We start from the raw sequence: 115,343 nt of genomic DNA on the forward strand, positions 1-115,343 counted from the left end.
ATAAATAAAAAAGCGGAATCATTGATTCCGCTTTTTTTTTGTCATGATTGCAAATCAGCCCTATCGGGGCCGGGATTTTTTATTCGACATAAATTTCGTACCTTTCTTGTATAAAAGTAAATATTTCAAATCTTGAAACATCGAGACTTCATCTGGTTACTTTTTTTTTGCTGTCAAGTCGTAACAGCTCAAGACAAACCGTCTAGTAAGGACTCTACACGAGTATATCAAGAGATTGAAGAATATTCCAATAAAAATAAGCTCACAAAATTCGTCCACAAACTTTTATTCAAACCGACACGAGCAAAGAAAAGAGCTCAAAAGACCCAAAAAAAAAGATATTTAATTCAGAAATCATTTGACGAATACGAAGGGAAAATAATTCGGAATATAAATATTGAAACACTGGATCCGTTCGGCTATTCCATTGATGATGAAAACAGAAAGCCGGAAACTGGTGCTGAAAGATTCGGAAATTCTCTTCATGCGAAAACAAAAAAATTGACAATTCGAAATATCCTACTCATAAAAAAAAATGCACCACTTGATTCATTAGTTGCTAAAGAATCAGAGCGTTTAATCCGTCGCCAGCGTTATACAAGAAGCGTAATTATTAAGCCGGTTCCTATTCCCAACAGCACTGATTCTGTCGATATTTCTGTTAGGGTTTTAGATTCCTGGAGTTTGGTTCCTAAAGGATCGATTTCAAGCTCGAAAGTCAGATTGGGATTCGCTGATCGTAATTTTTTTGGTTTAGGTCACCAATTACAGATGGATTATACTGAACTTTTTGCAGATAAGCACAATGCTTACAATGTAATATATACGATTCCAAGTGTAAGAAACACATACATAAACACTACCTTTTTATATAACAAAGATTTAGGTGATAATACAGTCAAAAGTGTAAAAATAGAAAGAGTGTTTTTCTCGCCATTTACCAGATTTGCAGGAGGTGTTTTGTTTGAAAACAGGTTTCTTAAGGACTCCTTGCCTGATTTAAATAATAATTTTAGTACTCAAAATTTTAATTCCAAAGTACAGAGCTATTGGTTTGGTCATGCTTTTACAATTTTTAAGGGCAAGAGTGAAGATTATAGAACCTCTAATTTCGTAACTACATTAGGTTTTACAAATGTTTCGTTTTCAGAATCGCCGACGAAAATATATGATCCAACTAATTTTATTTCATCCGAGAAGTTATATTTAGCGAGTCTCGGTATTAATACCAGGAAGTACGCTGAAGATAAATACCTTTTCAGTTACGGTATTATTGAAGATGTTCCTCTTGGAAAAGTCTATTCAATAACAGGCGGATTTCAAGACAAAAATAACCAGTGGAGAAATTATTTTAGCGGACGGTTTGCCTACAGCGATTATTACCGCTTTGGTTATTTAGGGTTGGATTTTGAATGGGGAAGTTTTTTCAACAATGGTAAAACTGAAGAAACAGTTTTTAGGATTGACGGCAATTATTTTACCAATTTACTTTCTTTGGGTAATTGGAAAATAAGACAATTTATTAAACCAAAATTGGTACTGGGAAATAATAGAGCGCCAACCATTGAAGACAGGGTAAATTTTTCTGATGAAATTGGATTCTCTGGTATTAACAGTCCGCTGATACACGGTACCAATAAACTAGCTATGGCTTTCCAAACCCAAACATATGCACCTGGGAACTGGTATGGATTTCATTTTAATCCATTTTTTAATATGACTTTTGGACTACTTGGTAATGAAACAGATAGCTTCTTCAATGATAAATTGTATTCTAAATTTAGTTTAGGCCTATTAATAAACAATAATTATTTTACTTTCGAAAGTTTCCAAATTTCATTCTCTTATTACCCTTCTATTCCCTTTGAAGCGACAAATGCTTTTAAAACAGCTTCATTCAGAAACACGGATATAGCATTGCCTGACTTTCAAATTGGGCAACCAACCATAGTTCCTTATAATTAATTTAACCCGCTGGGCGGAAAGAAAAAATTATAAATCTTTATCCCGGCGTTACTCCATGCTTAGGTCACATCAAAGTTGTACATAGCCCGAGTAAAGCCAAGTAAAGATTTTGTCAAATAGAAGTAAAAGCAAAAACGAAATAAGAAGTTTCACTTTTTTATACTTCTTTCTTAAAGGTAACCTGCATGGTGGTTCCTTTTCCAATTTCTGAAAAAGCAACCTTAATCAGTCCGTTATGATACTCTTCAACGATTCTTTTTGTTAGCGAAAGCCCAAGACCCCATCCTCGTCGTTTTGTGGTGAATCCGGGCTCGAAAATGCTCTTAAACTGGTTCTTCGGAATCCCGCTTCCGGTGTCGGATATTTTAATTTTAACAAAGCGCTCTGTTTCCTCAATAATAACTGCCAGCTTTCCTCTTCCTTTCATGGCATCAATAGCATTTTTAACCAGATTTTCTATTGTCCAGCTGTGTAGAACAGGGTTCAGTTTGATATAAATAGGGTGCTGAGGTGCCGTGAAAGTGAATTCGACCTGTTTCGATGTACGCGATTTAAGATAATCGAATGATTGTTCGGTTTCCTGAACAAGGTCGCGGCGTTCCAAAACGGGTTCAGAACCTATTTTAGAGAATCGGTCGGTGATGGTCTGCAGTCGGTTAACGTCCTTTTCAATTTCAGAGACGGTAGTTTCATCCACATTGTCTGCTTTCATAATTTCGAGCCAGCCAATCAATGACGATAAAGGCGTCCCAATCTGATGCGCCGTTTCTTTCGCCATACCGGCCCAAAGTCGGTTTTGTGTTGCCATTTTGCTGGCGCGGTAAAAGTTAAAAATCATTCCGCTGAAAAAGAGCCCGACAAGTACCAAGGCGATCGGGTAATATTTTAATTTTGTGATTAGCGAGGAGTTTCCGTAATAAAGTAAGTGTTTTTTACCGGCGTAGTCAAATGCAATTGGCGGGTTTTCCGATTTTAAACGGTTTAAAAAGGCAATCGATTTGGCTTTATCCTTCGTGATCTCATCATCGACATTGGTCATATTTACGATGCTGTCCCTTTCATTGGTTTGGATTATGGGAATGGTCTTGTTGTTGCTTATAATTTGCAGCGGTAAATCCAGTTCGGTATTTTCATCAGCATTGTTCAGGTTTTTTGAAGCTGCCGCCCAAAGTTCCATTTTCAGACGTTCTTCGCTTTTAAACGTTTGGAAGAAAGTATACGTATTCCAAAGTATCAGGACTAAAAAATTGAAAGAAGCGAGAATGATGATCCAGCGTACTAAATTGCGTCTGTCTGCAGAAAAGTTCATACTTTGTTTGGAATACCTGGGTTATAGAATAGCTAATTTACTAAGTTTATTGGGATAGGCAATAGTTTATTTTTAAATTAAGAATTTTCCTATATTTGTTTTGAGTTAAAATTAGAGGAAGTTTGGAGTCAAAAAAGTATCTTTGACAAAATTTTTCAGATTATGATTAGCGTTGATCCGAAGGAGTTGGCTCCAGTGAAACTACAGGCATACCTTCAGGGTGCCGTTGGGCCGAGACCGATTGCTTTTGCAAGTACGTTGGACAAAAACGGAAACCCGAACTTATCACCGTTCAGTTTCTTTAATGTGTTCAGTTCCAATCCCCCGATATTGATTTTTTCACCTGCCCGACGTGTACGTGACAATACGATTAAGCATACCTTAATCAATGCCGATGCTACCCGTGAAGTGGTTATTAATGTGGTGAATCATGATATCGTGCAGCAGGCCTCTTTATCGAGTACAGAATATGCTGACGGCGTAAACGAATTTGATAAGGCCGGATTGACTATGGTGCCGTCTGATGTCATAAAACCATACCGTGTGGGAGAAAGCCCGGTACAGTTTGAATGTAAGGTTAACGAAATAATTTCCCTTGGAGACCAAGGTGGTGCAGGAAATCTGATTATATGCGAAGTGGTGAAGATCCACATCAGCGAAGAAGTGTTGGATGCTAACGGAGCGATCGATCAGCATAAAATCGATTTGGTGGCCCGTATGGGAGGCAACTGGTATACCCGCGCTAACATGGGATTGTTTGAAGTGGAAAAACCGCTGACGACTTTAGGTGTAGGAGTAGATGTAGTGCCGGATTTCGTAAAAGGAAGCGCTGTTTTCGACGGTAACGATTTAGGTAAATTAGGGAACATTGAAGCTGTGCCAACTGAAGAAGAAATTGCTATATTTGTAAAAGAGGATTTCGGAATCAAAGCAGTTTTGAGCTCAGACGATGAGGAGAAGAAGTTCCAGATGGCAAAAGAATATTTAGACAAAAACGAAGTACTGACCGCATGGAAAGTACTTTTAGCAAAACAATAATTTATACAGAAGATGGAAGTTACAGGTAAAGTAAAAGTGATCAATGCAGCACAACAGGTAAGTGCTTCATTCAAAAAAAGAGAAATGGTAGTTACTACGGACGAGCAGTATCCACAACACATTATGATTGAGTTTACTCAGGATAAATGTGATTTGTTGGACAGCTACAGAGTAGGTGAGGCCGTAAAAGTTTCCATCAATTTAAGAGGAAGAGAATGGGTAAATCCGCAGGGAGAAACTAAATATTTCAACTCAATCCAAGGATGGAGAATCGAAAGATTACAGGCTGAAGCTCCGGCAGGTGCGCCACAAATGCCGCCAATGCCAGCGAGCGAAGCGTTCGAACCGGTATCGAATTTCAAAGAAGAAGAGCACGATGATTTGCCTTTCTAATTGAGAAATCTGAATTTTAGAATTTAGAGAGAAGTCAGAAATTTGAATAACTTTAAATTTCTGGCTTTTTTTTATTTTTTGTAAAGTTTTAATTTGTGCCGCAAAGAATACACTTTTTAGACAAGGAACTTTGGTTTCCGCCCGTTTCCGAAACACATCCGTCGGGCATCATTGCCGTGGGCGGCGATTTGAGTACGGAACGGTTGCTATTGGCGTACCGGAGCGGGATATTTCCTTGGTTTGAAGATGGCGAGCCCATTACATGGTGGGCACCTGAATACCGCATGGTATTGTTTCCGGATGATTTCAAACCTTCCAAAAGCATGCGGAACATCCTTAACCGCAATGTTTTTAAGGTAACCTTCAATAAGGATTTCAGAGCAGTGATTTCCAATTGCCAAACCGCCAAGCGCGAAGGTCAAAACGGTACCTGGATTACCGACGACATGATTGAAGCATATTGCAAATTGCACGAACTCGGCTATGCCAAATCCGTTGAGGTCTGGCAAAATAATGAGCTTGTAGGAGGTTTGTATGGCATTGATTTAGGCCATGTTTTCTGCGGGGAGAGTATGTTTTCCAAAGTGTCTAATGCCAGTAAAGTGGCTTTCGTATCGCTGGTAAATTATCTCAAAGATAATCACTACCTGTTACTCGATTGCCAGGTGTACAACGAACATCTTGAAAGTTTAGGTTGTGGTGAAATCGACAGGGATGATTTTATGCAGATTCTGCACTACCGTCCTAAGTAAATCTTACTCTTTTTTCATTTTCGGCAAAGTCCTGATGTAGAGTTCTTCCACTTTTTTTCGGGCCCAATCGGTCTTTCTTAGGAACGTCAAACTTGATTTTACCGATGGATTTATCTTAAAACACTTAATGGGGATCAGTTCTTCCAGGGTGTCAAAACCATAGAAATCAACTAATTCTTCAACGATTGTCTTTAAGGTTATGCCGTGTAGTGGATCTTTGCTCATTCTTTTTTCTTCTGAATTTTCTTCGCGTGAAAGTATAATAAAATATCAGATTATTCATGGTTAATGCGATTGTAATCAGTGTGGCTGCTACAAGTAGTGTTTTGGTGCCAATCTGATAAAACAAAAGTGTACCCGAAATGCAGCCGGCAAAAAAGAAAACTATAATTGAAAGTTTCAGAAAAATGTTTTTTTTTAGGTTGACGGTATTCGGATGATTTCTGTAGAAAAAATATTGGGAGATTTCAATCCCCAAATCGGTAAAGAGTCCGGTAAGGTGTGTGGTACGGACTGTTGACTGTGATATTTTGGTTACCAAAGCATTCTGTAAACCCATTGAAAACAAAAGAATGTATGCGATTTGGTTTGTGTTTTCACCTACCTTAAAATTCCAATCATTCCAAAAACCTGCCAGGACAAGCAGAAATATTTCCAGGAACATTGGTGTGGTGTGTATGTATTTCTTCTTGTTGATAATTGCTATTTCAATAAAAGAATTCGAAACGAAAGCTCCCAAAAAGAAAAAGAGAATATAAAGAATGAACGGAATTGCTTTGGTAAATTGTCCTGTAATTAATTCTTCAGAGAAATAAGCAAAATGACCTGTTACATTAGTGGTTAGTGTGCTAATAGCCAAAACACCAACGCTGTTCACTATTCCAGCAACCAAAGAGAGATTGGAAGCCAATCGTAAGTTGTGCCTGAATGTTCTGTTCTTACCTCGGTGTCTAAACATTGATAAAAGAAGATTTTGATAAATTCTTTCAATGTATAAATATAGTTAAAATTTCAGTTTCGTAAAGTTCCAATTCAGGGTGCTGAATAGAACCAGTTCATTTTCCAGCGTTGGCAAATCCATGATCAGTTTTAAGGTTTCGTGTGCCATCATGGTTCCGATAATACCCGGTAAGGTTCCCATCACGCCATTTACGCTGCAATTTGGGACATCTTCCGGATTCGGAGGCTGGGGAAACAGGTCACGTAGGTTTTTGGAGCCTTTGTTGTTAAAAACAGCGATTTGTCCTTCAAATTTCAGGATGCTTCCATAAACCAGTGCTTTGCCTAGTCTAACACAAGTATCGTTCACCAGATAACGAGTCGAAAAATTGTCACAGCCATCCACAATGACGTCAAAATCCTTAAGGATGTGTTCTGCATTTTGAGCCGTCAGTTTCTCCTTAAAAGCACGCACTTCAATATGCGGATTTAAAGTCTCCAAAACCGTTTTGGCAGCGATAGCTTTGGAATTGTCAATGTTGATTTCGGTATATAAAATCTGTCGGTGAAGGTTATGTAGTTCAACCTTGTCAAAATCGACAAGACCGATGCTGCCAACTCCAGAAGCCGCCAGATACTGCAAGACCGGGCAGCCCAAGCCCCCTGCGCCAATAACCAGTACTTTGGCGTTTTTGAGTTTTAACTGACCGGCTTCGCCCACTTCGGTAAGCAACATGGGTTTGCCATAGCGTAAGTAATCGTGTATTGTAATCATAATTTAATTTTAAGGGAAAAGTGAAAAGGGATAAGTATAAAGATGCTTAGGAGGTGTAGGCTTTATCCCAGTCTTTCCAAACCGGTTCATAACCTTTGCTTGCAATTATGGAAGCGATTTCCTGAGCTGAGCGTTCATCACTGGTTTCAAATTGTTCCAGCGATTCCACGTCAACTACATAACCACCTGGGTTGGTTTTTGAACCGGCGCTCATTGATGTTACGCCAATCGGAATGACATTGTTTCTGAATTTCTCGTTTTCACGTGTGGAAATCGATATTTCAAGATCTTCGTTCCAAAGTCGGTAGGCGCAAATCAGCTGGAGCAAATCACTGTCCTCCATGATAAAGTTCGGTTCGATAATTCCTTCCGCCGGTCGCAATCGGGGAAAGGAAACAGAGTATTTACTCTGCCAGTACGTTTTCTGAAGGTAATCCAGGTGCAAGGCATTGAAAAAGCTGTCCGTGCGCCAGTCTTCCAATCCCAGCAAAACGCCCAACCCTATTTTATGAATGCCAGCTTTACCTACGCGATCGGGAGTTTCCAAGCGGAAATCGAAGTTGGATTTTTTTCCTTTAGGGTGATATTCTTTATAAACTTCCCGATGGTAGGTTTCCTGATACACCAAAACAGTATGAACGCCTACTTCGTGTAACTGTCGGTATTCTTCTTCCGATAAGGGCTGAACTTCAATCGATATTGAAGAAAACTCCTTTTTGATTTGTGCTACAGCGTTCAGGAAATAGTTGATGTTTACCGTATAATTTGCTTCTCCGGTTACTAACAGCACATGATCAAATCCTGTTTTTTTCAGTTCGGCCATTTCGAGTTCAATCTCGCTCTCCGTAAGTGTTTTTCGCTTAATCTTATTGTCTAAGCTGAAACCGCAATAGGTACAGATGTTCTGGCATTCGTTGCTCAGATACATCGGGGTATACATCTGGATGGTTTTTCCGAAACGCTTTTTAGTCAAGACATGGCTTTGCTGCGCCATTTCCTCCAGATAAGGCTTTGCAGCCGGTGAAATAAGAATCAGAAAATCATCCAGATTTCTTTTGCTTTTGGCTAATGCCATTTCAACCTCCCTGGAAGTGGTTTGATTGATTTTGGTTTGTACCGAATCCCAGCTGTAAGTTTCAAAAACAGATTTAAAAGTATTCATGTTATTCATATAAAAATGCTGTCAACGGACTTGAAGCTACTGCTTTGTTCATTGTTTGTGCCAATTGCGCTTCATAGGCTTTTCTTCCTGAAATAACGGCTTCCTTAAAAGCTTCGGCCATTAGTTTCGGATTCCCTGCTACGGCAATAGCGGTGTTTACCAAAACGGCATCGGCACCCATTTCCATGGCTTTGGCGGCATGAGAAGGTGCGCCAATTCCGGCATCGACAATGACTGGAACTTTGCTTTGCTCGATTATGATTTCAAGAAAATCTTCGGTTTTTAAGCCTTTGTTGCTTCCGATTGGTGAGCCTAAAGGCATCACTGCCGACGTTCCTGCATCTTCCAGTCGTTTACATAAAACAGGATCCGCATGAATGTAAGGAAGGATGATGAAGCCAAGTTTAGCTAATTCTTCAGTCGCTTTCAGGGTTTCTATCGGGTCAGGCAATAAATATTTCGGGTCGGGATGAATTTCAAGTTTCAGCCAATTTGTTTCCAATGCCTCTCTTGCCAACTGCGCTGCAAAAATGGCTTCTTTCGCATTGCGGGCTCCCGATGTGTTTGGTAACAGGTTGATGTGTGGATGGTTGATGTGTGACAAAATCGCATCGGTTTCGGTTTCCAGATCAACGCGTTTTAGGGCTACGGTTACCAATTCACTTTCAGAGGCCAGGATTGCTTCTTCCATTTGCTGGTTGGAACCGAATTTTCCTGTTCCCAAAAACAATCGTGATGTAAAAGTTTTATCGGCTATGTTAAATGTTGACATATATTTTTTCGTTGAGTTGTGTTAATAATTGAGGGCTTTCGGTGATCAGACCTGATATAGCAATGCCGTGTATTCCGGTTTCCATTAGTGATTCAATATCCTCTAACTGAATTCCGCCAATGGCATAAACAGGGATGTCCATGTTTTGGGCTTTCATTTGGGCGACAATGTTCAGATAACCCTGTAACCCTAAAATCGGGCTGAGATTGTCTTTAGTAGTGGTAAATCGGAAAGGGCCTAATCCTATATAATCGCAATTTTCTTTAATGCGTAGCAAAACATCTTCTAATGTATTTGCTGTTCCGCCTATAATTTTATGGTTGCCTAATATGTTTCGAGCTTCTTCAATTTTCATGTCATTCAACCCTAAATGAACGCCGTCAGCATTGACTTGAAGTGCTAAATCAACTTTGTCGTTAATAATGAAAGTCGCCAGGTATTCTTCACAAAGTGTTTTTGCGGCTTCTGCCAAAGTGAAAAGTTCCTGTGGATTTCCGTTTTTGAAACGCAACTGAATCCAGTCGCATCCGTTATCCAAAGCCTGATGGATGTTGTACAGTTGTTCTTCAGCCGTTTTTCCCTGAGAGATATATTGTAGTTTGCTAAACATGGTGATATCCTAATAAAGTTGTGTTAGAGGTTAGGTATTTTTCTATATATTTTTTGGCTTTCATTGATGATAAAATAAAATCATGTCCTAAAGCGATATTTGCTGTAATAGCAGACGATAGGACACAACCGGAACCATGTTTTTCGGAAGTAACGACCGTGGTACTGACCAATTTTGCACATTCTTCGTCCATGAAGAGATAGTCTACCCCTTTTTGCTTGGGATGATGTCCGCCTTTCAGTAAAACGGGACAATGGCTTGAAAGCTCGTGAGCAATTTCTTCTGCTGAATTTTTCGAATCGGAAAGTTTCAGTATTTCACTGTAGTTCGGCGTAATCAGATCGATTTTCTTTAAAATTTTAAGCAGTTCCGCTTTGTTTTCCACGGTTGTGAATTCAAATTCGGTGGTCGATTTCAATACGGTATCCCAAATGATTTTTGTTCTGGGAGAATGTTTTTTTATCTGGGAAACAATTTTTTTTAAATATTCCAATGAAGGAACAATTCCTATTTTCACGGCTTTTATATCATAAGTCCGAAATATTTTTTTTATTGAATCCAGTACAAAATCCAAATCGGTCCATTGTATCGTATAGAATTGATTTTCCGTCTGGATAGTATTTCCGGTAGTAATGGCCAGACCGTAAACCCGATGCTGTTCGAATGTTTTGATGTCCGACAAAATACCGGCACCGCCTGATGGATCATGTCCGGCAATAGTTAAAACGTAAGGGCGAGTTGCTGACATTTTTTAAAATTTTCAATAGGGTTAGTATTTAGCCAGATGCTTCCCAATAGTGCGACATCATCAAAACCGTTTCCAAGTGTTTTTTGAATGTTTTCTGATGAGATCCCACCCAAAGCAACAAGTTTCGTATTGAAATTGGTGCGTTGTTTTATTGCTTCGAGATGATTGCAATCGGAAACGTAATCTGATTTTGAAATGCTGGGGAAAATCGGACTCAAAAAAGCGTAGTTCCAATTGTCTCCCAGTGTGTTGAACTCTTGAATGGTGTGAACTGATGCTGATTTTATCCATTTTGATTCTGAAAATAGTTTGGCTTTACTTCGGTTACTTTCCGAGAAATGTAATCGTTTAATACCTAAGGTGTCGGCCAAATGATGGCTGCTGTGTAAAACCAAGTGACTTCGAAATTCCAATCCGATTTCCGATAGAAATGACTTTAGTTCCGCTTCTGAAAAACCAGGCTTTCGCACATGTAATAGTGGCAACCCTTCCGCAAAAAGCGAATGGATAATGCTGATTTCGTTTTCAATGTTAGTCGGATTGGTAATAACGATCATTTTAAAAATTTTTGATTCATGAACAAAGAAAATAGAGAATAGAAAATAGAATTTACAGAAGTCTTTCTCTATTTTCCATGTTCTTTCATCTTTGTTCTTTATACATAAATCTCTTTGCCACTTTCTACAAACTCTTCCGATTTTCCTTTCATTCCTTTTTCGGCCTCGGCTACGTCACGGATTTCCTGTGATATTTTCATGGAACAGAATTTCGGTCCACACATAGAACAGAAATGCGCCACTTTAGCGCCATCAGCCGGAAGGGTTTCGTCATGGAATTCCCTTGCAGTGTCTGGATCTAAAGCCAAATTGAACTGGTCTTCCCAACGGAATTCGAAACGTGCTTTGCTCAATGCATTGTCGCGGTATTGTGCTCCCGGGTGACCTTTGGCCAAGTCCGCAGCATGGGCTGCAATTTTATAGGTTATCACGCCGTCTTTTACGTCTTTTTTATTTGGCAAGCCGAGATGCTCTTTTGGTGTTACATAGCAAAGCATCGCACAACCGTACCAGCCTATCATGGCCGCTCCGATTGCGGAAGTGATATGGTCATAACCCGGGGCGATATCGGTGGTTAAGGGGCCTAATGTATAGAAAGGTGCTTCGGAGCAGTGCTCTAATTGCTTATCCATATTTTCCTTGATCATGTGCATTGGGACGTGGCCCGGACCTTCGATGAAAACCTGAACGTCATGTTTCCATGCAATTTTAGTCAGTTCGCCCAAAGTTTCCAGTTCGGCGAATTGGGCAGCGTCATTGGCATCTGCAATGGAACCGGGACGCAAACCGTCTCCTAATGAAAAAGCAACGTCGTATTGCTTCATGATTTCGCAGATTTCCTCAAAATGGGTATACAGGAAGTTTTCTTTGTGGTGGAACAAACACCATTTGGCCATGATGGAGCCCCCACGGGAAACGATTCCGGTCACGCGGTTAGCTGTCAAATGAATGTAACGCAATAAGACTCCGGCGTGAATCGTGAAATAGGAAACTCCTTGTTCAGCCTGTTCGATTAAGGTGTCCCGGAAAATTTCCCAAGTTAAGTCTTCAGCGACGCCTTTTACTTTTTCCAAAGCTTGGTAAATAGGAACAGTTCCGATAGGTACAGGGGAATTTCGGATGATCCATTCGCGGGTTTCATGTATGTTCTTTCCTGTGGATAAATCCATGATGGTGTCGGCTCCCCAGCGGCACGCCCATACTGCTTTTTCTACTTCTTCTTCAATAGAGGAGGTAACCGCGCTGTTTCCAATGTTGGCGTTGATTTTTACCAGGAAATTACGCCCTACGATCATGGGTTCGCTTTCAGGGTGGTTGATGTTGTTCGGGATGATGGCGCGGCCGGCAGCTACTTCGCTGCGTACGAATTCCGGGGTGATTTTGTTTTTAGGTGTGTTCGCTCCGAAACTGTGTCCGGCGTGTTGGCACTGCATCGTTTTTTGTGCTGTTTCCAACTGTTCGATGCGCTGATTTTCACGAATGGCGATGTATTCCATTTCGGGCGTGATGATGCCTTGTTTGGCATAATACAGTTGCGTGACATTCGCTCCTTTTTTGGCTCGCATCGGTTTGTGTAAATATTCGAAACGCAGATGATTCAGTTTTTCATCATTCAGGCGTTGTTTTCCGTAATCTGAGGAAATCTCAGTTAGTTCTTCCACGTCGTTGCGGTCGAGAATCCATTGTTCGCGGATTCTTGGCAAGCCTTTACGGACATCGATTTCGATATTTGGGTCGGTATAAGGTCCCGAAGTATCGTAAACGGTTACCGGAGGATTCTTTTCGATGCCGCCATTGGCTAATTTGGTATCGGAAAGTCCGATTTCGCGCATGGCGACTTTTATCGGATGGATTTCACCGTCGATATAAACTTTCGTGGAATTAGGGAAGGGATGTCTGGATATTTTTTCTTCTGAATTCATGTTTAGAATTGCTTTATTGGTTTGTATGAAAATCGTTTTTAATGTGCCGGATTCTGCCAGGGATGGAAGCGGAAAGCCCGTAAAGTAAAAAACTGTTAAAAACAAGTGCTGTAATGGGCGACCAACGGAAGCCGCTTGCAGGACTATGTTTTTTTAGTTTTTGACTGCGGACTTGCAACGGACAGCCCGTACGTGCAGCCTTATTACCCGCCTTGTGTGGCTGTAATGATTAAAATATCATCAGTTTCGGACAGGGTAGTGGTCTCCCAGTGGGTTTTTGGGATGACGGTATTGTTCACGGCAAGCGCGATTCCGTTTTGTTTGTTCGGAAATTCAATGTCAAGCAAAGCTTTTGCGGAAAGGCTTTCGCTTTCGAATTGTTTGTATTGGTTGTTGATTTTTAGTTCCATTCCTGTTGGATTTAGTATATGAAAATACTTTAGGAATGGCTGCAATGCGCACTTGAAAGCACTCGAATGAAGTCATCTTACTTTTCCCTACGCTGGTATTAACCAGATCAGGTTCAGAGGGTAAAATCTCAGCCTGCGCGTTGCAGACACCCCTAAAGTGAGACAAATGTATATTTTTATTTTAAAGGATGACTGTTAAATTTTGGAAATTTTTTTCTTTCAGGAAATTTTAGAAGGCAGAATACAGATTGCAGAACGCAGATTGCAGAACGCAGATTGTAGATACGTTCAGATTTTTGAGCAATGCTGAAGCCTGCTATCTGCCACCTGCTATCTCCTTATTGATTCCTCGTCCAGCAATCTTCCACGTGATCGTTGACCATTCCGGTGGCCTGCATATGGGCATATACAACTGTGGAGCCTACGAATTTGAAGCCGCGTTTCTTTAGATCTTTGCTCAGTGCGTCGGAGATTTCGGAAGTGGCGGGGACTTCTTTTTTGGTTTTGGGTTTGTTGTCCTGAGGCTGGTGGTTTACAAAGCCCCAAATGTAGTTGGAAAAAGTGCCGAATTCTTTTTGGACTTCCATAAAAGCGATGGCATTGGTCACGGCGGCTTTGATTTTTAAACCGTTACGAATGATGCCGGCGTCTTGTTTTAATGCTTCGATTTTAGCTTCGGAATAGTCGGCAACTTTTTTGTAATCGAAGTTGTCGAAAGCGTTTCGGAAGTTTTCCCTTTTCGCCAAAACGGTATACCAGCTCAATCCGGCCTGAAAGGTTTCCAGAATCAGAAACTCGAAAATTTTCTGGTCGTTGTACACGGGAACGCCCCACTCGGTATCGTGGTAGTTTCGGTACAGGTCATCTTTTTCGCACCAGGCACATCGGTTTTTAAGATTCATCTTCATTCCTTTGAATCAAATATAAAGTAAAACTCTTTTCGAAAGATGAAAAATATTTTGTTAATCATATAAATCAACATATAAAAAGAGCAATTAGTGTAAATAATTGCTCTTTTTGTGTTGTTTTTTAAAAAACTATTGGGGTTGTTGTTCTTCTAAGCAAGGACAACCTCTGCTGCCATATGGGGTTTTCTCATAATCGCCATGGTGAGATTGATGAGTAGGCCACTCTTTTTTACTAATTGTTATTTCGTGACCATTAGTCTTATTTCCTGCTGGAAAATGGCAAATGGTGATTTTGTCTCCCTGGTCGTTTTGTTTTGTATTTGTGGTAAATGCAAATGCAATCAGCACAACTCCCAGTGCTCCCAATAGTAATGCATACTTTTTCATAGCTTATATTTTTAATTGTTGATATGTTAAAATTAGCTAATGTGTTGATAACCAATATTGGGAAAAGTTTTTTTTTGTTGAAATGAGAGAATTTTGGGTTAAAATGCGCAAAATGCTTTGATAACCTCTAATTGAATTATTGAATGTCAGTTTCGGAATTTGTTTCGTTCAGATATCGTTCAATAACGTAGTGGCCCAGATAAATTAAAGGTGTTAAAACAACGGCGAGGATTAATTTGAAAACGTAGCCTGTAGCCGACATATTCAGGTATTGGGTGGTAGTGATTTTTCCGGTCAGCCAAAAAGCGATTCCGGTCACAATAAAACTGTCTATCAATTGGGAGAATATGGTCGAACCGGTACTTCGCAGCCAAATCATTTTTTTTCCGGTTTTGTTTCTTAAGAACCAAAAGATGCTTACATCGATCAACTGGGAAACCAAAAAGGCAATGATGCTCGCTACCATGATGAACAGACCTTGCCCGAAGACGGCATAAAATTGTTCGTCATTCACGGTTTCGCCTGTTTCAAAGGCTGGGATTTTGGTGCCAATGAATAGAACGAGTATGCAGTAAGCAATCAATCCTGCGGTTATGAAAGACAGTTTTTTAACGCCATCGCGGCCGAAATGTTCATTGATGATGTCTGTAGTGATGAAAACGATGGGCCAAGGCAGGATGCCGATGCTCATGATGAACGGGCCGATCTGGATGAGTTTACCGCCTGTCAATTCGGCTACAATTGCATTGGTTATGAAAATCCCGGCCAATATAATGTAGACGATGTCTTTCTTGGTTTTGAACATACACTGGGTTTAAATCCAAAAGTACGTTATTTCTGAGAATAAAAAAACCCCAATCTTACGACTGAGGTTTTGTAATATAAGTGAGGATTGATTATCCTAAAGCTACACGTCTGAAACCTGTAACAGTTAAACCACCGTCAACAGATTTGATGTATGAAGCAACGCTCATAGAACCGTCTTTGATGAAATCCTGGTTTACCAAAGTGTTGTCTTTGTAGAAACGTTGGATTTTTCCTTTAGCGATGTTGTCTAACATAGCTTCTGGTTTTCCTTCAGCACGTAATTGTTCTTTAGCGATTTCGATTTCTTTTTCGATGATAGAAGCATCAACTCCAGCCTCATCTAAAGCGATTGGGTTCATCGCAGCAGCTTGCATAGCTACGTTTTTAGCAGCTTCGTCACCACCATTAACGTTAGCTGATAAAGCAACTAAAGTAGCGATTTTTCCAGCGTGGATGTAAGATCCTACGAAAGCACCTTCTAAACGCTCGAACTGACCTACTTCAATTTTTTCACCGATAACACCAGTTTGCTCGATTAATTTTTCGTTAACTGTGATACCACCGAAATCAGAAGCTAAGAAAGCATCTTTATCAGCGTAGTTTAACGCTTGGTTAGCTAAATCTGTAGCTAATTTCACGAAACCTTCATTTTTACCAACGAAGTCAGTCTCACAGTTCAAAGTGATAACCACACCAGCAGTGTTGTCAGCGTTTACCACAGCGATAGCAGCACCTTCTGTAGATTCTCTGTCAGAACGGTTAGCAGCTACTTTTTGACCTTTTTTACGTAAGTTTTCGATAGCTAAATCGAAATCTCCATCAGCTTCCACTAATGCTTTTTTACAATCCATCATACCAGCTCCGGTGATGGTTCTTAATTTATTTACGTCTGCAGCAGTTATTGTTGCCATAGTTTTATAAAATTTAATTTGTGTTAAAAGTAAAAATTCCAAATCTCAAATCCTTAATTCCAATGTTTTCAAATCATGAACGAAACGTTACAGATTTTGATTGGAGCTTGGAATTTAAAATTTGGAATTAATTTTTTATTTATTCTTCAGTTGAAGTTGTTGCTTCAGTTTGAGCTGCTGCTACTTCTCCAGCCGGTTGCTCTTCTTTGTCAGATTTTCTATCAGAAAGTCCTTCAATGATAGCGCCAGATACTAAAGATAAAACTTTGTCGATTGATTTTGAAGCATCATCGTTTGCTGGGATAACATAGTCAACCTGACGTGGGTCAGAGTTGGTATCTACCATAGCGAAAACTGGAATGTTTAATTTTTGAGCTTCTTTAACAGCGATGTGTTCTGCTTTGATATCTACAACGAATAACGCCGCAGGAAGTCTTGTCATGTCTGCAATAGAACCTAAGTTCTTTTCCAATTTAGCACGTAGACGATCTACTTGTAAACGTTCTTTTTTAGATAAAGTCATGAAAGTACCGTCTTTCTTCATTTTATCGATAGAAGCCATTTTCTTAACAGCTTTACGGATAGTAACGAAGTTAGTCAACATACCACCTGGCCATCTTTCAGTGATGAAAGGCATGTTAGCTGCAGTAGCTTTTTCTGCAACGATATCTTTAGCTTGTTTTTTGGTAGCTACGAAAAGTACTTTTCTACCAGATGCAGCGATTTTTTTCAAAGCCTCGTTAGCTTCTTCGATTTTAGCTGCAGTTTTATATAGATTGATAATGTGAATACCATTACGCTCCATATAGATGTAAGGAGCCATGTTTGGATCCCATTTTCTAGTCATGTGTCCGAAGTGAACACCTGCTTCTAGTAATTCTTTAACTTCTACTTTGTTTGCCATTTTGTAATAGTTTACGTTCTGTTGAATTAGCAATGGTTGAGTAGCGATTGTCTCGGTCTGAACCATTTAGATGCTAAACTAATTCCCACCTCAATGGGAGAGCAACAAAAACTTAGTGTTTTTAAATAATAATAAATATTAACGTTTAGAGAACTGGAATCTCTTACGAGCTTTCTTCTGACCGAATTTCTTACGCTCAACCATACGAGGGTCACGAGTTAGTAAACCTTCTGGTTTTAAGATTGCTCTGTTTTCAGCTTCTACTTCGCACATTGCTCTTGCGATAGCCATACGAACAGCCTCAGCTTGTCCTGTAGTACCACCACCATATACATTAACTTTTACGTCAAAGTTAGATGCGTTCTCAGTCATAGAAAGAGGTTGCATTACTTTGTACTGTAATGTAGCAGTTGGGAAGTAAGTTGCGAAATCTTTTTTGTTTACGGTGATGTTTCCTGATCCTTCAGTAACATAAACACGTGCTACAGCACATTTTCTTCTACCGATTTTGTGAATAACTCCCATTACTTAAGATCGTTTAAGTTTACAGTTTTAGGTTGTTGAGCTTCGTGTTTGTGCTCAGAACCTACATATACGTTCAAATTGCGGAATAACTCAGCACCTAATTTGTTTTTAGGTAGCATTCCTTTTACAGCTTTCTCTACTAATACAGCTGGGTTTTTTTGTTGCTGTACTCTAGCAGTTAAAGTTCTTTGACCTCCTGGGTAACCAGTGTGACGCATGTAAATTTTGTCGTCTAATTTGTTACCTGTTAGGTTGATTTTCTCTGCGTTGATAACGATTACGTTGTCTCCACAGTCCACATGCGGCGTATAACTTGGCTTGTATTTACCTCTTAAAAGCATTGCAACTTTAGAAGCAAAACGACCTAAGTTATGACCTTCAGCATCCACAACGATCCACTCTTTCTGAGCACCCGCTTTGTTTACTGATACTGTCTTGTAGCTTAAATTGTCCACGTTTTTTTTATTTTAATTAAACATTCCATCCCCAATAAAGGGAGTGCAAAAGTACAATTATTTATTTATTATACAAACTCATGGGGGATAATTTTATAAGTTGATTGTCAGACGACTAGTTAATTGTTAGCTTTGTAAACTGAAATTGTTACTCTTTGGTAAACTTAATTTCCATGCCTCCCTGCTTTAATACCATTGTTTTTTGGCCGAATGTCATGTTTACGCCGGCAGGATCAAAGACAAATTCGGTTTCACTAACCGCATTTAAAGTGAAAGCGCCTTGTCCGGTGGCTTGTGCAATGATTTGTCCTTTATCTACTTTAATGTTGATTTTCAGGGGAATTTCCTTTGATGAATAAGTGCCTTCATACGATTTAAGGATTTTTTCATCGACTTTTACCGTTTTCAGATTCGGAAACGTATACGGCATTTTGTAATAGATGCTCAGGATGCCAATCATGATGTCGTTTCGGTTGTAGTTGTCGCCGTTTACTATTAATGAAATGCCTAATTTTTCGGCCGGATAATACCCGACTACCGATTTATAACCTTCTATGCCACCCGTATGACCGAAAAATTTACGCTCTCCAAAAGGAAATGTCACGAGTCCGATGCCATAGCTTTCTTTTAATTGTGTCATTTCGTCTACGGATGTCGGTTTTAATAGTTTGCCGTTAAAGATACCGCGCAACAACGTGGTGAGGTCGTTAGCAGTTGAGGAAATAGATCCGGCAGCAAACGGTAATGACATGTCCCATTCCGGAACGGCTTCCCATTGTTCTCCTTTATAAGTATAGGACGGTGCTTCGTTTCGTTTTGGATCGACGTTGTTTACTATATATGTGTTTTTCAGCTTTAGCCTGTCTACAATCCTGGTTTTTAAATTGTCTTTATAGGGTGTTTTAGTAATGTCTTCAACGATACAGCCTAAAAGATAATAGTTGGAATTGCTGTATTCTGCTTTGGAATTAGGTGCGAAAAGCGGCTTGTAGGCAGCAATCTTGGCCAGCATTTCTTTTTTTCCGACGGATGCTGTCATGCTTGTGGTACTGTCGGCATTTACATAGTCGACAATCCCGGAACGATGGCGCAATAAATCGTTGATGGTGATTTTATCCGCATTTGGGATTTGTGGGTAAAATTTTGAAAGCGTTTGGTCAAGTTTCAGTCTTTTTTCCTCTATTAGCTGCATGATCATTACTGCTGTGAAAGTTTTGGTGACCGACCCGATTTTATATTTCGTATTCTTGTTCGGTTGTTCTTCTTTTTTAGCCATTGGTAATCCATAGGCTTTTTCAAAAACCACATCATCGCCTTCACGGATGCTTAATTGTCCCATGAAACGGTTGTTATGGTTCAGGTAGATCAACAAACTGTCTATTTTTCGGAAACGCGCATTCTCCTGTGCTGAAATACTTAAGCAAGAGATTACAAACAGGCAAATAATAATTTTTCTAATCATTTTGATTCTTATTTTTAAGTTTCTGAAATTCAATGTAGGAGTAGATTATTGGGATGAGGCTAATAACGGCGATTATGACCATAAAAGTATAAAATTGTACTTTTCCGTCTAAAAGAAATGTTAGCGTTATAAGTAAGCCCCCCACAAACCAAAGTTTTCCGCCCATTTTGTGTGTTTTTGTCCAGACTTCTTCACTTTCAAGAGTCCACGGTGTTCGGATACCAATGAAATAATTCGGTTTCATGGTTTTCATATAGTTGCCCAAAAATGCGAAAAGCAAGCCTAGAAGAGGAAAAATCATTTTCGGATCACCATTGTTGGTTTTTATGCTGAATAAAATGTATATACCGAGTATGCTCATGAAACAGGTAAGGATCAATCTGAAATCATTCAGCTTGTTACCCATGTTTTGAAGTTTTCCTTTCGGGTCGATTTTCGGGATTATCAAAAAAATTAAATACACCAGTCCGGACATCAGAAAAGGTATGATGATCGTTTCGGTTTTGTCTCCCCAGCGGTCAATTTCGCCCGAACTATTCCAGTGCATTGGAACTCTTTGTGGTAGCGATGGCCATATGTATGCCAAATAGCCAAAAGGCAGTAATGCAATGAGTAAAAAAGGAATTTCTTTTTTAAATTTTTCCATGGTTTATTTTTTTAGGTTAATAACCCAGTTAAGGATGTCGTCCACGATGGTGGTGTTGAGTGAATACACAATGAATTGCCCTTTTTTTTCTGAAGTGACTAAATCAGCTCTTTTTAAAATATCGAGATGATGGGATATGCTTGGTTTCGAAATGTGAAACGCATCTGCAATCTCGCCTGCGGTCATGTCTCGCCTTCGCAATAATTCTAAAATCTCGCGTCGGGTTTCGTCGTTCAATGCTTTGAAAATGTTATTCATAAATTAAACATTTAGACAAATGTCTAAATAAAAATCGAAATTATAAATGAAACTCAAGCAGAAAATATGAAAGTGTAAGGTTTTTTCAAATGGTTATCGATGATTGATGCGCTTTTCAATTCTATAAATGAAATTCACTTCCTTAAAAACGGATTTTTTCAAAATGCATTTCATCGACAGATTGTTTTTTTCTGCAATGGTAATGATGTGGTCGGTTTTACAATCTTCAGAAAGAATCATGTATACTTCATTCGAATCGTTTAAATAACCCGGAAGCTCGGAAAACAACTTTTCAAAATATTCGAAATTTTCACCACAAAACCAAGCGTTTTCTGCAATTGATGAAGGATTCTTCGGGTAATACGGCGGATTGATAATGATGTAATCGAATGTTCTTTTTTTTAGATTTTCAAACAAATCGGAATGCAGAATATCGATTGAGACATTGTTGTTTTCAGCATTCTTTTTCAAAGCTTCCAATGCTGTTGGATTGATATCCGTTGCGGTAACCTTAGCGCCGTTTTTTGAAGCTAAAATGGAGATAATCCCGCAGCCGCAACCCAATTCTAAAAATGTCCTGTTTTTTATAGAGAGTGTTTCTGTAAATTCCAGAAGTAACTTCGTGCTGATAGTAATAAATGGCGGAAAAACGGATGGCTCTACCCAAACGGATATGTCTTTGTATCTGTATTTTCGAGGTTTCGATAAATATAAAGCGCTTGCTTTTTTCAGAAAAGGGCCTGTTATTTTCTTTAAAATTGCTCTCATTTATTCAATTGAATTAATTTGCCACAAATCTTTCATGGTTGAATTGTTTTGAAATTTAATTTGTTTGATTTGTGGCGAATTATTCCGAATAAAATCCTTCAATTTCGGGCTGGCGGTATTTCCATATCTTATGCAAAGCCTTGATTTCGTAGGGGTAATGATAGAAATTGTAATTGTAACGGAAACCGGAAACGAGTTGTAATACTTGTTTTTTATAGCCACGGATCCTGAAATCGGAAACAGTTGGATAATAGCCATTCAAAACGGTTTCGAAATTTTTAATTGTATCAATCATGTATGGTTTCAACCATGGTGTGAGTGGATTTTTCCGCAAATCGAAATTCTCCCATGAGGGTGAAATCCATTCTTCGAGGGTTTCAGGAAATGAAAATCCGGCATCGAGAATCTGTTGGTACAATTCGGAACCTTCTGTGGGCACCGGACTGAAAAGATAGATGATGATTTCCGCTTTCGGATTGATGAGCTTTATTTCCTTAATGAAATTGATATCCCAAAGAATTTGGTCATATACTTCTTTTTCGGTTTTTGCCGGCATGCCTAAGACAAAAGAGAGTTCCGGAATGATGTCGGCATTTTTCATCCGTAGTACAAAATCCTTTATCATTTGCCCTGATTGTGTGCCGCCTTTGTTCATTTGTTTCAGAACGGCATCGTTTCCGGTTTCTGCGCCAAGGAAAATCATTTTACAGCCGGCTTTGCGCATCAGTTTCAATTCGTCATCCGAATATAAATTGATGGTATCAATGCGGCCTTCCCCCCAATAGCTGATGTTGTCGTTCATGATGAGTTCGGAAAATTCCAACACGCGTTTTTTGGAAGTGAAGAAATTATTGTCGTGAAATTCTATGGCGTCTATATTGTAGCTGGACTTGAAATACTTTACGTCTTCATAAATTCTTGAAGCCGACATGCCTTTCCATTTTGCATTGAAAATGGGAACAATGGCACAGAAAGAGCAAGAAAACGGACAGCCCATACTCGAATGATAGGATAGGGTTCTGTTTCCCATAAAGGTTTTACCCAAATAATTCTTTACCGGATAATGCGAATTCAAGTAATCATAAGGAAACTTAGGTAAGGTATCCTGGTCTAATAAGGCTTCAACGGCTGTTTTTGTGATTTCCCCTTTTTCATTTTTATAAATCAGGTTTTTTATGGAATGCAGATTTTCTGTTCCGTCAGACTCCAGCGTTTTAATCAGCTCCGGGAATGTGTTGTCGCCGGGACCATTAATGACATAGTCGACGAAGCCTGATTTTAAAGCGACTTTATGCTGGTTGGACGCAAAATATCCGCCCCAAACTGTTGTGATATCGGGATAGTTTTCTTTGATTTTTTTAGTGAACGGAATTGCCTGACGCAATTGTGGTCCGGGCATCACGGTGGAGCCAAAGTATTTAAACTCACCCGATTTCAGATGGTTTTCAATGGTTTGCCAAGGATCTTTTTCCAGATTTCCATCAACGAAAACATACTCATATTTGCCATGAATGGAGGCGCCCACCTGTAAAATGGAGTTGGGAATCCGGTGCTTCCCGTTGGCACTTTTCGGGTTGAATAATATAACTTTGTTCTTCATAATCTAAAACGCGCTGCAACAACGACTGCAGGCCGGAAGGAAACCGCCCGAGTCTCTTAAATCTTTTCTGAATTTCCCAAAAACGGTGGACGTCCAAATTTCCTTTAAAGAGTCATTATAGATATTCCCGACATTCAGGTTGTAACAACGCCCGTGTGCCGGAATTGCCGATCCGTCCGATTTAAGCATTATGCTGGTGTATACCGCTTCGCATCGTTTGCCGATGATTACTTCCGGTTTAAGGTAATAGGTGTCTAAGCCTTCTAAAGTATCTATTTCAGGAGAAAAGAATACTTTAAATGGATATTTTTCACTTTTCACTTTTTGTATCTGGTCTAACAATTGAGGTAAGTTCATATTGTTCAAATTTATCTCATCAAGGTTAGATTCGGTAGCGGGGTATGTATTTCCCCAAATTTTGTTGTGATTGACCGCAACGGAAGGTTCGCCAAACTGCGTGTGCATGAATCCGATTTCGTACAAGGGCAAATCTTTGAAATAATCGACAAATTCTTTCAGGCTGTCTGAATTCCATTCGGTTACGGCACTTACTATGGAAACTTTCGGAGGATTCTGGTATTCAAATATTTTTTTAATCCCTTCCATCGCTTTTTGAAATGATTTTTCATTCCCCCTGATCATGTTGTGGGTTGCTTCCAATCCGTCGAGTGAAATGAATAGTTCCTTAAGTCCGGCATTAGCTAAAGCTTCTGCTTTGTTGGGAAGCAGAAGGGCGTTTGTTGTAATTGCCGTGTACAGCCCTTTCTGACTGGCGTATTCGACTGCTTTGACAATGTGGGGATAAGCTAAAGGCTCCGTGAACGCAAAACCTAATTTCGCATTAGGATAATAGAGTTGTGTTTGATCTGCAATTCGTTCAAAAAGCTCGATCGGCATGTTAAGCGGTGAGGTCCCAGTTAGATTCTTAGCGAAGGTTGTCTCCAGATTTTGGGTTCCCACATCACACATTTTGCAATGTAAATTACAAGTGTTGTTGATGCCTAAAACAATCCATTCGGGAGAAAAGAAATAATTTTCCGGGAGTGCTTTTTTGTTGGCGTATTTTAGAATTCTTTCAATCATCTGGACGTGTTTGTGCTCAAAAATAAGTAATAACCTTAAGTCAGATCAGCAGACTTGCAAGAATGCAACTTTAAAAACATATAAAATGATTTCAAACCGTTATAGCTGAAAAACCTTGCTTGAAAAGCTTTTCGATAACTTTCTTTTGCGTCATTATACTGTTCCTGCTTTTGATAAATGTAAGCAATTTTCGAATAGATTTTACTTTTTAAAATCCGGTGTTTTTTATGCGAAATACTTCCCTGATTTTCAAGCTTACCTATTGTTTTCATATAGTCGTCATAATGCGACATGTTTGTTTTTTTTGAAATGTTTTGGCTGTGCTTTCGGATATAGGTCAATTTCCTTGCACAATAATAGGCCTTGAATTTTGACGTGGCCCTTACATACAAATCATGTTGGCCGTCAATCATGCTTTCATCTAAATAACCAATTTGGCCGAGCGCATCTTTTTTGATGGTGAATGTTGAAAATGGTAGAATCGTATCGTCTAATACATCCGATAAAATGTTTCCGGAATAATCGGATTTATAATTTGAAAACAAATCTTCCTTAATGGCATCATCCGGAATAAAAGCAACATTATGAATAACAAAACTCACATCAGGGTTGTTGCTGAAAACGGTTTTTATTGTTTCCAATTTATCATTTGCCCAGATGTCATCGGAATCCAAAAGGCTTATAGCGTTGCCTTCCGCTTTGCGAAAACCTTCATTTCTGAGAAAACTCCTTTTATCGTTCTTTTCATATTTGTAATAATGAATCCTGTCGTCATTAAAGCCTCTCACTACATTTTCAGTATCATCGGTTGAACCGTCGTCAATGATAATGTGTTCAAAATCGGCATGCGTCTGATTCAAAACACTTTGTATGGTTTCGCCAATCAGGTGAGCCCGGTTATAGGTTATGGTGACGATGCTAAACTTCATGTAAGATTTCTTTTTGAAATTGATGAATGGTATCGCAATAGGTCAACACTTTTTTGTCGTGGGAAACGAGCAGTACCGTGAGCTTTTCTTTTTGCGATACTCCTTTGATATAATTCAGGATTTTGATTTCGTTTTCCTCATCCAGTTGATTGGTGGCTTCGTCCAGAATCAAAATTTGCGGATCGTTGTACAACGCCCTGATAATGGCGAGCTTCTGTTTTTGTCCGCCGGATAATTTTTGCCCACTGTTTCCAGTTAACGAATGTAGCCCGTCCGGGAAATTTTGAAGTACTTCTTCGAAACCGATAGCAACGGTGAGTGCATTAATCCTGTCGAAATCGATTTCGGCTTCGGTTTGTCCGATGGCGATGTTTTCCAGAATACTTCCGTTAAAAATATAAGGCTCCTGAGTTACATAACCAATCAGACTCAAAAAGGCATTCTTGTTTAGCGGAGTGATTTCTGTGCCATCCAAAACGATTTTTCCGGATTTCGGATTAATCAGCTTTAGAATTATGTGCAATAGGGTGGTTTTTCCGGTTCCGGATCTTCCGCTGATACCTATGATGTTGCCTTTGGCTATTTTTAAACTGACATTGTCAATCAGTTTATTTTCTTCGGTGTAACTGAAACTGACATTTTCGATCCTTAATTCATTTTCAAAACCGATGCGCGTTTCGCTCTGAACAGTTTCTTTTTCAATGGAAGTGTTTTTCAGAATGGATTCAATGGTGTAATCATACGATTTGAGACTCGAGCCGGCAACAATCAACTTGTTTAGCGACGGAATCAGCTTAAAAAACACGGAAGCCATAAAGGAGATCAGCAAAACGTTTTTTGAATTCTCGGCGGAATAATTCACCAAATAAAAAACTAAAAAGCTGATAATAAGAATGATGATAATCTCAAGATATTTTGAATTGGAATTTTTTAAGGTTGTCAGAAAGGCATGGGTTTTATTCAGCTTTCGGTTTGATGAATTGAATTTGTCTAAGAAGGCTTCTTCTTTTGAAGCACTTTTAATTTCAAAAAAACCATTGATTAAATCCAGGAGGTAATTTACGTTGTTTCGGTAATCGGAAGAGAGGCTTTTGCGCACGTTCTTCACTTTTCGGAAGGTGTAAATAATTGCAAACGCCAGCAGGAATAGTACGATGGCAATCAGTGTGATTTTAGGAAACAATAGCAGCCCGATCCCGGAAATGACCATTATAATAATGCTTTCGCAAAGGATGGTGTTTAAGGAAAGGAGAACATTGTTGGCAAAGTTATTTGGAACTTCAATCGTATTTTTTATGATGTCTCCTTTGTCCTGATTCTGATAAAAAAGATAATTATTGTGAATAAACGAATGCGTGTATTTTTTCGATATTTCCGAGGAAACGGCAAAAATCAATCGGTTTTGGTAATTGATAAACAGGATGCTGAGGGTGTTTTTTGCAATAAAAAAAACGATTAGCAACAGTATACTGTATATCAGATGCTCTTTTTGAACTAAAAATTGTAAATACCTGTTTTCGAATCTGGAATGGCTATCGAGGGCCAGCATCAGGAATGGAAGTAAATAAGCCACAGACAATAAATCCAAGATGACATTCCCGAAAGAAAAACCAAAAAATGGGAGCAATTTCTTTTGGTACTTTTCCGGAACGCAGGCAATTATGGCTTTTATTTTGGCTTTAGTTATCATAAATTTTCAAATAGTGTTGTACCGTGTTTTCAATCAAAAACGGATTTTTTTCAGTTTCCAGATACGATTTGGAAAGAAGGCTTTTGCAAACCTCGACCATTTGCTTTTTTGTAGTTGCGGCTGTCCAATTTTGCGTTTCGAAGATACATCCGGTGTTCTTGGATACAATCATTGTTTTGCTTTGTAAAGCTTCCGCGAAAACCAGTCCGAAACTTTCGTAATGGCTGGTATGCAACAACACTTTCGACTGTGCCATATATCGCATGGTTTCATTATAGGGCAATAAACGTTTCAGCTCGATTACGTCTTCTAATTTAAGCAATTTGATTTTCTTTTTCAGCGTATCATACTGATTTCCCTCTCCAATCAAAACGACTTTTATTGGCTTTTTTTGATTTATCTCGGAAATGACATCAATAAAAAGCGCATGGTTTTTTACCTTATTTAAGTAGCCGACACCAATAATGTCAATCGTTTTTTCTGCTGAAGGATTGCAATCTGCGGGATTGATACCCCATGGAATTATTTCGGTTTTTACATTGCAATTGGCTAGAAAGGTCTTCTGATGGAAATCGGAAAGTGTGATAAGCTGCATCTTTTTTAAAGGAAGTATTTTCGAATACCCATTTCCTTTCAAAGCGTCCTGGCCCATTAATGTAGTCAGATGCTTTACGTTGTTTTTTTTTGAAAACCAATGCCCGATAAAAGCGCATTCGCCCAGCCAAAAGCTGTGTAAAGTTGTTATCGGGTTTTTGCGATGAATTTGATTCAGGGTTTGATATGTTTTTTTCCAAAGGCTTATTTTGGAAAAAGCGGATGAGCTTCCTAAAGGATGAACCGGGATTCCTTCCCAATAGTAAAAAGTGTTTGTAAATGGTTTGTGTATCGAAACTACGGTGATTGTAATACCTGATATTTCACGTAGTGCCTTCACATAGATTTGCAACGCCGGAATGCAGGTCGTGTCAGCTTCATTTTCTGGAAAACCGGGGGTGAGAATAACGATATGTTTATTTTTTGGCATCAATGCGGTACAGGTTAAAATCGCCTTCGAAGCTTTTCAGTTTGGCGAGTTGATAGTTGTTCTTTACGTTTTCCCAATTAAGCAGCGGATTTTTCCCTTTCCATTGCTTTTCCACCTGTTTTTCGTTGACTAAAAGTAAAGCATTTTTCTTGAATTCGGAATATTCCTCCTTCCAGAGGCTTTTGTAGTTAAAATTCAATTTCCGCCCTTTTAAGGCAATGTCGATATCAAAGGAATAAAGCGTGTTGCCTTCGTATTTTTCGACTTCATCGGCAATGGTGCTTTCCAAAGTATTTCGCTCATAAAATGATTTTCCGCAAAGGAGCCCAAGTGAAAGCTGAATCAGGAAAATAGCCGGAAAAATAAGTTTTCGATTTTTAAAAACTTCTGCCAGTTGGCTCAGAAAAGGAAAAAGAAATGCAATCACTAAAGGAAAAGAAAGAATCAAAAAGCGTTTGTTTTGAAACGGAATGGCGCCCAGAAAAAGAGCATACAGAATAATCGCCGTTAAGAAAAGTTGCTGATATTTATGAAGGCGGATTTTTCTGCTTTTCAGAAAGAACAGTAAGAATACAATTCCGAAAGCCAAAAAAATCGGATGAAAAAAGGAGAAGAAGGCGTAAAATATATTGATGAACCGGTAATGCTGTTCGCCATCCACGGTTACAAAATCGCTTCGGAAGAGGTTCAGAATATCCCAGGCCTGCAGCCATTGATGCGATAAAAACTGAAAGCTGTTTTGTGAACGGATAATAATATGCGGAATGGCCACTAAAGCTGCAGTTACAGCCGAAAAAAACAAACAAAAATAGCTTCGGTTTTTAATAAGGCGCATGAATGCTAAAATGCAAAATGGGAGCAGAATCACCATGGCAGCATAACGCGTTAATAGGGCGAATGCAACTAAAATGGCTCCAATAATAAAATTTCGATTTCCGGATTTTTCGATGAACAGCAAAAGATAATAAATGGCGACCGTTGTAAAGCAACACGCTAACATATCAGACATTGCCAACATGCTGTGAATAAGTACAATGGGTGATAAAGTAAAAAATATAAAAGTGATGTGCTTAACGGACTTTTGCTGGTAAGTCAATCGGATAATTTTATCGAGATATACCGAGGTAACAATCAACGAAAGGACTGAAATCAACTGTAAAGCAATAGCGGTATTTGGAATGACAAAACTCAGAAGACAACCGAAAATCGGGTAGTATACTCCCCAAAAATAATCCCCGGGAGTTTTCCCTGTTTCCAAAAAGGTTTTTAAAGCTTCAGTATAGCGCAAATACTCATAAGCATCCTGACCATATAGGCCATCGAATGAAAAACCATAGCAGACGACCGCCCAAACCAAAAGCGGGAATAGATAAATGATGTGTTTTGATTTGATTTTCAATGGCTTTGAATTAAGATCCAGCAAAACGGACTGTCTTTTTTGAAATATTTTGAAAATAATGATTGTTTATACATGATTTTATGTTTTCCTAAATCATCAAAACGATGATGAAAGTAGTTTTTTGCCATTTCCGGAAAACCTAGACTCTCATAATAAATCTGACTTCTTTTTTTCGCGCTTACGATACTATTGTTATTGTAAAATGGCGTGTCGATACTGTGAATCTCTCCGTTTTGGGTTAATAGATAATCAGCAACCTGAAATAATTTTGTCAGATTGTCGAAATACTGAAGGCAACTATTGAATACTATAATGTCGAATTTATGCTGATGAAGTTCCGTTTTTTCAAATATATTGGCATAAACGAAAGTTAAGTTTTCCTTTTGGAAAGTACTATCCGCTTGTTCCAATTCGGTTGTGTTGATATCCAAGCCAATGACTTCAGTATTGTTTATGTTGCTCATTAAGTGTGAAAACCAGCCGTTTCCACAACCGACATCCAGAATTTTTAAAGGCCTGTTTTTGTGCCTTAAATAATCCGTAAAACGAGTGGCCGATTTCTTTCGCAATTGCCATTCGTCATTGTGCGCCTCTTTTTTTTCGAAATCAGGTAATCTTCTGATTTCCTCTTCCGAAAGCAAACGGTTTTCTTTTCTTCGTACTTTGAGATACAAATCGGAAAAATCGTTTTTGGGCTGACTGTAATAAATGATACTCATCGCTAATTTGTTTTTTGAAAAGTTATCATAAAATAATCACCAATCCCTTTTATCATCATTGGGGAGCTATTTGCCCAAATGTCAAATCTCACTAGTTTTGAAATCAGCGATTTGTATTTCTGAAGTGAATTGAAATGCGCTGAAGGATAAAATGTTCCTATGTTTTGAGTCTTGATATGCCTGAAGTTTTTCCCCATAGCTTTTTTTACCTGATTGGGGGTATAGTAAAATGTTTTAACGGAATGATTTCCCACATTCGCCAAAACGCCGTTCTTCTTCCATCTTCGGAAAGCATTTTTATTTCCTTTCAAAATTGTCAGCATTTCCCAAGGGTAGTATGGCGGCATGATTACAAGGGTAACAAATCCATTTGAATTCAGTAATTCGCTAATCTGATTACACACAAGCTGCAAATCACTGGCGCAATTCAATCCTCCAAAATTGGAAAAAACATAATCAAATTTTTCATTGATGTTATTTCGCAATTCGGTGAAAGAGCATTTTTGAAATTGTAAATTCGGCAAGCCGAGGGTTTCGATTTTATTGTTAATATGTTTTTCGGATGCATCACTGATGTCCGTAGCCAAAACGAAATTTCCTTTTTGTGCAAAATATACTGCGTCGATGCCGCTGCCGGCGTTGATTTCGAGAATTTTATGATCGGGTTTCAGGAAATAATCCACGTGATTGCGAATAGAATTTCTTCGAGAGATATCGATTTCGTTCTCTTTGCTCAATCTTTCGTACTCGCCATATACGGAAGAGAATCCTAAGCTCGTATTTGAAAGAATATCAGTTTCCATTTTGCTGTAATCTTTTTAAAATAAGTGAATCAATAAAAGCCCTCGGGATGTAATACCCCAATTTTGCCACCGATTTTATTTTTGTAAAAGACAAATTCAATGGGTTTACAACGATATTTTTTAAATTCGAGTAACCCTGGCTTTTTCGATATTCCTTATGGACAAAACGTTGCAGTTTTCTGTAATACTCAGATCGGAACGTACCGTTGAACATCATCTCCAAATCATCGGAATCTTTCCAATTCGATTTATCTTTTAAGTCATTTTTTACTTTTTCATAAAATACGGTTCCCGGCAAAGGATAGGAAACAGAGATGCCGATATTGTCGGGCATCAGTTCTTTGACCATTGCAATGGTTTTAGAAATGTCATCACGATTTTCCCCTGAATAACCAAATTGTAAAAAGAAAGCAACACGGATATTTTTAGTTTTCAATAAGCGTGTGGCTTCATAAATCTGTTCGACTTTCGTGCCTTTGTCCATCGCATCCAGAATTTTCTGAGAAGCGCTTTCGGCTCCTACCCAAACTTCTTCCAGCCCTGATTTCGCCAAGGCATCAATGGTGTTTTCTTTCAAAAGCAAATCAACCCGGCTCTGAATGTAATAGCTGATTTTCAGGTTTTGCTTTTGTAACTCGGCGTTGAATTCCTGAACCCAATTTGGTTTCAGGCCGAAAATATCGTCGCATATCCAAAAACGCTTTACGCCAAAAGTTTCGGTTAAATATTTTATGTGATTGACAATGTACTCAGGAGAATGTGCATGATAGCGATTGCCGTAAATAGGTTTTGCGCACCAATTGCATTTGTATGGACAACCGCGAGTGGTGGCAATATTTAAGGTGAATGGCTGATTGCTTTGCTTCCAGATGTTTTTATAACTTTCAATATCTGCCAAATCCCAAGCGGGCATTGGAAGTTCATCCAGATTTTGAAGCGCATTTCGTTTCGGGTTGACTTTTATTGTGTTTTCTTTCCTGTAAACAATTCCGGAAACAGTTTCGGTTGTTTCATTCTTTTCAATTGAATTTATGAGCTCTAAAAGCGTAATTTCCCCTTCGCCCTGAATGATGAAATCGGCACCTTTTTCGATATACTTTTCATAATGGTCGGTTGAATCCGAACTGCAGACAATCACAATAGAATTTTCGTTCTTTCCGAAAGCAATCATTTCAAAGCAGGCTTCCCTCATTTTGGTAAGGCACATCTTGGTGAGGTAATTAAAACCATCATCATAAATGACCAGGTATTTAGGTTTTTTTGCTGCTAAAATTGGTTTGATTGCGGAAGGATTGTCCCGTAAATTGGTGTCGAATAAATCTACTGAGTACCCGTTTTTTCGAAGTAAAGAGGCGGCATATAAAGTTCCCAAAGGCGGAAAAGGTGTTTTGTTTTTCCATTGCTTTGGGTCCAGTTTGTAATAATACGAATGCGAAAAAAGAATATCAAGCATGTTCTTCGGGTAATTCAATATTGTATTGTTTGTGGAATTCACGATATTTTTCATTCAAAGCCAAAATGACCTTTTTCTGAAAATAAGAAGGATGGTGCTTCGAAATATTTCTTGTGGATTTAAGAGCAATCTGAAAATCCTCCCTGGGCATGTCTTTAAATTTCGTTTTCCATTTTAAAACCGTTATTTTTCTGAAGAAGCTGTCTAAAGAGCTACATGGTTTTAATCTTAAAATTGTTTCAATACCTTTGGAAACGATTGGTTTGGTGCTATCCGGAACATCCTTCTGTAGTGGATCCCGTTCTCCAAAATAATTGTCAATCCAGTTATTGCTTTTATAGAAAGCTTCAAATGCTGATTTGCCCTGCAATGGGATCAGTGTTTTTATTTCAGTGGCCGTAAAACGGTTTTTTTCTTCTATTTCAAGATTTTGGGTGGATATGAAATAGTTAATGCAGAAATATTTGCGTGAATTCAGCAGAAATATTTTCTTGTAAAGCATTAAAAAAGTACGGGTAATCCAAAGTCGGTCAGGCTCGGTAATTACAAAAAAATCGATGTCACTGTCTTCGTCGAAATAGCCCTTTGACAAGGAGCCGGAAATGCCCACAGCTTTAACAAATGGAAATTTCGCAATGAAATGCGCCTTTTTTTTGGCAATCGTCATGGCTTTTTTTACGCCTAAATTGCCTTTTAATCTTTTTGTAACACTATCCAAGTCACTTCCGTACACATAAAATTCGTCGACTTTACTAAGGATTTTTTCCTCAATTAAATAGTCTATTTCTTTTAAGGTTTCGGAAATATCAGCATGGGTAGTATATTTATGTATTTCCTCCATTTTCAGAGGATGTCTGAAAATGGAAAAATACAATATGGTTTTTAAGGCTTCCAAATGAATGTGTTTGATAGCCTAAATATAGCAAAATATTACAATTAATCGTTTGGTTTTTGTTAATTCTACGAATGAAAAATCAGATTTTTTAAATTTATTATACGATTTTCTCTTTTGATGAGAATGACAACTTTTTGATTTTTTTTAATCAACGAAACGCTGAATACTATAAACTGAACAGAACCAACTAGTTAATGTGCTTCAAGCCAGTCTCTTCCGGTTCCTAAATCCACTTCAAACGGAACGGCTAATTTGAACGCATTTTCCATTTCGAATTTGATCAGTGGTTTGATTTTTTCCAGTTCGCTGTTGTGAACGTCAAACACAAGTTCGTCATGAACCTGTAGCAGCATTTTTGATTTCCAGTTTTCCGATATCAGTTTTTTGTGGATATTAATCATCGCAATTTTGATGATATCGGCAGCACTTCCCTGAATTGGAGCGTTTACGGCATTTCGTTCCGCAGCGCCACGAACTACGGCATTCGCTGAGTTGATGTCTTTCAGATAACGACGGCGTCCGGAAACGGTTTGCACATAACCATGGTTTCTGGCAAATTCAATCTGTTCCTGAATGTATTCGCGAAGTCTCGGATAGGTTTTGTAATAAGCATCAATCAAAGCAGCGCTTTCACTTCGTGATAAATTCGTCTGATTGCTCAATCCAAAAGCGGAAACCCCGTAAATGATTCCGAAGTTCACGGTTTTGGCATGGCTACGCTGCTCTTTAGTGACTTCTTCCAAAGGCACATGGAAAACTTTTGCAGCTGTACTTTTATGGATGTCTTCTCCGTGCTGGAAGGCTTTTATCATGTTTTCTTCACCACTCATGGCGGCAATGACACGCAATTCAATCTGAGAGTAATCGGCAGACAATAACGTGTAATTTTCGTCTCTGGCAATAAATGCTTTTCGGATCAGTCGGCCTCTTTCAGTACGGATCGGAATGTTTTGCAGGTTCGGGTTGTTTGAACTCAAACGGCCGGTGGCGGCTACTGTCTGCATGTAATCGGTGTGAACGCGGTTTGTTCCTTCGTCAACCTGTTCAGGTAAGGATACGATATAAGTGCTTTGCAGTTTTACCATCTGACGCCATTCGAGAATCTGACGTACGATTTCGTGTTCGTTCGCCAAATAACTCAGTACTTCCTCGCCGGTGGCATATTGTCCGGTTTTGGTTTTCTTTTGTTTAGCGCCCCCGATTTTCATCTTTTCAAAAAGGACTTCACCCAATTGTTTCGGGGAAGCAAGGTTGAATTTTTCACCGGCGGTTTCATAAATTTTCAGTTCCAACTCTTTGATTTCGACATCCATATCTTTTGACATCGATTTCAGATAATTCACATCCAAACGGATTCCTTCGCGTTCCATCGCGGCAAGGACTTCGATTAGCGGAATTTCAATTTCTTCAAACAGTTTTTTGGTGCCGGTACTGTCGAGTTTTGGGTCGAAAACTTCCTTCAGTTGTAAGGTGATGTCGGCATCTTCGGCTGCATATTCTTTAATATCTTCCAAAGGTACATCACGCATCGATTTCTGGTTTTTTCCTTTTTTGCCGATTAAGTTTTCAATTGGCATCGGAGAATATTTCAAATAGGTTTCCGATAAAACGTCCATGTTGTGACGCATGTCCGGATTAATCAGATAGTGGGCAATCATAGTGTCGAAAAGTTTTCCTCTTACGGTGACACCATAGTTTGCGAGTATTTTAAGGTCATATTTTATGTTCTGACCGATTTTTTCGATTTCCTCATTTTCAAAAAACGGCACTATCTTTTCCAATAAAGCTTTTGCTTCGTCCTGATTTTCTGGAAACGGAATGTAAAATGCTTTTCCTTTTTCCCAGGAGAACGACATTCCGACCAATTCGGCATTAAGAGCATCGATTCCGGTCGTTTCGGTGTCAAAACAAACCGATTTTTGTTGCAATAAATTCTGCATGAAAAGTTGAACACCCAAATTACCCTGAACGATTTCGTAGTGATGATTTGTGTTTTCAAGTGTATTGTAGTAGCTGTGATGTCCTGCCGGCGCTTCACTGTCGCCACTGTCAAAAAGCGAGAACTGATCTTCGTTTTTAGCAGTCTTTTTTGCTGCTTTTGGAGTAGCGTCTCCATTTCCATTTATTTCGTCATATTCTTGACCGCCGCCGAAAAGTTTGTCGAATTGGGTTCGCATCTGGCGGAATTCCAGTTCGATGAAAAGAGCATCGGTTTTTTCTACATCGGGTTTGCTTAGCTCGTAGTCGGTTTCGTTAAACGTTACGGGGCAATCGAGTAGGATGGTAGCCAGTTTTTTGGATAAGATTCCCTGCTCTTTGTTGGCTTCGATTTTCGTTTTCAAAGCGCCTTTCAGTTTGTCCGTATTGTCTAATAAATTTTCCATGGAACCGAATTCCGCCAATAATTTCTTCGCGGTTTTTTCTCCCACACCAGGTAATCCCGGAATATTATCTACGGCATCACCCATCATGCCCAAGTAATCAATTACCTGTAAAGGGTCTTGAATTTCAAATTTTTCCAAAACTTCCGGAACACCCCAAATTTCGATGTCGTTCCCTAAACGGGCAGGGCGGTACATGAAAATATTTTCAGAAACCAATTGTCCGAAATCTTTATCGGGCGTTACCATGAAAACCTGATAGCCTTCTTTTTCTGCTTGTTTGGCCAATGTTCCGATCAAATCATCAGCTTCATATCCTGCTTCTTCAATAATGGGGATATGCATGGCGCGCAGAAAATCCTGAATATAAGGAACGGCTATTTTAATAGCTTCTGGAGTAGCGTCACGATTGGCTTTGTATTCAGCAAACATTTCACTACGAACCACGCTGCCACCTTTGTCGAAAGCTACGGCTAAATGGTCTGGTTTTTCACGTCTGATGACATCAAGCAGTGAATTCATGAATCCCAATACGGCCGAAGTATCGACTCCTTTGGAATTGATTCGTGGGTTTTTGATGAAAGCGTAATAGCCACGGAAAATTAAGGCGTAAGCGTCTAAAAGGAAAAGGCGTTTTTGCGACATGATTGCGTTAGATTAAAGACTTCAAATATATAAAAAAAACAGGACAGGATTTGAGAACATAGGCCAATTGCATAGGTTTGTTATGTGGTAGGGTGAATTGTTGAAAGTTGTCTCTTTTTAGTTAACTGTCTTTAGAAGAATGTTAGTGCGGTTCTCATGTTTTTGCAGCAGAGCCGATTGAAGTTAAAAAAAAGCTAATTAAGTATTGTAGCCGTAATCATTAGTTGTTACTTTGTTGTTTCTTAAAGTAAAAATGATGCGTTTAGTCTTTATTGGGGTGATACTTCTTTTGGTGGAGCTCTATGCTTTTCAGGCGGTTAAAACAATAACCCGCGAACGTTGGATATTGATTGTTTATCAGGTTGTTAGTTTTTTTGCTTTTGTATATATTCTGTATGGGTTCAGTCAATTTGACAGGAGAGTAGGGCAGAATGCCCAATCTCTTTTTACCATTGGCTTGTTTTTACTGATGCTTGTTCCGAAGTTGTTGGTGGCTGTAATTCTTTTAGGAGAGGATATTTTCAGAATGTTTGCCACAATCATCAACTATTTTACGCAGGCTGACAGTATCAGTGAAGCGATACCTGGAAGAAGGAGGTTTATCAGTCAGGTTGCGCTCGGTATTGCAGCTATACCATTTGCTTCCCTTTTGTACGGAATGACAAAAGGGAAATACAATTACAGAGTAATTAGCCAAACATTGTTTTTTCCTGACTTACCCGAAAGTTTTGACGGAATGACTATTACTCAGATTTCGGATGTTCACAGCGGCAGTTTTGATAATCCCGAAAAAATCGAATACGCGATCGATTTGGTGAACCAGCAAAAATCTGACTTGATTCTTTTTACAGGTGATATCGTAAATACGCATGCAGTAGAAATGCATCCATGGATTAATACTTTCCGTAAAATCGAAACGCCAAAATTCGGGAAGTATTCCGTTTTGGGAAATCACGATTACGGGGAGTATGTTGAATGGCCTTCGCAAGCTGCCAAAGACAAAAATTTTCAGGAGATAAAAGATTTGTACGGTCAGATTGATTTTAAACTGTTGCTCAATGAGAACGTTAGAATCAAAAATGGAGAAGATGAGATTGCATTGATTGGCGTTGAAAACTGGGGTGTGAAATTTAAACAGGCCGGTGATCTGAATAAAGCTTCTTTCGGAGTTAAAAAGGAAGACTTTAAAATCCTGATGAGTCATGATCCTTCTCACTGGAACTCGGAAGTGCAGCATCACGAAAATAACTATCAGCTGACCTTGTCAGGTCATACGCACGGGTTGCAGTTTGGTGTTGAAATTCCTGGTGTACTCCGATGGAGTCCAGTGCAGTATGTGTATAAGCAATGGGCCGGATTGTACGAAAATATGGGGCGCTACATTTATGTAAACCGTGGGTTTGGTTTTCATGCTTATCCCGGTCGTGTTGGTATTTGGCCGGAAATAACGGTGATTCAACTAAAAAAAGGCGAAAGAGTAGTGTAATTGCGTAAAAATGTTATATTTGTATACTGTTTTTTTTAAGAAAAAAAGTTTTTAATTAATCTAAACTTTTAGCTTATGTCAAAATTTGGAGAACTAATCAACACACAGGTTCCTGTTCTTATCGATTTTTACACCGATTGGAACGAGTCCTCTGTTTCCATGCATCCCGTAATCAGAGATGTTGCAGCGGCGCTAGGCGATAAGGCCAAAGTGATTAAAATTGATGTGGACAAAAACCAGGAATTGGCAGAAGCATTGCGAATTAAAGGATTGCCAACGTTAATGATTTATAAAGAAGGACAGATGGTTTGGAGACAATCTGGAGAATTGGATGCTAATACCATAATTGGTCTGGTTCAGGAAAACACTTAATCGATTGTAGCGAATTGAAAACCTTTCCCCTTTAAAATTTCAATTGCTTTCGGTAAAGCATACTCAATATTGCGAAAGGCTTTTTTACTGTCGTGAAACACGATAATAGAGCCTTGCGCTGTATTTTTAACTACGTTTTGCAGGCATGATTCCGGAGAAACCTTTTGATCAAAGTCGGCACTTAAAACATCCCACATTATAATTTTGTAGCCCTTTTTGCGCAATAGAGCGGATTGGGAAGGTTTTATTTTTCCGTATGGTGGTCGGAACAGTCCCGTGATTTTATGTGGAATCCCATTGGGATTTCCGTTTCCGGATTTCTCTTTTTTTTCTTTTTCCTCATATAGTTTTATGTCGTCTATCTTCCGGCTGATTTCTTCTTCACATAAACGGATGTTTTCCAGATATAATTTATTTGTTGTTTTCCAGCCTTGCAGGTGGTTGTAGGTGTGGTTTCCTATGGCATGTCCTTCAGAGAGGACTTTATGGAAAAGTTCCGGATACTTGCGGACATTGTCGCCAATGCAGAAAAAAGTGGCTTTCACATCGTGTTTTTTTAGAACAGACAATACCCATTCAGTGGCTTCGGGAGTTGGACCATCATCAAAGGTGAGGTATATTTTCTTCTCCGTATTCGGGAGGTCCCAAACCTGATTGGAAAATAACCTTTTGATGAGTTTGTTTGTTTTTATCCAATAGAAATCCATACTATAAAAATAAGGCTTTCAAAGTTAAAAAACCTTAAAAGCCTTAGTTTATTTTGGGAAGAATTTTACTTACTCCATGTCTCTTTCAAAAAGAGGAAACAGTTTGACATAGCTGTTGAATTTTGCTTTGTTCTGGTTGTAAAATTCCATATCGCCTCTTTGTTTCATAATATCAAGTAAACCTTTGTAACTTACAATATCTGTCCCAATATCCATGTATAAATCATTTTGCTCTGTAGGTTTCAGGGTGCTGTAATACATTAAGTTTTCCTGATATTTTTTCATCAGTTGCGATAATAGCTTTCTTGCCTTGGCTTTTTCACCTATTTCATAGTATCCTCCGGCAAACGGATCAATAAAACGGTAATAGTCAAAATAATCGACAGGCATTTTTGTTATGGCCAGGTCAATCACTTTTTTGGCTTTGTCTTTTTTGCCTTCGTTTATTAATGCTTCCATTAAACGTGCCATGTTGGTTCTGTAGGAAATGCTGTTTTTGCGTGTTTCCGGATCGTGGTAGATATTCGGGCTTTCGCTGTTCCCCCAATCCCATGACATCACGTTTTTATACATTTTTTCTGTATCAAGATAGCCCATTTCAAATTGATTGGATTCTTCGTTTCTTGCTGTTTTTACCGGCACTAATCGGTAAACCATACCTTCTAATTGCAGGTACTCTTTCATCCAGATATAATCTTCGTCGTCAAAACTACCCGGAGAGAAATAAATAGGGCGTTTCCAATTGTTGTTGGCTACTACATCCAGCATCATTAGACGGTTTTTATAAATCACGCCACCTTTAATATCCACATCGATATTCGAAACGATAGAGTCATTCAGATTTGCGGGAACAACTTTGTTGCTGATAACCGCATTTTTATCCACAGGAATGCTGATTTTATCCGTAGGATAGAACTGTACTTTTTGTCCGTTAGGCATTGTTTCTATCGTTCTTTCGTCTCCGGATTGGATGAATTTCAGGAACTGTTCAATCGGAATTCTTTCCTTGGTTAATTCACGGTGAATGATATAATCGCGTGTTCCGGCAACATACTGGTTGTGTGTAAAACGGATTGGCAACGGTTCTGATTTGTATGCTTTTGCTTTCATCTGATCGATGTACCAATCGGTTGCGAAAAGCTGGGTGTTTACGATACGGATATCGGTTCTGTAGCCTTCGATTTCCTGTGCATACCATAGTGGGAAGGTATCGTTATCGCCAATGGTAAATAAGATAGCATTCGGTTCGCACGAATCCAGATAGGCTTTTGCCATTGCAATTGCCGTATATCGGTCCGAACGGTTGTGATCATCCCAGTTTTCTTTCGCCATCAATACCGGAGCGGCTAATAAAGAAACCGCAATGATTACAGGGCCGGCTACATTTGGCTGTAAATATTTTTTAACGGTTTCGTAGATGGCATATACGCCAAAGCCTAACCACATCGCAAATACATAGAATGAGCCTACTACGGCATAATCTCTTTCTCTTGGTTCGAAAGGACGTTCATTTAAGAATATTTTTAAAGCGAAACTGGTGAACAGGAACAAAGCCAGTAAAACATAAAAACTCTTCAGGTCTTTTTTGGCGTGGAATACCATTCCGATGATTGCTAATATAAAAGGCAGGAAGTAATATGTGTTTCTTGCTTTGTTGTTTAGAACATCCGGAGGAAGATTTTCCTGAGAGCCAAGGTGAATTTCGTCTATGAAATTGATGCCGCTTAACCAGTTTCCGTTTTGGGAGTCGTATTTTCCTTGCAGGTCGTTCTGACGTCCTACAAAGTTCCATAATAAATATCTCCAATACATATAACCGAACTGGTATTCAAACATGAATTTTATGTTGTTTCCAAAAGAAGGTTTTTCGATAATTAGATAGTCGCCATACGACTTCAGGAACTTATCATAACCTTCCAGATCGATTTTTCCGGCGGTATATGCACTGCGAAATTCAGCGGCGATTTCGGTCATCTGATTCATTTCATCATTCATCATTTCGCCGTTTTCATCAACAAAAGCTTCTGGGTTTATTTTGAAATTAAGCGGTTCTGTAAACGTCATGTAGTTTACGCGGGCGTCTTGGCTGTCGCTGTACCACATTCTGGGTAAAATACCGTTGTGTTTGTCGTCGCCGTTGCTTTTTGCGTTTACATAATTGTTTACGATTACGTATTTTCCGGTTTTATAGTCCCTTTCATAATTGGGTTTGTCGTCTTCATAGGGTTTGTCTTTATCTAAACCGGCATAGGTTTCTGAGAATAATGGGCCATAGAATGTTTTTTGTTCCCCATACTGCTCACGGTTGTAATAGGCTAAAACCTCTGCAGCATCGGAAGGTTTGTTTTCGTTGATAACCACATTCGCATTGGCGCGTATCGGAAGCATTAACCAGGTTGAGAATCCGATTAATACAAAAAGGACACAAAGTAAAAGTGTGTTGTAAAGTGGCAATTCTTTTTTTCTTGTGTATTTCAATCCAAAATAGAAGAAGGCAATGATCAGTAAGAAAGCAAAAATAGTCCCGGAATTAAATGGTAAACCAATGCTGTTAACCATGAAAATTTCCATTTTACCAAAGAATCCTAATGTATATGGTAGCAAGAATTTAAAAACAAAGAATAAAATAGCCACCATTATAACATTGGCAATGATGAAGTTTTTAATAGTGATTTTTTCGTAATTCTTAAAGTAGTACAGCAATCCTAAAGAAGGAATTGTCAGTAAGGCCATAAAGTGAACTCCGAATGAAAGTCCTATGACAAGGGAAATCAGTAATAGCCATTTGTTGCCACGTGGCGTGTGCATTTCTTCCTCCCAGCGTAATCCCATCCAGATTAGGATAGCTATGAATAGGGAAGCCATGGCGTATACTTCTGCTTCGGTGGCGCTAAACCAGAAACTGTCAGTAAAAGTGAAGGCTAGTGAGCCTACTAAAGCGCTTCCAAGTACTACAATTGCATTGCTGTTATTAAATTCCGAATGTGATGAAACAATTTTTTTCAATATCAGGGTCATCGACCAGAACATAAATAAAATAGTAAACGCACTGGAGAAAACAGAAGTCATATTGACCATCAGTGCAATTTTACCTGCGCTTGGGGCAAACATAGCGAAGAAGGCTCCTATCATTTGGAAGAGCGGTGCGCCCGGTGGGTGTCCGACTTCCAGTTTAGCGGAGGTGGCTATATATTCTCCACAGTCCCAGAAGCTTAATGATGGTTCTACTGTTAAGGTGTAGGTTAGAAGGGCGATGGCAAACGTAAACCATCCTAAAATGGTGTTCCACTTTTTAAAGTTGAAAGTAGTCATATAAGATATGTCGATTTTTTCAGATTGAATTCTACTACAAAGAAACTCTTTTTTTGCATATGGAAACGTGATGGAAAAAATTTTTAATATTTTTTTGAGAAAAATTTGGATTCAAAAAAATATGTACTACATTTGCACCCGCAATCACAATGATAGCGCTGGTTATTGGCCTATGGTGTAATGGTAACACTCCGGTTTTTGGTACCGTCATTCAAGGTTCGAGTCCTTGTGGGCCAACAAAAAATCCTCTCAATCTGAGAGGTTTTTTTATTTCAAAATTTTTTGAAATTTTTTTTGTTCAACGGGTCGTTCCGATTTTGTTTTGATTAAAATTGTAGTATATTTGTACCCGCTATCGCAAGATGGTTTTGGTTATTGGCCCATGGTGTAATGGTAACACTCCGGTTTTTGGTACCGTCATTCAAGGTTCGAGTCCTTGTGGGCCAACAAAAAAAATCCTCTCAGACAGAGAGGATTTTTTTATTTGTAATCGTATGTGAAAGTATAAAAAAAGCCCGTTCGGTAGGAGCGGGCTTTTTTATGTTTGATATTGATTAGATTTTAAAAGTTACTACTGGTCTTGCAGAGTGGTTTACCAAATCTTCGCTGATGCTTCCATTGAAGAAGTGGGCAAGCCCTCTTCTTCCGTGCGTGCTCATTCCGATTAAATCAGCATCTATGCTGTTGGCGAAATTCAAAATGCCTTTTTCTACGTTCACATCATTATAGATATGGGTGGAAAAATTGTTAAGTTGAAATTTGGCAGCGAATTCATGCATGTTTTTCTCGGCAATCGCTGTTGATTTGAAGTTGTTTGGTGTGTTTACGCATACTAAATGTAGGTGAGCGCCAAATTTATTTGTGAAATCGACTGCTTTTGCAAAGGTTTTTGCTACTTCGTCTGAAAAATCAGAAGCAAAAACAAAATTGTTGACATTGAAATCCGGCATTTCTTGTTTAATAACCAAAACCGGGATGTCGGATGTTCTAACTACTTTTTCTGTATTGGAGCCGATGATCATTTCTTTGAAACCGTTAACGCCATGTGAGCCCATTACGATTAAATCGATATCGTTTAATTTGCTGATATCAATAATTCCGGTAAAAGTAGAGTGGATTTTGATGATTTGAGAAACTTCAATTCCGTCTAAATAACTGATATTGGCAAGTTCTTCTAATTTTTCTTCGGCTCTTCTTTTGAAATACATGATTTCAGGAATGTCATGGCCGTGGGATTGAGCGTCGCTTCCTTCATGTGGAAGGTCAAGCATATGTAGTAAAAAGATTTCTCCGTTATTTTTTCTGGCAATTTGTGCGGCTACTTTAAGGGCGTATTCGGCGTGGTTTGAAAAATCGGTGGGTACTAAAATTCGTTTCATAATTATAAATGTGAGAAATTCGGGTTAAAATAGTTTTTATAAAAGTATAAAATTATTTAGAATTAACAATGATTTTCAATATTTAAAAAAATTTGTATATTTGCACAGTTATTTATTAGCGAACTAAATAATGAGGCACGCCATGCGTGCCTCTTTTTATACAAATATGACATTTAAAGAAAAAGTAAGTGATATTCTAGGGGAAGCTTTGGAGCAAAAGCCTTCTCTTTTTCTGATCGACCTGGCAATTACCGATGCATTCAAAATTATCGTAACTTTAGATGGTGATAACGGAGTGACACTTCAGGATTGCATTGATGTTAGCAGGGTTGTGGAAAACGGCCTGGACAGGGAAGAGCAGGATTTTTCACTGGAGGTGGCTTCGGCAGGTGCGACATCACCTTTGCGAATGCCGAGACAGTTTAAAAAGAATATCGGAAGAAAGTTGAAAGTAACTACCGCTGCAGAAAAAATCGAAGCGAATATTACCGATGCAAATGATGAGTTCATTGTTTTGGAATGGACGGCCAGGGAGCCAAAGCAAATTGGCAAAGGAAAAGAGACTGTTCAGAAAAGAGCAGAAATAAAATACGAAGATATTAAAGAAGCAATTGTTATAATAACATTTTAAATAGAGAGTTGGTATGGAGAATATTGCATTAATCGAGTCGTTTTCAGAGTTTAAAGACGATAAACTAATCGATAGAGTTACCTTAATGGCGATTTTAGAAGATGTGTTTAGAAATGCATTGAAAAAGAAATACGGTTCAGATGATAACTTCGATATCATTATCAATCCTGATAAAGGGGATATGGAAATCTGGAGAAATCGTGTGGTGGTTGCTGATGGTGAAGTAGAGGATGAAAATTCTGAAATCTCATTGTCAGAAGCCAGAAAGATCGAACCGGATTTTGAAGTGGGTGAGGATGTTTCTGAAGAAGTGAAATTAATACAATTGGGTAGAAGAGCGATTTTGGCTTTGCGTCAAAACCTGATTTCTAAAATCCACGAACACGATAATACCAATCTTTATAAACAATTTAAAGATTTAATTGGCGATATTTACACGGCAGAAGTTCATCATGTTCGTCCAAAAGCTGTAATTTTGGTAGATGATGAAGGAAACGAGATCGTATTGCCGAAAGAAAAACAGATACCGTCTGACTTCTTCCGTAAAGGGGATAACGTTCGCGGAATCATTGAAAACGTTGAATTGAAAGGAAACAAGCCTCAGATCATTATGTCAAGAACATCTGAGAAATTCCTTGAAAAATTATTCGAACAGGAAATTCCTGAGGTATTCGATGGTTTGATCACGGTTAAGAAAGTAGTTAGGATTCCGGGTGAAAAAGCAAAAGTAGCTGTGGATTCTTATGATGACCGTATCGATCCGGTGGGAGCTTGTGTTGGTATGAAAGGTTCCCGTATCCACGGAATTGTTCGTGAATTAGGAAACGAAAATATCGACGTTATCAACTATACGAGCAATACGCAATTATATATTACAAGAGCATTGAGCCCTGCAAAGGTTTCTTCGGTTAAAATCGATGAAGATAAAAAGTCAGCAGAGGTGTTCTTGAAATTAGAAGAGGTGTCTAAAGCAATCGGACGTGGCGGACATAATATTAAATTAGCCGGTTTATTAACAGGTTATGAATTGGATGTTATCCGTGAAGGAAACATTGCTGAAGAAGAGGATGATGTTGAATTGACAGAATTCTCAGACGAGATTGACGGATGGGTTATCGAAGAGTTTGCGAAAATTGGCTTGGATACAGCAAGAAGCGTGCTGAAACAGGATGTTGCCGATTTAGTAAGACGAACTGATCTTGAAGAAGAAACTATTTTGGATGTTATGCGAATTCTGAAGAACGAGTTCGAAGAATAATCCACGCTAACAACAACACAACACGCATTAAGGTAATAATAAAAAGATTATATGTCTGAAGAAAGAGTAATAAGAATTAACAAGGTTTTAAGGGAATTAAATATTTCTCTGGATAGAGCTGTGGATTATTTGAAAGATAAGGGTCATACCATCGAATCTAGTCCAAATGCTAAAATTTCTAATGAGGAATACTCTATCTTGTGCGGTCAATTCTCTGCCGATAAAGGTAAAAAAGTTGCTTCTTTGGAGGTGAGTGAAGAAAAGAAAAAGGAAAAAGAAGCCCTTCGTATCGAGCGTGAAAGAGAAATTGAAGAAAAACGTAAGCAGGAAGAGGAAAGACAGCGCCAGGAAGTAATCAAAGCCAAAGCTTCTCTTACGGGACCAAAAGCAGTTGGTAAAATTGACTTGGAGCCCAAAAAACCGGAAGTTGTTGCTGAAACATCTTCTTCAGAAAAAATCGAAAAAACGGTTGAGCCAGTTGCTGAAAAAGTAGTTGAAAAACCGGTTGTTGAAGAAGTTCAAAAACCAGTTGAAAAAGTTCAAAAACCAGTTGAAAAAGTTGAAGAAGCTCCAAAAGTTGAGAAGACGGAGCCGGTAGAAAAAGTTGAAGCAAAACCTGCTCCAGCGACTCCAGAAGCTGCTCCTACTTCAGAACCGGTGGAGGACGAGAAAATCGAGACACAATACCAAAAACTTTCCGGTACAACTTTTACTGGTCAGACTATCGATTTGTCTCAATTCAACAAGCCTAAGAAAAAGAAAGAAGATTTCAAAAAAGATGCTACTAAGGGTGCTGCAGCTGGAACACCAGCTGGTCAGGGACAAGGTGGCGCAAACAAAAATAAAAGAAAACGTATTCCGGGTAAACCGGGTGCGCCTGGAACCGGAGCGCCGGGCCAGGGTGGTGGTGCTCAAGGCGGTGCTAACAGACCAGGAGGCGGCGGTAAATTCACGCCTAACAAACCGGGCTTCCAAAAAGGAAACCGTCCTGCTATTGTAGCTAAGGTTGAGCCTACTGAAGAAGAAGTTAAAAACCAAATTAAAGAAACTTTAGAAAGACTTCAAGGTAAAGGGAGTAAATCTAAAGCGGCTAAATATAGAAGAGACAAGCGTGATTCTCACCGTCAGAAAACAGACGACGAGCAAAGAGCGATTGAAGAAGGAAGCAAAATCCTGAAAGTAACGGAATTCGTTACCGTAGGTGAAATTGCAACGATGATGGATGTGCCTATCACTAAAGTTATCGGAACATGTATGTCGCTTGGGATCATGGTAACCATGAACCAGCGTCTGGATGCTGAAACCTTGTCTATTGTTGCCGATGAGTTTGGTTACGAAGTTGAATTCATCACTACTGATATTGAAGAAGCAATCGAGGTTGTTGAAGACAGACCGGAAGATCTGACACACAGAGCACCAATTGTTACAGTGATGGGGCACGTTGACCACGGTAAAACATCCTTGTTGGATTATATTCGTAAAACCAATGTAATTGCAGGTGAGTCCGGAGGTATTACACAGCACATCGGAGCTTATGGAGTGGAGTTGGACAATGGTCAGGAAATCGCTTTCCTTGATACACCAGGTCACGAAGCGTTTACGGCGATGCGTGCTCGTGGAGCTCAGGTTACCGATATCGCAATTATCGTAATCGCTGCTGATGATGACATCATGCCACAAACGAAAGAGGCAATCAGTCACGCGCAAGCAGCGGGAGTTCCGTTAATTTTTGCTATCAATAAGGTAGATAAGCCACATGCTAATCCAGAAAAGATCAAAGAGCGTTTAGCAGGTATGAACTTGTTGGTGGAAGACTGGGGTGGTAAATACCAATCGCATGATATTTCTGCTAAAACAGGTTTAGGAGTTAAAGAATTATTAGAAAAAGTGTTGCTTGAAGCTGAAATTTTAGATCTTAAAGCAAATGCAAATAAACCGGCTGTCGGAACTGTAGTTGAGGCTCAGTTAGACAAAGGACGTGGTTATGTATCGACTATCCTTGTTCAGGCAGGTACACTAAAAGTTGGAGATTATGTATTGGCTGGTAAAAACCACGGAAAAGTGAAAGCGATGTTCGATGAGCGTGGCAATTCTGTGAAAGAAGCAGGGCCATCTACACCAATTTCTATCTTAGGTCTTGACGGAGCGCCTACTGCTGGTGATAAATTCAACGTATTTGAAGACGAAAGAGAAGCAAAACAAATTGCTGCAAAACGTATGCAGTTGTTACGTGAGCAATCGGTTCGTACGCAAAAACACATTACACTTGCCGAAATCGGTCGTCGTATCGCATTGGGTCAGTTTAAAGAATTGAACATTATCCTTAAAGGAGACGTGGATGGTTCTGTTGAGGCATTATCGGATTCCTTCTCAAAATTATCAACTGAAGAAATTCAGATCAAGATTATTCACAAAGGAGTTGGGGCAATTACAGAATCAGACGTATTGTTAGCATCTGCTTCGGATGCGATCATCATCGGATTCAACGTTCGTCCGCAAGGAAATGCAAAACAACTTGCTGATAAAGAAGAAATCGATATCCGTCATTACTCAATTATCTATGATGCTATTGATGACTTGAAAGATGCGATGGAAGGTATGTTGTCTCCAGAAATGAAAGAAGAGATTACTGGTACAGCAGAAGTTCGTGAGTTGTTCAAGATTTCAAAAGTGGGTACTATTGCCGGATGTATGGTTACCGATGGAAAAGTATTCCGTAATTCTAAAATCCGCTTAATCCGCGAAGGAGTTGTTATCTATACAGGCGAATTGTTAACGTTGAAACGTTTTAAAGACGACGTGAAAGAAGTAGCCAAAGGGTATGATTGCGGTATGCAGATTAAAAACTACAATGACCTTCATGAATATGACCTGATTGAGTGCTTCCAGGAGGTTGAAGTGAAAAAGAAACTTAAATAAGTCACTATCATAATTTTATCAGAAATCCCGATTCGTCGGGATTTTTTTATTGCCATAAACGAATAGAATATGAAAAATGCTTTTATTTTTGTGTAATTAAATTCTTAAAAAAATGAATAAGCTGAAATTTTGTGTTTCTTTGATTTTTTTCTTTGTCTTTACGGCTGTTTTTTCGCAGAATTATCGCGATACTGTTATCAATGATCTTGTCAATGTTTCATTTGGCCTCAGTAGAAAAGATAAAGTACAGTATCTGGCCGCAAAAGAGAAAGTGCTCAAACTGGAAGAGGATTATGGCTACGAGGTTGATTTGAAGATGAAGCTTATCGACTACAGTTATATGCATAAGGATCTTGGATTCTTCAAGGAGCAACTTGAGATTTTAGTCAAAAACCATGGTTTTACAATTGCTTATATGACTGGGGGCGAATCGTATTCCGATGCAATTATGAAAGGTGAATTATCGCCGTGGTTTAAGGCAATGTATCTCAAAAATCATTTTATCTGGCTTGATAATAACTTTGAAAAGCAAATTGATCAGCGAAAATTGCATGATAACCAAATAAAAATTCAGACTATACAGTCAGTGGTGTCAAAAGTTCAAGAAACGGAGACTTTATCGGATACAGATAAAAAAGCTGTTGATTCCAAGTGTAATGAGGTTCTTTTTAGTACTGTATCTTTTTTGCATGACCTTTGTCGTAAATACGATCAATATCCGACCGGAAAAAATTTTGCGATAGTCCAGACAAGCACTATTTCAAAGTTGTATATTAATTTAAGCATAAAAGAAAATATCGAGCGCACGTGGCTGCTTGTTGAGCCCTATATCAAAAAAAGTTATTTAAAGCATGAAACGGATTATAGCGAGTATGTTGTTTACGATGCTTTCAGTTATATTCATTTTGGTTATCAAAAATACGGATTGCTCTCAAAGGACAGTCTCCCTGCGTACCTCCGTGTCAAAACCCATATAAAAGATCTTGTTGGCGAAGTTCCTGTTGAAAACGTTTTTTTTTCGGATAAAATAAAAAGAGAATTGGGCTGGAAGTAAAAAGCATGATGAAACTCCTTTTCTGATTTGAAGGATTATGTTTTTTTAGTGACGCTGTAACTGTTTAAATGGAGTGTACATTCCACTTCCTGTTTTTTTCGTGGGTAAATAAAAGTAAAAGTGCGTTTGCAAGAAAAGATAGTTTGTGAAACATATAATTAAATGTCAAAAAATTGTATATAACTAATTAAAATTCATAATTTTACTATTAAATTTAGAAGGTATTGGGAACTTAAAATGTAGCGTCATGAAATCAAAAATTGCAGTTTATGAGACTCACGAAGAAGCAATAGATGCTATCAAAGTGTTGAATGATCAAGACTTTCCCATGAGTAATGTTTCGCTCTTAGGAACAGCGGAAATAGTTGAAGACCACATCCACGTAAGAACAACGGATACGTTTAAAAAAGCGCCTGCTGTAATTGGTATGGGGGCGGGGACAGTTATTGGTTTACTTTCCGGTATTGGGATTTTTACGATTCCCGGTTTTGGTTTTTTGTATGGTGCTGGCGCTTTGATTGGTGCCATTGCCGGATTTGACTTAGGAATTATAACTGGAGGACTTATTTCTTTTTTGTCTTTATTAGGTTTTAAAGATGATGTCGTTGTAAAATGTGAAGAGCATTTGAAAGAAGGAAGATTTATGGTTGTTGTAAATGGTACAATTGAAGAAGTAGAAAATGCAGAACATATTTTACATACTGAAGGAACTCATTTAGAGTTCGTGGAATAGGGAAAAGATATTAAAACAAAAAAGCCGGCTCGAGCCGGCTTTTTTGTTTTAAGTATGTTGCTGTTTTAATGGATTTCTTTTCAAATAGATGTCTATTTATTGGGACGGATAAGCAATGCGGTTGGGTATTTTTTTAAAATTTCCTTGTAGTTTTTTTCGGCCTCAATTCGGGTTTTGAAAGTGCCAACCCATACCTTGTAGCTCGGATTCGAATAAATAATGGTGCCATCTAGGTTTCTGAACTCTTTTTTGAATTGCGAGAGGTTTTTTTTGGCTTCTTCGTTAGTTCCGTAAAAAATCTGAACCTTATATCTGTCATTAACAGTGATGGACGAGTTTATTTTTCTCTTTTCATTTAAGAGCATTTCAAACTTTGGATCCTGTACAATGTTAATTTTGGAAGGTTGTGAATAGGCTTTAAAGCCTGAAAAAGAGGATAAAATAAAAAAAGATAAAATAGATTGGGTTCTTAAAATTCTCATAATAAGTTGATTTGGAACAAAAATACAATTAAAACATTCAATCTGAAAACTTCGATTTATTTAGAATTGGTATAAATTACAATTTATGATAAATTTAAGGTTTTGATAATAGCTCATAAGTCGTATTTTTGTCCGAGTTTTTAAATAAGGCCTGTTCTTATATAAGACAGTGCTAAATTTAGTTGATAATCTTTTAATTATGAAAAAAGTGGGTAACCATAATTCGTTTTCAAAAAAATTAATATTCAGCCTTGCGATGGTATTATCGCTGTCGCTGAGTTCTTTAGCCCAAGATGCGGCTGCTCCTGCGGCCGGTGCTGGTGATCCAGCGAAAGGGAAAGCAATTTTTAATACAAACTGTGCTGCGTGTCATAAACTTGATGCAAAATCTACGGGGCCTGCCTTGCGTGGAGTTGCTGATAAGTATGATAAGGAGTGGGTTTACAAATGGGTGCACAATAGTGCCGAAGTGATTAAATCCGGTGATGCAGATGCAGTTAAGATATTTGAAGAGTTCAATAAAACTCCAATGCCTGGTTTTCCTCAGTTGTCTACAGAGGATATCGATAATATTTTAGCGTATACTTCTGTTAAGGAAGAAGCTCCTGCAGCTGCTGCGACTACTGCTGCTGCGCCTGGTGCTGCTCAGGAGGGTGGTGTATCCAATAATCTGATATTGGGGGTTTTGGCAGTTGTTCTGCTAATGTTGGTGGCAATGTTATTCTTTGTTAAGAATGTGCTTAATAAGATCGCTGTTGCTAACGGTGTGGAGGTTGCTGCAAAAGAAAAATCACTTCCGCTTTGGAAAGCATTCGCTAAAAATCAGTTTTTAGTTTTGGTTTCTTCTATCGTTATGATTTTGATAGGTATGTATTTTATCTATGGTTATTTGATGCAAATCGGTGTAGATCAAAATTATGAGCCAATTCAGCCTATACATTATTCGCACAAAATTCACGCAGGTGACAATAAAATTGAATGTAAATACTGTCACTCTTCTGCGAGAGTTAGTAAGACTGCCGGTATTCCATCGTTGAATGTTTGTATGAACTGTCATAAAAATATTTCTGAATTCCAGGGTGATAAAGATTCTACGTATGTTGACTATTCGAAAGAGTTTTATACTGCAGAAATTCAGAAATTATACGATGCTGTGGGATGGGATAAAAACACACAGAGCTATACTGGTAAAGTTAAGCCTGTAAAATGGGTTCGTGTTCACAATCTCCCTGATTTCGTTTACTTTAATCACTCTCAACACGTATCTGTTGCTGGAGTAGAGTGTCAGAAGTGTCATGGTAAAGTTGAGACTTTTGAAATCATGAAACAGGATCAGCCGTTAACTATGGGATGGTGTGTAAACTGTCACAGAGAAACTGATGTAAAAGTGGAGGGTAACGAATACTACGCTAAAATTCACGAGGAACTTTCTAAAAAATATGGTGTAGATAAATTGACGGCTGCACAAATGGGAGGTTTAGAATGTGGTAAGTGTCACTATTAATAATAAATTAAGAAGCTAATATTTATATACAATGGCATCAAACAAAAAATACTGGAAAAGTGTTGAAGAACTAGACCAAAATAGTTCTATTGTTGAGACGCTAAGAAACAATGAATTTGTTGAAGAAATTCCTACAGATGAATTTCTTGGAGATGCAGCTACGCTGTCTGCTTCATCAACAACTCGTCGTGACTTTTTGAAATACGTTGGATTTTCTACAGCAGCAGCTTCTTTGGCTGCGTGTGAAGGTCCGGTTGTTAAGTCTATTCCTTATGTAGTTCAACCTGAAGAAATCATTCCTGGAGTTGCAGATTATTATGCAACAACAATGATGGATGGTTTTGATTTTGCTAACATCTTGATCAAAACCCGTGAAGGTCGCCCTATTAAAGTAGAAAATAATAATTTACCAAATGCAAAATTTGGTGCAAATGCAAGAGTTCATGCTTCTGTGCTGTCATTATATGATAGCATGCGTGTGAAACAACCAAAGATTGCTGGTAAAGATGCTTCTTGGTCAGATGTAAATGCTGCAGTTGCAAAAAGCTTGGCAGAAGCTAAAGCTAAAGGAGGTCAGGTAGTGTTATTGACTAATACTATGTCGAGTCCTTCTACTGACAGATTGATTGCTGATTTCATTGCAAAAAACCCAACAGCTAAACATGTAACTTATGATGCGGTTTCTTCTTCTACTGCTTTGGATGCTTTCCAAATGGTTTACGGAGAAAGAGCTTTGGCAGAGTATGACTTTGCAAAAGCTGATGTTATCGTGTCAATTGGAGCAGATTTCTTAGGCGATTGGCAAGGTGGCGGATATGATGCAGGTTATGGAAAAGGACGTATGCCTAAAAACGGCAAGATGTCTAAGCATATCCAGATTGAAGCAAATATGTCTTTGGCTGGTGCTAATGCTGACAAACGTATTCCTTTGACAGTTACTGAGCAAAAACATGCTTTAGTTAAAATATATAATGTTATTACTGGTGCTTCTGCAGGCGGAGCTAATTTAGGTAAGCAGGAAGAAGCGGTAATGAAAGCAGCGCAACAATTAAAAGCTGCTGCCGGAAAAGGTGTTTTAGTTTCCGGTTTGGATGATGTTAATGCGCAATTGTTAGTATTGGCTATCAATAAAGCATTAAGCTCTGAAGCTTTCAATCCAGCGGCGGCTCGTTTGATCCGTAAAGGTGATAACAAAGCGGTAGCACAATTGGTTGCAGATATGAAAGCCGGTGCGGTTCATACTTTAATTATGAATGGTGTTAACCCACTTTATACTTTGGCAAACGCTTCTGAATTCGCTGAAGGTTTGACAAAAGTGAAAATGTCAGTTGCGTTTACTTTAAGAGAAGACGAAACAGCTGTTAAATCTACTATCGTAGCTGCAGCTCCTCATTACTTAGAATCATGGGGTGATGTAATGATTTCAAAAGGTCATTATGCTATCATGCAGCCGACAATCCGTCCGTTGTTTGATACTAAACAATTCCAGGAAGCTTTAATGGCTTGGACTGGTAATACAGCTTCTTATTATGATTTCTTAAAAGCAGTTGGTTCTTCAATTGCGGTTGGAACAACTTGGAACAAACTGGTTCACGACGGTGTTTATACTTCGGAAGTGGGTGCTGTTGCAGGTGGTTCTGCTGATTTCGGTACTGCAGCTTCTACGTTAGCGCAAGCTAAAAATGAAGGTGGTTTGGAATTAGTTTTATATACTAAAACCGGAATGGGTGACGGTCAGCAGGCAAACAACCCTTGGTTACAAGAGTTCCCGGATCCAATTACAAGAGCATCTTGGGATAACTACGTAACAGTTTCTAAAAAGGATGCTGAAAAATTAGGATTACAGAACTATAATGTTGCTAACGGTGGTCTTAATGGTAGTTACTCAACTATTGAAGTAGCTGGTGTTAAATTGCAAAATGTTCCGGTTATCATTCAACCAGGTCAGGCAGTTGGTACTATCGGTTTGGCACTAGGTTACGGTAGAAAAGAAGCAATGCAGGAGGAAATGCAGGTTGGTGTTAATGCATATAAATTGTATGCAAACCAAAATGCAAACCAGGTTGCTAAAGTTACCAAAGCTGAAGGTGATCATGAGTTCGCTTGTGTTCAGTTACAAAAAACATTAATGGGTAGAGGTGATATCATCAAAGAAACTACCTTAGAAATATTCAATACTAAAGATGCTGAAATTTGGAACCCGGTTCCAATGGTATCTTTAGATCACCAAGAGACTCCTGCAACAGAAGTGGATCTTTGGAATTCTTTCGACCGTACTGTAGGACATCATTTTAACCTTTCTATCGATTTGAATGGTTGTACAGGTTGTGGTGCTTGTGTTATTGCATGTCACGCTGAAAACAACGTTCCGGTAGTTGGTAAATCTGAAGTAAGAAGAAGCCGTGATATGCACTGGTTGCGTATTGACCGTTACTATTCTTCTGAAGAGACTTTCAAAGGTGACGGTGAATTAAAAGCAAAAGCAGTTGGATTGTTAAACTCAATCGATACATTAACAGGAATGGAAGATCCGTCTGAAAATCCTCAGGTGGCTTTCCAACCGGTAATGTGTCAGCACTGTAACCACGCTCCTTGTGAAACAGTATGCCCGGTTGCGGCAACTTCTCACGGTCGTCAAGGTCAGAACCATATGGCTTACAACCGTTGCGTAGGTACTCGTTACTGTGCAAACAACTGTCCGTATAAAGTACGTCGTTTCAACTGGTTCTTATACAGCAAAAACAGCGAGTTCGATTATCATATGAACAATGACTTAGGTCGTATGGTATTGAATCCTGATGTAAACGTTCGTTCTCGTGGGGTTATGGAGAAATGTTCAATGTGTATCCAAATGACACAGGCTACTATCCTTAAAGCGAAGAAAGAAGGTCGTCAGGTAAAAGATGGTGAATTCCAGACAGCATGTTCGGCAGCTTGTACAAGCGGAGCAATGGTATTTGGAGATGTAAATGACAAAGAAGGTCAAGTGGCTAAATTAGCAGAAGACGAAAGAATGTATCATTTATTAGAGCACATCGGAACGAAGCCAAATGTATTCTACCACGTAAAAGTTAGAAATACTTAAGAGTAAAAAATAAATAAATTATTAAGAAACAATATAAAGGATTATGTCGTCTCATTACGAAGCACCCATTAGAAAACCGTTAGTCCTAGGTGATAAAAATTATCACGATGTGACTGTAGATGTAGCTCGTCCTGTAGAGGGTAAGGCAAACAAACAGTGGTGGATTGTATTCTCAATCGCTTTAGCTGCGTTCCTTTGGGGAGCAGGCTGTATGGTTTACACCATTTCTACCGGTATCGGAACATGGGGATTAAATAAAACAGTAGGTTGGGCTTGGGATATCACCAACTTCGTATGGTGGGTGGGTATCGGACACGCCGGAACTCTAATTTCTGCCGTACTATTATTATTCCGTCAAAAATGGAGAATGGCGATTAACCGTTCTGCGGAAGCTATGACCATTTTCTCGGTTGTTCAGGCAGGTTTATTCCCGATTATTCACATGGGTCGTCCATGGTTAGGGTACTGGGTATTACCGATTCCGAACCAATTTGGTTCTCTTTGGGTAAACTTCAACTCACCATTACTTTGGGACGTATTCGCGATTTCTACGTATCTTTCAGTATCATTGGTATTCTGGTGGACTGGTTTATTGCCTGACTTCGCAATGATTCGTGACAGAGCGGTAACACCTTTCAACAAAAGAATCTATTCCATCCTTTCTTTCGGATGGTCTGGTAGAGCAAAAGACTGGCAGCGTTTCGAAGAGGTTTCTCTTGTATTGGCTGGTTTGGCAACACCACTTGTACTTTCTGTACACACGATCGTATCCTTTGACTTCGCAACTTCGGTTATTCCTGGATGGCATACTACAATCCTTCCTCCTTACTTCGTTGCGGGTGCGGTTTTCTCTGGTTTCGCGATGGTAAACACATTGCTTATCATCATGAGAAAAGTGTGTAACCTTGAAGACTACATCACTATTCAGCATATCGAATTAATGAACATCGTAATCATGATTACTGGTTCTATCGTAGGTATCGCTTATATCACTGAGTTATTTGTGGCTTGGTATTCCGGAGTAGAGTATGAGCAGTATGCTTTCTTGAACCGTGCTACAGGTCCTTACTGGTGGTCATACTGGTTGATGATGACTTGTAACGTTTTCTCTCCACAGTTCATGTGGTTCAAAAAATTAAGAACCAGCATCATGTTCTCGTTTATCATCTCTCTTGTGGTAAACATCGGTATGTGGTTTGAGCGTTTCGTAATTATCGTTACTTCATTACACAGAGATTATTTACCATCATCTTGGACAATGTTCCAGCCAACATTTGTTGATGCAGGTATCTATATCGGTACAATTGGTTTCTTCTTCGTATTATTCTTATTATATTCAAGAAGTTTTCCTGTAATCGCTCAGGCAGAGGTTAAAACTATTATGAAATCTTCTGCAGAGAACTACAAAAGAGAAAGAGAAAAAGAAGGACATCATTCACACAATCATTAATAGATCATGAGTACGAATAAAGTTATACATGCTATATATAACGATGATGATATCTTAATGGATGCTGTTAAGGCATCAAGAGCAGCTCATCATCATATTGAAGAAATTTATACACCATTCCCGGTTCACGGTTTGGATAAGGCTATGGGGTTAGCACCTACAAGAATTGCTATCGCTTCATTCCTTTATGGAGTAGTGGGATTAACTGTTGCAGCTAATTTGTTGAACTACATGATGATTGTAGATTGGCCGCAGGATATCGGTGGTAAACCAAGTTTTGCATTCTACCAGAATATGCCGGCTTTCGTTCCGATTCTGTTCGAGTTAACAGTATTCTTCGCAGCGCACTTAATGGTAATCACATTCTATTTGAGAAGTAGATTATGGCCGTTCAAAGAAGCTGAAAACCCGGATGTAAGAACTACAGATGATCATTTCCTAATGGAGGTTGCAGTGAATGGAAATGAGGAAGATATGATTTCTTTCTTCAAAAACACTGGTGCTGTAGAAGTTAAAGTAATTGATAAGCATTAATAGTAGATATGAAAGCCTTATATAAAATAGTAGCATTAGTAGGTGTGTCGATTGCCGCGACGTCATGTTTCGACAAATCAAAGCCTAACTATCAGTTCTTCCCTAATATGTATGAGTCAGTAGCCTATGAGACTTATTCTCAGTCTTCTGCATTCAAAGGTGGAAAAGAGGGGTTAAAACCAGCCCACGGAACTATTAAGAGAGGTTTCGAGCCTTATGATATTCCAAATACGCCAGAAGGTTATGCCTTAGCGAAAGCAAATCTTAAATCTCCGTTGGATTCATTATCTGTTGATGCTGAAAAAGGTGCTGAATTGTTCAATATCTATTGTGCAATCTGTCACGGAGAAAAAGGTGACGGACAGGGAAATCTTGTAAAAAGAGAAAAATTCCTTGGTGTGCCGAACTATGCTGACAGAGAAATTACAGAAGGTAGTATTTTTCACGTAATTACTTATGGATTAAATTCTATGGGTTCTCATGCTAACCAATTGTCTCAGAAAGAGCGTTGGATGGTTACAGCTCACGTGTTAAAATTAAAAGGAGAATTAAATAAGTAAAACTCATTTGAACGTTTAGAATATGTACACATTTTCAAACAAATTAAAAACCTTTGCTTTTGTCCTGATGGCGCTTGGCTTGTTAGGTATTGCTTACGGTTTTTTAACTGCACCTAAAACTACGCAAGACGTAGAAAAAATATTAGCAGAAAGTCATCACGAAGGTGGTCATCATGCTGCTGCAGCCACACATGAGGCTGCTGCTGGATCTGAAGCACATCATGAGGCTGCTGCCGATTCAGTAAAACAGGAAACTCCTGCTGCTGAACACCACGTAGTTGCTACGGATTCTGTTAAAACGGAAGAGGCTGATTCAACTAAAGCAGTTGTTGCTCCTGTTGTTGAAGAGGATCACCATGACGCTCATGCTGCTCACGCTGAGTCGCACGATGCGGATGCTCACAAAGAACATGAAAAACACCTTGAGCACGTTTTACACCAATTGCAAAACAAACCATGGGCTGCGTTGTATGTGGCTTGTATCTTCTTCATGTTGATTTCAGTTGGAGTTTTGGCTTTTTATGCAATCCAATGGGTTGCCCAGGCAGGTTGGTCTCCGGTATTGTTCCGAGTAATGGAAGGAATCACTTCTTATTTGTTGCCAGGTTCAATCATCTTCTTGCTTCTTTTGATTTTATCAGGTATGCACATGAACCATTTGTTTGCATGGATGGTAGAAGGTGTAACAGATCCGAAAAGTGAGCACTACGATGCAATCATTGCCGGAAAATCAGGTTTCTTAAACGTTCCTTTCTTTTTGATCCGTGCTATAGTTTTCTTGGCTGGATGGAATTTATACCGTTACTTCTCAAGAAAAAATTCATTGGCTCAGGATGAAGCTTCTGATGATTCTTTTTACAAAAAGAACTTCAAAATGGCCGCTGGTTTCTTAGCATTCTTCATTGTTACGGAATCAATCGCATCTTGGGACTGGGTTATGTCTGTTGACCCACACTGGTACAGTACATTATTTGGATGGTATGTTTTTGCCAGCTTCTTCGTGAGCGGTATTACAACAATCGCATTCGTTACTTTATATTTAAAATCTAAAGGATATTTAGAGTATGTGAACACAAGCCACATCCACGATTTGGCAAAATTCATGTTCGGTATTTCTGTATTCTGGACTTATTTATGGTTCTCTCAGTTCATGTTGATGTGGTACTCTAACATTCCAGAAGAGGTAACTTATTTCGTTACTCGTATCGAGCACTTCAAATTACCATTCTTTGGTATGGTTGTATTGAACTTCGTGTTACCAATTTTAATCCTTATTAACACTGACTTCAAACGTTTGAGTTGGGTTGTTGTAATGGCAGGTATCATTATCTTAACAGGTCACTATATTGATTTCTTCAACATGATTATGCCGGCTACAGTTGGTGATCAGTGGTTCATCGGAGTGTCTGAGATTAGTTCATTGTTATTCTTCTTCGGATTATTCATTTTTGTAGTGTTTACAGCTTTAACAAAAGCACCTTTATTGGCAAAACGTAACCCATTAATCGAAGAAAGTAAACATTTCCATTATTAATATTTTAAAGAAATAAACAAATGACAAGTTTATTGGTACTTACAGTTGTAGTTTTATTAGGAATTGCTGTTTGGCAGTTGACTAAGATATTCGATCTGACACAAATCGGTGCAAAGAAGGATAATTCCGAAATTGCCAATGATAATGATAATAATGTGAATGGTTACTTAATGTTTGCCTTCTTGGTGTTCATTTACTTAACGACTATTTACTGTGTTGTAAAATTTGGTGATTTGCCTTTAATGAGTAACCCTGCTTCTGAGCATGGTGCTGATTATGACAACCTGATGTGGATTTCAATGGTTTTGATTTTTGTAGTTCAGACTATCACGCAGGCTTTACTTCACTATTTCGCTTTCAAATACCGTGGGAAACAAGGTAACAAAGCTTTATATTTTGCAGATAATGACAAATTAGAATTTATTTGGACGATTATTCCGGTAATTGTATTGGCAGGTTTGATTCTTTACGGATTGTATGCATGGACAAATATTATGTTCGTTGATGAAGAGGAAGATGTAATGTATGTGGAATTGTATGGTAAGCAGTTTAGTTGGGAAGCAAGATATGCTGGTAAGGATAATACCCTTGGAAAAGCTAACGTTCGTTATATAGAAGGAGTAAACACATTAGGAGTTGACATGTCCGATCCTAATTCACAAGATGATAAGCAAGTAACTGAAATTCACTTGCCGGTAGGAAAAAAAGTGGTTTTCAAAATACGTTCCCAGGATGTATTGCACTCGGCTTACTTCCCTCACTTCAGAGCACAAATGAATGCGGTTCCAGGTATGGTTACTCAATTCGCTTTCACACCAACAATGACAACTGATCAGATGCGTAACACACCTGAGATGGTTGAAAAAGTTGCAAGAATCAACAAGATCAGAGCTGCGAAAAGCCAAGAGTTAGTAGCAGCGGGGAAAACAGCTTTAGATCCTTATACTTTTGATTATTTATTGTTATGTAATAAGATTTGCGGACCATCTCACTTTAATATGCAAATGAAAGTTATCGTAGAGAGCGAAGCGGATTACAAAAAATGGTTGAGTGTACAACCTCTATTGAGCAGAACAGTGAGTGAAGCAAAAGCTAAAGAAGCTCCGGCAACCGACGCTACAGTTCCGGCTGTAAAAATGGAAACTGTTAAGGTAGATACTACCAAAGTTGTAGCTCAGGTTAAATAATAATTGATTTTTTAATACTATTCAAATTAAAAGAATATGTCAGCAGCAGGACACGATTTAAGTCACGATCACGGACACGATCACGAACACCACCATAAGGATACTTTTATCACAAAGTATATCTTTAGTATCGACCACAAAATGATTGCGAAGCAATATTTGATTACTGGTCTTATAATGGGAATCATTGGTGTTATGATGTCATTATTATTCCGTATGCAGATTGCTTGGCCGGAAGAATCTTTCGGTATTTTTAAATTCCTTTTAGGAGAAAAATTTGCTCCGGGAGGAGTAATGCGTAACGATATTTACCTGGCATTAGTTACTATTCACGGTACAATTATGGTATTCTTCGTATTGACTGCAGGATTGAGCGGTACTTTCAGTAACTTGTTAATTCCATTGCAGATTGGTGCAAGAGATATGGCGTCCGGTTTTATGAATATGATTTCTTACTGGTTGTTCTTTGTTTCAACAATAATCATGTTATGTTCTTTGTTCGTTGAATCAGGACCAGCATCTGCAGGTTGGACAATTTATCCTCCGTTGAGTGCATTGCCTCAGGCAATCCCGGGTTCAGGTACAGGTATGACATTATGGTTGGTTTCAATGGCTGTGTTCATTGCTTCTTCTTTGATGGGATCTTTGAACTATGTGGTTACTGTAATCAACTTGAGAACTAAAGGAATGTCAATGACAAGATTGCCTCTAACTGTTTGGGCTTTCTTCGTAACGGCTATTATCGGTATCGTTTCGTTCCCGGTTTTATTGTCAGCTGCGTTGTTGTTGATTTTCGATAGAAGTTTCGGTACTTCTTTCTACTTGTCAGATATCTTCATCTCTGGTGAAGTATTACATTACCAAGGAGGTTCACCGGTATTGTTCGAACACTTATTCTGGTTCTTAGGTCACCCTGAGGTATACATCGTATTATTACCGGCATTAGGTATCACATCTGAAATTATTGCAACGAATTCACGTAAGCCAATCTTTGGTTACCGTGCGATGATCGCTTCTATATTGGCGATTGCATTCTTATCAACGATTGTTTGGGGTCACCACATGTTCATCTCTGGTATGAACCCATTCTTAGGATCGGTATTTACATTTACAACATTATTGATTGCGATTCCTTCAGCAGTAAAAGCATTCAACTACATCACAACATTATGGAAAGGTAACTTGCAGTTAAACCCTGCGATGTTATTCTCTATCGGATTGGTATCTACATTTATCACAGGTGGTTTAACAGGGATTATCCTTGGAGACTCCACTTTGGATATCAACGTTCACGATACATATTTCGTAGTGGCTCACTTCCATTTGGTAATGGGTATCTCTGCGCTTTACGGATTCTTCGCTGGTGTTTACCACTGGTTCCCTAAAATGTTCGGAAGAATGATGAATAAAAACTTAGGGTATATCCACTTCTGGATTACTGCGGTTTGTGCTTACGGAGTATTCTTCCCAATGCACTTCATCGGAATGGCAGGTTTGCCACGTCGTTACTATACAAACACAGCATTCCCATTATTTGACGATTTAGCTGATGTTAACGTATTGATCACGATGTTCGCTTTAGTAGGAGCTGCTTTCCAAATCGTATTTATCTGGAACTTCTTCTACAGCATTTTCTACGGTAAGAAAGCTGAACAAAACCCTTGGAAATCTAACACGTTAGAGTGGACAACTCCAGTAGAGCACATCCACGGAAACTGGCCAGGTGAAATTCCTCACGTACACAGATGGGCTTACGATTACAGTAAACCAGGTCACGATGATGATTTCGTTCCACAGACTGTTCCTTACAAAGACGGAGAAGAAAAACTTCATCACTAAGATTATAAATTCATTTAAAAAGTCTTTCCAACTGGAAAGGCTTTTTTTTAGAACCTTTTTAAAATGCGTACAATTTTTCTTTCCATTTTGTTTTTCCTGAATTATTCAGTTGCGATTTCTCAGAATTCGGTAAACAACAATCATGTCGTTTTAATTTTTGACAGCTATACAAAAGGTAATTCGGTAGCGGAAAGCGGAATCTACTATTCTAAAGCAAATGATTTTAGAACCGATTTTGTTTATCCAAAGAACAGTAAAGACACTGTGCTTGTTAATGAGATCGAAAGCAAAATGATACTGACGCATGTTTTTGATCTTGGTCTGAATTATGTCTATGAATTCCAAAAAGGGGATACGGTAAAGTTTGATTATAAAAACGGGCTTCCAAGGGTTTCATTGCTTAATAAAAGAACAGTCTTAAAGTATGATTTGAATTTTGAAGACGATTTCAAATCCATCAACAGACCTTCTGAGCCTTTTGTTTTTAGTATGGTAAACAAGAGACCGCGTACTAAAGAAGAAAATCTGATTTATGAAAAGGAGCTGAGTGACTATTTTGTAGCAAGAGATAACAAACTTGATGAGTTGTTGGACTCTAAACTAATTTCCCTAAGTATTTACACTGTTCACAAAGCAAGAAATAGGTTTCTGAGAATAAATCTGAACAAAGCAAATTTTGCCTTTGCCTCAGTGCCCGAATCTGATTTGATTCACGATAATTTGTTATCGGTTAAAACATATAAATATTTTCTTGAAAATTATATCATTGAGAAGTACAATGTAAGAAAACTGAATGATTTTGATTATGATGCCAAACAGGCTTTTGATGCTTCCTTTTCAGATTCAAAGCTTTCCTATAAAACGAAAGAATACTTGTTGTTCTCTTTTTTGAATGCTATTGCCAATTCTAAAGATAAGGATGCATTTTCATCGTATTTCGAAAAATTCAAAGTGTTTGAAAAAGGTACCGAATTAAGTCAATTGATTAAGGATAGTTATTTGTTGGATCTGGATGCGTTAAAAAATGAAACCAATCAGACTGTCTTACTTGATGAAAATAAACGTAAAACTACTTTGGACAACCTTATTGCTAAGCATAAAGGTAAGTTGGTTTATGTCGATTTCTGGGCCAGTTGGTGTGCGCCATGCCGAGCTTCATTTCCGTACTCTCATAAACTGCAGAAAGAATTAAATGCTAAAGATGTTGTCTTTTTATATCTCTCTACTGATGATAATTTCGAAGCCTGGAAGAAAGCCAATGCTAAAGAAAATCTTGCTGCCGGAGACAGTTTTTATCTTTTGAATACAAAGGCTTCCGAATTCATACAGAAGTTAAACCTTAAATCCATTCCAAGGTATGTTCTTTTTGATAAGGAAGGTAAACTTGTTAATGCGAATGCATTCGGACCTAAAGAAGAAAAGTGTAAAACGGAATTGCTTCACCTTTTAAATAAGTAATTGTGTGGTGATACCTGATAATGGAATTCCTTATGCTTTAAGCGAACTGAAGCAACTGGTTTATAACAAATGTGGTTTTGTGCTTTTAAATCCATTAGAGGAGAAAGAAAGTGCCGATTATGCCGCTTGTCGTTTTCAATTGAATAACCTGAATGTTGTATTCCGTTCGGCTAAAATAACACCAACCAAGATCGGTCAGTTTGTTACGCTATGGAAAAGAATCGAAAACGGACCCATTCAGCCATTCGACTTTTCCGATGATGTGGATTTATTCGTTATCAACACAAAAACCGAAAATCATTTCGGGCAATTTGTATTTCCTAAAGCTGTGCTTTTAGAACAAGGGGTGATTTCTTCCGGGTTGAAAGACGGTAAACGTGCTATTCGAGTCTATCCGCCTTGGGATATAACAATAAGCAAGCAAGCGAAAAAAACACAAAGCTGGCAAAGGGACTATTTTTTTGAAATCCCATTTGACGGATTGATAGATTTGGATCAGGTAAAGAAACTTTATTTCCAGAAACTTTAATAAAAAAACCTTACAGTCTTTCAATGGCTGGTAACTTTTGTTCAGGAAGTTGAGGAGATTGTAGTTAGCTAATCCCTGACAGTGTAGATTTACGATCCGTATCTATTAAGTAAAAACAACAAAACTCACTATGTAAAGTCTCACTTCTTTGAGTCATAATTGAAAGAAATGCTGATAACTCAGGTGATTTAGTAAAGTGTCTAAATAAAAAAAGAGGTCATATTTCTATGACCTCCCAATAAATTCTTGATTTACTATCACCCTACACTTTAACAATAGATAGGATAGCATCCGAAAAAGAACACGTTTGTAGTGCCTCTTATTCAAACAAACATTAAATCAAAAATCTTACTGTAAAATTACATCTTTTTTAAATTGTAACCAACTGAAAAAGAGATTTTAAGAAAATTTTATTTGCGTTGTGTCAAGTAATACACGGGAATACCTGCCAGCATGATTAAAACGCCCCATCCGCAAGTAGAGAATTTCGTAATCAATAATGAAATACTGATAGCCGACGCGACTACAATATAAAACAACGGCAAGAACGGGTAGCCAAACGCTTTATATGGTCGTTCTGCATCAGGTTGTTTTCTTCGTAAAATAAAAATCCCGTAAATGGTAAGTATGTAGAAAATCAAAACGATGATAACCACGAAATCTAATAAATCACCATATTTCCCAGTCAGACACAAAAAGGAAGCCCAAACACATTGCGACCAAAGTGCCCATGCCGGTACGCTGAATTCATTTAAATGAGCTGCTTTTTTGAAGAACAACCCGTCTTTGGCCATCGTGTAATATACGCGGGCTCCTGCCATGATCAGCCCGTTGTTGCAGGCAAAAGTGGAAATCATGATCATCACAGCGATTATTAATGTTCCGATATTTCCGAAGATGTTGTTGGCTGCTACTACCGCTACACGATCTGATTTGGCAAAAGCGATTTCTTCCAAAGGCACTACGGCGACATACATTACATTGGCCAGTACATAAATAATTGTTACGATAAAGGTTCCCAAAAACAAGCTCAGTCCTACATTGCGCTGCGGATTTTTAATCTCTCCCGCAATAAACGTAACCCCATTCCAGGCATCACTCGAGAATAAAGAACCCACCATCGCAGCCGAAATTCCGGTAATAAGACTCATGCCAGATATAGGAAGCCAGGAACCGCTTTCGGCATTCCAAGATCTTGTCGTCCAGGTATCGGTCCAGTTTGCGTCCCAAATCTGGCCTTTGGCAGCCATTAATCCGAAGACAATCAAACCTACTAAAGATGCAATTTTGATGATGGTCAGAACGGTTTGCAGTACTTTTCCGTTTTTTACCCCACGACTGTTGATGAAGGTTAAGAGTATAATCGTAAAAATAGAAACCAACTGCGCAGCATTTAGTTTGAACGATCCGATTTCGTATAAAACATTCTCATCACTCACCGCCGGAACAAGGTATGCGGCAAACTTTGAAAAAGCCACACCAACTGCCGCGATGGTTCCGGTTTGTATCACGCCAAAGAAACTCCAGCCGTACAAAAAGGCGATGAGTTTATTGTAAGCTTCTTTTAAGTATACATACTGTCCCCCCGCTTTTGGGAACATGGCGCTCAGTTCGCCATAACTAACAGCGGCAATAATGGTAATCAATCCCGACAATAGCCATATGATTAATAACCATGCGGTAGATCCAACCTGACGGGCAATGTCGGCACTTACAATAAAAATTCCCGAGCCGATCATCGAACCAACTACAAGCATGGTTCCGTCCAATAATCCTAATTCACGTTTAAAATGTTGCTGTTCGTCTTGCATAAAATTTTTGTTAAATTGCTCTAAAGATATAAAAACATCCTTTTTAGTGATACTTTTTTTTGTAACTTACGAAAAGCTAAATTCTTACGATTATGGAAAGTGCAAAAGAATACACAAATGGAGAAATCACGATTGTTTGGAAGCAACACTTGTGTCAGCATTCCGGTAATTGCGTTCGCGGATTGCCTGAGGTTTTCCGCGCCAAAGTCCAGCCGTGGATTAATCCCCGCGGAGCCAGTTCAGACGAAATGATGGCTCAGGTGAAAAAATGTCCGTCAGGTGCTTTGTCCTTTTATTATAATAAAGATAAAAAAGGGGACTAGTTCAGACGTGTTTCCATTTGGGTGTAGTTTTTGAAATGGCATGTGTATTTGAGAGAATTCTTTCAAAGGGTTGTTGTGTTTAATTTTCAGGTTTTAGAAACTGCCGACTGAGCACTTTAATCTGATTACTTTCTTCCTATCTTTGCCTCATGAATGAAAATCTGAATCCTAATAAAGAGCGTTTCACCCCTCAGGAAGTCGATATTGAAAAGGCATTGCGTCCATTAAGTTTTGATGATTTTACCGGACAAGATCAGGTCTTGGAAAATCTGAAAATTTTCGTGGAAGCGGCAAATCTTCGTGGTGATGCTTTAGATCATACTCTTTTTCATGGTCCTCCCGGATTGGGGAAAACCACGTTGGCTAATATTTTAGCAAACGAATTGGGCGTTGGCATCAAAATCACTTCCGGTCCCGTATTGGACAAACCCGGCGATTTGGCGGGACTGCTTACCAATTTGGATGAGCGTGACGTTTTATTCATAGACGAAATCCACCGCTTAAGTCCGATAGTGGAAGAATACCTGTATTCCGCAATGGAGGATTTCAAGATTGATATCATGATCGAAAGCGGACCCAATGCCAGAACGGTGCAGATTAATCTGAATCCGTTTACACTGGTGGGAGCTACTACACGCTCCGGATTGTTAACAGCGCCAATGCGTGCGCGTTTCGGAATCCAAAGTCGCTTACAATATTACAATACCGAATTGTTAACCACCATCGTTCAGCGAAGTTCAGCGATTTTAAATATGCCTATTTCTATGGAAGCCGCCATCGAAATTGCCGGTCGCAGTCGCGGAACGCCTCGTATCGCCAATGCACTTTTACGCCGTGTTCGTGATTTTGCGCAAATCAAGGGCAACGGTAAAATCGATATTGAAATTGCCCGATATGCCTTGAAGGCTTTACATGTAGATGCGCACGGCCTGGACGAAATGGATAACAAGATTCTTACGACCATTATCGATAAATTCAAAGGAGGTCCTGTGGGTCTGACCACTTTGGCGACCGCTGTTTCCGAAAGCGGCGAAACCATCGAGGAAGTATACGAACCGTTTTTAATCCAGGAAGGATTTATCATCCGCACGCCAAGAGGAAGGGAAGTTACCGAGAAAGCCTATAAGCACTTGGGGAAAATCCGAAATAATATCCAAGGAGGTCTTTTTTAGGGCATTCCCCGTAGGGTCGGGCTTTCGCACTCGCTTTTTTAGTTCCGCGAAGCTCCACTAAAAAGAGCTCAGACAATTGCTCACCCGAACGAAGTGAACTGATCGCAGATAATCCCTAATGCGGCCCATGAGCATTAAAATTTGCTCAATTCGGAAAATCTGCGTGATTTTCATAATGTGATTTCAAATGATAAACCAGCAATCAAAATATACCCAAATGATAAAGTCCGAAGCTGCTCGCCTCGGGTTTTTGTCATGCGGTATTTCCAAAGCTGGTTTTCTGGAAGAAGAAGCGCCGCGACTGGAACGTTGGCTGAAAAACGGAATGCAGGGCGAAATGCATTACATGGAAAATCATTTCGACAAACGCCTCGATCCGACCTTATTGGTAGATGATGCCAAAAGCGTTATCTCCTTACTGCTGAATTACTATCCGTCGGAAAACCAAAATCCGGAAAGTTATAAAATCTCGAAATACGCTTACGGAGAGGATTACCACTTCGTCATCAAAGACAAGCTCAAAGACCTGCTGCAATTCATCCAAACCGAAATCGGAGAAGTGTCTGGGCGCGCGTTTGTAGATTCAGCACCAGTATTGGATAAGGCTTGGGCGGCCAAAAGCGGCTTGGGTTGGATTGGCAAAAATGCCAATCTGCTTTCTAAACAAGTAGGCTCCTTCTTTTTTATTGCCGAATTAATTGTCGATTTGGATTTGGACTACGATACCATCACCACGGATCACTGCGGGAAATGTACTGCCTGTATTGATGCTTGTCCAACGGAAGCTATTGTGGCGCCGTATGTGGTCGATGGCAGCAAATGTATTTCCTATTTCACCATCGAATTGAAAGACAATCTTCCTGAAAGTATGAAAGGTAAATTCGATGAATGGATGTTCGGCTGCGATGTTTGTCAGGATGTTTGTCCGTGGAACCGTTTTTCAAAACCGCATAATGAACCTTTATTTAACCCGAATCCCGAATTGCTGTCGTTTTCCAAAAGAGACTGGGAAGAAATCACCGAAGAAACTTTCCGCAGGGTTTTTAAAAATTCGGCCGTAAAAAGAACCAAGTTAAGCGGACTAAAGCGCAATATTGATTTTTTAAAATAATCAGGTTTGGTTTTTATTCCTCAATTTCAAAACCATGAATTTTGAAAAGAAATAGGCGATAACCGCCATAGCACCACTGACAATAATTGCCCCGATTAAAATAGTCAATCCTGTATCTTTCAGATTTTCTTTCCAGTTATCGACGTCAAACACAATGGGATTCTCGAAAAACAACGATCCGATCTTATAATTCAAAAGCATGAAAAACGGACTGGTGAACGGGTTCGAAATAATGCTTGCTGCTAATGCAATCGCTAAATTAAATTTCAATATCCGGCTTAATACAATTACAAGCGGTGTTCCCAACCCGAAAGTGGGAAATACACTGATGAATGTTCCAATGGCAGCTCCCCATGCAATCTCTTCCGCACTGTTGTGTGATTTGGCGATCTTCCAAAAAAAATCGATTATAGCTTGCCTTTTCATTTAATACTGCCTTTAAGGAACCGCTTGTGCGGTAAGTAAGTTAGTAAGATCTCGAAAAAGCGTACAACGTAATAGGAAATCCATTGTTTAAAACGGATTAGCTTGCCGTTTCTGTTTTGAAACGCTTCCGATGTTATTTGTTTGCATTTCGACATAATATCGATCAAATGATTCCGGTAATTTTCCGCAAAAAGTTCCGAGTTGATTGAGGTGTTCATTTCGATACTGGCCTGGGAACTTAAATGGTTCAGGTTGAACGAGCCAATAGTGGTCCATTTTTTGTCGACAACGGCCGTTTTTCCATGTAAAATAGATTGGCGCCATTCATAAAGTTCGATATTATTCTTTAATAGAAAGGCATAATAATAATTTATGGCCGACTTAACCAATGGAACATCCGAAACTTCCGAAAGTATAAGTCGGATACGGACGTTTCTTTGCGCTGCCCTTTTAAGTGCCTGGGTAAGTTTTCTTCCGGGTAAAAAATAACCGCACACGATGATGATTTCGCTCTGTGCCGTTTGTATGGATTTCAGATAGGCGTTCTGAATTTCGTTTTTCCGCCGGAGCCAATCATTTTGAATTAGTTTTATAGTGTTTCGGTTGTTTATTTCTCCTGGCAGTATTTTTCCGTTAGGACGTTTTCTTTTTTTGAAAAAATAGTAATAGCAAATCGATTGTGCCTGTTGTGCGATTGAACTGTCATTGATTAAAACGGCATAGTCCAGCCAGGGAGCTTCTGTTGAAGTGCGATCATATTTTTCGGCAATATTTATACCGCCAATTAGGACGGTTTTGGCATCGGCGACGATAATTTTATGATGCAGCCGTCTTCCGAAATAAAACGAATGGTAGGAAAGCAGAGGGGCGAAAAAACGAAAATGGATACCGCTTTGTTGTAAATCGGCGACAAATTCGTCCGGTAAAGAACGCGAACCCAATCCGTCCAATAAAAGATATATGTTTACCTTGCGCAAAGCGGCTTTTTTGAGAGCGTTGGCTATTTTGTTTCCGGTAATATCATCTTCCAGGATGTAGGTTTGAAAATGAATTTCGCTAGTGGCTTCGTTTATTAGTTTTAGCAGCCGGTCAAAGTAATCTCTTCCACTGTGCACGAGTGTGATTGTGTCTGCAGCAAAGTTTGAAGAAAAACCATTTTTCATTTTCTGTCATTCAAAATTAATCGGTATGGGTTGAAAGTCTGCTGTTTATCAATTTAGGAATAATAAATAAACTGGACAACAACTTAATGATACTTTCTTTTTAGGTTTTTTAAGGTTAAAAATGTTAACCGCTTAAAATCAGGCACTTGTAAATGTAGTGATTTAATATAGATAAATTCTTGTAAAACTTTTTTAAAGATTGGGGGCAAAAATTTCAATTATTCTCATCATCCTCATATCTTTGTTAGTTAGTAAATAAACAAATCATGCACAAAGACAGTAAAAGAAGAGAAGCTTTATTATACCACGCTAAACCCACCCCTGGTAAAATTCAGGTGGTGCCCACTAAAAAATATGCAACACAAAGAGACTTGGCATTAGCCTATTCACCTGGAGTTGCCGAGCCTTGTTTAGAAATCGAAAAAGACGTTGAAAACGTTTATAAATATACTGCAAAAGGAAACTTAGTAGCTGTAATTTCAAATGGTACAGCAGTATTAGGTTTGGGGGATATCGGTCCTGAGGCCTCAAAACCCGTAATGGAAGGAAAAGGTCTTTTGTTTAAAATCTTCGCCGATATTGATGTTTTCGATATTGAAGTAGATACCAAAGATGTTGAGAAATTCATCGAAACCGTTAAAAATATAGCGCCAACTTTCGGAGGTATCAATTTAGAGGATATCAAAGCGCCAGAGTCTTTTGAAATCGAAAGACGTTTGGTGGAAGAATTGAATATTCCGGTTATGCACGATGACCAACACGGAACCGCAATTATTTCGGCAGCAGCATTATTGAATGCTGTGGAATTAGCCGGAAAGAAAATGGAAGAGGTAAAAGTTGTGGTTTCAGGAGCAGGTTCGGCAGCTATAGCTTGTGCGAAACTGTATGTGTCGTTTGGCGTAAAAACTGAAAATATCGTAATGTTCAACAGTAAAGGGGCATTACGTAAAGACGATCCTAATATTTCCGAGATGCAAAGACAATTTGCTAGCGATAAAAAATACGAATCACTGGGCGATGCGATGCAAGGTTCAGATGTGTTTATCGGTCTTTCTTCGGGAGATATAGTAACGCCTGAGATGTTAATGGGAATGGCTGAAAATCCAATCGTTTTTGCGATGGCGAATCCAAGGCCGGAAATCAATTACGATCTGGCTATTGCTACCCGCAAAGATATTATTATGGCAACCGGTCGTTCCGATCATCCTAACCAGGTGAATAACGTGCTTGGTTTCCCGTTCATTTTCCGTGGTGCCTTAGATGTTCGTGCGACAAAAATCAACGAAGAAATGAAAAAGGCAGCGGTAATTGCCTTAGCGAACCTGGCAAAGGCTTCTGTGCCTGAGCAGGTTAATATTGCTTATGGTGAAACAAAGCTGGCTTTTGGCCGTGATTATATCATTCCGAAGCCGTTCGACCCGAGATTGATTGCCGAAGTGCCGCCTGCGGTTGCAAAAGCCGCCATAGAATCAGGTGTTGCTACAGCACCTATTACGGATTGGGGGAAATACCGAGAGGAGCTTTTGGAACGAATGGGCTCGGATAACAAAATGGTTCGTTTGTTGCATAACCGAGCGAAAACCGATCCTAAAAGAATAATTTTCGCCGAAGCCGATCATTTGGACGTATTGAAAGCTGCCCAAATCGTGATGGAGGAAGGCATCGGAAAGCCTATCTTGTTAGGAAATAAAGAGACGATTTTAGAATTGAAAGAGGAAATCGGTTTTGACGACGATGTGGTTATTATCGATCCTAAAACCAAGGAAGAAGAGGGAAGAAGAAACCGTTTTGCTGATGTATATTGGGAAGCCAGAAGACGAAGAGGAACTTCGTTGTTGGATGCTCAAAAGTGGATGCGTGAGCGTAATTATTTTGCTGCCATGATGGTGAATGAAGGCGAGGCGGACGCTCTCGTTACAGGGTATTCCAGAAGTTACCCGACTGTAGTAAAACCAATGCTGGAACTAATCCCAAGACAGCAAGGGGTTCATCGTATTGCAACCACAAACATGATGATGACTAAACGCGGTCCTGTGTTTTTAGCGGATACAGCCATCAACCCTAATCCTTCAGCTGAAGACTTGGCCAGAATTGCATTAATGGCTGCGAAAACGGTGCGTATGTTCGGAATGGAACCTGTAATCGCGATGGTTTCTTTTTCCAATTTCGGATCTTCCTCTGCTGAAAGTGCAGTGAAAATCAGAAAAGCCGTAGAAATTTTACATGAATTCCATCCGGATTTGATTGTAGATGGTGAAATTCAAACCGATTTTGCGCTAAATCAGGAAATGTTGGCAAGTAAATTCCCGTTCTCGAAGCTAGCCAATAAAAATGTAAATACTTTGGTGTTTCCTAATCTGGATGCGGCCAACATCACTTACAAAATGTTGAAAGAATTGAATAAAGTGATGTCTGTGGGGCCAATTATGATGGGGTTAGATAAACCGGTTCATATTTTTCAGTTGGGAGCCAGTGTGGAAGAGATGGTAAATATGGCAGCCGTTGCGGTGGTTGATGCCCAGGAAAAAGAAAAAAAATTAAAACAGATAGTAGTAAAATAATCTAAGAAAAATCTTTTATCCGATAAAAGTGAACTTCCTCGGTTCTGATTATCAGGATAAAAGATTTTTCTTATTTTTGATAGAACAATTAATAAGTATGATTGCGCATATTCAGGGAAAATTAGTAGAAAAAACACCTACTGAAGTTGTAATTGATTGTAACGGAGTAGGTTATCATGTTAATATTTCATTGCATACCTTTTCTTTACTGCCGGAATCCGATTATCTGAAGTTATTTACTTTTCTTCAGGTGAAAGAAGATGCCCATACATTATTTGGTTTTGTCGAAAAAGCGGAACGTGAGCTGTTTAAACTTCTATTATCCGTTTCCGGTGTGGGAGCCGGAACAGCAAGAACTATGTTGTCCTCAATTGCTCCGCAGCAGATTATTCAGGCAATCGCTTCGGGTGATGTGGCTGCCGTGCAATCGATAAAAGGTATCGGGGCAAAAACTGCCCAACGCATTATTTTAGACCTGAAAGACAAGGTGTTGAAAATATACAATTTGGATGAAGTGTCTTTCTTACAAAGCAATACAAATAAAGATGAAGCGTTATCTGCTTTGGAAGTTTTAGGATTTGCCCGAAAATCGGCTGAAAAAGTAGTCGACAAAATTGTAAAAGCAGAGGCAGATGCTTCTGTGGAAACTATTATTAAACTAGCTTTAAAAAACCTGTAATCATTTGAAAACACAATATATTAGAAACTTTTTCAAGATATTTAAAATTAGGGCAACCTTATTGATATTGTTTTTTGGTGTTTCCATGCACGCGCAGGTTGATGAAGAAGAGAAGGATTCGATTAAAACAGGGGTCGATTTAGGGCATTTGGAAATGGGTAATCCTCAAAGTATTACAGAGGCATATACCTATGATCCTGCTTCTGATCGTTATATCTATACGAAAACCTTTGACGGTTTTAATATCAATTATCCAATTATTTTAACGCCTAAGGAGTATGAAGAACTCTTGACTCGTGAGTCTATAAGGGATTATTACCAAAAGAAATTGGATGCCATCGATGGTAAAAAAGAAGGTTCGGAAGAAGCAAAAAAAGATTTATTGCCGAGATACTATGTGAATTCAGGTCTGTTCGAAACCATATTCGGTAGTAACACAATAGACATTAAGCCTACAGGGTCCGTCGAGATGGATTTGGGGATTCGATTTACAAAACAGGATAACCCTTCGTTTTCGCCAAGAAACAGAAAAAGCCTTACTTTCGATTTCGATCAGCGAATCAGTTTGAGTCTTCAGGGTAAAGTAGGAACGCGTTTGATGGTTAACATCAATTATGATACGCAGTCGACTTTTGCCTTCCAAAACCTGATCAAATTAGAATACACTCCGACGGAAGACGATATCATACGAAAAATTGAAGTCGGTAACGTAAGTTTCCCGTTAAACAGTTCCTTAATTCGCGGAGCGCAGAGTTTGTTTGGGGTTAAAACGCAATTACAGTTTGGTAAGACGACTGTAACGGGGGTTTTCTCCGAGCAAAAATCGCAAACAAGATCTGTATCTGCCCAGGGTGGGGGAACATTGCAGGACTTCGAGTTGTTTGCTTTGGATTATGATAACGACAGGCACTATTTCCTTTCGCAGTATTTCAGAAATAAATATGATGATGCATTAAGAACCTATCCTGTCATCAGTAGCAGGGTTCAGATTACGCGTATTGAAGTTTGGATTACCAACAAACAAAACCGCGTTAATGCGAATGACAATAACTTAAGAAACATTCTTGCTTTACAGGATTTGGGAGAAGGTCAGTTAACTGATGCGGCAGGTAATGATATTACGGATTCTACCGTTGGTGTGCATGATCAGAATATTAACAACTTTTACCTTGGATCTACATTTAATGTACCGTCGAACAATGCCAATAACCGTTTTGATCCTTCATTGATTGGAGCCTCTAATGGTTTACTGAAACCGGAAATCCGTGATATAGCTAAAGCTAACCTCGGATTTGTTACTGTTCCGCCTGATGGGGTTAATGTTATAGAAGGCAGGGATTATGCCAAACTGGAGAATGCCAGAAAATTATCACCAAGCGATTATACCTATCATCCGCAGCTAGGATACATTTCCTTAAACCAGCGATTGGCGAATGATGAAGTTTTGGCTGTCGCTTATCAGTACAGCATTGGGAATGAGATTTACCAGGTGGGTGAATTCGGAACGGATGGCGTTGATGCGACCGAGATAAGTGGCGGGATACCGACGTCACAGAGTTTGATACTGAAAATGCTGAAAAGTAATCTGAACAATATTGATCAGCCGGTATGGGATATAATGATGAAAAACATCTATCAGATTCCTGGAGCCTATCAGTTGTCTCAGGAGGATTTCCGATTCAATATCCTTTATACGGATCCTTCACCGTTGAATTACATTACTCCGGCTCCGGCAGGAGGTATAACACAACCTGCCATTCCGCTTCCGGTGGATAACCCTGCTACAATAAATGTTGATGAAGCAGTAGCCGAAACACCACTTTTGAGGGTGTTAAATTTGGATAAACTTAATTACACCAATGATCCACAAGTTGGAGGTGATGGGTTTTTCGATTTTATTCCGGGAATGACAGTAGATACCCAAAACGGACGATTGATTTTTACTACTGTAGAACCATTCGGAAAATTTTTGTTTGAGAAGTTGAGAAGCTCTCCAACGTCTGGCGAAGATTATGAGGGTGATCCAACAAATGGATCCGATTATAATTCGAATCAAAGAAAATATGTATTCCGAAGTTTGTATCAGAAAACACAGGCTTTAGCACTTCAGGAAAGTGAGAAGAATAAATTTCAGTTAAAAGGAAAATTTAAATCAACCGGAGGTGACGGAATATCCATTGGCGCTTTCAACGTGCCTCAGGGTTCAGTTGTGGTTTCCACGGGAGGACGTGTTTTGGTAGAAGGTGTGGATTATACTGTAGATTATCAGAGAGGCCGTGTTCAGATTTTAGACCCTACGCTTGCAAATGCCCCAATAGACGTTTCACTTGAAAACAACTCGGTTTTCGGACAACAGACAAGACGTTTTTACGGAGTTAACGTAGAGCATAAAATCAGTGATAAATTCCAGGTAGCAGGAACATTCCTTCGATTATCTGAAAAACCGTTTACGCAAAAATCAAATTACGGACAGGAATCCGTAAACAATACTATAGTTGGCATGAACGGTAACTTTTCAACAGAAGTTCCGTTTTTTACCCGTATGGTAAATAAATTGCCTAATCTTGATACGGACGTGCCTTCTAATTTATCTTTCCGAGGAGAGATTGCTTATCTTATGCCGGATGCTTCCAAAAATGACAGTTTTGATGGAGAGGCGACCGTTTATATAGATGATTTTGAAGGTTCTCAATCAACCATAGATATGCGCGCTCCTCTGTCTTGGTCATTGGCTAGTACGCCTTTGGAAGGAGATTTGGATGGAGTTCCCGGTGAAGCTGCCGATTCTCCGTCAGATGATTTGTCGGTTGGACACAAAAGGGCTAAATTATCCTGGTATACCATAGATCCGGTGTTTTACGTGGAATCGCAACGACCATCCGGAATTTCAGAACAGGATATGCTTACTAACAGGGTACGACGAATCTACAGTGACGAGTTATATCCAAATACTGATATTGCCCAAGGACAGACTACTGTAGTGAGTACGCTCGATATGACGTATTATCCTGGCGAAAGAGGGCCTTACAATTACAGTCTTCAGGCGAATCCTGCCACTGATGCTTTGGCCAATCCTACAGGTAACTGGGGCGGAATTATGCGTCCGATCAATTCAACCAATTTTGAACAGTCCAATGTGGAATACGTTCAGTTTTGGATGATGGATCCTTATTATGGACAAAATCCGGGAGATACAACTCCGGTGACCAATGTCGGTAAACTGACAATCAACTTGGGGGAAATTTCAGAAGACATTCTTAACGATGGAAGAAAATTATACGAAAACGGATTGCCGGAAGTAGGCTCTACTATTCCAACTCATGTCTCAAATTGGGGTAAAATTCCGTCGGCACAATCCTTAATTTATGCTTTTGATTCCGATGAAGCAAACCGAGCCCTTCAGGATGTGGGGTTAAACGGATTAAGTGACGCTGAAGAAGCAGTTAAACATTCGCTATTTGCTGCTAATCCAGATCCATCGGCTGATAACTATCAATATTATCTGAATGCCAGCGGGGATGTGCTTCAACGCTATAAAAAATATAATGGTTTAGAAGGGAACTCGCCGGTTAGTTTATCGGATACCAACAGAGGATCCACAACTTTGCCGGATGTAGAGGACATCAATCGTGATAACACGATGAACACGATTAATGCCTATTATAAATTTGAAGTGGATATTAAGCCGGAGATTGTAATAGGCCAGAATTATGTTGTTGATATTAGAGAGAATAATTCTGTTCCACTGGCTAATGGAACAACAAAAGTAAGATGGGTTTTATACAAAATTCCAATTCAGGAAGCAACCAGTAAGGTTGGTGAGATTTCTGATTTTCGTTCGATTCGTTTCATGCGTATGTTCTTAACGGATTTCCCGGAAGAGCTTACCCTGCGTTTTGGTTCCCTTGACTTGGTGCGTGGCGAATGGAGACGCTATTTATCTTCAATGGATGCAGATGCGAATAATGATAGCGATAATACAGGTTTTGATGTGACATCCGTGAATATTCAGGAAAATGGCGATAGATTCCCAATTAACTATGTAATGCCTCCCGGAGTAGCACGCGAGCAGTTAAATAACAATAACTCGATTATCAATCAGAACGAGCAATCGCTTTCGTTACGAGTGTACACAAAAGAACCAGCAACAATTGGTGGTCTGGAACCAAAAGATGCCCGCTCTGTGTTTAAGAATGTGAATGTCGACATGCGTCAGTTTAAAAAATTGAGAATGTTCCTTCATGCGGAATCTTTGGAGACAAGCAATGATTTGAAAAAAGATGAAATGGTGGCCTTTCTTCGCTTCGGAAACGATTTTACAGAAAATTTCTATGAAGTTCAGATTCCGTTGGAGCCAACCGCTTTTGGAGAAAAAGACCCTGCTAAAATTTGGCCTGCAGCCAATGAAATTGATTTGGCTTTATCGTTACTTACGCAGTTAAAGATTAGAGCTTTACAAGGGACACTTCCTCCGGACGACGATTTGACGGACGGTATTCAGTTCGTTAATGAAGATTTTCTTGACGGATCGCTGGCTGGAAAAGAAAACCTGTTGCGAATTGGGGTAAAAGGAAACCCTAATTTTGGTCTGGTAAGAACTTTAATGGTTGGGGTCAGAAACAGAACAAATCCTGATAAAACAATTCGTGGGGAGGTTTGGTTCAACGAATTGCGTATGTCTGAAATGGATAACAAAGGAGGCTGGGCTGCTGTAGCTGCCATGGATACAAATTTTGCCGATTTTGCCGACGTTTCTGCGACTACCAGAAAATCAACTATTGGATTTGGCGGATTGGAAGAGGGGCCAAACGAGAGAAGCCGTGAAGATGTATTCCAGTATAATGTGGTAACCAATGTTAATGTAGGGAAATTGCTTCCTAAAAAATGGGGAATCACTATTCCGTTCAATTATGCTGTAGGAGAAGAAACAATAACGCCAAAATATGATCCTTTCTATCAGGATATCGAATTGGAGGAGTTGTTGGATGTGACTCAGGATCCGGCCGAAAGGGATAACATTGAAGAGCGCGCTATTGATTATACAAAGCGTACCAGCATTAATTTTATCGGTGTTAAAAAAGAGAGAGCCCAAGATCAGAAACAGCATTTCTACGATCCGGAAAATTTAACTTTGTCGCATTCGTATAACGAAACGAATCACCATGATTTTCAGATTGAGAATATGCTGGACCAACAGGTGAAGACCTCTGCCGATTATGCTTTTGCCTTCAAACCAAATTCTGTGGAGCCTTTCAAGAAGACAGAATTCATGAAGAAGAGCAGTTATTGGAAGTTGCTGAGTGATTTTAATTTCAGTTATTTGCCGACTACGGTTTCTTTTTCAACCAATATACTTCGTCAGTATAACAGGCAGAAGTTCAGACAGGTTGAGGTGGAAGGTATTGGTTTGGATCCATTATACAGAAGAAATTACCTGTATAACTTTAATTACGGATTTAATTACAGTTTTTCCAAGGCATTGCGTTTCAGCTATAATGCGGCAACAAATAACATTGTCCGAAATTATTTTGATGAAAACAAAGTCCCTATCGATGATCTGACTATCTGGGATGATTATTTCAATGTAGGAGAGCCTAATTTACATACGCAGCAATTGATAGTTAATTACGATTTACCGATCAATAAAATTCCGTTTTTGGCATTCGTTAAGTCTGTTTATTCGTATACGAGTGATTATAGCTGGATGCGTTCTTCAGATGCTCTTTCTTCAGTAGTAGATGAACAAGGGGCGGTTTGGTCTTTGGGTAACACTATTCAGAATGCGGCATCCCATAAGCTGAATACTACTTTGACCATGGATTTATTCTATAAATACATAGGATTGACAGCTAAGAAGAGTAAAAGTGCCAAGCCGCAGCCTAAACCTGCCACGCCAAAACCAGGGCAAAAAGTAACGGCTGCCCCAACAAATGTAGCGGAAGAAAGAAGCTTGTTTGGAGAAAGAATGATAGGATTGGTTACCGCATTAAAAACACTTCAGGTGAATTATACCCAAAATGAAGGTACTATGTTGCCGGGATATTTGCCAAGAGTTGGTTTTATTGGAACTACTAGGCCTACCGTTGGTTTCGTGTTGGGAAGTCAGGATGATGTGCGTTACGATGCCGCCCGAAACGGTTGGTTGACATACTATCCCGAATTCAACCAGAACTTTACGCAGGTAAACAATAAAATTCTGAATGTAACAGGGCAATTGGAACCGTTTCCGGATTTTAAAATTGATATTCTGGCTGATTGGCTTAAGAGCAAGAATTTTTCTGAACAATACGACGTGTCCCCAGACGGACATTATAATTCACGTTCGCCGTACACCTTTGGTAATTTTTCGATGACGACGATTCTTATTAGCACGGCTTTCAGTCAAAGTGATGAAAACGTATCCACAGCTTTCGATGACTTCAGAGAAAACCGTTTGAAAATTGCTAATCGATTGGCTATAGAACGAGGAATTGATATTAATAATCCTGACAACATTGACGCAGACGGCTATCCTAAGGGGTATGGGAAAAACAGTCAGGCAGTTTTACTTCCGGCATTCTATGCGGCCTATAAGGGAACCGATGCTTCGAAAATCAAAATGGAACCTTTCAGGGATTTGCCGCTTCCTAACTGGAATGTTAAATACACCGGGCTAATGCGTTATGGCTGGTTTAAAGATAAGTTCAAACGTTTCTCGCTACAGCATGGTTATCGTGCTGCATATACGTTAAATCAGTTCCGCTCTAATTTTGAATACTACGAGGATCCAAATCCGAATGTATCGTCTGGAACTGTTAATTATCCGACTAAAGACATTATTTCCAATGTGAATCTGGTGGAACAGTTCAATCCGTTGATACGAATGGATTTTGAAATGAAAAGTTCGATTAAAGTTCTTGCAGAAATGAGGAAAGACCGTGCCTTGTCGATGAGTTTTGATAATAACTTGCTGACGGAAGTAAAAGGTAATGAATACATAGTAGGTTTGGGTTACCGTGTTAAAGATGTAACTTTCTCATCTTCTTTGGCGGAAGATCCTTCGGGAGTTATCAAAAGTGATATTAACCTGAAAGCGGATGTGTCATACAGAAGCAATAAAACGATTGTTCGTTATCTGGATTATGATAACAATCAGTTGGGTGGCGGTCAAGATATCTGGTCAATCAAATTCACTGCCGATTATTCGTTCAGCAGAAACCTGACTGCCATTTTCTATTATGATCATTCGTTCTCAAAAGCAGTTATATCTACTACATTCCCGATAACAAATATTCGTTCAGGATTTACACTACGATATAACTTTGGAAATTAAAGGAAAAACATTTTATAGTTAACGCGAATAAATATACATTTGTCGAATAAAAATTAACACAATGAATATACCAGCTAATTTAAAGTACACAAAAGACCATGAATGGGTTAGCATTGATGGCGATGTTGCAACTGTAGGGATTACAGATTTTGCACAGAAAGAACTTGGAGATATCGTTTACGTTGAAGTAGAAACGTTAGATCAAACTTTAGCAAAAGATGAAGTTTTCGGTACTGTTGAGGCAGTAAAAACGGTTTCTGATTTATTTTTACCGCTTTCAGGTGAGATCATCGAGTTCAACGAAGAATTGGAAACAACTCCGGAAGCTGTTAATTCAGATGCTTATGGAGCAGGATGGATGGTGAAAGTTAAAATTTCTGATGCTTCTGAAATCGATTCATTGTTGTCAAGCGAGCAATACAAAGAACTGATTGGAGCATAAGAAAAATTTTCTTTTTGCTGTTCTCTGGACTGCGGTAATAGGCGTGGCATGCTTGCTTAGTACAGGCAATATGCCCAATGTGGCAGTTTTTGGTAAAGACAAAACGATACATGCTATTTTCTATTTTGTTTTTTCTGTATTGTGGTTTTTGTTTCTCACTAAGGAAGTACCCAAACTGACATTTGCCCAAAAGGCTTGGTTTGTTCTGGCTTCTTCTTTTTTATACGGTGGAATAATAGAAATTTGCCAGGGTCTGTTTACCGCTACTCGACAAGCCGATATGTATGATGTAGTTGCTAATGTGTCCGGCAGTATAGTCGGAATCATAGTTCTGCATTTTGTGATGAAACCCAGAGAGGGCAACGCTTCAAAAAAATAGTACAAATAAATCTCCCACTTCGGGGGATTTTTTTATTTTTATCGCATGGATATAAGACAATATTTGGATTCAACCTACTTAAAAACAGCCTCCCAAGCCGGTTTGACAAAAGCCCAGAACAGAGAAGTTGTTAAAAATTATGTGCGGGAAGCCATTGATGAGAAATTCAAACTGATAATGCTTCGTCCAGACATGGTTGCTATGGCCAATGAGATGGTTTCCCAAGCGAATTCAAAAGTCTGTATAGGGACAGTGATAGATTTTCCGGATGGAAATGGGTCGCTTGAAAAAAAGCTAAATGAGGCCAATATGGCAATAGCTGATGGCGCAGACGATCTCGATTTTGTAGTCGACTATGAAGCGTTCAAGCAAGGTGAGGTTGATTTGGTGAAAAAACAAGTGTTGGAAGGAACCCGTTTGGGACTTTCTCATAACCGGATCGTTAAGTGGATTATTGAAGTGGCTGCTTTGGATGCTCATCAAATTGTCCAACTTACTGCGCTGATTAAAAATGTGGTCATCGCTAATTTTAAGGAAGAGCAGTATGCCAGTGTCTTTGTAAAGTCTTCCACCGGTTTTTATAAAACAGAAGCAGGTTTGCCTAATGGAGCAACCACTCCGACGATAAAACTGATGATTGAAAATGCTTTTCCGTTACCGGTTAAGGCAGCTGGAGGTGTGCGTAGCTACGAGGAAGCAATGGAGATGATTTCGCTCGGAGTAAAACGAATCGGAACATCATCAGCCAAAGCCATCACCGACGGTCAAGTGTCCCAAAACGAATATTGAATTAAGAATCTATCACAAGAATAACTATCAGATATAAAGCCCCAAAAAATCTAGTTATAATCCCCAAAATCAAATGAAGTATTTATTACCGTTATTTTTTTTCTTTGGCTTCGGCCAATTTGTTACTGCTCAAGTTAATTCCAAGGAACAGTTTCCGGTTTTTCCGGACTGTAAAGTAATTACTGCCCGTGAACAAGAGGCTTGTTTTTATAATCAACTCCAGAATTTTGTCTACGACAATTTTAAAGTACCGCAACCAGTTACCGATCAAAATTTTAAAGGCAATGTCATTGCTCTTTTTGAAGTAGATACTACCGGAACATTCAAGGTGCTTTATGTTGACGCTGCATATCCGGAATTGGTTGATGAAACGAAGCGGGTATTTTCGAAATTGCCAAAAGTCGAACCTTCCAAATATGCGGGAAAGCCTACGTATTCAAAATATTCTATAAAAATTGCCATCCCAACGGTTAAGCCGGCTGTTTTCGGTGCGCCGGCAATAGTGGATCAGGCTCAAAAGAATGCAACCATTGATCCTAAATCGGAATCGAAAGAATATGAATCGGTAAATTATCAGAAGTTCGACAACCCTCAGTATAAAAGCAGTTTGAATATTCCTTTTACGCATACGGCTTATAGTGAGTTCGATGCTTCTCTGAATCAGGTTGGAACTAACAATCATACTGCTTCAAAACCTTACGTTTATACTGAGGTGACCAAGTATCAGGATTTGGAAGGGATGTACAAACAAAACCTGCTTAAAAAGGAATCTTGGTTCGGCCGTAAATTGTGGAACGAACATTTGATTGCGCTTAAAGGCGATATTTATTGGTTTACCCTGGATCCGATTTTTGACTTCCGATTAGGGAAAGACTTCAGCAGCGAAACCGTTGATAATACTTTTGTAAATACCCGAGGTATAAATGTTCAGGGAGGTCTTGGGGAACAGTTGTTTTTTACAACATCAATTTTTGAAAGCCAGGGAAGATTCGCCGATTACTACAATGAGTATGCTGAATCGATTAAACCTTCGGGTGGAAATCCGGCTATTATTCCTGGAATTGGTATTGCGAAACGATTTAAAGAAGATGCCTATGATTTTCCTTCAGCCGATGCGAACCTTATGTTTGCGCCTGCTAAGTTTATTAATCTTCAGCTTGGTTATGGTCGAAATTTTATAGGAGATGGTTACCGCTCTTTGTTTACCAGTGACGCGGCAAGTCCGTATCCTTATTTTAAAATTAATACCACATTCTGGAAAATTAAATACACAAATACATATATGTGGCTGAAAGATGTTCGCCCTGAAGTTACCGTTGATGGAACTTATGCGTCAAAATATATGGCCAATCACTATTTGAGTTGGAATGTATCAAAACGTGTCAATATTGGTTTCTTTGAATCGGTTGTCTGGACGGATACTAACGGCAGAGGATTTGATATGAGTTTTGTTAATCCGATTATTTTCTTCCGTTCCGTAGAGTTTTCATCTTCCTCAAAAAGCGGAAATGCTACTTTAGGATTCGCTTCCAAATATAAATGGAACAGTAAAGTAAATCTGTATGGGCAGTTTTTCCTGGATGAATTTTCATTGGATGATATGAAGACAGGCAATCAAAGCTGGAAGAATAAATTTGCCTATCAGTTAGGAGCAAAATACTATGATGCTTTCAAAGTTAAAAATCTGATGCTTCAGTCGGAGTTCAACCTGGTTCGTCCGTATACATATTCGCATAGTTCCGCTATCACTAATTATGGTCACAATAATCAAAGCATGGCTCACTTATGGGGAGCGAATTTTTATGAATTGGCGCTTATCGGACGTTATTATAAAGGAAGATGGTTTGCTAATACGAAGTTAACATATGGAGTAAAAGGGTTCGATTTTGAAAAACCAGCTCCGGATGCCGAGATCGCTAATTCCAATTATGGGGGAGATATCTATCGCGAATATGATCAGGATCGTTATGCTGACACCGGTGTAAAAGTCGGACAGGGAAACAAAACCAATATCCTGATTGCCGATTTGCAGGGAGGTTATGTGGTTAACCCTGCCATGAATCTGAAAATTTTCGGAAATTTAATTTACCGAAACTTTGATCCGACCGCTGAAGTTAACAGTGAGACTTTAAAAATTACTCGAAGAAGTACAACTTGGTTTTCCATAGGTTTGAGATCGGATTTATTTAACTGGTATTACGATTTTTAATTTTTTATAAATTTTTTTCGTACATTTAATAGCCAACTTTTAAAAATCAACGGTATGCAAATTTTAAAAAAACTACTATTATTTGTGCTGGCCATTGCTGTCATCTTAATGGTTGCCGGCCTTTTTGTTAAGAAAGACTACGCTTTGGAACGAGAAATTATTATTAAAAAACCAGTGGCAGAAGTTTTCAAGTACATACGAATGGTCAAAAATCAGGATAATTTCAGTGTTTGGAATAAAAAAGATCCCAACGCTAAAAAAGAATACAAAGGAACTGATGGAGAAGTGGGTTTTGTGTATTCCTGGGATAGTGAGAATGATGAAGTTGGTAAAGGCGAACAGGAAATTATGAAAATTGTTGAAAATGAAAGAATCGATTTGAAATTACGTTTCAAAGAGCCTTTTGAGGCTGAGGATGATGCTTATTTTGTGACTGAAGGTCTTTCTCCAAACGAAACCAAAGTGAAGTGGGGCTTTAAAGGTCATCTGGATTATCCGATGAATTTGTTCCTTTTGATGGTGGATATGGAAAAAGAGATTGGCGGAGCTATGGAGATGGGTTTGAGTGATCTGAAGGTAATTTTGGAAAAAAAATAAGATTGAAATGATAAAAAACGAAAGGCAGGCTGAAAAGTTTGTCTTTTTTTGTTAAAACTTATTTTGCAGTTTGATTTTAAAGGATTGCTGTTGAGAAATATAAATTTTGAAGTATATTTGCCACCGTTTTGAAAATTAAATGAAAACTGCATTGGATACACCGGGAAAAACGTTAACACTGACTTCTTTGCTTACTGATTTTAAAGAAATCACAAAGGCCGGATTGGCTATCAGTGTGGTTTTTTCTTCTATCGTTGGATATCTTTTAGGTGTTTCGGAAGAATTTCCGTTTTCATGGATGACCTTCATTTTTCTTGCCATTGGGGGGTACTGTATGGTGGGAGCTTCCAATGTTTTCAATCAAATCATTGAAAAAGATTTGGATGTGTTGATGGACAGAACCAAGAACAGGCCTTTGCCTTCCGGTAGGACATCAAAACAAAATGCATTTATTCTGGGCGTAGTGCTTACGCTGATTGGATTGTCGATTTTGTACAGCATCAATCCGAAAACAGCCATGTTCGGTGCAATTTCAATTTTTCTTTATACCTGTGTTTATACGCCTTTAAAGACGGTTACGCCACTTTCTGTTTTTGTTGGTGCATTCCCCGGAGCCATTCCCTTTATGTTAGGTTGGGTTGCGGCTACCAATAATTTCGGGATAGAGGCCGGAACCTTGTTTTTGATTCAATTTTTCTGGCAGTTTCCTCATTTTTGGGCAATTGGCTGGTTTTTATATAAGGATTATGAAAAAGCTGGTTTCTTTATGTTGCCTACTGGGAAACAGGATAAGAAAACGGCGCTGCAAACCATTTTATATACCGTTTGGCTGATAGTGGCTTCATTGCTGCCTGTATTAGGTTTTACAGGGGAATTGAAGTTGAGTTATATCGCTGCAGGGATTGTATTGCTTCTGGGTTTATGGATGCTTTATTTTGCAGTGAAATTATATAAAGAAATGGATGAGAAAGCGGCAAGGAAGCTAATGTTGGTAAGCGTGTCTTATATTTCCTTGTTGCAGTTGGTGTATGTTATAGATAAATTTTTAAGATAAAGTATTATGGAAATGGAAATGTCACTTCAGGAGCATAATGAAAGAAAAGCAAAATCGTATAAGATGTTGCTTTGGTTTGCAATGATAAGTATTGTTATGGTTTTTGCCGGATTGACAAGTGCTTATGTAATCAGTAAATCACGACCGGACTGGTTGAATACTTTTACCTTGCCATCGGCATTTATTGCAAGTACAGTGGTAATGGTGTTGAGCAGTCTTTCTTTTCATTTGGCAAAAAAAGCCATTCAGAAAGACGACAGAAAAGCTACAACCATGTATTTGTTAGCTACATTGGTGTTAGGTTTAGCTTTCGTTTTTTTACAGTTTCAAGGATTTAGTCAGGTAATTGCTTCCGGGTATTTTTTTACCGGAAGTGAAAGTACTATTACTACCTCCTTTCTTTATGTGGTGGTTATGGTGCACTTAGCTCACCTTTTTGGCGGGCTTGCGGCACTTTTAATCATAATTTATAATCATTTTAAACAAAAATACAATTCAACTCAAACCCTTGGTATTGAGCTAGGTGCGATGTTTTGGCACTTTCTTGATTTCTTATGGTTGTACTTGTTTTTATTTTTCTATTTCTACAAATAGAAAAAAAATGTAAATTTGGGAACTTTTTAACTAATAACTTTACAATGGGAGCGACAGTTACTACAACAGCTACTAACGAAAAAACTTGGGATGGCGGAAATGAGCCAATGGGAGCAAGTTACGGCAAAATGATGATGTGGTTTTTCATCGTATCAGATGCTTTAACATTCTCAGGATTCCTTGCAGCTTACGGATTTTCAAGATTTAAATTTATCGAAACTTGGCCAATTGCCGATGAAGTGTTTACTCACTTTCCTTTCTTACATGGTGTAGATGCGCCTATGTATTATGTGGCCTTAATGACATTCATATTAATCTTCTCCTCTGTAACTATGGTGTTGGCTGTAGATGCAGGGCACCAATTGCAAAAAACAAAAGTTGCAATTTACATGCTTTTAACTATTTTGGGAGGTTTGATCTTCTTGGGTTCTCAGGCATGGGAGTGGAAAAATTTCATTCAGGGTTCTCACGGAGCTGTGGAAACTAAAGGTGGATCTATTCTTCAATTTGTTGACAAGGATGGTAAGCGAGTAGCTTTGGCTGACTTTGCATTACATTTGCCGAAAGAAAGAATTCAAAAAGAAAGCCAGTTAGGTATTTGGTTTGAAAAAGGTGAGACAATAGCTAGTTACTCAGTTGAAGAGGTTGTTGAAGGTTTCAAAGCAAACCCGAGTTTATTAATCCGTTCTGAGCATTTAAATAGTGATAAAAAGAAAACCGTTTTAACTAGAGAAGAGTCTTTGGCTCGTTTGAAAGAGGCTACTATGGTTGTTGAAGGTGCTAACCTGAAACATAACGAATACGGTCATAAATTATTTGCTAACTTCTTTTTCTTTATCACAGGATTCCACGGATTCCACGTGTTCTCCGGAGTGGTTATCAATATTTTGATTTTCTTCAACGTAGTTCTAGGAACATATGAGAAAAGAAGAAGCTATGAAATGGTTGAAAAAGTTGGATTATACTGGCACTTTGTAGATTTAGTTTGGGTGTTTGTATTTACATTCTTCTATTTAGTATAATTTATATAATAAAGAAAGTATCATGGGACAAGCACACGCACACGAATCAAATACAAAAAGAATATGGATAGTTTTTGCCCTTTTGTCGGCAGTAACTATAGTAGAGGTTTTCTTGGGAATACATAAGCCACTTTGGTTGTATAAACCAGAGCTTTTATCAATGAATTTACTAAACTGGATATTCATCATATTGACGATTGTTAAAGCTTACTACATTATGTGGGCTTTCATGCACTTGGAAGGGGAGAAAAACAATTTCAAAACGTCAATTGTTGGACCACTGGTGTTTTTAATACTCTATTTAGTGTTCATCTTACTAGTAGAAGGTAATTATGTTTTTGATGTGTTTAAAACTTCACATTATAAGTGGATTTTTTAAGAACATATTAACTTATAAAAAGGGTACGCTATTGCGTACCTTTTTTTATTTTTGCACCCAAGTAATCAGTAGTATAACATGAAAAAATATATTGTCCTTACAGTTTTATTCGCTTTGCCTATTTGTGCCTATCTTTTTTTCTCTTCCGGCGTAAATAACTTTGTGAAATTGCCTACCCTTACGCCTAATGTGCCGGAGGTGTCACAATGGACTTCCTTAGACGGAACGCCAATACAGCTTAAGGAAAAAATAACCGTATTGGGTTTTCCCGGTTCAGAGATTATAAAGGAAAAAGGAAATGCGTTCAATCTGGATCAGAAAATCTACGATAAGAACAAAGAGTTTAAAGATTTCCAGGTGGTGATGGTGGCTCCGATAGGAACTGAAAATCAGGCTAAGCAGTTAATGACAGAATTGGGAACTATTTCTGATTTGTCCCACTGGCATTTCGTTTTTGCTAAGCCGGAAGAAATAAAAGCATTCTACTCCAAATTGAAACTGGTAGGACAGCTGAATGATAACTTAGCGACTTCCAATGTCTATATAATCGATAAAGACTTAAATCTTCGAGGGCGTAAAGGAAAAAACAAAAAAGGAGAAGTAGAGTATAAAGAAGGTTATAATACCATTTCAGCAGCCGATCTTCACAATGAAATGGCCGATGATGTAAAAATCATTTTAGCCGAATACCGCCTGGAACTAAAAAGAAACAATAAAAGAAAAATATAATAAGTAATGAAAAACAAATCTTATATAGGTATTTCATTCATCGTATTGCTGTTCGGGATATGGGCGGTGCCGAAAATAGTGGCAAAATTCCAGAAATCGGATTTGCATACCATGGGATCGGTTCCTGCTTTCGAATTAACGGATCAGAACAATAAGAAGATTTCTAATAAGGATTATTTTGGTAAAGTGTATGTGGTGGAGTTTTTCTTTTCAACCTGTCCGACCATCTGCCCGAAAATGAATCAGAACATGTTGCAGTTGCAAAAAGAGTTCTATGGTAAACCGGATTTCGGAATTGCATCGATAACGATTGATCCTGAAAAGGATACATCGGAACATTTAAAGCGACATGCTGAAACATTGGGCGTAAAGCACTATAACTGGCATTTTCTAACAGGCAATAAAGAATATATTTATAAATTGGCTCAAAGCGGATTCAATCTTTATGCGGGAGAAAACAAAGAGGTGAACGGTGGATTCGAACATTCCGGAATGTTTGCCTTAATCGACAAAGAAGGTAATATTCGTTGCAGAAGAGACACGTACGATAATCCGATTTTATACTATGACGGATTGGAGCAACCAGGTATTGACATGTTAAAAGAAGATATTAAAAAACTATTAGAAGAATAAATGGAAAATACATTAACAAACGCGGAAGAAAGCAAATACAATAAATGGATTGTGCTCTTGTCTGTGGCAATTCCTTTGGTGGTTGCCTTATTGTTCGGGGTTAATCTTAGAAAGTTAGGATACGATGTGCAGCCACTATCCTTTTTGCCGCCTATTTACGCTACTATCAACGGAATTACAGCTGTATTGCTGGTTGCGGCTGTTTGGGCTATTAAAAACGGCAAACGAGCACTTCATGAGCGTCTTATTAAAGTTGCCATAGCATGTTCGGTAGCTTTTTTAGGAATGTATGTGGCGTATCACATGACGTCGGATTCTACAAAATTCGGAGGGGAAGGAATGATTAAATACGTTTACTATTTCATTTTGGTAACTCATATTTTGCTTTCAGTGGTTATTATTCCTTTTGTTTTGATTACTTACGTTCGTGCGATTTCCAAAAGCTTTGAGCGTCATAAAAAGATTGCTAAGATTACATTTCCTTTGTGGCTGTATGTGGCAGTAACAGGTGTAATTGTTTATTTAATGATTTCTCCATATTATGTTCAGTAAAGAAAAAATTGGAAAAGGAAGAAAGGGAATGAGGGTAGTATTGCTTCTGCTTCTTGTTTCTTGTTTCTTTTCTGTTGATGCCAATGCACAATGTGCTATGTGTCGTGCCGCTTTAGAAAGTGAAGAATCTGGAGTTCAGGCAGGCGCGGTTAACGACGGAATCGTTTACTTAATGGCTATTCCGTATATATTGGTTGGTGCGATAGGTTATGCGATTTACCGATTGAAATACGGGAGCAAGAGAAAAGAAAAATAGATAAAAAAAGCCGTTACATTGAAACGGCTTTTTTATTACAATGTTACCTTGTGGGTCATTCCTTCTTGTGTTAAGCCTAAAAGGTTTTTTATAGTTATAGTGTCTTTCACTGTTGTTCTAATTTTGAATTTTTTTTAAAAGTGAAACAGTTTTTGTTTATTTTTTGAAAAAAAAATCATTTTAGAACAAGGACTTTCCATATAGGTCATCATAATGCCGCACTCAAAAAAATCACCTGATTTGGTGATTGTGTGGATGGTTATTTATGGGTTGGTTTGGAATCTGCGATTAAGAACAGTTGTTGAAAGATGATCGGTAGCGTTGGTAGTAACACCTCGCTATCGCATGAGGAGTTTTTTATTACAAATTGGTATCTTAGTGCAAGATTAAATTTTCTTTTTTGATAAAAAGAGATGGTTTGATTCTAGATATATATTGAAGTTAGCAGCTAGTAGTTTCCCGCGACGGAAACTAGATGATAAATAAACCTATATAAATGAAAACAGTTAATGTGCTTGGAAAAGTTATTTTGAAACTTCTTAATTCTTTTCGTAAAAAAACTAATGCAAGTGAAAATCTAGTCGAAAATAACGTCGTCGTTCAAAACGTAATTGAACTTCAAAATAAAATGAAAAATAGTTGGCTTTATCCGGTAGATCAATTCGGAAAAATGAAAATAGGAATAGAAAACGAATCGCAGAATTATGAAAGAGAAATGCCGACTACGAAATCAGACTATGAGATTATAAATTCATAATAGTAAAATTCTGCCAGCTGCTAACAACGGTTTTAAGAAATGGGGGGTTTTGTCAAGAATTAAAAGCTACAGCGTTAAGTTGTAGCTTTTTGTTTTGGTCTAGAAATGAGCGCGCAAAGTAGGGTAATTAATTATCGTACACGTATCAATTTATTCAATAACTTTAATATGAAATTAAATCTGTGGCTGACAAATTAAAAAGTGTCCACAGAATTCAGCGTTTCTTAAGTCCTAAACAATAGCTGCGGGTATGAAAAACAGGGTCGGGTCCATTTCGTTACTGATTGCCTTTGGCGGTTTTGCCGTTTTGGAAACAATGATGCAATTGGGGCTAATTGATCATTGGGGCTGGAGCGTGTTTAAAGCTGGTTTTGAGGCCGGCACAGTCGGCGGCATGGCCGATTGGTTTGCGGTGAGTGCCCTTTTCCACGAAATCCCGATTCCTTATGTCCGAAAGCATACCGATATCATAGCCAAGAACAGGGAAAAGCTCACCGAAGGAATAGTAGACCTGGTGACCAACAAGTGGCTGTCGCCTGAAGTCATTGCCGAAAAACTGCACGACATCGATCTGGCTCAAAAAGTAATTGTATTCCTCAAGAAGCCTTCCAATCAGGAAAAGGCAATTGACCTTATCAAGAAAATTGCGTTGAAACTATCCGATGAACTGGACAATCCCAATCTGGCAAAGTCACTGCAGTCGATGCTGACAGAACAGCTGTCGGAATTGGATTTGGCTTCCTCATTAGGAGTCTGGCTGGAGAAGTCGATCAAAAACGATGACCACAATCAAATCTGGGAACAGTTGCTTGAGGCGGGTGCAAAGTCAGTCAGCGAACCGGAGATAAAGGAACTGCTGATTGACAAACTGCGAGATGCTGCCAAAGAGTATGGCAATAAGTCCATTCTAAAAGGACTGACGGTAGCTTTAGGGAGAACATTTAATGCTCTCGATTATGAGGCTATTGCCGATGAGCTGCTGGTGAAAGCTAATGAATTTTTAACCGAAGCCAGGTATAATCCGAATCATCCGGTGCGCACTAAATTTGACAGTTGGATGCTTGATTTTGCCCATAGGTTGGCAACCGGTGATGAGGAAACCCGTAAACTGGTTGATGACTTCACCAATCGCTTTATCGGACATGCCGACCTTAGCAAGATTATCCAACGGATGTTGGGGGGATTTAAAAATACGCTGGCCGAACAGCTCGATAACAATGAAACCCCACTGATGCAGTTTGTGATTGGGAAACTGAACCAAATTTTAGACAATTTGGAAAATGACGTTCAAGCACGGGAGAGAATCAACCACTGGATAAAGGATACCATTTCCCAAATGCTTGAAGAATTCCACGGCGAGATAGGAAACATGGTGCGCTCAAGCCTGGAAAAATTGGATAATAAGGAATTGGTAGTGCAAATAGAGGAAAAAGTTGGCAATGATTTGCAGTACATACGACTGAATGGTGCCTTGGTTGGCGGATTGGTCGGAGTAATGATTGCCTTGGTGAAAGTTATGTTCGAGATTTAATTCTGCAAAATCCTAAAAAATAGATTGACAAAAAATTAAACAACACTCCCGCTGATGCAAAAAAAAATACAATATGATTTAAGGTTGCAGCCATTATGGACAAGAATTGTTTTATTGTCTGTACTCGGTTATGAGGGCTTAGGGGGATTGGTTGGCGGTAGCTTTTTGGTTGCAAAATCAAATGGTGAATTGATGAAAATGCCGGTTGAAATAATGCATGGCACCTTTAATGATTTTCTCATCCCCGGGATTATACTTTTTGTGATGGGGGTTCTGAGCCTGTTTGCTTTTTTCAGAATCCTTCGCAAAAGGCAAAACGATTGGCTTTGGTCTTGTGTTGGACTTTTGGGTTGGTACATATGGTTTGTTGTTGAAATAATTATTCTGCAGGAACTGCATTGGCTGCACCTTATGTGGGGAGTGCCTGTCCTGCTGGGAATTATAACCGCTGTTCCTCTTGTTGTGGCGAGAAATAATACGTCTTCAATGCTTAACTATTTATTGTACTGTGGTATTCTTTCTTCATTGTGGTACACATTTATGAACGTATTCGTGCCATTGCATTATCCGGGATATTCATCCACTTCGTTAACCGTTAGCGAACTTTCAGCCATAGGAGCGCCTACACGGATTCTTTGGGTATTGTTGGGTACACTGTATCCATTGCTTTATGCTGCATTTGGCTGGGGAGTTTTATATGCATCCGGAAATAATAAAAAGCTGAAAATTCTTTCGGCACTAATTATTGGTTACAGTGTCCTCAATCTTTACTGGCCGCCCATGCATACACGCGAGGCAATTGCTTCGGGCGCAAAGTCTTTAAGTGACACCCTTCATATTGCATGGACTATTGCTACGGTGTTGCTGTTTGTCTTCACTATGGCATTCGGAGCCGCGGTATTTGGAAAAACATTCCGCATTTATACCATCATCAGTATCACGCTCCTAGTGGGATTTGGAATACTAACAAGCCAAGATGCTCCAAATCTTGAAGCCAATTTGCCAACACCGATGATGGGTTTATGGGAGCGCATCAACCAATATATCTATTTCCTGTGGGTGATTGTACTGTCAATTCAACTGATAAAGAAAAATAAAATCAACTCCAATAGACCGGATTTGCCCACGAGCGAAGCGAACTGACGAAACGAGTTCAGCATGACGGAGCAACGGTCAGATTTATAAAAAACATTTTTGAGACGGCTTTTTTATATGTTCGGTTTGAATGTTACTGCTAACTGTTACTGCGACTGAAGACTGCGACTGTTGACTAATCCATTCCCTCAATTTTCACGTTCATCTGGCCGGTGCCTTTTATGAAAGCAATGATTGCTTTGTCCGTAAGGGCTACCCTGTCAAATTCAAGGTCGTTTAATGTACCGTTTACAAAAACACCTTTCATGGGCGAATAATTGGTAAGGTACGGCAATAGGTTTTTCTTCGCTTCGTCTAAATTCCCCTGAATCGAATAACGGCAGGTCTTCTGAATTTTATTCAGGATGATCCCGCTCAGAAGCCAGTTGGCAGTTCTCGTTAATGCACCCTTGGTGTCTAAGACATAATCCAACTGGTCGAAGTATATTTCTTTGGTTGCGGCATTGTAACTCGGATAACCGGACAAATAAATGGTTCCGTTTACACTTCCGATCATATCCAACGCAACAATCATCTTGCCGTCTTTGTGCCATAAATCCACTTTCTGTACTGTTATTTTTCGGCTTCCCGATGAGAAGACCTGTCCCTGGAATTTCTTATTTATAAGGCGTGAAGCTGTTTCGTAGGTGGAAACGGCTGCTACGCTGGCTTCAATTTTATTCGGCATGCTGGTTACCGGTTTCAGTACGATGTTTTCCTTTTTAAAGGTATTGGCGGGTTTTTCTCCCACGACGGTCTGCATACTGCATTTCAATCCCATGTCCATGGTGATTTTGTTTTTAGCCAAGACAGCATCGGTTACATACAATTCGGCCGGGATCATTTTAAACCAAGCTTCATATTGCTCACTGGTTTGGATCGGAATGCTCAATTTTTCCAGAACCGATAAAACTGTCGGCCTGAAATCAACCGATTTGCCAATGGCATTGTCTATTTTATTGGCGATTTTCGATTTGAAAATGCGAAGTGTCGGATTCACTATGTAGGTAATTGGTATATTTTTTCCTGAAACAACAATGGACGGGCTTTCACTCCATTCAAAATCTTCAATGCTGGATGAAGTGGTAAGTTTCCAGTTCGAGAGTTTTACATCACTTAAAATAGTAACCGTTCCGTTAAGATTGATTTCACGGGTGTCATTCAGTCCCAAGTAATCGGTTCCGTATTTTAGTTTAATCCACATTTTCAAAGGGACTACCGATTCGAGTTTTCCGTTTTTCTCGGTTAGTTTTATGGGCGCCTGTTTCCATATTTTCATCTCGGTTTTATCATCAGACAGTATGCTGTCGTTGTAAACTAAGCCGGTTAAGGCTTTGTTGAGTTGGGTTTCAACTTCCTTTAACGGGATTTCGACAGGCATGTTGATGAAGGAAGTGCTTGTTTCGTAAACCGCTGGGGCGTTATCGCTTGGTAAAGGTTTTAGCGCTTCTATTTTTTTTGAGGATGAGCAGCCAATTGGGACAGTCAATAAAGAAAAAAAAACTAATAAAGAGAAAAGTAGCTTCATGTGGGTTTTAATAAATCGGAGTAAAAGTAAAATTTTTATTCTTAGCGTGCTGTAACTTTTTGTAAAGAAATGCGTCTTATGGTTTTTAAGAATAAGAGCGTACTTTCTGATAAAATCGGTACGGCCTCTTTTCAAAATCAGTATATGAAAAGAACAATTAAAGTTAAAACATTGTTTTTCGGATTGCTGTTGATGTCATTTCATTCCAAAGGGCAATCCAAAAAATGGACGCTTGAAGAATGTGTGAACTATGCAATGGAAAAAAACATATCCATACGGAACACAACCTTGGATAAGGAACTTTCGGATATTTCCAAAAAGGAGGCGTATGGTAATTTCCTGCCATCCGTGAATGGGTCGGCCTCACATTCCTGGAACATTGGTTTGAATCAGGATATCACTACGGGTTTGTTGAGAAACCAGACCACGCAGTATAGCAATGTTGGGATTAATGCCGGCGTTGATATTTATAAAGGGCTTCAGAATCAAAACAGGTTACGAAAAGCTAATCTTTCCATCATAGCGACACAGTATCAGCTTACCAAAATGCAGGAAGATGTTTCGCTTAATGTAGTGAACGCCTATCTGCAGATTATTTTCAACAAGGAAAATTTAAAAGTGCAGCAGGAGCAGTTGAGTTATGAAAATAAACAAATGCAGCGTACCCAAGAATTGGTTGATGCCGGCGTTGTGCCAAAAGGCGATTTGATGGACGTGAAAGCCACAGTAGCGACCACTACCCAAAGGATGATTGCTGCTGAAAACGCTTTGCTGATTTCAAAACTGAGCCTTTCGCAGTTACTTCAGTTAGAGGATTTTCAGAACTTTGATATTGCCGACACTTCAGTGCCTGTCCAGGAGAGCAGTATTTTGCTGCAGGAACCTAAGACTATTTTTGATAAGGCGAAGGAAATAAGAACCGATATCAAAATGGCCGAAACAAACGTGGAAATTGCCGAAAGAGATTTGAAAATAGCGCGTGGGGCCTATCAACCGACGCTTAGCGGATTCTACAGTTTTGCAACTCGTGCTTCGTATTCGGATAGGATAGTGGGGGTACAGCCTGATACTCAGAATCCAACATCTGTTATTGGTTATGTGGACGGAACTAATCAATTGGTTTTACAGCCCAATTTCACACCAGTATTAGGGGGACCGAAGCCGATTTTAGATCAGTTCGATGAGAATAAAGGACAGAATATTGCATTGTCATTGAATGTTCCGATTTTACAAGGTTTGTCAGCCAGAAATAATGTAGCGCGTTCAAAAGTAGCCTTGGAACGTTCTAAAATTAATTTGGAACAAAACCAGCTGGATTTAGAGCGTACCGTCTATACAGCCTACACCGATACAAAAGGTGCTTTGAAATCGTATGAAGCTGCGGTGACTACTTTAGAAGCCAGAGAACAGTCATATAATTATGCTAAAGAGCGCTACGAAGTAGGCTTGATGAATGTTTTCGATTTCAATCAGGCACAAACATTATATGTAAATGCTCAATCGGAGGTTTTAAGAACTAAATACGATTATATTTTCAGAACAAAAATATTGGAATTTTACTTCGGAATCCCAATTGTACAAAAACAATAAATCATGACAAAAAAGACAAAATATTTAGTATTAGGAGGAACTTTAGTCTTAGTTGCGGCATTGGTAATGCTAAGCAAAAAAGGGGTTATCGGGAATAAAGACGAAGGAAAAGAAGTTGAAATTGCAAAGACCGACGCCATCACTATTGTGGAAACGGTTTCGGCTACCGGGAAAGTCCAGCCAGAAGTGGAGGTTAAAATTTCTTCGGAAGTGTCGGGAGAGATTATTTCGCTGCCTGTTAAGGAAGGACAAACCGTTAAGAAAGGGGATCTACTGGTGAAAATCAATCCTGATATTTATGAGTCGGGTGTGAATCGTACCGTGGCTTCCCTGTCGACAACCAAAGCGGGATTAAATCAGGCCGATGCCCAATTGAAAGAAGCAAAATCAAATTACGACAGAAACAAAAGGCTGTTTGAAAAAGGGGTGATTTCAAAATCGGAATGGGATAAGGTGGTTTCTGCATATGAGGTTGCCGAAGCGAATAAACAATCGGCTTACTATAACGTGAAAAGTGCTTCTGCTACTGTAACGGAAGCAAAGGATAACCTTGGAAGAACTACCATTTACTCTCCGGCAGACGGAACGATTTCAAGATTGGATGTGGAATTGGGAGAGCGCGTTTTAGGAACCCAGCAAATGGCAGGAACTGAATTACTACGCGTAGCCAACCTGAACAATATGGAAGTGGAAGTGGATGTTAATGAAAATGATATCGTTAAGATCAGCATAGGGGATGAGGCTAAAATTGAAGTGGATGCCTATTTGAAAAAAGAATTCAAAGGGATTGTTACCAGTATTTCCAATTCATCTGTAGCAACGACTTCTGCGGATCAGGTGACCAATTTTAAAGTGAAAGTTCGTATTTTGAAGGAATCGTATGCCGATTTAACCGAAGGGAAGCCGGCTAACTTTTCGCCTTTCCGTCCAGGGATGACGGCTACTGTTGATATCATTACCACTCGAAAAGAGAATATCCTTGCAGTGCCGATCAGTGCCGTTGTGATGAAAACCGATACGACTGCTGTTAAAAAGGATGTGGTAGAGGAATTGGAAAAAGAACAGGAAGAGAAAATCAAAGGTTCTACCGATAAAAAATACGAATGTGTATTTGTGAAAGTTGGGGACAAAGCAAAATTGCGCGTTATCAAAACCGGTATTCAGGACGATACCAATATCGAAGTGCTTAGCGGACTGAAAAAAGGAGATGTTGTGATCGTGGGGCCTTATACCACTGTAACCAAAGAATTGAATCCGGGAGATAAAGTCACTATTAAGAAGAAAGATGCCGGGGAAAAAGATAAAGACAAGGAAGAAAAAGCATAGAGGAAGTAATTCGAAATAAATCAAATTCCAAAATCCAAATGGTTTGCATAAAGCAGCTGTTTGGTTTTTTTTTGGAATTTTGGATTTGTAATTTGGAATTTCAAAAACGTATCTTTGCCAATAATTTCAAAATCATGGCTTATATTTTAAATATTGAAACGGCAACCAAAAACTGTTCTGTAACAATTGCAAACGAAGGGAAAACCATCGTTTGTCTGGAAGTAGCCGATGAAGGGTATTCCCATGCGGAGAAGCTGCATCTTTTTTTTGAGGAAGCTTTGCGTCAGGCTGGGATAACGTTTCGGGATTTAAAAGCAGTGGCTGTTAGTCAGGGGCCGGGTTCTTATACCGGATTACGCATTGGTGTTTCGGCTGCGAAAGGATTGTCGTATTCACTCAATATTCCATTGATCGCAACTGATACGTTGGAGGCTTTGGCCCGTAAAATCATTATCGAAAATGGTTTTATAGTTCCTATGATTGATGCGCGTCGTATGGAAGTATTCGCTTCCGGTTTTGATCGAAATTATGTGAAGCAGTTTGAAACCAGAGCAGATATAATCGATGGAAATTCGTATTCCGAATTATCCGGAATTATACACTTGGTGGGTGATGGCGCCCAAAAATGCAAAGAAGTTCTCAACTCGGAACGCTTTGTGTACCACGATGAAGTCGTTTATCCGTCTTCTAATGAAATGGCCGCAATGTCATTTGAAAAGTACAAAAAAAGCGACTTTGTAGATGTCGCTTATTTTGAACCTTTTTATTTGAAAGACTTTGTGATGACCACTAAACCTAAAGTTTAACTACATTTTTACTTCGTTCCAGTATATCCGAATTCACCATTTGGAAATCGGCGTTCTTTACCCATACGCGAACGGCGAAATTTACGGTAGAGTCGGTAAGTTCGTTCACGGTAACTTCTGGAGCCGGTGATTTTAATACTTTCGGATGAGTGGTAACAATCGTTTCCAGTTCGCCTTTTACAGCTTTGATATTTGAATCATAGCTTGTACGTACAATCAAGTCACTTCGGCGCGTGCTTTTTTGAGAAAGGTTTTTGATCTTTCCGTTGGATAAAATACCGTTTGGAATATAGATGATGTGGTTTTGCCCGGTTAGGATTTTGGTTGTGAAAATCTGAATTTCCAATACTTTTCCGGATTCTGACTGCGCTTCAATAGTGTCGCCCACTTTAAAAGGTTTGAACATGATGATCAGCATTCCGCCCGCAAAATTCGAAAGTGAACCCTGCAGTGACATACCTATAGCCAAACCGATGGCTCCAAAGATGGCCACGAATGAAGTAGTTTCAATGCCAAGGCGTGAAATAACCGTTACAAAGAGTAATACTCGGGCACCCCACATCAGAATGTCGGAGATGAAATGGATTACCGTAGGCTCCAATTCTCGTTTGGTCATGATTTGTTCGGCCACTTTTCTGAAGATCTTAATTCCCCAGATACCGACAAGCAATACCAAGGCTGCAGAAATTACCTTTGGCGAAAAATCGATTAAAACATTTATATAATGCACGACGAGATTGTGTACTTCTTCTACTTGAATAGTCATTTAGTTGATTTTTAGTTCAGATACCGTTGCCTCGAGTGAGGTATTGGGTAGCAGACATTTTTTATTGTGGCAAATATAAAACAGAAGATTTTCTTCGTCAAACCTGTTGGTTAAAAAAGGTAGGTCGGATTGGGTTGTACTTCCCGCAACTATTATATTGGGAAGGTATTCGGCGTTTATCTTTTTTAGACTGTCAAGGGCTTTTTTACCGCAAATGGCTAGTTCTTTATTGTCTTCGGACAGATGTAACCACAAATTCATCCAGTTTGAATAAGCCGAAGCATAATCCAGATGCGGAATCATGTGATGCAGCATTTGCAAAGCTGTTTTTTCGTAATAAGAGTTATGGTATAAAAGAGATAAGACAAATAAATTATTGGCCATAACCGAATTGGATGCCGGAATAACATTGTCTTCCGTTTCGAAATGGGAGGCAATGAGCTGTATTTCGTTACGGGCAGTAAAGGCAAAAAACTGCTGGGTTTCATCATAGAAATGTTCCAGGCAATAGTCCGCCAGCTGTTTGGCGTGCATCAGGTAATTTTCTTCTAAAGTAGCCTGATATAATCCGATAAAAGCATCGATTACAAAAGCATAATCTTCTAAGAAACCTTTAATGGTGCTTTTTCCGTTTTTATAGGAATGCCACAGGAAGCCTTCTTCCGACCATTGTTTATGAAGGATAAAATCTGCATTTTTTTTAGCGATGGTCAGATAGTGTTCGTTGCCAAGTGCTTTGTAAGCGTCCACGTAACCTTTCAGCATGATGGCATTCCACGATGTTAATGATTTATCATCAAGCCTTGGTTTTGGGCGTTTTTCCCTTTCGGCAAATAGCAGTTGTTCCCAATTTTTCTTTTTAATGAGTAATTCGGTTTCGGTCAGGCCGAATTGTGATGCTATGTCTTCTGTTGACTGGCTTTGAATCAGAACATAATTGTCGTTTTCCCAAAAACCGAAATCATTTATGTTGAATAGCTCTGAAAAAACTTCAAAATCATCTTTTAGTAATTTCTGTAATTGATCCTTTTTCCACACATAAAAAGCGCCTTCTTCCAGTTCGGCAATTTCGTTGATGCTGTCTGCATCCAATGCGGAATAAAACGCATCGTCAGGATTGAGCAATTCTCGTTCAATGAATGTCAGTGTTTTTTCGATGACTTCTTTATACAGCGGATTTTGTGTTCTTTTGTAGGCTTCGGAATACAATGAAATCAATTGCCCGTTATCGTACAACATCTTTTCAAAGTGAGGAACGTGCCAACGCATGTCCACCGAATATCTTGAAAAACCGCCCCCAACTGTGTCAAAAAGGCCGCCGGAAGCCATCCGCATAAGCGTTAAATCGACAAAGTCTAATAAATCAGCCGATTTGGTTTGATAGCCATAACGTTGTAAAAACAAATAATTGTTGGGCATCATGAACTTAGGAGCCCTTGCATAACCGCCAAATTCCCAGTCGAAACTTCGCGACCATTTTTCTACCATGGGCTTGATATTAGCGGGGTCGATTTTTTCGTCGGATGGATTTTTTTGAACCAGGCCCAGAAGTGTAATTCCCTGATGGAGTTTTTCCGCATAGTCGATCATTTTTTCCGGACTTTCCGTAAAAAGTTTTTGAAGCTGCTGGAGGATGTCGATCCAATCCTCTTTTCTGTGATAGGTTCCGCCCCATACTGGACGACCATCGGGAAGGCAAACCACATTCAAAGGCCAGCCGCCCTGTTTTGTCATTAACTGAACAGCTTTCATGTAAATGGCGTCAACATCGGGACGTTCCTCGCGGTCAACTTTTATGGATATGAAGTTCGGATTCATGACGTTTGCAACATCTTCGTCTTCAAAACTTTCATGCTCCATTACGTGGCACCAATGGCAGGACGAATATCCGACGCTCACCAGAATGAGTTTGTTTTCGTTTTTGGCTGATAACAGGGTTCGGTCATTCCATGCCTTCCAATGGATTGGGTTGTTGGCATGCTGTAATAAATACGGACTTGTTTCGTGCTGTAGTTCGTTCATAATCGAAGATAAAAAAAGCGTTCAACATTGAACGCTTAAAGATACGGTGATTTCCCGATATTATTTTATTTCGAATGTCAGTTTCAGATTGACCCTGTAGTGTGTGACTTTGCCTTCGTCGTTCACAACAGCACTTTGCTCCTGAACATAAGCCGATCGGATATGTTTTAGTGTTTTGGCAGCTTCAGCTACTCCTTTACGGGTTGCTTCTTCCCAGCTGACATCCGAGCTGGATAAAATTTCAATTACTTTTAGGACTCCCATAATCTATTGTTTTTAAATGTTTTACCTGATAAAATTAAAAGGTAATCATGTTGAAAACAATTCCTATGGGAAGTTTTAGAGCAAAGGGCAGAATTATCCGTTAACCGCTTCTACTTTGATTTCCTGATCGTGAAGCATCTCTTTTAGCATGTTTTCGATACCGCTTTTCAATGTAAATGTTGATGACGGACAACCACTGCATGCACCCTGAAGGATCACTTTTACACGTTTTTCTTTTTCATCATATGATTGGAATGCGATGTTTCCGCCGTCTGACTGAACCGCCGGTTTTACGTATTCTTCCAAGATGTTTATGATCTGTTGTGAAATCGCATCAAGTTTGTCGAAATACGCTTCCTGTTGTTTTTCGTGGTTGGCTGTTTTTACAATTTGAGTTTCATCAATAATTGTTTTGCCTTCCTCGATGTATGTTTTAATGAAGGAACGGATTTCCTGTGTGATTTCTATCCAGTCAGCGATTTCGTATTTGGAGATGGAAACGTAATTTTCGTCGATGAACACCTCTTTAACGAATGGGAATCTGAATAATTCTTTGGCTAATGGTGAAACGGCGCTATCGTCGATATTTTTGCATTCCACTGCCGTTTTAGTCAGCATTTTGCTGGCTACGAATTTCATTACCGATGGGTTAGGAGTGGTTTCGCTGTAAACTGTTACCGGGATTTTTTTGTTATCCGAATCTTCTGTGTTTAGTATTTTACCGCCTTTGTCAACAAACGTTTCGATTTGCTCAGCTACCAGTTCCTTCACTTCGTGCCATTCCACGATTGAAAATTTTTCGATGGCGATGAAATTTCCTGAGATGTAAACCGTTTTTACAAACGGAAGGTAGAATAATTGTTTAGCGAGAGGAGACTGTGCGGTCTCATCTATGTTCTTGAATTCAAAATTCTGGCTTTTGGTTATGAAATCCGGGAATTCAAACTTTAATATGCTGGGATTCTGCGTTTCGCGTATGATTACTTTTTGCATGCTTTTGAGATTTTTTGCAAATTTAACGAAGTTATATGCTATGAATAATTATATTTGATTTTTTAAGGAAAAAATTAACACATCATTTTCTGTTTTTTCACATTAATTTGTGCAAAAAATAAATCGAGTGTTTTTGTTATTCAAAAATTTATATATTTGGGGGGTGTGAAAAATACCACTATTTTTTAAAACAAAACGACCCCTATTTTCAATAATAAAGAAATATGAACATACTGAAAAATCGCTTTTTAATTTTAGCTTTATTTTTGACCCAGCTATCATTCTCACAGGAGGGACTTCCTGTTTATTCAGATTATTTATCGGATAACTATTATTTGATTCACCCTTCTATGGCGGGAGCTTCGAACTGTGCAAAAGTAAGATTGACCGCTCGTCAGCAATGGTTTGGAGAGGCAGATGCACCAAGATTGCAAACATTAAGTTTTAATACATCTTTAGGTGATGAAGGAACTTCTGGTTTTGGAGCGATTGTGTTCAATGACCGTAACGGATACCATTCTCAAACTGGTGCCAAAGTTACATATGCGCATCATATCCGTTTTTCCGAAGGGAATGACGATTTGAATATGCTTTCTTTTGGAGCAAACGTGGGAATTATTCAGAGTAGATTGGACGAATCTGAATTTGAAGAATTTGATCCGGCTGTTGGAGGCACAAAGCAAAATTATACTTATTTCAATGTTGATTTGGGAATGTCTTATCACTTTGTTGATTTTTATGCTCATTTCACAGTGAAAAATGCGATTGAATCTAAGCGTGAAATTTATACGGATATCGAATTCGATAATCTAAGAAAATATATTGTTTCTGCAGGTTATACTTTTGGAAATGAAGAGGGGCTTTTATGGGAGCCTTCTGTAATGTTCCAGGCTTTTGAGCAAACCAAAGAGAAGTCCATTGATATAAACCTTAAGCTTTATAAGAATATGGAAGATTTTGGTAAAATCTGGGGAGGTCTGTCATACAGAAGAAGTTTCGAGGCTACTCAATTCTATGAAGGTGGTACTGTGGATGATCAAACGTTGCAATATTGGACGCCAATCGTTGGTGTAAATTACAAAAATTTCATGTTCGCTTACACATATTCTTATTTATCACAAGCTGTTAAATTCGATAACAGTGGTTTCCACCAAATTACATTAGGATTCAACTTTAACTGTAAACGTGAGCCTTACCACTGTAACTGTCCTGCAGTAAACTAATTAAAATTTAATATGTCCCGTTTATCGGGACTTTTTTTTGATATATTATGGCATTGATTAAAGAAGTCAGAGGAAAATATCCTCAAATACCGGAGGATTGTTATGTAGCGGAAAATGCTACTATAGTTGGTGATGTTACTTTAGGGGCGTCTTGCAGTATTTGGTTTAATGCTGTTGTACGCGGCGATGTTAACTCGATTACCATTGGAAATAAAGTGAATATCCAGGATGGAGCTGTAATTCATTGTACTTATCAAAAGCACCCAACTGTTATAGGGAATAATGTTTCCATCGGTCATAATGCTATTGTTCATGGTTGTACGGTGCATGATAATGTGTTGATTGGAATGGGAGCCATTGTTATGGATAATTGTGTTATCAATAGCAATACGATCATTGGCGCAGGATCTGTCGTTACACAAAATACTGTAGTTGAATCCGGGGCGATTTACGCGGGAATCCCTGCAAAGAAGGTGAAAGATATCAATGCGTCTGATTTCGCAGGAGAAATCGAACGTATATCGAATAATTACGTTATGTATTCCAGTTGGTTTAAAGAGGAGAATTAAAAATCCTTTTCAAATACATTTTCGGTGAATCCAAGTATGTCTTTAAGAACCTTTGAATCACTGTTGCAATAGAAAATCTGCTTTTTAGTTTCATCGAAGCTATTTAGCAGATTGTTTTTTATTAGGATGTTCTGGGTTTGCTTAGCCACTGCTTGTCCTGAATCAATTATTTTGATATGGTCCGGTAGGATCTTTTTGATTTGAGGAATCAGGTAGGGGTAATGGGTGCATCCTAAAACCAAATAGTCTATGTTGGCTGCAATCATTGGTTTGAGATACTCTTCCAAAAGTGTTGTCATTTCAGGCGAGTTTATTTTACCTTCCTCTACTAACTGAACAAGCCCATGTCCGATTTGTTCAATAATTTTTACGTTGGAGTAGGAGGCAACCGCTTTGCTGAAAAGTTCGCTGTTAATGGTTCCTTTGGTGGCTAAAATACCGATGGTTTGTGTCTGCGATTGATTTGCGGCAGGTTTAATGGCCGGTTCTATTCCTATGAATGGTACATTGTATTTGGCGCGCAGTTCTTTAATAGCATTTGTTGTGGCTGTATTGCAGGCAACTACAATTATTTTGCATCCGAGTTCTAACAGAATGTCTGTGTTTTTACAGCTTAATTCGATTATTTCCTCCTTCGGGCGTTGCCCGTAAGGCGCGTTTTTGCTGTCTGCAAGGTAAATAGTGTTTTCGTTGGGCAAAAGAGCGTGAATTTCTTTCCAGATGGAAGTTCCTCCTATGCCTGAGTCGAAGATGCCTATGGGGTTGTTACTGCTCATAAAACAAATGTAAAAAAAAACTGCTCTAACTTGAGAGCAGTTTGTTGTATTTAGGAAAATTTTATTAGAACCCTAATTCTTTTTTAACATCCGTCAATAAGCTTGGACCGTCTGCTACGATAACACCACTACCTGGAGTTGCATCAAGCACATATTGGAAACCTTTAGCTTTAGCTACTTTTTGAATAGCGGCTTTAGCTTTGTCCATGATTGGTTTTACAAGGTCCATTTCTTTTTGCTGTAACTCTTTCTGAGCAGTATCTCTGTATTGCTGGATGCGTTGTCCCATATCCTGCATTTCTTTTGCGCGGGTTTCGTTTACAGCCTCAGTTACTGTTGTAGCTTCTGATTCGTATTTTTTCATTTTATTTTGGTACTCAGTTACCATGGTTTTGTATTCGTTGTCATAAGTCTCGCTTATTTTCTTAACCTGAGCCTGAGCAGTTTTCATTTCCGGCATGTTAGTCATTAGCTCCTGAACATCGATATGAGCTACTTTTGCTTGTGCTGTAATGGTTTGGTTTGCACCGATGAATAGTGCTGCAGCGATAAGTAAAGTTTTTAATTGTTTCATTGTTAGAATAGTTATTAGTAATTTTTAATTTTTGTTTTGTTCTGTTTTATTTTCCTCTGTTTTGTTTTCTGCAGGTTTGCTTTCTCCTGTTTTGTTTTCTTCAGCTTTTGTTTTGTTTTCTTCAGCTTTCTTTTTTAAGGCTTCTTCTCTTTCTTTTTTGGCTTTTTCTCTGTCTTCTATAATTTTTTTACGTTTTTCTTCCAGTATTTTTTTTCTTTCTTCCAAAAGTTTCTGGCGCTCTTCAGCGGCTGTTTTCTTTTTTGCTTCGGCTTCCGCTTTTTTGTCGGTGTTTATTTCAGACTGTGTTTTTTCTTTTGGCTTTTCTTCTGAAGCTTTTTCTTCTACTGTTTTTCCATCAGCAGGTTTTTCCTCAGCAGTTTTTCCGTCTTTTGAATCCGGAGCCTTCCCGTCAGGGGTGTCTGTCGCAGGTTCTGTTGTTGTTTTTCCCTGTTTCTTTTTTCTTTCTTCTAAAAGTTGTTTTCTTTTTTCTTCAGCTTCTTTTTTCTTTTGATCGATAGCCTGTTTTCTTTCTTCTATAAGTTTTTCACGAGCCGCTTTTTTCTCGTCTAATTTTTTCTGTCTTTCTATCTGATCCGGATTTTCGGCTGCCATATCATCTAAAGCATCCTGTTTTTCCTGCTCCTTTATTTGTTTTTTAGACATTTGCTCTTTCTTCTGAGCACGCATTAAAGTTCGCAACACTCGGTCGCTTAAGTCGAATCGCTGATTGGCAAACAGCATGGTTAAATCCGATGACTTGTCGAATATAAAATCATATTTCTGAGCCGTAGCTATATCTTGTACCGCTGTAAAAACCTGATCCTGTATTGGCTTAATCAAGGTAGCTTTCTGAATCATTAAGTCACCATTAGGGCCAAATCTTTTTTGCTGGTATTCCAACAATTCTTTTTCAAGGAAAGCAATCGCTTCTTCTCTTTCCGCGATCAGCTCTTTGGTTAAAAGAACTTTTTCGGTATTTAAATTGTCTTTCAGTTTGTTTATCTCAGTCTTCTTAACTTCAATTTCCTGTTTCCAGGTTTGTGCTTTCTGTTCCAACTGGTTTTTGGCTTCGGCATATTCCGGAGCTTTCTCCAAAATATAATCCATATCAATATAACCTACCTTCACGCCTTTGCTTTGGGCGTTTGCAGTTAAAAAAGCGAAGCTTACAAGTACAAGTAAAAAATGTTTTCTCATAATGTTGATAAAGTTAATTTCAACTATCATGCCAAACTTTAAAACTGTTGGCCAATGATGAAATGGGTTTGCCATCCGCTTTTTTGGGTTTGTCCCGGAATAGCATCAAATCCGTGAGCAAAATCAATACCCAATAAACCGAAGGCCGGCATAAATACTCTCAAACCAACTCCTGCTGATCGTTTTAAAGAAAATGGCGTATAGTTCTTAAACGAATCAAAGGATGCACCTGCTTCTGCGAAGGTGAGGGCGTAAATGGATGCCGACTGTGCTAAAGTTATCGGATAACGTAATTCTAATGAAAACTTATTAAACACGGTCGCTCCAACCTGTTGTCCATATTTCGGACCTGGTTCTTCAATAATAGGGGCTAAGGACTGATTCGGATATCCTCTCAACTGAATCACCTCGCGGCCATCCATAGAGAAGTTCGCCAAACCGTCACCTCCTAAATAAAAACGTTCGAAAGGTACGAGGCCTCTTTCCTGGTTATAAGCACCAAGGAATCCGAATTCTCCTAAGGTACGTAAAACTAATTTTTCATACACTTTAGTATACCAGTCGGCTTTAAATTTTATTTTATAATATTCTAACCATTTGAAACGAATCTGATCCACTTTGGCCTGATCTGGGGCAGCTTGCGTGTAATCGGTACTTGGATTGCCTTGGCTGTCTAAAATTTGGTTTCCGTCCTCATCCAAATAGACTCCGTCTGCATTCTTTAATTTATTTTCCTCTAAATTACCTAAATTTCCGTAATCTACACCATTAAAAAGTGAATATGGAAGAGTAAATTTACCTGTAAGAGTAAATTCCGAACCATAAGTTGGGTAAATTGGGTTAAAACCTTTACTGTTTCTTGATAGTGCTACGGTATAGGTTAAGTTTCTTGAATCCCCATTACCAAAGGTAAAAAGACCATTAAAATAGTTATGTAGGTTATAGTACTGGAAGGATACCGATTGCGATAAAATAAAGTAATCATCCGGCACCGTTAATTTTTTAGCCATACCCACTGAAATTGCAGAAATGGTAAAGCTTTGTTCTTTCGTTACATCGCGTGTTGAATAGTTGTACAGATATTGTTTACTATGAGATAGGGAAGTTGAAAAACTTACCGGTTTCTTACCTCCCAACCAAGGCTCTGTAAACGATAAGCTGTACGTTTGGAAATAGGAACTACCTTGTAAACGCAGTGCCATTTTTTGACCATCCCCCATAGGAAGTGGTTTGTAAGCCTCTTTGTTGAATAGGTTTCTTATGGAGAAGTTGTTAAAGGAAAGCCCTAGGGTTCCGATAAAGCCACCTCCGCCGTAACCACCTTGTAATTCTACCTGGCTTGATCCTTTTTCAGCTACATTGTAATTGATATCTACAGTTCCGTCGGCTCCATTCGGTTTAACATCAGGTTTGAGCGCCTCCGGGTCAAAAAAGCCCAACTGACCTAGCTCGCGGATGCTTCGGATAACATTGTCCTTGCTCCATTTTTGACCTGGCTTGGTACGTAGTTCACGGTAAATAACATGGTCATTCGTTCTGTCGTTTCCGGTAATGGTAACTTTGTTGAAATAGGCAATAGGTCCTTCTGTGATTCGAATTTCAAAGTCGATAGTGTCGTTAGCCGTTTTTACTTCAACTGCATTTATGTTCGAGAATAAATAACCGTTGTTTTGGTATTCGTTTGTAAGATCTTCTCCGTCCGGTCTTGATTTATCGGCAATACGTTCCTGAAGCAATTTTCCGTTATAAACATCACCTTTTTTGATGCCTAATATTTGTTCAAGATGTTGGTTGTTGTATACCGTATTTCCTAAAAATCGGATGTCGCCAAAATAATATTTTTTCCCTTCTTCAAGTTTGATCTTGATGTCGACTGTATTTTTTTTCTTGTCGTAAGTTACCGTTTCATCAGTGATTCTTGCATCGCGGTATCCATTTTCCTTGTACTCGTCTATAACGGCAACCAAATCCTCGTTGTATTTGTCTTTGATGAATTTGGAAGATTTGTAGATGCGCATAGGATTCCAAATACTTTTTTCTTTAGTATTTGATAGCGTTCTTTTAAGTTTAGGTGTTGTGAATTCGGAGTTGCCTTCGAATACGATATTTTTGATTTTTACTTTTTTTCCGCGGTCAACATTAACCACCATGTTTACCTTGTTTTCGGTAGAATCGGGAATAGTGTTGATAGTTACTTTTGTATTGTAATAACCGTCTTTTTTGTATTTGTTTTCGATGTAATTTTTGGTGGTTGTCAAAAGATTTTCATTGACAACTTTATCTTTTTTAAGGTCGTTGTCTTTGATTAAATCGTCTACCTTTCCCTTTTTTACTCCCTGAAATTTGACTTCGTTTAGTTTTGGTAATTCGTTGATATTTAACTCTAGAAATATGCTGTCGTTCTGAATTTTTTCGACATAAAAGTTGATGTCATTGAAAAGGCCTAATTTCCAAAGTTTTTTAATGGCACTGCTGATTTCATCACCGGGAACGGTAATGGTTTCTCCTTTTTCCAGACCTGAAAATGTAACGATTGTCTGTTGGTTGTAGGTTATTTTACCGGTTACATCAACATTGGCAAGAACGTATTTTTTCCCAGCTTCGGGTGTGTTGTTATCTTGATCTTGAGCGTTTACAGTGGAAATACTTCCTAAAAATATAATTGCAAAAACTAGTCTTATAGTTTTTTGAAACATTCTGAAATTATTTAATTTGTTCACTTGTTTTTCCAAATCTTCGTTCTCTTTTTTGATAACTGATAATCGCGTCATATAAGTCTTTTTCTCTAAAGTCAGGCCATAATACATCAGTAAAATAGAACTCAGCGTAAGCAATTTGCCACAACAAAAAGTTGCTGATGCGGTGCTCACCACTAGTTCTAATTACTAGATCTACATCGGGTAGATCATGCGTGTAAAGATGCTGATTAATAATCGATTCATCAATATCGGTTATCGAAATTATGTTATTTTTAACTTTATCGCTGATGTTTCTTACAGCTCTCATGATTTCTTCACGGGAGCCATAACTTAAAGCAAGCGTTAAAGTCATTCGTTTGTTGTCTTTTGTTTTCTCGATTACGTCAAGTAATTCTTTCTTTACCGAAGCGGGAAGACTATCGAGATTTCCGATGGAATTCAAGCGGATGTCGTTCTTGGCAAGTGTTTTCAGTTCTCCCTTTAAAGAAGAAATTAAAAGTTTCATCAATGCTTCAACTTCTAATTTTGGTCGGTTCCAGTTTTCAGTTGAAAAGGCATAAAGGGTTAGGTTTTCGATGCCTAATTTGGCACAGCTTTCCACCACGGCACGAACCGATTTTGTTCCGCTTTCATGGCCAAAAGCGCGAAGCATTCCTTTTTGTTTTGCCCAACGTCCGTTCCCGTCCATGATTATGGCCAGGTGTTTGGGTAAATTATCTTTGTTTATATTTTCCGGTAAACTCATTTTATTCTGCGCAAAAACAAGGATTTTGTCCAAAAGTATACGTTAAAGTCACTCCTGTAAAAACGTACCAATCATTGCTGTTTAAATTTCCAAAACGTAAAGAAGCATAATCCGAATTACTAGGGTTGCTTCCGTCTAAATTATCTGTAAACGTATATTTCACACTGCTTTCCAATCCCAAAACAAAGCTGTTGGCGATTCGGGTTTTTACGCCCAAAGTCATCGGTATGGCTAAAGAATATTTGCTGTCGTCGGTTTTAGTTTGTCCATTCAGTACATACAATTCATCATAACGAAAACCGCTTATCCCTGTATATACATATGGTGTAAATAAAAAGCCGCTGTTATGCAGGTCAAAATCGAAGAAATTGAATTCTAAGCCGGCTGAGAGCTCTTTGATTTCGTTTTCAAAATTATAACCTCGCTTTTTTCTTGCCGAGGCATCTGAATCCAAATCGTCGGAGGTTATCTTTCCTTGGGTATACGAAATGCGATAGGAGTGTCGGGTACTTCGGTTCCATTTATATAAAACTCCGAAACTAAAATCCTTTGGCGCAATGTAAGTCGTCGGGCCAACATCCCCAATGTAATTGCTTCCGCCCAGAAAAACCCCCAATTCATGAATTTGCGCATTGGTTTGTGTCCAGAGCAGAAGAAAGAATACAGCTGTAAAGAGTCTCTTCATTTTGTTAAAATAGTGTGCAAATATAACAATATAGATTTCTAAACCATCTTTGTTATAGGATTTTCGCACCGTTAAATGTAATAAAATTCGAATTAATCTTTACCTAACGGAATTTGTGGGCTTTGTAGTATGAATCTGGGGGGTAAAATTCGTTTAATTGCGTTTGTCTTCTCCCCAAAGCAATTTGTTTCGCAATGTTTTCAGGAAGCCTTCTTCAGGAAAATCGACCATGTTTATGGTAAACGGGGCTTTTTTTATGTGAATCTCGTTTTCGTTGTCAATTGCCTTAGTGCCTGAGTCGAGTGAAACTAAAAATTGAGGTTCTCTTCCTGATACTTTGAGTTTTATTTCGGTTTCATCGCAAATCACTAAGGGACGGACATTTAAATTATGCGGGGCGATTGGTGTGATTACAAGGCATTTTGATTCCGGAGTGATTACGGGGCCGCCGCAGCTTAAATTGTATCCCGTTGAACCTGTTGGAGTCGAGATGATTAATCCGTCTGCCCAGAAAGAAGTCAGGTATTCGCCGTTCAGACAGGTCTCGATGGTAATCATCGATGTTGTGTTTTTGCGTGAAACGGTGATTTCGTTTAAGGCGACATTCAAATCGAAGATATCACAAGGGTCAGGGTAACATTCCAGGCTCAATAATGTTCTTTCAGATACCTTATAATTGCCCTCAAGTAAAAAAAGAATCGATTTTTCTACGGATTCACGTTGTACATTGGCCAGGAAACCCAAACGGCCAGCATTGATTCCAACGATGGGGATGTTTTTGTTTTTTACGAAAGTGGCCGCACGAAGCATGGTTCCGTCACCGCCGATACTGATGAAGAAATCGAAACCGTCATTTAGTTCAGTATGGTTTGAAAAAGTAGGTATTTCTTTTGCGAAAACGTTGTTCTCGGATAAGATGGCATGATAATTAGCTTCAAAAACCACTTCAGCGTTGTTTTTTTGAGTAACTGACAAAATCCTGTCGATGATGTCTTTGGTGTTTTGCTGATAGGTTTGTCCGTAAATCGCTAACTTCATAGAATGATTTTCTAATTACATATTTAAATATTTGTCCAGATAATCCGAACGGTCTTTCAGGTTATTCAGGTACGCATCTTCCTGGTGCTCAGTGATGATGTCATATTCGTATCTTCGGAATGTCTGAATGATTTCGTTCATTCCTCCAAGGCTAAGTTTTAGCGTGATCTGTACTTTTTCCATATCATTATGGGAAATAAAAAGCCCTAGTAGTTTTGCATTGTTGCTCTCTACAATCTGAGCGATTTCGCTCATACTGTACTCTTTTATGCCTTTTTGGACTACAATGAAGCCTCCGTCTTCTCTCAGAAATGGTGTGTCGTGAAAACATTTGATTACATCTGCAATTTCATAATATCCGATGTAGGTATTGGTTTCATCTAAAATAGGGACGACGTTGGTTTCGTTTTTTGCAAAAATTTCAAGTACATCCAGCCAAGGCATTGTGTTTCTCACAAAAAAACGTTCGAAAGTATAGCGAAATTCGCCAATTTTTCGGTCGCTGTCTAAAAGTTCGATATCCTCGGCACTGGCGCAACCAATATAAACGCCCTCTTCCAGAACAGGAAAATGGCTGTACGGGAATTCAAGAAATAGATCCTGAACCTTTTCAATGGTGTCTTCAATGTGAATCGGGTCGACCTCATTGTTGATATATTCGGTAATTTCACTCATAGCTTAAAAATCGAAATCGACTGCAAAATAATCAAAAAATAGGACATTTCAGCTTAATTTTACTTTGTATTTTTGTTGGAAAATTATTTTAGCATGACAAAATTATCTGTAAACATAAATAAAATAGCCACGCTGCGAAATTCCCGCGGCGGCAATGTGCCTAATCTGCTTCAGGTTGCAGTCGATGTTCAGCGTTTTGGAGCAGAGGGAATCACGGTGCATCCACGACCTGATGAACGCCATATCCGCTATCAGGATGCAAGGGATTTGGTTTCGGTTGTTTCGACTGAATACAATATTGAAGGAAATCCTCAGCATAATTTTATCGATTTGGTATTGGAGTGTAAACCGACGCAGGTGACTTTGGTGCCGGATGCTATTGGGGCGCTGACTTCAAATGCGGGTTGGGATACGGTAAAAAATCAAGCCTATCTGAAAGAAGTTATTGCTGAATTTAAAGCCAACGGGATTCGTACTTCTATTTTCGTGGATCCGGTTCTGGAAATGATTGAAGGTGCAAAAGAAACTGGTACCGATCGCATCGAATTGTACACAGAAGAATTCGCGCATCAGTACGGATTGGGGAATAAAAAAGGAATCGAACCATATATTGCTTCGGCGGTTTTGGCCAACGATCTTGGTCTGGGGATTAATGCAGGGCACGATTTGAGTTTGGATAATATTAAATTCTTCAAAGAAAATATTCCAGGGCTTTTGGAAGTTTCGATTGGGCACGCCTTGATTTCCGAATCGCTTTACCTCGGGTTGGAAAATGTGGTTAATATGTATTTGCAACGTTTGAAATAATGGAATTACACTCAAGAATAGAAGGCGAAGGACAGCCACTGATAATCATTCATGGTTTTTTGGGAATGTCAGACAACTGGAAAACATTAGGTACGCAGTTTGCTCTACAGGGATTTCAGGTGCACATGATCGATATGCGTAACCACGGAAAAAGTCCGCACTCTGAAGATTTCACATATGAGATTATGGCTCAGGATGTGTTTGATTATTGCGAAAAGTATCAATTGAAAAAAATAAACCTTATAGGGCATTCTATGGGAGGGAAGATTGCTATGCTTTTTGCTACAACTTATCCTGAAAAAGTAGTTAAGCTTATTGTTGCCGATATCGGTCCGAAATATTACGCACCACATCATCAAACTATTTTGGCAGGATTAAATGCGGTGGATTTTTCAACAAAACCAAGTCGGGCTGAAGTTGAAGAGACGGTTTCGAATTACATAAAAGACTTCGGAACACGGCAGTTTCTTTTAAAAAGTTTGTACTGGCTAGAGCCGGGGCAACTTGGGTTCCGATTTAACTTAGATGTTTTTAACCGAAAAATCGAAACCATCGGCAATGCGCTTCCGTTTGAAAATCATTTTGACGGCCCTGTTTTGTTCCTTCGTGGGGACAAATCCGATTATGTATTGGATTCGGATTTTGAAACTATTCGTCATCATTTTTCAGATGTTGAGGTAGTTACGATCAAAAATGCCGGACATTGGCTGCATGCCGAGAATCCAAAGGGTTTTTACGAGTCAGTTATGGCTTTTCTGAATAAATAAAACAGTTTTCTGTAAGGTGTTCGTTAAAATAGTATGTTTGCATAACATTTTTCTTAAAAAAATTGTAAAATCCATATTTTGTTATAAATTTGGAATAATCATTTAAGAAAATGACCAGAAACTAACTCCTATTTTATAACCTATGAGAAAACTATTATCCTTAACATTATTGGCTTTAGCGTCGACTTCTGTATTTGCGGGAGGGTATCGCGTGAGTTTACAAGGGCAGAAGCAGCTAGCAATGGGGCATACCGGCGTGGCTGTTGTGAATAGTGCCGAAGTCTTGTTTTTTAATCCTGCGGGGATTTCTTTTTTGGAAGATAAATTCAATGCTTCTATCGGAGGCAATCTTCTTTTTGCAGAAACAAAATTCCAAAATGAAACCTATAATTGGCAAAATTCTACTGATAATATGGGGACGCCATTCAGTATATATGCTTCCTATAAAATAAACAAATGGTTGTCGGCAGGTATTGCTGTCTATACACCATATGGTAGTGAAGTGGAATGGGATCGGGATTGGCAGGGTTCACATCTGGTAAACAGAATCGATTTAAAAGCGATTTATATTCAGCCTACCGTTTCATTTAAGGTGAATGATGCGTTTGCAATTGGGGGTGGTCCTATCTATGTTATCGGGTCGGTGGAGTTTAACAAAAAC

General features: G+C 38.9%; 104 protein-coding genes, 2 tRNA genes and 1 riboswitch (1 of these 107 cut by a window edge). Of the genes, 53 read left to right on the forward strand and 53 right to left on the reverse strand.

Features of this window, described 5'->3' with window-relative positions; all coding sequences use genetic code 11:
* Positions 1-132 precede the first annotated feature (132 nt).
* Complete coding sequence (locus FEDK69T_RS06140; protein WP_023573286.1) at positions 133-1,965, forward strand: BamA/TamA family outer membrane protein; 1,833 nt, start codon at positions 133-135, stop codon at positions 1,963-1,965.
* Between the two features lie 157 nt (positions 1,966-2,122).
* Here the strand turns inward: FEDK69T_RS06140 and FEDK69T_RS06145 are convergent, their stop codons facing one another.
* A complete protein-coding gene (locus FEDK69T_RS06145) occupies positions 2,123-3,274 on the reverse strand; it encodes a sensor histidine kinase (RefSeq protein WP_023573287.1) in 1,152 nt (383 codons plus the stop codon).
* A 162-nt stretch (positions 3,275-3,436) separates the two neighbouring features.
* Here FEDK69T_RS06145 and FEDK69T_RS06150 point away from each other — a divergent pair, with 162 nt between their 5' ends.
* From FEDK69T_RS06150 to aat, 3 genes are all read left to right on the forward strand, one after another.
* The gene (locus FEDK69T_RS06150; RefSeq protein WP_023573288.1) at positions 3,437-4,312 is read left to right on the forward strand and encodes a flavin reductase family protein; all 876 of its coding nucleotides are present in this window, start codon (positions 3,437-3,439) and stop codon (positions 4,310-4,312) included.
* A gap of 12 nt (positions 4,313-4,324) precedes the next feature.
* Complete coding sequence (locus tag FEDK69T_RS06155) at positions 4,325-4,705, forward strand: DUF3127 domain-containing protein (protein ID WP_023573289.1); 381 nt, start codon at positions 4,325-4,327, stop codon at positions 4,703-4,705.
* A 107-nt stretch (positions 4,706-4,812) separates the two neighbouring features.
* On the forward strand, positions 4,813-5,457 hold the full coding sequence (gene aat, locus FEDK69T_RS06160; RefSeq protein ID WP_035630331.1) for a leucyl/phenylalanyl-tRNA--protein transferase: 645 nt from the start codon (positions 4,813-4,815) through the stop codon (positions 5,455-5,457).
* Between the two features lie 3 nt (positions 5,458-5,460).
* On the opposite strand, the gene FEDK69T_RS15665 is transcribed toward aat, so the two are convergent.
* The 32 genes from FEDK69T_RS15665 to polA form a co-directional block, all read right to left on the reverse strand.
* Entirely contained in the window at positions 5,461-5,682 is a 222-nt protein-coding gene (locus FEDK69T_RS15665) for a VF530 family protein (protein ID WP_081711704.1), read from the reverse strand.
* Positions 5,636-6,415, reverse strand: a complete 780-nt coding sequence (locus FEDK69T_RS06165) for a YoaK family protein (RefSeq protein ID WP_035630217.1) — start codon at positions 6,413-6,415, stop codon at positions 5,636-5,638. Before FEDK69T_RS06165 ends, FEDK69T_RS15665 begins: the two co-directional genes overlap by 47 nt.
* A 45-nt stretch (positions 6,416-6,460) precedes the next feature.
* Complete coding sequence (locus FEDK69T_RS06170; RefSeq protein WP_023573292.1) at positions 6,461-7,171, reverse strand: HesA/MoeB/ThiF family protein; 711 nt, start codon at positions 7,169-7,171, stop codon at positions 6,461-6,463.
* Positions 7,172-7,217: 46 nt separating this feature from the next.
* Positions 7,218-8,333, reverse strand: a complete 1,116-nt coding sequence (thiH, locus tag FEDK69T_RS06175; RefSeq protein ID WP_023573293.1) for a 2-iminoacetate synthase ThiH — start codon at positions 8,331-8,333, stop codon at positions 7,218-7,220.
* A 1-nt stretch (position 8,334) separates the two neighbouring features.
* Positions 8,335-9,105: a thiazole synthase gene (locus FEDK69T_RS06180; RefSeq protein WP_035630216.1), complete on the reverse strand. Its 771-nt coding sequence runs from the start codon at positions 9,103-9,105 to the stop codon at positions 8,335-8,337.
* The gene (locus FEDK69T_RS06185; RefSeq protein ID WP_035630215.1) at positions 9,092-9,715 is read right to left on the reverse strand and encodes a thiamine phosphate synthase; all 624 of its coding nucleotides are present in this window, start codon (positions 9,713-9,715) and stop codon (positions 9,092-9,094) included. Before FEDK69T_RS06185 ends, FEDK69T_RS06180 begins: the two co-directional genes overlap by 14 nt.
* On the reverse strand, positions 9,708-10,463 hold the full coding sequence (locus FEDK69T_RS06190; RefSeq protein ID WP_035630214.1) for a hydroxymethylpyrimidine/phosphomethylpyrimidine kinase: 756 nt from the start codon (positions 10,461-10,463) through the stop codon (positions 9,708-9,710). Before FEDK69T_RS06190 ends, FEDK69T_RS06185 begins: the two co-directional genes overlap by 8 nt.
* Positions 10,436-11,020 carry a thiamine phosphate synthase gene (locus tag FEDK69T_RS06195; protein ID WP_023573297.1) on the reverse strand — a complete coding sequence of 195 codons (585 nt, stop codon included), beginning with the start codon at positions 11,018-11,020 and terminating at the stop codon, positions 10,436-10,438. The genes FEDK69T_RS06190 and FEDK69T_RS06195 overlap by 28 nt, the downstream gene beginning before the upstream one ends.
* Before the next feature lie 98 nt (positions 11,021-11,118).
* Entirely contained in the window at positions 11,119-12,942 is a 1,824-nt protein-coding gene (gene thiC, locus FEDK69T_RS06200; RefSeq protein WP_023573299.1) for a phosphomethylpyrimidine synthase ThiC, read from the reverse strand.
* A 203-nt stretch (positions 12,943-13,145) separates the two neighbouring features.
* Positions 13,146-13,352 carry a sulfur carrier protein ThiS gene (gene thiS, locus FEDK69T_RS06205; protein WP_023573300.1) on the reverse strand — a complete coding sequence of 69 codons (207 nt, stop codon included), beginning with the start codon at positions 13,350-13,352 and terminating at the stop codon, positions 13,146-13,148.
* 67 nt (positions 13,353-13,419) lie between these two features.
* Positions 13,420-13,516, reverse strand: a riboswitch (TPP riboswitch).
* 174 nt (positions 13,517-13,690) lie between these two features.
* Complete coding sequence (locus FEDK69T_RS06210; protein WP_023573301.1) at positions 13,691-14,254, reverse strand: DNA-3-methyladenine glycosylase I; 564 nt, start codon at positions 14,252-14,254, stop codon at positions 13,691-13,693.
* A 135-nt stretch (positions 14,255-14,389) separates the two neighbouring features.
* A complete protein-coding gene (locus tag FEDK69T_RS06215; protein WP_023573302.1) occupies positions 14,390-14,647 on the reverse strand; it encodes a hypothetical protein in 258 nt (85 codons plus the stop codon).
* Positions 14,648-14,783: 136 nt separating this feature from the next.
* Positions 14,784-15,452, reverse strand: a complete 669-nt coding sequence (locus FEDK69T_RS06220) for a queuosine precursor transporter (RefSeq protein WP_023573303.1) — start codon at positions 15,450-15,452, stop codon at positions 14,784-14,786.
* Positions 15,453-15,543: 91 nt separating this feature from the next.
* Entirely contained in the window at positions 15,544-16,365 is an 822-nt protein-coding gene (tsf, locus tag FEDK69T_RS06225; protein WP_035630212.1) for a translation elongation factor Ts, read from the reverse strand.
* A 139-nt stretch (positions 16,366-16,504) separates the two neighbouring features.
* Positions 16,505-17,269, reverse strand: a complete 765-nt coding sequence (gene rpsB, locus FEDK69T_RS06230; protein ID WP_035630330.1) for a 30S ribosomal protein S2 — start codon at positions 17,267-17,269, stop codon at positions 16,505-16,507.
* Positions 17,270-17,407: 138 nt separating this feature from the next.
* Positions 17,408-17,794, reverse strand: coding sequence for a 30S ribosomal protein S9 (rpsI, locus tag FEDK69T_RS06235; protein ID WP_035630211.1), 387 nt, complete (start codon positions 17,792-17,794; stop codon positions 17,408-17,410).
* Entirely contained in the window at positions 17,794-18,249 is a 456-nt protein-coding gene (rplM, locus tag FEDK69T_RS06240; protein WP_023573307.1) for a 50S ribosomal protein L13, read from the reverse strand. Before rplM ends, rpsI begins: the two co-directional genes overlap by 1 nt.
* Before the next feature lie 148 nt (positions 18,250-18,397).
* Positions 18,398-19,711 (reverse strand): serine hydrolase domain-containing protein, encoded by a 1,314-nt coding sequence (locus tag FEDK69T_RS06245; RefSeq protein WP_035630329.1) that lies wholly within the window; start codon positions 19,709-19,711, stop codon positions 18,398-18,400.
* Complete coding sequence (locus FEDK69T_RS06250; RefSeq protein ID WP_023573309.1) at positions 19,704-20,357, reverse strand: SdpI family protein; 654 nt, start codon at positions 20,355-20,357, stop codon at positions 19,704-19,706. Before FEDK69T_RS06250 ends, FEDK69T_RS06245 begins: the two co-directional genes overlap by 8 nt.
* A gap of 3 nt (positions 20,358-20,360) precedes the next feature.
* Entirely contained in the window at positions 20,361-20,615 is a 255-nt protein-coding gene (locus tag FEDK69T_RS06255; protein WP_035630210.1) for an autorepressor SdpR family transcription factor, read from the reverse strand.
* Positions 20,616-20,708: 93 nt separating this feature from the next.
* Complete coding sequence (locus FEDK69T_RS06260; RefSeq protein ID WP_023573311.1) at positions 20,709-21,383, reverse strand: methyltransferase; 675 nt, start codon at positions 21,381-21,383, stop codon at positions 20,709-20,711.
* Positions 21,384-21,462: 79 nt separating this feature from the next.
* Positions 21,463-22,983 (reverse strand): B12-binding domain-containing radical SAM protein, encoded by a 1,521-nt coding sequence (locus tag FEDK69T_RS06265; protein ID WP_023573312.1) that lies wholly within the window; start codon positions 22,981-22,983, stop codon positions 21,463-21,465.
* Between the two features lie 3 nt (positions 22,984-22,986).
* A complete protein-coding gene (locus FEDK69T_RS06270) occupies positions 22,987-24,066 on the reverse strand; it encodes a radical SAM protein (RefSeq protein ID WP_023573313.1) in 1,080 nt (359 codons plus the stop codon).
* A gap of 35 nt (positions 24,067-24,101) precedes the next feature.
* Positions 24,102-24,995, reverse strand: coding sequence for a glycosyltransferase family 2 protein (locus FEDK69T_RS15405; RefSeq protein ID WP_051385081.1), 894 nt, complete (start codon positions 24,993-24,995; stop codon positions 24,102-24,104).
* On the reverse strand, positions 24,985-26,685 hold the full coding sequence (locus FEDK69T_RS06280; protein WP_035630209.1) for an ATP-binding cassette domain-containing protein: 1,701 nt from the start codon (positions 26,683-26,685) through the stop codon (positions 24,985-24,987). The genes FEDK69T_RS15405 and FEDK69T_RS06280 overlap by 11 nt, the downstream gene beginning before the upstream one ends.
* Positions 26,675-27,709 carry a glycosyltransferase gene (locus tag FEDK69T_RS06285; RefSeq protein ID WP_035630207.1) on the reverse strand — a complete coding sequence of 345 codons (1,035 nt, stop codon included), beginning with the start codon at positions 27,707-27,709 and terminating at the stop codon, positions 26,675-26,677. Before FEDK69T_RS06285 ends, FEDK69T_RS06280 begins: the two co-directional genes overlap by 11 nt.
* Positions 27,696-29,108 carry an ArnT family glycosyltransferase gene (locus FEDK69T_RS06290; RefSeq protein WP_035630205.1) on the reverse strand — a complete coding sequence of 471 codons (1,413 nt, stop codon included), beginning with the start codon at positions 29,106-29,108 and terminating at the stop codon, positions 27,696-27,698. The genes FEDK69T_RS06285 and FEDK69T_RS06290 overlap by 14 nt, the downstream gene beginning before the upstream one ends.
* Positions 29,105-29,827, reverse strand: coding sequence for a class I SAM-dependent methyltransferase (locus tag FEDK69T_RS06295; protein ID WP_023573318.1), 723 nt, complete (start codon positions 29,825-29,827; stop codon positions 29,105-29,107). The genes FEDK69T_RS06290 and FEDK69T_RS06295 overlap by 4 nt, the downstream gene beginning before the upstream one ends.
* 2 nt (positions 29,828-29,829) lie before the next feature.
* Positions 29,830-30,630 carry a class I SAM-dependent methyltransferase gene (locus FEDK69T_RS06300; protein ID WP_051385082.1) on the reverse strand — a complete coding sequence of 267 codons (801 nt, stop codon included), beginning with the start codon at positions 30,628-30,630 and terminating at the stop codon, positions 29,830-29,832.
* Complete coding sequence (locus tag FEDK69T_RS06305) at positions 30,620-32,125, reverse strand: B12-binding domain-containing radical SAM protein (RefSeq protein WP_240473170.1); 1,506 nt, start codon at positions 32,123-32,125, stop codon at positions 30,620-30,622. The genes FEDK69T_RS06300 and FEDK69T_RS06305 overlap by 11 nt, the downstream gene beginning before the upstream one ends.
* A complete protein-coding gene (locus FEDK69T_RS06310) occupies positions 32,076-32,978 on the reverse strand; it encodes a nucleotidyltransferase domain-containing protein (RefSeq protein ID WP_035630204.1) in 903 nt (300 codons plus the stop codon). Before FEDK69T_RS06310 ends, FEDK69T_RS06305 begins: the two co-directional genes overlap by 50 nt.
* A gap of 191 nt (positions 32,979-33,169) precedes the next feature.
* On the reverse strand, positions 33,170-36,007 hold the full coding sequence (gene polA / locus FEDK69T_RS06315) for a DNA polymerase I (protein ID WP_051385083.1): 2,838 nt from the start codon (positions 36,005-36,007) through the stop codon (positions 33,170-33,172).
* A gap of 250 nt (positions 36,008-36,257) precedes the next feature.
* Between polA and FEDK69T_RS06320 the strand changes: the two genes are divergently transcribed.
* Both FEDK69T_RS06320 and FEDK69T_RS06325 read left to right on the forward strand, forming a co-directional pair.
* Positions 36,258-37,490, forward strand: a complete 1,233-nt coding sequence (locus tag FEDK69T_RS06320) for a metallophosphoesterase (protein ID WP_035630202.1) — start codon at positions 36,258-36,260, stop codon at positions 37,488-37,490.
* Positions 37,491-37,565: 75 nt separating this feature from the next.
* Positions 37,566-37,862, forward strand: a complete 297-nt coding sequence (locus FEDK69T_RS06325) for a thioredoxin family protein (protein ID WP_023573323.1) — start codon at positions 37,566-37,568, stop codon at positions 37,860-37,862.
* On the opposite strand, the gene FEDK69T_RS06330 is transcribed toward FEDK69T_RS06325, so the two are convergent.
* Positions 37,859-38,569 carry a polysaccharide deacetylase family protein gene (locus tag FEDK69T_RS06330; protein WP_023573324.1) on the reverse strand — a complete coding sequence of 237 codons (711 nt, stop codon included), beginning with the start codon at positions 38,567-38,569 and terminating at the stop codon, positions 37,859-37,861. The genes FEDK69T_RS06325 and FEDK69T_RS06330 overlap by 4 nt on opposite strands.
* A 69-nt stretch (positions 38,570-38,638) precedes the next feature.
* A complete protein-coding gene (locus FEDK69T_RS06335; RefSeq protein ID WP_023573325.1) occupies positions 38,639-41,881 on the reverse strand; it encodes a glycosyltransferase family 117 protein in 3,243 nt (1,080 codons plus the stop codon).
* Positions 41,882-42,047: 166 nt separating this feature from the next.
* Here FEDK69T_RS06335 and FEDK69T_RS06340 point away from each other — a divergent pair.
* A tRNA-Gln gene (locus FEDK69T_RS06340) sits at positions 42,048-42,118 on the forward strand.
* 139 nt (positions 42,119-42,257) lie between these two features.
* Positions 42,258-42,328: transfer RNA gene (locus FEDK69T_RS06345), tRNA-Gln, on the forward strand.
* A gap of 107 nt (positions 42,329-42,435) precedes the next feature.
* On the opposite strand, the gene FEDK69T_RS06350 is transcribed toward FEDK69T_RS06345, so the two are convergent.
* Entirely contained in the window at positions 42,436-43,260 is an 825-nt protein-coding gene (locus FEDK69T_RS06350) for a universal stress protein (protein WP_023573326.1), read from the reverse strand.
* 166 nt (positions 43,261-43,426) lie between these two features.
* On the opposite strand from FEDK69T_RS06350, the gene rimP reads away from it, so the two are divergent.
* The 5 genes from rimP to FEDK69T_RS06375 all read left to right on the forward strand — a co-directional run bounded on the left by rimP (position 43,427) and on the right by FEDK69T_RS06375 (position 49,855).
* The gene (gene rimP / locus FEDK69T_RS06355; RefSeq protein WP_035630185.1) at positions 43,427-43,891 is read left to right on the forward strand and encodes a ribosome assembly cofactor RimP; all 465 of its coding nucleotides are present in this window, start codon (positions 43,427-43,429) and stop codon (positions 43,889-43,891) included.
* 13 nt (positions 43,892-43,904) lie between these two features.
* Positions 43,905-45,149 carry a transcription termination factor NusA gene (gene nusA, locus FEDK69T_RS06360; protein WP_023573328.1) on the forward strand — a complete coding sequence of 415 codons (1,245 nt, stop codon included), beginning with the start codon at positions 43,905-43,907 and terminating at the stop codon, positions 45,147-45,149.
* A gap of 51 nt (positions 45,150-45,200) precedes the next feature.
* Positions 45,201-48,068 carry a translation initiation factor IF-2 gene (gene infB, locus FEDK69T_RS06365; RefSeq protein ID WP_023573329.1) on the forward strand — a complete coding sequence of 956 codons (2,868 nt, stop codon included), beginning with the start codon at positions 45,201-45,203 and terminating at the stop codon, positions 48,066-48,068.
* A gap of 112 nt (positions 48,069-48,180) precedes the next feature.
* A complete protein-coding gene (locus tag FEDK69T_RS06370) occupies positions 48,181-49,122 on the forward strand; it encodes a hypothetical protein (RefSeq protein ID WP_023573330.1) in 942 nt (313 codons plus the stop codon).
* A gap of 247 nt (positions 49,123-49,369) precedes the next feature.
* Positions 49,370-49,855, forward strand: a complete 486-nt coding sequence (locus FEDK69T_RS06375) for a hypothetical protein (protein ID WP_023573331.1) — start codon at positions 49,370-49,372, stop codon at positions 49,853-49,855.
* Positions 49,856-49,947: 92 nt separating this feature from the next.
* Here FEDK69T_RS06375 and FEDK69T_RS06380 read toward each other — a convergent pair whose 3' ends face one another.
* Positions 49,948-50,337 (reverse strand): hypothetical protein, encoded by a 390-nt coding sequence (locus tag FEDK69T_RS06380; RefSeq protein ID WP_023573332.1) that lies wholly within the window; start codon positions 50,335-50,337, stop codon positions 49,948-49,950.
* 199 nt (positions 50,338-50,536) lie between these two features.
* Here FEDK69T_RS06380 and FEDK69T_RS06385 point away from each other — a divergent pair, with 199 nt between their 5' ends.
* The 10 genes from FEDK69T_RS06385 to FEDK69T_RS06430 all read left to right on the forward strand — a co-directional run bounded on the left by FEDK69T_RS06385 (position 50,537) and on the right by FEDK69T_RS06430 (position 64,017).
* Complete coding sequence (locus FEDK69T_RS06385) at positions 50,537-51,841, forward strand: c-type cytochrome (protein WP_023573333.1); 1,305 nt, start codon at positions 50,537-50,539, stop codon at positions 51,839-51,841.
* A 31-nt stretch (positions 51,842-51,872) separates the two neighbouring features.
* Positions 51,873-54,926: a TAT-variant-translocated molybdopterin oxidoreductase gene (locus tag FEDK69T_RS06390; protein WP_023573334.1), complete on the forward strand. Its 3,054-nt coding sequence runs from the start codon at positions 51,873-51,875 to the stop codon at positions 54,924-54,926.
* A 43-nt stretch (positions 54,927-54,969) separates the two neighbouring features.
* Positions 54,970-56,376 (forward strand): NrfD/PsrC family molybdoenzyme membrane anchor subunit, encoded by a 1,407-nt coding sequence (nrfD, locus tag FEDK69T_RS06395; RefSeq protein ID WP_023573335.1) that lies wholly within the window; start codon positions 54,970-54,972, stop codon positions 56,374-56,376.
* Positions 56,377-56,382: 6 nt separating this feature from the next.
* On the forward strand, positions 56,383-56,910 hold the full coding sequence (locus tag FEDK69T_RS06400) for a DUF3341 domain-containing protein (RefSeq protein ID WP_035630109.1): 528 nt from the start codon (positions 56,383-56,385) through the stop codon (positions 56,908-56,910).
* 8 nt (positions 56,911-56,918) lie between these two features.
* Complete coding sequence (locus tag FEDK69T_RS06405; protein WP_023573337.1) at positions 56,919-57,470, forward strand: c-type cytochrome; 552 nt, start codon at positions 56,919-56,921, stop codon at positions 57,468-57,470.
* 22 nt (positions 57,471-57,492) lie between these two features.
* Positions 57,493-59,004: a hypothetical protein gene (locus FEDK69T_RS06410; protein ID WP_023573338.1), complete on the forward strand. Its 1,512-nt coding sequence runs from the start codon at positions 57,493-57,495 to the stop codon at positions 59,002-59,004.
* 20 nt (positions 59,005-59,024) lie between these two features.
* On the forward strand, positions 59,025-60,191 hold the full coding sequence (locus FEDK69T_RS06415; protein WP_023573339.1) for a cytochrome c oxidase subunit II: 1,167 nt from the start codon (positions 59,025-59,027) through the stop codon (positions 60,189-60,191).
* A 36-nt stretch (positions 60,192-60,227) separates the two neighbouring features.
* Positions 60,228-62,030 (forward strand): cytochrome c oxidase subunit I, encoded by a 1,803-nt coding sequence (locus tag FEDK69T_RS06420; protein ID WP_023573340.1) that lies wholly within the window; start codon positions 60,228-60,230, stop codon positions 62,028-62,030.
* A gap of 63 nt (positions 62,031-62,093) precedes the next feature.
* Entirely contained in the window at positions 62,094-63,488 is a 1,395-nt protein-coding gene (locus FEDK69T_RS15410) for a TlpA family protein disulfide reductase (protein ID WP_023573341.1), read from the forward strand.
* Between the two features lie 4 nt (positions 63,489-63,492).
* A complete protein-coding gene (locus tag FEDK69T_RS06430; protein WP_023573342.1) occupies positions 63,493-64,017 on the forward strand; it encodes a MepB family protein in 525 nt (174 codons plus the stop codon).
* 410 nt (positions 64,018-64,427) lie between these two features.
* On the opposite strand, the gene FEDK69T_RS06435 is transcribed toward FEDK69T_RS06430, so the two are convergent.
* Positions 64,428-65,828, reverse strand: a complete 1,401-nt coding sequence (locus FEDK69T_RS06435; protein WP_023573343.1) for an APC family permease — start codon at positions 65,826-65,828, stop codon at positions 64,428-64,430.
* 92 nt (positions 65,829-65,920) lie between these two features.
* Here FEDK69T_RS06435 and FEDK69T_RS06440 point away from each other — a divergent pair, with 92 nt between their 5' ends.
* The 3 genes from FEDK69T_RS06440 (at position 65,921) to queG (ending at position 68,434) form a co-directional block, all read left to right on the forward strand.
* Positions 65,921-66,151: a (4Fe-4S)-binding protein gene (locus FEDK69T_RS06440; protein WP_023573344.1), complete on the forward strand. Its 231-nt coding sequence runs from the start codon at positions 65,921-65,923 to the stop codon at positions 66,149-66,151.
* Between the two features lie 149 nt (positions 66,152-66,300).
* Positions 66,301-67,323 carry a Holliday junction branch migration DNA helicase RuvB gene (gene ruvB, locus FEDK69T_RS06445; protein ID WP_023573345.1) on the forward strand — a complete coding sequence of 341 codons (1,023 nt, stop codon included), beginning with the start codon at positions 66,301-66,303 and terminating at the stop codon, positions 67,321-67,323.
* Between the two features lie 187 nt (positions 67,324-67,510).
* Positions 67,511-68,434, forward strand: a complete 924-nt coding sequence (gene queG / locus FEDK69T_RS06450; protein WP_035630105.1) for a tRNA epoxyqueuosine(34) reductase QueG — start codon at positions 67,511-67,513, stop codon at positions 68,432-68,434.
* On the opposite strand, the gene FEDK69T_RS15415 is transcribed toward queG, so the two are convergent.
* Both FEDK69T_RS15415 and FEDK69T_RS06460 read right to left on the reverse strand, forming a co-directional pair.
* Positions 68,435-68,860: a DUF2062 domain-containing protein gene (locus tag FEDK69T_RS15415; protein WP_051385084.1), complete on the reverse strand. Its 426-nt coding sequence runs from the start codon at positions 68,858-68,860 to the stop codon at positions 68,435-68,437.
* Positions 68,857-70,023: a phospholipase D-like domain-containing protein gene (locus FEDK69T_RS06460; RefSeq protein ID WP_023573348.1), complete on the reverse strand. Its 1,167-nt coding sequence runs from the start codon at positions 70,021-70,023 to the stop codon at positions 68,857-68,859. Before FEDK69T_RS06460 ends, FEDK69T_RS15415 begins: the two co-directional genes overlap by 4 nt.
* Positions 70,024-70,289: 266 nt before the next feature.
* Here FEDK69T_RS06460 and FEDK69T_RS06465 point away from each other — a divergent pair, with 266 nt between their 5' ends.
* The 19 genes from FEDK69T_RS06465 (at position 70,290) to FEDK69T_RS15420 (ending at position 93,641) form a co-directional block, all read left to right on the forward strand.
* Positions 70,290-72,584, forward strand: coding sequence for an NADP-dependent malic enzyme (locus tag FEDK69T_RS06465; protein WP_023573349.1), 2,295 nt, complete (start codon positions 70,290-70,292; stop codon positions 72,582-72,584).
* A gap of 97 nt (positions 72,585-72,681) precedes the next feature.
* Positions 72,682-73,263, forward strand: a complete 582-nt coding sequence (gene ruvA, locus FEDK69T_RS06470) for a Holliday junction branch migration protein RuvA (protein WP_023573350.1) — start codon at positions 72,682-72,684, stop codon at positions 73,261-73,263.
* A gap of 37 nt (positions 73,264-73,300) precedes the next feature.
* Positions 73,301-80,575, forward strand: a complete 7,275-nt coding sequence (gene sov, locus FEDK69T_RS06475) for a T9SS outer membrane translocon Sov/SprA (protein ID WP_035630179.1) — start codon at positions 73,301-73,303, stop codon at positions 80,573-80,575.
* A gap of 61 nt (positions 80,576-80,636) precedes the next feature.
* Positions 80,637-81,017 (forward strand): glycine cleavage system protein GcvH, encoded by a 381-nt coding sequence (gene gcvH, locus FEDK69T_RS06480; protein WP_023573352.1) that lies wholly within the window; start codon positions 80,637-80,639, stop codon positions 81,015-81,017.
* Positions 81,007-81,396: a VanZ family protein gene (locus tag FEDK69T_RS06485; protein ID WP_035630101.1), complete on the forward strand. Its 390-nt coding sequence runs from the start codon at positions 81,007-81,009 to the stop codon at positions 81,394-81,396. The genes gcvH and FEDK69T_RS06485 overlap by 11 nt, the downstream gene beginning before the upstream one ends.
* Before the next feature lie 45 nt (positions 81,397-81,441).
* Positions 81,442-82,185, forward strand: coding sequence for a deoxyribose-phosphate aldolase (deoC, locus tag FEDK69T_RS06490; protein ID WP_035630099.1), 744 nt, complete (start codon positions 81,442-81,444; stop codon positions 82,183-82,185).
* 73 nt (positions 82,186-82,258) lie between these two features.
* Positions 82,259-84,394, forward strand: coding sequence for a hypothetical protein (locus tag FEDK69T_RS06495; RefSeq protein WP_023573355.1), 2,136 nt, complete (start codon positions 82,259-82,261; stop codon positions 84,392-84,394).
* Positions 84,395-84,448: 54 nt separating this feature from the next.
* Positions 84,449-84,991, forward strand: a complete 543-nt coding sequence (locus FEDK69T_RS06500) for an SRPBCC family protein (protein WP_023573356.1) — start codon at positions 84,449-84,451, stop codon at positions 84,989-84,991.
* 139 nt (positions 84,992-85,130) lie between these two features.
* Positions 85,131-86,045: a heme o synthase gene (gene cyoE / locus FEDK69T_RS06505; RefSeq protein ID WP_023573357.1), complete on the forward strand. Its 915-nt coding sequence runs from the start codon at positions 85,131-85,133 to the stop codon at positions 86,043-86,045.
* A 6-nt stretch (positions 86,046-86,051) separates the two neighbouring features.
* Positions 86,052-86,639 (forward strand): cytochrome c oxidase subunit 3, encoded by a 588-nt coding sequence (locus FEDK69T_RS06510; RefSeq protein ID WP_023573358.1) that lies wholly within the window; start codon positions 86,052-86,054, stop codon positions 86,637-86,639.
* A 44-nt stretch (positions 86,640-86,683) separates the two neighbouring features.
* Entirely contained in the window at positions 86,684-87,661 is a 978-nt protein-coding gene (locus FEDK69T_RS06515; RefSeq protein ID WP_023573359.1) for a cytochrome c oxidase subunit 3, read from the forward strand.
* 22 nt (positions 87,662-87,683) lie between these two features.
* Complete coding sequence (locus FEDK69T_RS06520; RefSeq protein WP_035630097.1) at positions 87,684-88,040, forward strand: cytochrome C oxidase subunit IV family protein; 357 nt, start codon at positions 87,684-87,686, stop codon at positions 88,038-88,040.
* Positions 88,041-88,118: 78 nt separating this feature from the next.
* On the forward strand, positions 88,119-88,769 hold the full coding sequence (locus FEDK69T_RS06525; RefSeq protein WP_023573361.1) for a hypothetical protein: 651 nt from the start codon (positions 88,119-88,121) through the stop codon (positions 88,767-88,769).
* 6 nt (positions 88,770-88,775) lie between these two features.
* Positions 88,776-89,402, forward strand: coding sequence for an SCO family protein (locus tag FEDK69T_RS06530; RefSeq protein ID WP_023573362.1), 627 nt, complete (start codon positions 88,776-88,778; stop codon positions 89,400-89,402).
* Positions 89,403-89,954, forward strand: coding sequence for a DUF420 domain-containing protein (locus FEDK69T_RS06535; RefSeq protein WP_023573363.1), 552 nt, complete (start codon positions 89,403-89,405; stop codon positions 89,952-89,954). It abuts the gene before it with no gap.
* Entirely contained in the window at positions 89,944-90,210 is a 267-nt protein-coding gene (locus FEDK69T_RS06540) for a hypothetical protein (RefSeq protein ID WP_035630095.1), read from the forward strand. Before FEDK69T_RS06535 ends, FEDK69T_RS06540 begins: the two co-directional genes overlap by 11 nt.
* Before the next feature lie 496 nt (positions 90,211-90,706).
* Complete coding sequence (locus FEDK69T_RS06545) at positions 90,707-90,967, forward strand: hypothetical protein (RefSeq protein ID WP_023573364.1); 261 nt, start codon at positions 90,707-90,709, stop codon at positions 90,965-90,967.
* A gap of 319 nt (positions 90,968-91,286) precedes the next feature.
* Positions 91,287-92,498, forward strand: coding sequence for a DUF445 domain-containing protein (locus FEDK69T_RS06550; RefSeq protein WP_262488004.1), 1,212 nt, complete (start codon positions 91,287-91,289; stop codon positions 92,496-92,498).
* Between the two features lie 54 nt (positions 92,499-92,552).
* Entirely contained in the window at positions 92,553-93,641 is a 1,089-nt protein-coding gene (locus tag FEDK69T_RS15420) for a DUF998 domain-containing protein (RefSeq protein ID WP_023573366.1), read from the forward strand.
* 127 nt (positions 93,642-93,768) lie between these two features.
* On the opposite strand, the gene FEDK69T_RS06560 is transcribed toward FEDK69T_RS15420, so the two are convergent.
* On the reverse strand, positions 93,769-95,160 hold the full coding sequence (locus FEDK69T_RS06560; RefSeq protein ID WP_023573367.1) for a DUF4403 family protein: 1,392 nt from the start codon (positions 95,158-95,160) through the stop codon (positions 93,769-93,771).
* Positions 95,161-95,304: 144 nt separating this feature from the next.
* On the opposite strand from FEDK69T_RS06560, the gene FEDK69T_RS06565 reads away from it, so the two are divergent.
* From FEDK69T_RS06565 to tsaB, 3 genes are all read left to right on the forward strand, one after another.
* On the forward strand, positions 95,305-96,750 hold the full coding sequence (locus FEDK69T_RS06565; protein WP_035630174.1) for a TolC family protein: 1,446 nt from the start codon (positions 95,305-95,307) through the stop codon (positions 96,748-96,750).
* A gap of 3 nt (positions 96,751-96,753) precedes the next feature.
* The gene (locus FEDK69T_RS06570) at positions 96,754-98,076 is read left to right on the forward strand and encodes an efflux RND transporter periplasmic adaptor subunit (RefSeq protein WP_023573369.1); all 1,323 of its coding nucleotides are present in this window, start codon (positions 96,754-96,756) and stop codon (positions 98,074-98,076) included.
* A gap of 134 nt (positions 98,077-98,210) precedes the next feature.
* Positions 98,211-98,882, forward strand: coding sequence for a tRNA (adenosine(37)-N6)-threonylcarbamoyltransferase complex dimerization subunit type 1 TsaB (tsaB, locus tag FEDK69T_RS06575; protein ID WP_035630173.1), 672 nt, complete (start codon positions 98,211-98,213; stop codon positions 98,880-98,882).
* On the opposite strand, the gene FEDK69T_RS06580 is transcribed toward tsaB, so the two are convergent.
* The 4 genes from FEDK69T_RS06580 to FEDK69T_RS06595 all read right to left on the reverse strand — a co-directional run bounded on the left by FEDK69T_RS06580 (position 98,872) and on the right by FEDK69T_RS06595 (position 102,927).
* Positions 98,872-99,648 carry a mechanosensitive ion channel family protein gene (locus FEDK69T_RS06580; protein ID WP_023573371.1) on the reverse strand — a complete coding sequence of 259 codons (777 nt, stop codon included), beginning with the start codon at positions 99,646-99,648 and terminating at the stop codon, positions 98,872-98,874. The genes tsaB and FEDK69T_RS06580 overlap by 11 nt on opposite strands.
* On the reverse strand, positions 99,649-101,670 hold the full coding sequence (locus tag FEDK69T_RS06585) for a thioredoxin domain-containing protein (protein WP_023573372.1): 2,022 nt from the start codon (positions 101,668-101,670) through the stop codon (positions 99,649-99,651). It lies immediately after the preceding gene.
* A gap of 60 nt (positions 101,671-101,730) precedes the next feature.
* Entirely contained in the window at positions 101,731-101,934 is a 204-nt protein-coding gene (locus FEDK69T_RS06590; RefSeq protein ID WP_023573373.1) for a dodecin family protein, read from the reverse strand.
* 93 nt (positions 101,935-102,027) lie between these two features.
* Positions 102,028-102,927 carry a NifU family protein gene (locus FEDK69T_RS06595; RefSeq protein WP_023573374.1) on the reverse strand — a complete coding sequence of 300 codons (900 nt, stop codon included), beginning with the start codon at positions 102,925-102,927 and terminating at the stop codon, positions 102,028-102,030.
* A 224-nt stretch (positions 102,928-103,151) separates the two neighbouring features.
* Here FEDK69T_RS06595 and FEDK69T_RS06600 point away from each other — a divergent pair, with 224 nt between their 5' ends.
* The gene (locus FEDK69T_RS06600; RefSeq protein ID WP_023573375.1) at positions 103,152-104,150 is read left to right on the forward strand and encodes a PorP/SprF family type IX secretion system membrane protein; all 999 of its coding nucleotides are present in this window, start codon (positions 103,152-103,154) and stop codon (positions 104,148-104,150) included.
* Positions 104,151-104,197: 47 nt separating this feature from the next.
* Positions 104,198-104,719 carry a gamma carbonic anhydrase family protein gene (locus FEDK69T_RS06605; protein WP_023573376.1) on the forward strand — a complete coding sequence of 174 codons (522 nt, stop codon included), beginning with the start codon at positions 104,198-104,200 and terminating at the stop codon, positions 104,717-104,719.
* Here the strand turns inward: FEDK69T_RS06605 and murI are convergent.
* From murI to FEDK69T_RS06645, 8 genes are all read right to left on the reverse strand, one after another.
* Positions 104,716-105,495, reverse strand: a complete 780-nt coding sequence (gene murI / locus FEDK69T_RS06610) for a glutamate racemase (protein ID WP_023573377.1) — start codon at positions 105,493-105,495, stop codon at positions 104,716-104,718. The two genes, FEDK69T_RS06605 and murI, sit on opposite strands and share 4 nt — an antisense overlap.
* 64 nt (positions 105,496-105,559) lie before the next feature.
* Positions 105,560-106,069 carry an OmpH family outer membrane protein gene (locus FEDK69T_RS06615; RefSeq protein WP_023573378.1) on the reverse strand — a complete coding sequence of 170 codons (510 nt, stop codon included), beginning with the start codon at positions 106,067-106,069 and terminating at the stop codon, positions 105,560-105,562.
* A 24-nt stretch (positions 106,070-106,093) separates the two neighbouring features.
* Positions 106,094-107,266 carry an OmpH family outer membrane protein gene (locus FEDK69T_RS06620; RefSeq protein WP_081711708.1) on the reverse strand — a complete coding sequence of 391 codons (1,173 nt, stop codon included), beginning with the start codon at positions 107,264-107,266 and terminating at the stop codon, positions 106,094-106,096.
* A 38-nt stretch (positions 107,267-107,304) separates the two neighbouring features.
* Positions 107,305-110,037, reverse strand: a complete 2,733-nt coding sequence (bamA, locus tag FEDK69T_RS06625) for an outer membrane protein assembly factor BamA (protein WP_035630092.1) — start codon at positions 110,035-110,037, stop codon at positions 107,305-107,307.
* Positions 109,970-110,710, reverse strand: coding sequence for an isoprenyl transferase (locus FEDK69T_RS06630; RefSeq protein WP_023573381.1), 741 nt, complete (start codon positions 110,708-110,710; stop codon positions 109,970-109,972). Before FEDK69T_RS06630 ends, bamA begins: the two co-directional genes overlap by 68 nt.
* A gap of 1 nt (position 110,711) precedes the next feature.
* Positions 110,712-111,395 (reverse strand): type IX secretion system protein PorG, encoded by a 684-nt coding sequence (gene porG, locus FEDK69T_RS06635; protein ID WP_035630090.1) that lies wholly within the window; start codon positions 111,393-111,395, stop codon positions 110,712-110,714.
* A gap of 153 nt (positions 111,396-111,548) precedes the next feature.
* Positions 111,549-112,433, reverse strand: a complete 885-nt coding sequence (locus tag FEDK69T_RS06640; RefSeq protein WP_023573383.1) for an NAD kinase — start codon at positions 112,431-112,433, stop codon at positions 111,549-111,551.
* Positions 112,434-112,448: 15 nt separating this feature from the next.
* Positions 112,449-113,108 carry a CBS domain-containing protein gene (locus FEDK69T_RS06645; protein WP_023573384.1) on the reverse strand — a complete coding sequence of 220 codons (660 nt, stop codon included), beginning with the start codon at positions 113,106-113,108 and terminating at the stop codon, positions 112,449-112,451.
* 93 nt (positions 113,109-113,201) lie between these two features.
* On the opposite strand from FEDK69T_RS06645, the gene FEDK69T_RS06650 reads away from it, so the two are divergent.
* The 3 genes from FEDK69T_RS06650 to FEDK69T_RS06660 all read left to right on the forward strand — a co-directional run.
* Positions 113,202-113,915, forward strand: a complete 714-nt coding sequence (locus FEDK69T_RS06650; protein WP_023573385.1) for a pyridoxine 5'-phosphate synthase — start codon at positions 113,202-113,204, stop codon at positions 113,913-113,915.
* The gene (locus tag FEDK69T_RS06655; protein WP_035630089.1) at positions 113,915-114,682 is read left to right on the forward strand and encodes an alpha/beta fold hydrolase; all 768 of its coding nucleotides are present in this window, start codon (positions 113,915-113,917) and stop codon (positions 114,680-114,682) included. The genes FEDK69T_RS06650 and FEDK69T_RS06655 overlap by 1 nt, the downstream gene beginning before the upstream one ends.
* Positions 114,683-114,824: 142 nt before the next feature.
* Positions 114,825-115,343: the 5' portion of an OmpP1/FadL family transporter gene (locus FEDK69T_RS06660; protein ID WP_023573387.1), read on the forward strand. The gene runs 750 nt beyond the window's last position; only the first 519 of its 1,269 coding nucleotides appear in the window; it begins with the start codon at positions 114,825-114,827; the stop codon falls past the right edge of the window.

This window comes from Flavobacterium enshiense DK69, from assembly GCF_000498495.1.
GTDB classification, from domain to species: domain Bacteria; phylum Bacteroidota; class Bacteroidia; order Flavobacteriales; family Flavobacteriaceae; genus Flavobacterium; species Flavobacterium enshiense.

What these genes read in the sequence shown, in the direction of transcription:
- bamA (WP_035630092.1), bottom strand. Translation starts at nt 110,037, where the DNA reads ATGACGCGATTATCAGTTATCAAAAAAGAGAACGAAGATTTGGAAAAA.
- FEDK69T_RS06530 (WP_023573362.1), top strand. Translation starts at nt 88,776, where the DNA reads ATGAAAAACAAATCTTATATAGGTATTTCATTCATCGTATTGCTGTTC.
- FEDK69T_RS06525 (WP_023573361.1), top strand. Translation starts at nt 88,119, where the DNA reads ATGAAAAAATATATTGTCCTTACAGTTTTATTCGCTTTGCCTATTTGT.
- FEDK69T_RS06330 (WP_023573324.1), bottom strand. Translation starts at nt 38,569, where the DNA reads ATGGATTTCTATTGGATAAAAACAAACAAACTCATCAAAAGGTTATTT.
- FEDK69T_RS06410 (WP_023573338.1), top strand. Translation starts at nt 57,493, where the DNA reads ATGTACACATTTTCAAACAAATTAAAAACCTTTGCTTTTGTCCTGATG.
- FEDK69T_RS06545 (WP_023573364.1), top strand. Translation starts at nt 90,707, where the DNA reads ATGAAAACAGTTAATGTGCTTGGAAAAGTTATTTTGAAACTTCTTAAT.
- FEDK69T_RS06150 (WP_023573288.1), top strand. Translation starts at nt 3,437, where the DNA reads ATGATTAGCGTTGATCCGAAGGAGTTGGCTCCAGTGAAACTACAGGCA.
- ruvA (WP_023573350.1), top strand. Translation starts at nt 72,682, where the DNA reads ATGATTGCGCATATTCAGGGAAAATTAGTAGAAAAAACACCTACTGAA.
- FEDK69T_RS06165 (WP_035630217.1), bottom strand. Translation starts at nt 6,415, where the DNA reads ATGTTTAGACACCGAGGTAAGAACAGAACATTCAGGCACAACTTACGA.
- thiH (WP_023573293.1), bottom strand. Translation starts at nt 8,333, where the DNA reads ATGAATACTTTTAAATCTGTTTTTGAAACTTACAGCTGGGATTCGGTA.
- queG (WP_035630105.1), top strand. Translation starts at nt 67,511, where the DNA reads ATGATAAACCAGCAATCAAAATATACCCAAATGATAAAGTCCGAAGCT.
- FEDK69T_RS06650 (WP_023573385.1), top strand. Translation starts at nt 113,202, where the DNA reads ATGACAAAATTATCTGTAAACATAAATAAAATAGCCACGCTGCGAAAT.
- FEDK69T_RS06590 (WP_023573373.1), bottom strand. Translation starts at nt 101,934, where the DNA reads ATGGGAGTCCTAAAAGTAATTGAAATTTTATCCAGCTCGGATGTCAGC.
- FEDK69T_RS15665 (WP_081711704.1), bottom strand. Translation starts at nt 5,682, where the DNA reads ATGAGCAAAGATCCACTACACGGCATAACCTTAAAGACAATCGTTGAA.
- murI (WP_023573377.1), bottom strand. Translation starts at nt 105,495, where the DNA reads ATGAGCAGTAACAACCCCATAGGCATCTTCGACTCAGGCATAGGAGGA.
- FEDK69T_RS06405 (WP_023573337.1), top strand. Translation starts at nt 56,919, where the DNA reads ATGAAAGCCTTATATAAAATAGTAGCATTAGTAGGTGTGTCGATTGCC.
- FEDK69T_RS06535 (WP_023573363.1), top strand. Translation starts at nt 89,403, where the DNA reads ATGGAAAATACATTAACAAACGCGGAAGAAAGCAAATACAATAAATGG.
- nusA (WP_023573328.1), top strand. Translation starts at nt 43,905, where the DNA reads ATGGAGAATATTGCATTAATCGAGTCGTTTTCAGAGTTTAAAGACGAT.
- FEDK69T_RS06435 (WP_023573343.1), bottom strand. Translation starts at nt 65,828, where the DNA reads ATGCAAGACGAACAGCAACATTTTAAACGTGAATTAGGATTATTGGAC.
- FEDK69T_RS06385 (WP_023573333.1), top strand. Translation starts at nt 50,537, where the DNA reads ATGAAAAAAGTGGGTAACCATAATTCGTTTTCAAAAAAATTAATATTC.
- cyoE (WP_023573357.1), top strand. Translation starts at nt 85,131, where the DNA reads ATGAAAACTGCATTGGATACACCGGGAAAAACGTTAACACTGACTTCT.
- FEDK69T_RS15420 (WP_023573366.1), top strand. Translation starts at nt 92,553, where the DNA reads ATGCAAAAAAAAATACAATATGATTTAAGGTTGCAGCCATTATGGACA.
- FEDK69T_RS06260 (WP_023573311.1), bottom strand. Translation starts at nt 21,383, where the DNA reads ATGAGAGCAATTTTAAAGAAAATAACAGGCCCTTTTCTGAAAAAAGCA.
- FEDK69T_RS06520 (WP_035630097.1), top strand. Translation starts at nt 87,684, where the DNA reads ATGGGACAAGCACACGCACACGAATCAAATACAAAAAGAATATGGATA.
- thiS (WP_023573300.1), bottom strand. Translation starts at nt 13,352, where the DNA reads ATGGAACTAAAAATCAACAACCAATACAAACAATTCGAAAGCGAAAGC.
- FEDK69T_RS06325 (WP_023573323.1), top strand. Translation starts at nt 37,566, where the DNA reads ATGTCAAAATTTGGAGAACTAATCAACACACAGGTTCCTGTTCTTATC.
- FEDK69T_RS06390 (WP_023573334.1), top strand. Translation starts at nt 51,873, where the DNA reads ATGGCATCAAACAAAAAATACTGGAAAAGTGTTGAAGAACTAGACCAA.
- FEDK69T_RS06615 (WP_023573378.1), bottom strand. Translation starts at nt 106,069, where the DNA reads ATGAAACAATTAAAAACTTTACTTATCGCTGCAGCACTATTCATCGGT.
- porG (WP_035630090.1), bottom strand. Translation starts at nt 111,395, where the DNA reads ATGAAGAGACTCTTTACAGCTGTATTCTTTCTTCTGCTCTGGACACAA.
- FEDK69T_RS06415 (WP_023573339.1), top strand. Translation starts at nt 59,025, where the DNA reads ATGACAAGTTTATTGGTACTTACAGTTGTAGTTTTATTAGGAATTGCT.
- FEDK69T_RS06250 (WP_023573309.1), bottom strand. Translation starts at nt 20,357, where the DNA reads ATGGAAAAATTTAAAAAAGAAATTCCTTTTTTACTCATTGCATTACTG.
- FEDK69T_RS06595 (WP_023573374.1), bottom strand. Translation starts at nt 102,927, where the DNA reads ATGCAAAAAGTAATCATACGCGAAACGCAGAATCCCAGCATATTAAAG.
- FEDK69T_RS06320 (WP_035630202.1), top strand. Translation starts at nt 36,258, where the DNA reads ATGATGCGTTTAGTCTTTATTGGGGTGATACTTCTTTTGGTGGAGCTC.
- FEDK69T_RS06465 (WP_023573349.1), top strand. Translation starts at nt 70,290, where the DNA reads ATGCACAAAGACAGTAAAAGAAGAGAAGCTTTATTATACCACGCTAAA.
- FEDK69T_RS06280 (WP_035630209.1), bottom strand. Translation starts at nt 26,685, where the DNA reads ATGATAACTAAAGCCAAAATAAAAGCCATAATTGCCTGCGTTCCGGAA.
- FEDK69T_RS06420 (WP_023573340.1), top strand. Translation starts at nt 60,228, where the DNA reads ATGTCAGCAGCAGGACACGATTTAAGTCACGATCACGGACACGATCAC.
- FEDK69T_RS15405 (WP_051385081.1), bottom strand. Translation starts at nt 24,995, where the DNA reads ATGAAGTTTAGCATCGTCACCATAACCTATAACCGGGCTCACCTGATT.
- FEDK69T_RS06580 (WP_023573371.1), bottom strand. Translation starts at nt 99,648, where the DNA reads ATGACTATTCAAGTAGAAGAAGTACACAATCTCGTCGTGCATTATATA.
- thiC (WP_023573299.1), bottom strand. Translation starts at nt 12,942, where the DNA reads ATGAATTCAGAAGAAAAAATATCCAGACATCCCTTCCCTAATTCCACG.
- FEDK69T_RS06585 (WP_023573372.1), bottom strand. Translation starts at nt 101,670, where the DNA reads ATGAACGAACTACAGCACGAAACAAGTCCGTATTTATTACAGCATGCC.
- rpsB (WP_035630330.1), bottom strand. Translation starts at nt 17,269, where the DNA reads ATGGCAAACAAAGTAGAAGTTAAAGAATTACTAGAAGCAGGTGTTCAC.
- FEDK69T_RS06560 (WP_023573367.1), bottom strand. Translation starts at nt 95,160, where the DNA reads ATGAAGCTACTTTTCTCTTTATTAGTTTTTTTTTCTTTATTGACTGTC.
- tsaB (WP_035630173.1), top strand. Translation starts at nt 98,211, where the DNA reads ATGGCTTATATTTTAAATATTGAAACGGCAACCAAAAACTGTTCTGTA.
- FEDK69T_RS06500 (WP_023573356.1), top strand. Translation starts at nt 84,449, where the DNA reads ATGCAAATTTTAAAAAAACTACTATTATTTGTGCTGGCCATTGCTGTC.
- FEDK69T_RS06170 (WP_023573292.1), bottom strand. Translation starts at nt 7,171, where the DNA reads ATGATTACAATACACGATTACTTACGCTATGGCAAACCCATGTTGCTT.
- FEDK69T_RS06400 (WP_035630109.1), top strand. Translation starts at nt 56,383, where the DNA reads ATGAGTACGAATAAAGTTATACATGCTATATATAACGATGATGATATC.
- FEDK69T_RS06370 (WP_023573330.1), top strand. Translation starts at nt 48,181, where the DNA reads ATGAATAAGCTGAAATTTTGTGTTTCTTTGATTTTTTTCTTTGTCTTT.
- FEDK69T_RS06285 (WP_035630207.1), bottom strand. Translation starts at nt 27,709, where the DNA reads ATGCCAAAAAATAAACATATCGTTATTCTCACCCCCGGTTTTCCAGAA.
- FEDK69T_RS06220 (WP_023573303.1), bottom strand. Translation starts at nt 15,452, where the DNA reads ATGTTCAAAACCAAGAAAGACATCGTCTACATTATATTGGCCGGGATT.
- FEDK69T_RS06630 (WP_023573381.1), bottom strand. Translation starts at nt 110,710, where the DNA reads ATGAGTTTACCGGAAAATATAAACAAAGATAATTTACCCAAACACCTG.
- rimP (WP_035630185.1), top strand. Translation starts at nt 43,427, where the DNA reads ATGACATTTAAAGAAAAAGTAAGTGATATTCTAGGGGAAGCTTTGGAG.
- FEDK69T_RS06335 (WP_023573325.1), bottom strand. Translation starts at nt 41,881, where the DNA reads ATGACTACTTTCAACTTTAAAAAGTGGAACACCATTTTAGGATGGTTT.
- FEDK69T_RS06605 (WP_023573376.1), top strand. Translation starts at nt 104,198, where the DNA reads ATGGCATTGATTAAAGAAGTCAGAGGAAAATATCCTCAAATACCGGAG.
- FEDK69T_RS06265 (WP_023573312.1), bottom strand. Translation starts at nt 22,983, where the DNA reads ATGAAGAACAAAGTTATATTATTCAACCCGAAAAGTGCCAACGGGAAG.
- FEDK69T_RS15415 (WP_051385084.1), bottom strand. Translation starts at nt 68,860, where the DNA reads ATGAAAAGGCAAGCTATAATCGATTTTTTTTGGAAGATCGCCAAATCA.
- FEDK69T_RS06460 (WP_023573348.1), bottom strand. Translation starts at nt 70,023, where the DNA reads ATGAAAAATGGTTTTTCTTCAAACTTTGCTGCAGACACAATCACACTC.
- gcvH (WP_023573352.1), top strand. Translation starts at nt 80,637, where the DNA reads ATGAATATACCAGCTAATTTAAAGTACACAAAAGACCATGAATGGGTT.
- FEDK69T_RS06550 (WP_262488004.1), top strand. Translation starts at nt 91,287, where the DNA reads ATGCAATTGGGGCTAATTGATCATTGGGGCTGGAGCGTGTTTAAAGCT.
- FEDK69T_RS06245 (WP_035630329.1), bottom strand. Translation starts at nt 19,711, where the DNA reads ATGATTAGAAAAATTATTATTTGCCTGTTTGTAATCTCTTGCTTAAGT.
- FEDK69T_RS06195 (WP_023573297.1), bottom strand. Translation starts at nt 11,020, where the DNA reads ATGATCGTTATTACCAATCCGACTAACATTGAAAACGAAATCAGCATT.
- FEDK69T_RS06215 (WP_023573302.1), bottom strand. Translation starts at nt 14,647, where the DNA reads ATGAAAAAGTATGCATTACTATTGGGAGCACTGGGAGTTGTGCTGATT.
- FEDK69T_RS06380 (WP_023573332.1), bottom strand. Translation starts at nt 50,337, where the DNA reads ATGAGAATTTTAAGAACCCAATCTATTTTATCTTTTTTTATTTTATCC.
- FEDK69T_RS06570 (WP_023573369.1), top strand. Translation starts at nt 96,754, where the DNA reads ATGACAAAAAAGACAAAATATTTAGTATTAGGAGGAACTTTAGTCTTA.
- FEDK69T_RS06210 (WP_023573301.1), bottom strand. Translation starts at nt 14,254, where the DNA reads ATGAATCTTAAAAACCGATGTGCCTGGTGCGAAAAAGATGACCTGTAC.
- deoC (WP_035630099.1), top strand. Translation starts at nt 81,442, where the DNA reads ATGGATATAAGACAATATTTGGATTCAACCTACTTAAAAACAGCCTCC.
- FEDK69T_RS06375 (WP_023573331.1), top strand. Translation starts at nt 49,370, where the DNA reads ATGAAATCAAAAATTGCAGTTTATGAGACTCACGAAGAAGCAATAGAT.
- FEDK69T_RS06295 (WP_023573318.1), bottom strand. Translation starts at nt 29,827, where the DNA reads ATGAGTATCATTTATTACAGTCAGCCCAAAAACGATTTTTCCGATTTG.
- nrfD (WP_023573335.1), top strand. Translation starts at nt 54,970, where the DNA reads ATGTCGTCTCATTACGAAGCACCCATTAGAAAACCGTTAGTCCTAGGT.
- FEDK69T_RS06510 (WP_023573358.1), top strand. Translation starts at nt 86,052, where the DNA reads ATGGAAATGGAAATGTCACTTCAGGAGCATAATGAAAGAAAAGCAAAA.
- FEDK69T_RS06565 (WP_035630174.1), top strand. Translation starts at nt 95,305, where the DNA reads ATGAAAAGAACAATTAAAGTTAAAACATTGTTTTTCGGATTGCTGTTG.
- FEDK69T_RS06190 (WP_035630214.1), bottom strand. Translation starts at nt 10,463, where the DNA reads ATGTCAGCAACTCGCCCTTACGTTTTAACTATTGCCGGACATGATCCA.
- FEDK69T_RS06180 (WP_035630216.1), bottom strand. Translation starts at nt 9,105, where the DNA reads ATGTCAACATTTAACATAGCCGATAAAACTTTTACATCACGATTGTTT.
- ruvB (WP_023573345.1), top strand. Translation starts at nt 66,301, where the DNA reads ATGAATGAAAATCTGAATCCTAATAAAGAGCGTTTCACCCCTCAGGAA.
- FEDK69T_RS06640 (WP_023573383.1), bottom strand. Translation starts at nt 112,433, where the DNA reads ATGAAGTTAGCGATTTACGGACAAACCTATCAGCAAAACACCAAAGAC.
- FEDK69T_RS06270 (WP_023573313.1), bottom strand. Translation starts at nt 24,066, where the DNA reads ATGATTGAAAGAATTCTAAAATACGCCAACAAAAAAGCACTCCCGGAA.
- FEDK69T_RS06300 (WP_051385082.1), bottom strand. Translation starts at nt 30,630, where the DNA reads ATGGAAACTGATATTCTTTCAAATACGAGCTTAGGATTCTCTTCCGTA.
- FEDK69T_RS15410 (WP_023573341.1), top strand. Translation starts at nt 62,094, where the DNA reads ATGCGTACAATTTTTCTTTCCATTTTGTTTTTCCTGAATTATTCAGTT.
- infB (WP_023573329.1), top strand. Translation starts at nt 45,201, where the DNA reads ATGTCTGAAGAAAGAGTAATAAGAATTAACAAGGTTTTAAGGGAATTA.
- FEDK69T_RS06655 (WP_035630089.1), top strand. Translation starts at nt 113,915, where the DNA reads ATGGAATTACACTCAAGAATAGAAGGCGAAGGACAGCCACTGATAATC.
- FEDK69T_RS06255 (WP_035630210.1), bottom strand. Translation starts at nt 20,615, where the DNA reads ATGAATAACATTTTCAAAGCATTGAACGACGAAACCCGACGCGAGATT.
- rpsI (WP_035630211.1), bottom strand. Translation starts at nt 17,794, where the DNA reads ATGGGAGTTATTCACAAAATCGGTAGAAGAAAATGTGCTGTAGCACGT.
- FEDK69T_RS06495 (WP_023573355.1), top strand. Translation starts at nt 82,259, where the DNA reads ATGAAGTATTTATTACCGTTATTTTTTTTCTTTGGCTTCGGCCAATTT.
- tsf (WP_035630212.1), bottom strand. Translation starts at nt 16,365, where the DNA reads ATGGCAACAATAACTGCTGCAGACGTAAATAAATTAAGAACCATCACC.
- FEDK69T_RS06145 (WP_023573287.1), bottom strand. Translation starts at nt 3,274, where the DNA reads ATGAACTTTTCTGCAGACAGACGCAATTTAGTACGCTGGATCATCATT.
- FEDK69T_RS06350 (WP_023573326.1), bottom strand. Translation starts at nt 43,260, where the DNA reads ATGAAACGAATTTTAGTACCCACCGATTTTTCAAACCACGCCGAATAC.
- FEDK69T_RS06645 (WP_023573384.1), bottom strand. Translation starts at nt 113,108, where the DNA reads ATGAGTGAAATTACCGAATATATCAACAATGAGGTCGACCCGATTCAC.
- FEDK69T_RS06600 (WP_023573375.1), top strand. Translation starts at nt 103,152, where the DNA reads ATGAACATACTGAAAAATCGCTTTTTAATTTTAGCTTTATTTTTGACC.
- FEDK69T_RS06440 (WP_023573344.1), top strand. Translation starts at nt 65,921, where the DNA reads ATGGAAAGTGCAAAAGAATACACAAATGGAGAAATCACGATTGTTTGG.
- FEDK69T_RS06185 (WP_035630215.1), bottom strand. Translation starts at nt 9,715, where the DNA reads ATGTTTAGCAAACTACAATATATCTCTCAGGGAAAAACGGCTGAAGAA.
- FEDK69T_RS06155 (WP_023573289.1), top strand. Translation starts at nt 4,325, where the DNA reads ATGGAAGTTACAGGTAAAGTAAAAGTGATCAATGCAGCACAACAGGTA.
- FEDK69T_RS06620 (WP_081711708.1), bottom strand. Translation starts at nt 107,266, where the DNA reads ATGAGAAAACATTTTTTACTTGTACTTGTAAGCTTCGCTTTTTTAACT.
- FEDK69T_RS06540 (WP_035630095.1), top strand. Translation starts at nt 89,944, where the DNA reads ATGTTCAGTAAAGAAAAAATTGGAAAAGGAAGAAAGGGAATGAGGGTA.
- FEDK69T_RS06515 (WP_023573359.1), top strand. Translation starts at nt 86,684, where the DNA reads ATGGGAGCGACAGTTACTACAACAGCTACTAACGAAAAAACTTGGGAT.